General features: G+C 34.9%; 117 protein-coding genes, 2 tRNA genes and 2 pseudogenes (1 of these 121 cut by a window edge). 60 read left to right on the top strand and 61 right to left on the bottom strand.

Annotated elements, in window-relative coordinates; all coding sequences use genetic code 11:
- Positions 1 to 88: 88 nt before the first annotated feature.
- The 4 genes from OH814_RS10545 to OH814_RS10530 all read right to left on the bottom strand — a co-directional run bounded on the left by OH814_RS10545 (position 89) and on the right by OH814_RS10530 (position 4623).
- Positions 89 to 730, bottom strand: a complete 642-nt coding sequence (locus tag OH814_RS10545) for a 50S ribosomal protein L25/general stress protein Ctc (protein WP_115620636.1) — start codon at positions 728 to 730, stop codon at positions 89 to 91.
- Positions 731 to 785: 55 nt separating this feature from the next.
- Positions 786 to 1724: a ribose-phosphate pyrophosphokinase gene (locus tag OH814_RS10540; RefSeq protein WP_076561256.1), complete on the bottom strand. Its 939-nt coding sequence runs from the start codon at positions 1722 to 1724 to the stop codon at positions 786 to 788.
- A gap of 85 nt (positions 1725 to 1809) precedes the next feature.
- Positions 1810 to 3375 carry a G-D-S-L family lipolytic protein gene (locus OH814_RS10535; protein ID WP_308828121.1) on the bottom strand — a complete coding sequence of 522 codons (1566 nt, stop codon included), beginning with the start codon at positions 3373 to 3375 and terminating at the stop codon, positions 1810 to 1812.
- 9 nt (positions 3376 to 3384) lie between these two features.
- Positions 3385 to 4623, bottom strand: a complete 1239-nt coding sequence (locus tag OH814_RS10530) for an outer membrane protein transport protein (protein WP_308828120.1) — start codon at positions 4621 to 4623, stop codon at positions 3385 to 3387.
- 277 nt (positions 4624 to 4900) lie between these two features.
- Between OH814_RS10530 and OH814_RS10525 the strand changes: the two genes are divergently transcribed.
- From OH814_RS10525 to OH814_RS10500, 6 genes are all read left to right on the top strand, one after another.
- Complete coding sequence (locus OH814_RS10525) at positions 4901 to 6322, top strand: regulatory iron-sulfur-containing complex subunit RicT (RefSeq protein WP_308828119.1); 1422 nt, start codon at positions 4901 to 4903, stop codon at positions 6320 to 6322.
- Positions 6315 to 6776 (top strand): gliding motility lipoprotein GldH, encoded by a 462-nt coding sequence (locus OH814_RS10520; protein ID WP_308828118.1) that lies wholly within the window; start codon positions 6315 to 6317, stop codon positions 6774 to 6776. The genes OH814_RS10525 and OH814_RS10520 overlap by 8 nt, the downstream gene beginning before the upstream one ends.
- Positions 6777 to 6782: 6 nt before the next feature.
- The gene (locus tag OH814_RS10515; RefSeq protein ID WP_076561251.1) at positions 6783 to 9164 is read left to right on the top strand and encodes a penicillin-binding protein 1A; all 2382 of its coding nucleotides are present in this window, start codon (positions 6783 to 6785) and stop codon (positions 9162 to 9164) included.
- A gap of 77 nt (positions 9165 to 9241) precedes the next feature.
- Positions 9242 to 10783, top strand: coding sequence for a protein adenylyltransferase SelO family protein (locus tag OH814_RS10510; RefSeq protein ID WP_308828117.1), 1542 nt, complete (start codon positions 9242 to 9244; stop codon positions 10781 to 10783).
- 68 nt (positions 10784 to 10851) lie between these two features.
- Positions 10852 to 12222, top strand: coding sequence for a T9SS type A sorting domain-containing protein (locus tag OH814_RS10505; protein ID WP_308828116.1), 1371 nt, complete (start codon positions 10852 to 10854; stop codon positions 12220 to 12222).
- 79 nt (positions 12223 to 12301) lie between these two features.
- A complete protein-coding gene (locus OH814_RS10500; RefSeq protein WP_308828115.1) occupies positions 12302 to 13576 on the top strand; it encodes a DUF6080 domain-containing protein in 1275 nt (424 codons plus the stop codon).
- Positions 13577 to 13628: 52 nt separating this feature from the next.
- Here the strand turns inward: OH814_RS10500 and OH814_RS10495 are convergent, their stop codons facing one another.
- Positions 13629 to 14165, bottom strand: coding sequence for an SPOR domain-containing protein (locus OH814_RS10495; protein WP_201132730.1), 537 nt, complete (start codon positions 14163 to 14165; stop codon positions 13629 to 13631).
- Between the two features lie 183 nt (positions 14166 to 14348).
- On the opposite strand from OH814_RS10495, the gene OH814_RS10490 reads away from it, so the two are divergent.
- The 12 genes from OH814_RS10490 (at position 14349) to OH814_RS10435 (ending at position 28024) form a co-directional block, all read left to right on the top strand.
- Positions 14349 to 15707 (top strand): c-type cytochrome, encoded by a 1359-nt coding sequence (locus OH814_RS10490; protein ID WP_076561247.1) that lies wholly within the window; start codon positions 14349 to 14351, stop codon positions 15705 to 15707.
- A gap of 25 nt (positions 15708 to 15732) precedes the next feature.
- Positions 15733 to 18789, top strand: a complete 3057-nt coding sequence (locus OH814_RS10485; RefSeq protein ID WP_308828114.1) for a TAT-variant-translocated molybdopterin oxidoreductase — start codon at positions 15733 to 15735, stop codon at positions 18787 to 18789.
- Between the two features lie 30 nt (positions 18790 to 18819).
- Positions 18820 to 20217 carry an NrfD/PsrC family molybdoenzyme membrane anchor subunit gene (gene nrfD, locus OH814_RS10480; protein ID WP_076561245.1) on the top strand — a complete coding sequence of 466 codons (1398 nt, stop codon included), beginning with the start codon at positions 18820 to 18822 and terminating at the stop codon, positions 20215 to 20217.
- The gene (locus tag OH814_RS10475) at positions 20204 to 20725 is read left to right on the top strand and encodes a DUF3341 domain-containing protein (RefSeq protein WP_076561244.1); all 522 of its coding nucleotides are present in this window, start codon (positions 20204 to 20206) and stop codon (positions 20723 to 20725) included. The genes nrfD and OH814_RS10475 overlap by 14 nt, the downstream gene beginning before the upstream one ends.
- Positions 20718 to 21413, top strand: coding sequence for a cytochrome c (locus tag OH814_RS10470; RefSeq protein ID WP_076561243.1), 696 nt, complete (start codon positions 20718 to 20720; stop codon positions 21411 to 21413). Before OH814_RS10475 ends, OH814_RS10470 begins: the two co-directional genes overlap by 8 nt.
- An 8-nt stretch (positions 21414 to 21421) precedes the next feature.
- Positions 21422 to 22753, top strand: coding sequence for a quinol:cytochrome C oxidoreductase (locus OH814_RS10465; RefSeq protein WP_076561242.1), 1332 nt, complete (start codon positions 21422 to 21424; stop codon positions 22751 to 22753).
- Between the two features lie 160 nt (positions 22754 to 22913).
- Positions 22914 to 23933: a hypothetical protein gene (locus OH814_RS10460; RefSeq protein WP_308828113.1), complete on the top strand. Its 1020-nt coding sequence runs from the start codon at positions 22914 to 22916 to the stop codon at positions 23931 to 23933.
- Positions 23934 to 23985: 52 nt separating this feature from the next.
- On the top strand, positions 23986 to 25173 hold the full coding sequence (locus OH814_RS10455) for a hypothetical protein (RefSeq protein WP_308828112.1): 1188 nt from the start codon (positions 23986 to 23988) through the stop codon (positions 25171 to 25173).
- A gap of 3 nt (positions 25174 to 25176) precedes the next feature.
- Positions 25177 to 25713 (top strand): adenine phosphoribosyltransferase, encoded by a 537-nt coding sequence (locus tag OH814_RS10450; RefSeq protein ID WP_308828111.1) that lies wholly within the window; start codon positions 25177 to 25179, stop codon positions 25711 to 25713.
- 160 nt (positions 25714 to 25873) lie between these two features.
- The gene (locus OH814_RS10445) at positions 25874 to 26584 is read left to right on the top strand and encodes a tetratricopeptide repeat protein (protein ID WP_076561238.1); all 711 of its coding nucleotides are present in this window, start codon (positions 25874 to 25876) and stop codon (positions 26582 to 26584) included.
- Positions 26585 to 26587: 3 nt separating this feature from the next.
- Positions 26588 to 27115 (top strand): 6,7-dimethyl-8-ribityllumazine synthase, encoded by a 528-nt coding sequence (ribH, locus tag OH814_RS10440; RefSeq protein WP_115620649.1) that lies wholly within the window; start codon positions 26588 to 26590, stop codon positions 27113 to 27115.
- Positions 27116 to 27163: 48 nt separating this feature from the next.
- Positions 27164 to 28024 (top strand): neutral zinc metallopeptidase, encoded by an 861-nt coding sequence (locus OH814_RS10435; protein WP_308828110.1) that lies wholly within the window; start codon positions 27164 to 27166, stop codon positions 28022 to 28024.
- A 40-nt stretch (positions 28025 to 28064) separates the two neighbouring features.
- On the opposite strand, the gene OH814_RS10430 is transcribed toward OH814_RS10435, so the two are convergent.
- A complete protein-coding gene (locus OH814_RS10430) occupies positions 28065 to 28892 on the bottom strand; it encodes a GLPGLI family protein (RefSeq protein ID WP_308828109.1) in 828 nt (275 codons plus the stop codon).
- 145 nt (positions 28893 to 29037) lie between these two features.
- Here OH814_RS10430 and OH814_RS10425 point away from each other — a divergent pair, with 145 nt between their 5' ends.
- From OH814_RS10425 to sufD, 6 genes are all read left to right on the top strand, one after another.
- Entirely contained in the window at positions 29038 to 29367 is a 330-nt protein-coding gene (locus tag OH814_RS10425; protein WP_076561234.1) for an iron-sulfur cluster assembly accessory protein, read from the top strand.
- Positions 29368 to 29433: 66 nt separating this feature from the next.
- The gene (gene sufB, locus OH814_RS10420) at positions 29434 to 30882 is read left to right on the top strand and encodes a Fe-S cluster assembly protein SufB (protein WP_076561233.1); all 1449 of its coding nucleotides are present in this window, start codon (positions 29434 to 29436) and stop codon (positions 30880 to 30882) included.
- A 136-nt stretch (positions 30883 to 31018) separates the two neighbouring features.
- Positions 31019 to 31405 carry a GxxExxY protein gene (locus tag OH814_RS10415; protein WP_123886401.1) on the top strand — a complete coding sequence of 129 codons (387 nt, stop codon included), beginning with the start codon at positions 31019 to 31021 and terminating at the stop codon, positions 31403 to 31405.
- A gap of 119 nt (positions 31406 to 31524) precedes the next feature.
- On the top strand, positions 31525 to 32268 hold the full coding sequence (gene sufC / locus OH814_RS10410) for a Fe-S cluster assembly ATPase SufC (RefSeq protein ID WP_115620653.1): 744 nt from the start codon (positions 31525 to 31527) through the stop codon (positions 32266 to 32268).
- Positions 32269 to 32301: 33 nt separating this feature from the next.
- Positions 32302 to 32694 (top strand): four helix bundle protein, encoded by a 393-nt coding sequence (locus OH814_RS10405; RefSeq protein ID WP_123886402.1) that lies wholly within the window; start codon positions 32302 to 32304, stop codon positions 32692 to 32694.
- Positions 32695 to 32729: 35 nt separating this feature from the next.
- A complete protein-coding gene (sufD, locus tag OH814_RS10400; protein ID WP_123886403.1) occupies positions 32730 to 34037 on the top strand; it encodes a Fe-S cluster assembly protein SufD in 1308 nt (435 codons plus the stop codon).
- 69 nt (positions 34038 to 34106) lie between these two features.
- On the opposite strand, the gene OH814_RS10395 is transcribed toward sufD, so the two are convergent.
- Together OH814_RS10395 and OH814_RS10390 are read right to left on the bottom strand one after the other, a co-directional pair.
- Positions 34107 to 35027, bottom strand: coding sequence for a DUF3078 domain-containing protein (locus tag OH814_RS10395; RefSeq protein WP_308828108.1), 921 nt, complete (start codon positions 35025 to 35027; stop codon positions 34107 to 34109).
- A gap of 111 nt (positions 35028 to 35138) precedes the next feature.
- Positions 35139 to 36071: a DUF3078 domain-containing protein gene (locus OH814_RS10390; protein ID WP_076561228.1), complete on the bottom strand. Its 933-nt coding sequence runs from the start codon at positions 36069 to 36071 to the stop codon at positions 35139 to 35141.
- Positions 36072 to 36274: 203 nt separating this feature from the next.
- On the opposite strand from OH814_RS10390, the gene OH814_RS10385 reads away from it, so the two are divergent.
- The 4 genes from OH814_RS10385 to OH814_RS10370 all read left to right on the top strand — a co-directional run bounded on the left by OH814_RS10385 (position 36275) and on the right by OH814_RS10370 (position 40239).
- Positions 36275 to 37042 carry a rhomboid family intramembrane serine protease gene (locus tag OH814_RS10385; protein ID WP_308828107.1) on the top strand — a complete coding sequence of 256 codons (768 nt, stop codon included), beginning with the start codon at positions 36275 to 36277 and terminating at the stop codon, positions 37040 to 37042.
- Between the two features lie 35 nt (positions 37043 to 37077).
- Complete coding sequence (gene dprA / locus OH814_RS10380) at positions 37078 to 38187, top strand: DNA-processing protein DprA (RefSeq protein ID WP_308828106.1); 1110 nt, start codon at positions 37078 to 37080, stop codon at positions 38185 to 38187.
- Positions 38188 to 38378: 191 nt separating this feature from the next.
- Positions 38379 to 39737 (top strand): NADP-specific glutamate dehydrogenase, encoded by a 1359-nt coding sequence (gene gdhA / locus OH814_RS10375; RefSeq protein WP_076561225.1) that lies wholly within the window; start codon positions 38379 to 38381, stop codon positions 39735 to 39737.
- A 133-nt stretch (positions 39738 to 39870) separates the two neighbouring features.
- Positions 39871 to 40239 carry a DUF1801 domain-containing protein gene (locus tag OH814_RS10370; protein ID WP_308828105.1) on the top strand — a complete coding sequence of 123 codons (369 nt, stop codon included), beginning with the start codon at positions 39871 to 39873 and terminating at the stop codon, positions 40237 to 40239.
- A gap of 168 nt (positions 40240 to 40407) precedes the next feature.
- Here the strand turns inward: OH814_RS10370 and OH814_RS10365 are convergent, their stop codons facing one another.
- Entirely contained in the window at positions 40408 to 40896 is a 489-nt protein-coding gene (locus tag OH814_RS10365) for a YkgJ family cysteine cluster protein (RefSeq protein ID WP_279196262.1), read from the bottom strand.
- Complete coding sequence (locus OH814_RS10360; RefSeq protein ID WP_308828104.1) at positions 40896 to 41867, bottom strand: ion channel; 972 nt, start codon at positions 41865 to 41867, stop codon at positions 40896 to 40898. The genes OH814_RS10365 and OH814_RS10360 overlap by 1 nt, the downstream gene beginning before the upstream one ends.
- Before the next feature lie 134 nt (positions 41868 to 42001).
- On the opposite strand from OH814_RS10360, the gene OH814_RS10355 reads away from it, so the two are divergent.
- Positions 42002 to 42382 (top strand): group III truncated hemoglobin, encoded by a 381-nt coding sequence (locus OH814_RS10355; RefSeq protein ID WP_076561222.1) that lies wholly within the window; start codon positions 42002 to 42004, stop codon positions 42380 to 42382.
- 33 nt (positions 42383 to 42415) lie between these two features.
- Here the strand turns inward: OH814_RS10355 and OH814_RS10350 are convergent, their stop codons facing one another.
- From OH814_RS10350 to OH814_RS10300, 11 genes are all read right to left on the bottom strand, one after another.
- Complete coding sequence (locus tag OH814_RS10350; protein ID WP_076561221.1) at positions 42416 to 43486, bottom strand: calcium:proton antiporter; 1071 nt, start codon at positions 43484 to 43486, stop codon at positions 42416 to 42418.
- Between the two features lie 65 nt (positions 43487 to 43551).
- On the bottom strand, positions 43552 to 43890 hold the full coding sequence (locus OH814_RS10345; protein ID WP_159472677.1) for a DUF6122 family protein: 339 nt from the start codon (positions 43888 to 43890) through the stop codon (positions 43552 to 43554).
- A gap of 6 nt (positions 43891 to 43896) precedes the next feature.
- Positions 43897 to 45123: a hypothetical protein gene (locus tag OH814_RS10340; protein WP_308828103.1), complete on the bottom strand. Its 1227-nt coding sequence runs from the start codon at positions 45121 to 45123 to the stop codon at positions 43897 to 43899.
- Between the two features lie 90 nt (positions 45124 to 45213).
- Positions 45214 to 47298: a hypothetical protein gene (locus OH814_RS10335; protein ID WP_308828102.1), complete on the bottom strand. Its 2085-nt coding sequence runs from the start codon at positions 47296 to 47298 to the stop codon at positions 45214 to 45216.
- A gap of 12 nt (positions 47299 to 47310) precedes the next feature.
- Complete coding sequence (locus OH814_RS10330; protein ID WP_308828101.1) at positions 47311 to 47979, bottom strand: hypothetical protein; 669 nt, start codon at positions 47977 to 47979, stop codon at positions 47311 to 47313.
- A gap of 20 nt (positions 47980 to 47999) precedes the next feature.
- Entirely contained in the window at positions 48000 to 48722 is a 723-nt protein-coding gene (locus tag OH814_RS10325; RefSeq protein ID WP_308828100.1) for a DNA alkylation repair protein, read from the bottom strand.
- The gene (locus OH814_RS10320) at positions 48712 to 49371 is read right to left on the bottom strand and encodes a DUF4919 domain-containing protein (RefSeq protein WP_308828099.1); all 660 of its coding nucleotides are present in this window, start codon (positions 49369 to 49371) and stop codon (positions 48712 to 48714) included. Before OH814_RS10320 ends, OH814_RS10325 begins: the two co-directional genes overlap by 11 nt.
- Before the next feature lie 27 nt (positions 49372 to 49398).
- Complete coding sequence (locus OH814_RS10315; RefSeq protein ID WP_076561214.1) at positions 49399 to 50685, bottom strand: sodium:proton antiporter; 1287 nt, start codon at positions 50683 to 50685, stop codon at positions 49399 to 49401.
- Positions 50686 to 50695: 10 nt separating this feature from the next.
- A complete protein-coding gene (locus OH814_RS10310; protein ID WP_123886419.1) occupies positions 50696 to 51331 on the bottom strand; it encodes a DUF4919 domain-containing protein in 636 nt (211 codons plus the stop codon).
- Entirely contained in the window at positions 51331 to 52563 is a 1233-nt protein-coding gene (gene hflX, locus OH814_RS10305; RefSeq protein ID WP_201132752.1) for a GTPase HflX, read from the bottom strand. The genes OH814_RS10310 and hflX overlap by 1 nt, the downstream gene beginning before the upstream one ends.
- Positions 52564 to 52780: 217 nt before the next feature.
- Positions 52781 to 53215 carry an META domain-containing protein gene (locus tag OH814_RS10300; protein WP_308828098.1) on the bottom strand — a complete coding sequence of 145 codons (435 nt, stop codon included), beginning with the start codon at positions 53213 to 53215 and terminating at the stop codon, positions 52781 to 52783.
- A gap of 86 nt (positions 53216 to 53301) precedes the next feature.
- Here OH814_RS10300 and OH814_RS10295 point away from each other — a divergent pair, with 86 nt between their 5' ends.
- Both OH814_RS10295 and OH814_RS10290 read left to right on the top strand, forming a co-directional pair.
- Positions 53302 to 55500 (top strand): S46 family peptidase, encoded by a 2199-nt coding sequence (locus tag OH814_RS10295; RefSeq protein ID WP_123886421.1) that lies wholly within the window; start codon positions 53302 to 53304, stop codon positions 55498 to 55500.
- Between the two features lie 302 nt (positions 55501 to 55802).
- Entirely contained in the window at positions 55803 to 57023 is a 1221-nt protein-coding gene (locus tag OH814_RS10290) for a spondin domain-containing protein (protein ID WP_308828097.1), read from the top strand.
- 98 nt (positions 57024 to 57121) lie between these two features.
- Here OH814_RS10290 and OH814_RS10285 read toward each other — a convergent pair whose 3' ends face one another.
- From OH814_RS10285 to OH814_RS10270, 4 genes are all read right to left on the bottom strand, one after another.
- Positions 57122 to 58657 carry a YifB family Mg chelatase-like AAA ATPase gene (locus tag OH814_RS10285; RefSeq protein WP_308828096.1) on the bottom strand — a complete coding sequence of 512 codons (1536 nt, stop codon included), beginning with the start codon at positions 58655 to 58657 and terminating at the stop codon, positions 57122 to 57124.
- Positions 58658 to 58805: 148 nt separating this feature from the next.
- Entirely contained in the window at positions 58806 to 61109 is a 2304-nt protein-coding gene (locus OH814_RS10280) for a multicopper oxidase domain-containing protein (protein ID WP_308828095.1), read from the bottom strand.
- A gap of 13 nt (positions 61110 to 61122) precedes the next feature.
- Positions 61123 to 62001 carry a DUF3347 domain-containing protein gene (locus OH814_RS10275; RefSeq protein ID WP_308828094.1) on the bottom strand — a complete coding sequence of 293 codons (879 nt, stop codon included), beginning with the start codon at positions 61999 to 62001 and terminating at the stop codon, positions 61123 to 61125.
- A 138-nt stretch (positions 62002 to 62139) separates the two neighbouring features.
- The gene (locus tag OH814_RS10270) at positions 62140 to 62427 is read right to left on the bottom strand and encodes a hypothetical protein (protein WP_308828093.1); all 288 of its coding nucleotides are present in this window, start codon (positions 62425 to 62427) and stop codon (positions 62140 to 62142) included.
- Between the two features lie 211 nt (positions 62428 to 62638).
- On the opposite strand from OH814_RS10270, the gene OH814_RS10265 reads away from it, so the two are divergent.
- From OH814_RS10265 to OH814_RS10255, 3 genes are read left to right on the top strand one after another with little or no spacing between them, the layout of a single operon-like run.
- Positions 62639 to 62986 (top strand): tRNA-binding protein, encoded by a 348-nt coding sequence (locus OH814_RS10265; RefSeq protein ID WP_308828092.1) that lies wholly within the window; start codon positions 62639 to 62641, stop codon positions 62984 to 62986.
- A 59-nt stretch (positions 62987 to 63045) separates the two neighbouring features.
- Positions 63046 to 63747 (top strand): 3'-5' exonuclease, encoded by a 702-nt coding sequence (locus OH814_RS10260; protein WP_308828091.1) that lies wholly within the window; start codon positions 63046 to 63048, stop codon positions 63745 to 63747.
- 36 nt (positions 63748 to 63783) lie between these two features.
- Positions 63784 to 64110 (top strand): SUF system Fe-S cluster assembly protein, encoded by a 327-nt coding sequence (locus OH814_RS10255; protein WP_076561202.1) that lies wholly within the window; start codon positions 63784 to 63786, stop codon positions 64108 to 64110.
- A 172-nt stretch (positions 64111 to 64282) separates the two neighbouring features.
- Here OH814_RS10255 and OH814_RS10250 read toward each other — a convergent pair whose 3' ends face one another.
- From OH814_RS10250 to OH814_RS10240, 3 genes are all read right to left on the bottom strand, one after another.
- A complete protein-coding gene (locus OH814_RS10250) occupies positions 64283 to 65119 on the bottom strand; it encodes a sulfurtransferase (RefSeq protein WP_308828090.1) in 837 nt (278 codons plus the stop codon).
- A gap of 375 nt (positions 65120 to 65494) precedes the next feature.
- Positions 65495 to 65896, bottom strand: coding sequence for an OsmC family protein (locus tag OH814_RS10245; RefSeq protein ID WP_076561200.1), 402 nt, complete (start codon positions 65894 to 65896; stop codon positions 65495 to 65497).
- Between the two features lie 32 nt (positions 65897 to 65928).
- Positions 65929 to 66777 carry a hydroxymethylglutaryl-CoA lyase gene (locus tag OH814_RS10240; RefSeq protein ID WP_123886430.1) on the bottom strand — a complete coding sequence of 283 codons (849 nt, stop codon included), beginning with the start codon at positions 66775 to 66777 and terminating at the stop codon, positions 65929 to 65931.
- Positions 66778 to 66963: 186 nt separating this feature from the next.
- Between OH814_RS10240 and pepT the strand changes: the two genes are divergently transcribed.
- A complete protein-coding gene (pepT, locus tag OH814_RS10235; RefSeq protein ID WP_115620696.1) occupies positions 66964 to 68211 on the top strand; it encodes a peptidase T in 1248 nt (415 codons plus the stop codon).
- Between the two features lie 79 nt (positions 68212 to 68290).
- Here the strand turns inward: pepT and OH814_RS10230 are convergent, their stop codons facing one another.
- The 13 genes and pseudogenes from OH814_RS10230 to OH814_RS10170 all read right to left on the bottom strand — a co-directional run bounded on the left by OH814_RS10230 (position 68291) and on the right by OH814_RS10170 (position 77068).
- Positions 68291 to 68740, bottom strand: a complete 450-nt coding sequence (locus OH814_RS10230) for a hypothetical protein (RefSeq protein ID WP_308828089.1) — start codon at positions 68738 to 68740, stop codon at positions 68291 to 68293.
- Between the two features lie 269 nt (positions 68741 to 69009).
- Positions 69010 to 69525 carry a hypothetical protein gene (locus OH814_RS10225; protein WP_147293617.1) on the bottom strand — a complete coding sequence of 172 codons (516 nt, stop codon included), beginning with the start codon at positions 69523 to 69525 and terminating at the stop codon, positions 69010 to 69012.
- A 3-nt stretch (positions 69526 to 69528) separates the two neighbouring features.
- Positions 69529 to 70470 carry an RHS repeat-associated core domain-containing protein gene (locus OH814_RS10220; protein WP_308828166.1) on the bottom strand — a complete coding sequence of 314 codons (942 nt, stop codon included), beginning with the start codon at positions 70468 to 70470 and terminating at the stop codon, positions 69529 to 69531.
- 191 nt (positions 70471 to 70661) lie between these two features.
- The gene (locus tag OH814_RS10215; protein ID WP_201132768.1) at positions 70662 to 70871 is read right to left on the bottom strand and encodes a hypothetical protein; all 210 of its coding nucleotides are present in this window, start codon (positions 70869 to 70871) and stop codon (positions 70662 to 70664) included.
- Positions 70872 to 71028: 157 nt separating this feature from the next.
- The gene (locus tag OH814_RS10210) at positions 71029 to 71730 is read right to left on the bottom strand and encodes a hypothetical protein (protein WP_201132769.1); all 702 of its coding nucleotides are present in this window, start codon (positions 71728 to 71730) and stop codon (positions 71029 to 71031) included.
- Between the two features lie 19 nt (positions 71731 to 71749).
- Positions 71750 to 72370 (bottom strand): hypothetical protein, encoded by a 621-nt coding sequence (locus OH814_RS10205; RefSeq protein WP_308828088.1) that lies wholly within the window; start codon positions 72368 to 72370, stop codon positions 71750 to 71752.
- 42 nt (positions 72371 to 72412) lie between these two features.
- Positions 72413 to 72637: pseudogene (locus OH814_RS10200) on the bottom strand (RHS repeat-associated core domain-containing protein); the annotation flags it as partial.
- Between the two features lie 191 nt (positions 72638 to 72828).
- Entirely contained in the window at positions 72829 to 73038 is a 210-nt protein-coding gene (locus tag OH814_RS10195; protein ID WP_308828087.1) for a hypothetical protein, read from the bottom strand.
- Between the two features lie 160 nt (positions 73039 to 73198).
- Entirely contained in the window at positions 73199 to 73903 is a 705-nt protein-coding gene (locus OH814_RS10190; RefSeq protein ID WP_308828086.1) for a hypothetical protein, read from the bottom strand.
- Positions 73904 to 73989: 86 nt separating this feature from the next.
- Positions 73990 to 74247, bottom strand: a complete 258-nt coding sequence (locus OH814_RS10185) for a hypothetical protein (RefSeq protein ID WP_201132771.1) — start codon at positions 74245 to 74247, stop codon at positions 73990 to 73992.
- Between the two features lie 102 nt (positions 74248 to 74349).
- The gene (locus OH814_RS10180; protein ID WP_308828085.1) at positions 74350 to 74766 is read right to left on the bottom strand and encodes a hypothetical protein; all 417 of its coding nucleotides are present in this window, start codon (positions 74764 to 74766) and stop codon (positions 74350 to 74352) included.
- Between the two features lie 684 nt (positions 74767 to 75450).
- Positions 75451 to 76515 (bottom strand): thiamine-phosphate kinase, encoded by a 1065-nt coding sequence (gene thiL, locus OH814_RS10175; RefSeq protein ID WP_308828084.1) that lies wholly within the window; start codon positions 76513 to 76515, stop codon positions 75451 to 75453.
- Positions 76516 to 76573: 58 nt separating this feature from the next.
- Entirely contained in the window at positions 76574 to 77068 is a 495-nt protein-coding gene (locus OH814_RS10170; RefSeq protein ID WP_308828083.1) for an acyl-CoA thioesterase, read from the bottom strand.
- A gap of 304 nt (positions 77069 to 77372) precedes the next feature.
- Between OH814_RS10170 and OH814_RS10165 the strand changes: the two genes are divergently transcribed.
- From OH814_RS10165 to OH814_RS10145, 5 genes are read left to right on the top strand one after another with little or no spacing between them, the layout of a single operon-like run.
- Positions 77373 to 78575 carry an NAD(P)/FAD-dependent oxidoreductase gene (locus OH814_RS10165; RefSeq protein WP_308828082.1) on the top strand — a complete coding sequence of 401 codons (1203 nt, stop codon included), beginning with the start codon at positions 77373 to 77375 and terminating at the stop codon, positions 78573 to 78575.
- A gap of 10 nt (positions 78576 to 78585) precedes the next feature.
- Positions 78586 to 78993 (top strand): energy transducer TonB, encoded by a 408-nt coding sequence (locus OH814_RS10160; RefSeq protein WP_076561191.1) that lies wholly within the window; start codon positions 78586 to 78588, stop codon positions 78991 to 78993.
- 16 nt (positions 78994 to 79009) lie between these two features.
- Complete coding sequence (locus OH814_RS10155) at positions 79010 to 79648, top strand: DUF2306 domain-containing protein (RefSeq protein WP_308828081.1); 639 nt, start codon at positions 79010 to 79012, stop codon at positions 79646 to 79648.
- A 6-nt stretch (positions 79649 to 79654) separates the two neighbouring features.
- Positions 79655 to 80575 (top strand): YARHG domain-containing protein, encoded by a 921-nt coding sequence (locus tag OH814_RS10150; protein ID WP_308828080.1) that lies wholly within the window; start codon positions 79655 to 79657, stop codon positions 80573 to 80575.
- Positions 80576 to 80581: 6 nt separating this feature from the next.
- A complete protein-coding gene (locus OH814_RS10145) occupies positions 80582 to 81004 on the top strand; it encodes an energy transducer TonB (protein WP_308828079.1) in 423 nt (140 codons plus the stop codon).
- Here the strand turns inward: OH814_RS10145 and OH814_RS10140 are convergent.
- The 3 genes and pseudogenes from OH814_RS10140 to OH814_RS10130 form a co-directional block, all read right to left on the bottom strand.
- A complete protein-coding gene (locus OH814_RS10140) occupies positions 81001 to 81387 on the bottom strand; it encodes a DUF2809 domain-containing protein (RefSeq protein WP_308828078.1) in 387 nt (128 codons plus the stop codon). The genes OH814_RS10145 and OH814_RS10140 overlap by 4 nt on opposite strands.
- Before the next feature lie 84 nt (positions 81388 to 81471).
- Positions 81472 to 82124 (bottom strand): annotated as a pseudogene (locus OH814_RS10135) (thioredoxin family protein).
- Between the two features lie 2 nt (positions 82125 to 82126).
- Positions 82127 to 82624 (bottom strand): TlpA disulfide reductase family protein, encoded by a 498-nt coding sequence (locus OH814_RS10130; RefSeq protein ID WP_308828077.1) that lies wholly within the window; start codon positions 82622 to 82624, stop codon positions 82127 to 82129.
- A gap of 110 nt (positions 82625 to 82734) precedes the next feature.
- Between OH814_RS10130 and OH814_RS10125 the strand changes: the two genes are divergently transcribed.
- The 3 genes from OH814_RS10125 (at position 82735) to OH814_RS10115 (ending at position 84215) form a co-directional block, all read left to right on the top strand.
- Positions 82735 to 83154, top strand: a complete 420-nt coding sequence (locus OH814_RS10125; protein ID WP_308828076.1) for an energy transducer TonB — start codon at positions 82735 to 82737, stop codon at positions 83152 to 83154.
- Positions 83155 to 83239: 85 nt separating this feature from the next.
- Positions 83240 to 83701, top strand: coding sequence for a hypothetical protein (locus OH814_RS10120; RefSeq protein ID WP_308828075.1), 462 nt, complete (start codon positions 83240 to 83242; stop codon positions 83699 to 83701).
- A 73-nt stretch (positions 83702 to 83774) separates the two neighbouring features.
- A complete protein-coding gene (locus OH814_RS10115; RefSeq protein WP_308828074.1) occupies positions 83775 to 84215 on the top strand; it encodes a hypothetical protein in 441 nt (146 codons plus the stop codon).
- Here OH814_RS10115 and mutS read toward each other — a convergent pair whose 3' ends face one another.
- A complete protein-coding gene (gene mutS / locus OH814_RS10110) occupies positions 84216 to 86804 on the bottom strand; it encodes a DNA mismatch repair protein MutS (protein ID WP_308828073.1) in 2589 nt (862 codons plus the stop codon).
- A 195-nt stretch (positions 86805 to 86999) separates the two neighbouring features.
- Entirely contained in the window at positions 87000 to 87881 is an 882-nt protein-coding gene (locus tag OH814_RS10105; protein ID WP_308828072.1) for a cupin-like domain-containing protein, read from the bottom strand.
- 82 nt (positions 87882 to 87963) lie between these two features.
- Here OH814_RS10105 and OH814_RS10100 point away from each other — a divergent pair, with 82 nt between their 5' ends.
- The 9 genes from OH814_RS10100 to OH814_RS10060 all read left to right on the top strand — a co-directional run bounded on the left by OH814_RS10100 (position 87964) and on the right by OH814_RS10060 (position 96327).
- Positions 87964 to 88854, top strand: a complete 891-nt coding sequence (locus OH814_RS10100; protein WP_308828071.1) for a bestrophin family ion channel — start codon at positions 87964 to 87966, stop codon at positions 88852 to 88854.
- Between the two features lie 52 nt (positions 88855 to 88906).
- Positions 88907 to 89437, top strand: coding sequence for an RNA methyltransferase (locus OH814_RS10095; RefSeq protein ID WP_308828070.1), 531 nt, complete (start codon positions 88907 to 88909; stop codon positions 89435 to 89437).
- A 184-nt stretch (positions 89438 to 89621) separates the two neighbouring features.
- Positions 89622 to 90272 (top strand): CBS domain-containing protein, encoded by a 651-nt coding sequence (locus OH814_RS10090; protein WP_076561180.1) that lies wholly within the window; start codon positions 89622 to 89624, stop codon positions 90270 to 90272.
- 1 nt (position 90273) lies between these two features.
- Positions 90274 to 91140 (top strand): NAD kinase, encoded by an 867-nt coding sequence (locus OH814_RS10085; RefSeq protein ID WP_076561179.1) that lies wholly within the window; start codon positions 90274 to 90276, stop codon positions 91138 to 91140.
- 73 nt (positions 91141 to 91213) lie between these two features.
- Positions 91214 to 92284 (top strand): class II fructose-bisphosphate aldolase, encoded by a 1071-nt coding sequence (gene fbaA, locus OH814_RS10080; RefSeq protein WP_076561178.1) that lies wholly within the window; start codon positions 91214 to 91216, stop codon positions 92282 to 92284.
- Positions 92285 to 92371: 87 nt separating this feature from the next.
- Positions 92372 to 93226 carry an acetyl-CoA carboxylase, carboxyltransferase subunit beta gene (accD, locus tag OH814_RS10075; RefSeq protein ID WP_076561177.1) on the top strand — a complete coding sequence of 285 codons (855 nt, stop codon included), beginning with the start codon at positions 92372 to 92374 and terminating at the stop codon, positions 93224 to 93226.
- 56 nt (positions 93227 to 93282) lie between these two features.
- Positions 93283 to 93795, top strand: coding sequence for a DUF6973 domain-containing protein (locus OH814_RS10070; RefSeq protein ID WP_201132786.1), 513 nt, complete (start codon positions 93283 to 93285; stop codon positions 93793 to 93795).
- A gap of 148 nt (positions 93796 to 93943) precedes the next feature.
- On the top strand, positions 93944 to 95347 hold the full coding sequence (locus OH814_RS10065) for a nucleoside recognition domain-containing protein (RefSeq protein ID WP_076561175.1): 1404 nt from the start codon (positions 93944 to 93946) through the stop codon (positions 95345 to 95347).
- A gap of 587 nt (positions 95348 to 95934) precedes the next feature.
- Positions 95935 to 96327, top strand: coding sequence for a hypothetical protein (locus tag OH814_RS10060; protein ID WP_308828069.1), 393 nt, complete (start codon positions 95935 to 95937; stop codon positions 96325 to 96327).
- Between the two features lie 15 nt (positions 96328 to 96342).
- Here the strand turns inward: OH814_RS10060 and OH814_RS10055 are convergent, their stop codons facing one another.
- The 4 genes from OH814_RS10055 to OH814_RS10040 form a co-directional block, all read right to left on the bottom strand.
- Positions 96343 to 97221, bottom strand: a complete 879-nt coding sequence (locus OH814_RS10055) for a ferric siderophore ABC transporter substrate-binding protein (RefSeq protein WP_308828068.1) — start codon at positions 97219 to 97221, stop codon at positions 96343 to 96345.
- 84 nt (positions 97222 to 97305) lie between these two features.
- Positions 97306 to 97701: a biopolymer transporter ExbD gene (locus OH814_RS10050; RefSeq protein ID WP_076561171.1), complete on the bottom strand. Its 396-nt coding sequence runs from the start codon at positions 97699 to 97701 to the stop codon at positions 97306 to 97308.
- 10 nt (positions 97702 to 97711) lie between these two features.
- Positions 97712 to 98416, bottom strand: a complete 705-nt coding sequence (locus OH814_RS10045; RefSeq protein ID WP_308828067.1) for a MotA/TolQ/ExbB proton channel family protein — start codon at positions 98414 to 98416, stop codon at positions 97712 to 97714.
- A 173-nt stretch (positions 98417 to 98589) separates the two neighbouring features.
- Positions 98590 to 99051 (bottom strand): hypothetical protein, encoded by a 462-nt coding sequence (locus tag OH814_RS10040; protein ID WP_076561170.1) that lies wholly within the window; start codon positions 99049 to 99051, stop codon positions 98590 to 98592.
- Positions 99052 to 99284: 233 nt separating this feature from the next.
- Between OH814_RS10040 and OH814_RS10035 the strand changes: the two genes are divergently transcribed.
- From OH814_RS10035 to OH814_RS10025, 3 genes are all read left to right on the top strand, one after another.
- Positions 99285 to 101081: a DUF885 domain-containing protein gene (locus OH814_RS10035; RefSeq protein WP_308828066.1), complete on the top strand. Its 1797-nt coding sequence runs from the start codon at positions 99285 to 99287 to the stop codon at positions 101079 to 101081.
- 98 nt (positions 101082 to 101179) lie between these two features.
- A complete protein-coding gene (locus OH814_RS10030; protein WP_279196331.1) occupies positions 101180 to 101731 on the top strand; it encodes a hypothetical protein in 552 nt (183 codons plus the stop codon).
- Positions 101732 to 101783: 52 nt separating this feature from the next.
- Positions 101784 to 102230, top strand: coding sequence for a DinB family protein (locus OH814_RS10025; protein ID WP_308828065.1), 447 nt, complete (start codon positions 101784 to 101786; stop codon positions 102228 to 102230).
- Positions 102231 to 102318: 88 nt separating this feature from the next.
- Here the strand turns inward: OH814_RS10025 and nth are convergent, their stop codons facing one another.
- On the bottom strand, positions 102319 to 102951 hold the full coding sequence (gene nth / locus OH814_RS10020; RefSeq protein ID WP_308828064.1) for an endonuclease III: 633 nt from the start codon (positions 102949 to 102951) through the stop codon (positions 102319 to 102321).
- 33 nt (positions 102952 to 102984) lie between these two features.
- Between nth and bcp the strand changes: the two genes are divergently transcribed.
- Complete coding sequence (bcp, locus tag OH814_RS10015; RefSeq protein ID WP_308828063.1) at positions 102985 to 103434, top strand: thioredoxin-dependent thiol peroxidase; 450 nt, start codon at positions 102985 to 102987, stop codon at positions 103432 to 103434.
- A gap of 96 nt (positions 103435 to 103530) precedes the next feature.
- On the opposite strand, the gene OH814_RS10010 is transcribed toward bcp, so the two are convergent.
- The 5 genes from OH814_RS10010 to OH814_RS09990 are packed head-to-tail and all read right to left on the bottom strand — an operon-like array spanning position 103531 to position 107756.
- Entirely contained in the window at positions 103531 to 104070 is a 540-nt protein-coding gene (locus OH814_RS10010) for a GNAT family N-acetyltransferase (RefSeq protein WP_308828062.1), read from the bottom strand.
- Positions 104033 to 104701, bottom strand: a complete 669-nt coding sequence (locus tag OH814_RS10005) for a hypothetical protein (protein WP_308828061.1) — start codon at positions 104699 to 104701, stop codon at positions 104033 to 104035. The genes OH814_RS10010 and OH814_RS10005 overlap by 38 nt, the downstream gene beginning before the upstream one ends.
- A gap of 33 nt (positions 104702 to 104734) precedes the next feature.
- Positions 104735 to 105814, bottom strand: coding sequence for a mannose-1-phosphate guanylyltransferase (locus OH814_RS10000; protein WP_228421379.1), 1080 nt, complete (start codon positions 105812 to 105814; stop codon positions 104735 to 104737).
- Positions 105815 to 105817: 3 nt separating this feature from the next.
- Positions 105818 to 106408, bottom strand: a complete 591-nt coding sequence (locus OH814_RS09995; protein WP_308828060.1) for a SprT-like domain-containing protein — start codon at positions 106406 to 106408, stop codon at positions 105818 to 105820.
- 1 nt (position 106409) lies between these two features.
- Positions 106410 to 107756 carry a TolC family protein gene (locus tag OH814_RS09990; protein WP_308828059.1) on the bottom strand — a complete coding sequence of 449 codons (1347 nt, stop codon included), beginning with the start codon at positions 107754 to 107756 and terminating at the stop codon, positions 106410 to 106412.
- 182 nt (positions 107757 to 107938) lie between these two features.
- Between OH814_RS09990 and OH814_RS09985 the strand changes: the two genes are divergently transcribed.
- From OH814_RS09985 to OH814_RS09975, 3 genes are all read left to right on the top strand, one after another.
- Entirely contained in the window at positions 107939 to 109183 is a 1245-nt protein-coding gene (locus tag OH814_RS09985; protein WP_308828058.1) for a folylpolyglutamate synthase/dihydrofolate synthase family protein, read from the top strand.
- Between the two features lie 42 nt (positions 109184 to 109225).
- A tRNA-Val gene (locus OH814_RS09980) sits at positions 109226 to 109300 on the top strand.
- Positions 109301 to 109330: 30 nt separating this feature from the next.
- Positions 109331 to 109405: transfer RNA gene (locus OH814_RS09975), tRNA-Val, on the top strand.
- Between the two features lie 41 nt (positions 109406 to 109446).
- Here OH814_RS09975 and OH814_RS09970 read toward each other — a convergent pair.
- The 5 genes from OH814_RS09970 to OH814_RS09950 all read right to left on the bottom strand — a co-directional run bounded on the left by OH814_RS09970 (position 109447) and on the right by OH814_RS09950 (position 113272).
- A complete protein-coding gene (locus OH814_RS09970; protein ID WP_308828057.1) occupies positions 109447 to 110334 on the bottom strand; it encodes a glycosyltransferase in 888 nt (295 codons plus the stop codon).
- 4 nt (positions 110335 to 110338) lie between these two features.
- A complete protein-coding gene (locus tag OH814_RS09965; protein WP_308828056.1) occupies positions 110339 to 111304 on the bottom strand; it encodes a glycosyltransferase family 9 protein in 966 nt (321 codons plus the stop codon).
- Between the two features lie 2 nt (positions 111305 to 111306).
- Positions 111307 to 111726, bottom strand: coding sequence for a SufE family protein (locus OH814_RS09960; RefSeq protein WP_076561348.1), 420 nt, complete (start codon positions 111724 to 111726; stop codon positions 111307 to 111309).
- A 221-nt stretch (positions 111727 to 111947) separates the two neighbouring features.
- Positions 111948 to 113048, bottom strand: coding sequence for a glycosyltransferase family 4 protein (locus tag OH814_RS09955; RefSeq protein ID WP_308828055.1), 1101 nt, complete (start codon positions 113046 to 113048; stop codon positions 111948 to 111950).
- Positions 113048 to 113272, bottom strand: a complete 225-nt coding sequence (locus tag OH814_RS09950; protein ID WP_123886463.1) for a uroporphyrinogen decarboxylase — start codon at positions 113270 to 113272, stop codon at positions 113048 to 113050. Before OH814_RS09950 ends, OH814_RS09955 begins: the two co-directional genes overlap by 1 nt.
- A 151-nt stretch (positions 113273 to 113423) precedes the next feature.
- Between OH814_RS09950 and OH814_RS09945 the strand changes: the two genes are divergently transcribed.
- On the top strand, positions 113424 to 115343 hold the 5' portion of the coding sequence (locus OH814_RS09945) for an ATP-dependent Clp protease ATP-binding subunit (RefSeq protein ID WP_076561351.1). The gene runs 612 nt beyond the window's last position; the window shows 1920 of its 2532 coding nt (coding positions 1–1920); it begins with the start codon at positions 113424 to 113426; its stop codon lies off the right edge, out of view.

The raw sequence follows: 115343 nt of genomic DNA, 5'->3' as shown, positions 1-115343 counted from the left end.
GCCAGATTAATAGAGTGATCGTTTTTATCTAAAACAAAAAAACCTGCCAAAAAAATGACAGGTTAATTTATTTAGAGTAAGAAAATTCTTATTCTGCTGCTGCTTCTTCAGTTGCAGGAGCTTCTCCTCCTTCAGTTGCAACTTCTTCTTCATCGTCATCATCTGCCATAGCACCTCCTTTAGCTGCATTTCTAGACATTTTAACAGCTACAACAACTGCATTGTCAGGATGTACAAAAGAGTAACCTTCAGCTTTGATAGTACCAACATAAAGCTTGTTACCAATTTTAAGAGAAGTAATATCTACTACGATCTCATCTGGCAAGTTTGCAGGAATAGCTTTTACTTTCAATTTTCTGAAAGACTGACGTAAAACACCACCAGCTACAACACCTTTAGAACGACCAGTAATTCTTACAGGAACTTCCATAACAACTGGCTTATCGTCAGATAATCTGTAGAAGTCTGCGTGAATAATTCTGTCTGTAATTGGGTGGAACTGAATATCCTGAAGAACTGCAGGAATTACCTGACCGTCAACTTCAATAGATACCGTGTGTGCTTCAGGAGTATATACCAAACCTTTGAATGCTTTCTCTGTAGCAGAGAAATTCAATGGCTCACCACCTCCGTAAACAACACAAGGAACTAATTCAGCATCACGTAAAGCTTTTGTCGACTTTTTGCCCACGCTTTCTCTTTTTGTACCTTGAATTGTAATTGATTTCATTTATAAAAAATTTAAAAATTTGTTTTGATTTAAACTGCAAAAAGCTAATTATCAACTAGATAACAAACTTACTGCTAATCGACTGGTGCTCGTGCACCATCTTCATAACATCAGCAAATAATGGGGCGCAAGATAGCACTTTTATTTTAGATGACAAGCCATTTTTTACAGGAATTGAGTCAGTTACAATAACTTCCAGCAATTGCGAGTTCTCAATATTGTCATAAGCCTTTCCTGAAAGCACTCCGTGAGTCGCCATTGCTCTTACAGATTTTGCTCCTTTTTCCATTAAGATATCTGCAGCTTTGCAAAGTGTTCCTGCAGTATCGATCATGTCATCGATAAGTATTACATTCTTACCTTCTACATCCCCGATAAGGAACATTTCTTCTACTACGTTTGCTTTTTTTCTTTCTTTATAAGCAATTACTACATCTGCACCAAGGTGACCAGCGTAGTTTTTTGCTCTTTTTGCACCTCCCATATCCGGAGAAGCAATCGTAAGATTATCAAGCTTAAGATTTTTGATATAATCTACAAAGATGGTAGACGCATACAAATGATCTACAGGAATTTCGAAGAATCCTTGAATCTGGTCTGCATGCAAATCCATTGTCATTACTCTAGTTGCACCTGCAGCAGTTAAAAGATTCGCCACCAATTTGGCACCGATTGGCGCTCTTGGCTTGTCTTTTCTGTCTTGTCTTGCAAGCCCGAAGTACGGAAGCACCACGGTAATACTTTTTGCAGAAGCTCTTTTTGCTGCATCAATCATTAGAAGCAATTCTAAAAGATTGTCTGCCGGCGGAAACGTAGATCCGATTAGGAAAACTCTTCCTCCTCTTACAGATTCGTCTAAAACAGGTTCAAATTCTCCGTCGCTGAACTCCTGAAAGTTGATTTTCCCTAATTCTTTCCCATAATACTGGGCAATTTTTTCTGCAAGATCTTTACTCGTTCTTGTAGAAAATAGATAACTTAACTGATCGGCCATTTTTACTTTTTAAAAGATTTTGCAAATTTAAAAAAAAACCACAAGAATCAATCCTGTGGTTTCTATTATTTATTTTTATCTCCGATTAAGGAAATGTAACTCCTGAGTATTTATTAGGATCTACCTGTGGTAAAGTCGATTTATACTTCATGTTGATTGCCTTTATAAATTCATTAGCAACCACTGCATACCCTCTTCCTGTAAGGTGAACTCCATCTAAAGAGAACGTACCGCCAGTAACAAAAGTAGCTGTATATCTTACGCCATTCCAAGAAATTCCTGATTTAGAATTTAATTCAGTCATTTTTGCATTCATATCCACAAAAGCTAAACCATAAGAATCTGCCATAGCTCTGATAGATGTATTGTAAGCTTTAACAGCAGTAGAAATATTCTTCACTTCATCTGTCGTTAATGAATACTGATCTCCTATTGGGAAACTTGCTCCGTAAATAAATACAGAAGATGGTGTAGCAGCTTGATTTGTTGTTGCATCCAAACCTAACAACGAACTTGAGGTAAGAAGCATTAATTCTCCAGGTTTTGCCTGACGTGCTCTCCCGAAAGCGTTTCCTATAAATGCTGCCTGAGTTGCAGGAACACCATTTGCAGCAAGCGCAGCCGTAAGCTGTGCTGAAAGATTAGTTAATTTGTTATCAATAATAAGCACCGGATTATTTCCTGCTACAACAGGATTAATTCTATCACCTTGTCCAAATGCAGTAAGCGCTGCTTTTAAAGGCCCATAAAGCTGGCTATTTAAAGATTGTGCTTTTGCTGCGTCTAAAGGTATAGCGTTATAAGGAACTCTTGTAAAAAACGGGATATTGGTAACATCAGGAATATTTGCAATAATACCTTTTGTAGATCCTACACTTTTCAACCCATCAAGAACACCTTTTATAGAGCCTGCTACCACATTAGCATCTGAAATATCGTTTGATCTGTATGTAGCCGGATTGGTGTTACCGTTCTGAACTGTTGCTGCAGTATATGTAGTAACTCCCCCTGTAGTTTGCGAGTTGGTTCCACCATTTGTTGCATACGACAACACGTCATTATTTCCAATCCAAAGAGAGAAAAAAGTTGGCTTTTGAACCATTGCATCTGCTAGAACACTTGTCGTTGCTGAAGAAGCAAATCTTACAAAGTAAGGATTTGCAGTTCCTGTAAGCAAGCCTGCAGCACTTCCGTAATTTGGAGCTACAAGATGGAAAGATTTTGCGCCAGGAACTCCCATATTATTATACGGTCTACCGGCAGCCACATTATCTAAAGCAGCAGCGGCAGGAGAAGCAACAGGAGCTAAAGCTCCATTAACCATTTTTAAAACAAGTTTTCCCGGAAAACCAGGTAAGTTTGTAAATCCTCCAACATTATTAGGCATCAATGGCTGTTTAAATGCTCCGCCACCTGCAAGTTTCATTTGCATTGCAAGCATACTAGGATAAGATTCGTTCTGACCATCACTGTAAAGTGTCCCATCTCTATAACCAGAAGTAAGGGAGTTTCCCAAGGCAACATAATTAGAGAAATCTGCTTCGCCTTTCGTTACAACGATGTCTTCTACATCAGTATCAAAATCTGTATTACAACTTACTGTAAAAAGAAGTGCCGAAACAGCTATTGTAGATATTATTATTTTTTTCATAATTTAAAATTAAAAAGCATTATAAGATAAACCTAGACCAAAATAGAATGCTTTAGCCTTTGCCTGACCATAGAAACCTAAGTAATTATTTTTCACATCTCTGCTTTGTGGCATTGCATAACCACCGGCAACGTCAACTCCGAATTTATTAAGTTTGAAACCTAAACCTCCTGTTAGCACAAAAGAGTCAAAAGATGGTGTTTCAGGAATGAAATTGTCGTCAGAGTAAGGAGATTCATCATAATAAGCGCCTAAACGACCATAAATCATGTTCGTGAATGCATATTGAGTTCCCAATCTTACAGTTTTTGAATTTCTAAAATTCTTTGGAGCAACCAATATGGTAGGATCTGTCTGATTTCCAATTGGAGCATTAGCAAAATCTAAAGTCAACTTGCTGTACCTTTCCCAACCGTGATAGTTGAAATCCGCAGAAATTAACCATTTTTGTGTAACTCTATATGTAAGACCAATTGTATATTCTTCTACAAGTGGCAAAGTTGCCGTAAAGCCATCTTGTCCTGCAGCGTTCAGTCCTAAAAGAGTATTTACTGTAGCCTGTGCAGGAGCCACGAACGTAGCTGTTCCTTTTTTAGCTTTCATATCAACAGGTGAACGGTATGCGATACTTACATCCAATTTTGGATCAGGTCTGAAATAAAAACCGAAACCATAACCATGACCACTTGCTTTCTCATCATTAATATTAACTGTTCCTCCAAATTGAGTAACTGCCTTATCCCAGTTTACCGATCCTCTGGCGTAGATATAACTTGCCCCAAAAGAAAGCCAATCGGCCATTTTCACGGAAACCATAGGCTGGAAATAATAACTTTTCAGCTCCAGCTTCTGTACCATTTCTCTTCCTTCCCAATCGTAAGGATATTGAATGGTACTACCAAAAGGCGTAGAAAAACTGAAACCAATCGATAGTTTATCAATAGGCTTATACGCTATTGCAGCATAAATCGGTGTACCCAGCGGATTATCGGTCTCAGTACTTTGTAAAGTATTTAAATTTTGAAAAGTAACTTTATTACTTGCTCCAAAACCTCCTGCTACAATACTTAGTTTAGAAGGAATGAATGACATACCTGCCGGATTAAAGAATGCAACACTCGCATCGTCAGCATGAGCACTCGTGTGTGCCATTGCCAACTGTTTAACCCCTTGCAAAGAAACTCTAAAGCCTCCCGCATAAGATAAAACCCCAGCCAATAAAGCAGTTGATATTAATATTTTTTTCATAGACTATTATTATATAACCCAAATATAAAATTATTTTGTTTACGTCTGTTAATAAATCTTAAAATTTTAAACTTAACAGCAAAAGAAAACTATGTTTAAAATAACATCCCTTACATAAAGCTAAATAACATACTCAATCACATACTCTTAAAATAAAAATAAATCCTTATTTCTTACCATGTTTAATATTAAACAATTTCAAAAATTAATATTTAGTACATTTGGAATTGTATAAAGATAAAAATCAATAAATTTGCAAGATTAAACAAATTATAATATGAGTTGTGGATGTAAAACATCCGGCGATTCTGCACATTCTTGCGGAACAAAATCTGCGAATGGCTGTGAAAGTGTAAATACCTGCGGTAATAGTTATAAATTAAGTGTTTTCGATTGGCTGTCTAACGTACAAAACCCTGCATCAAACAGGTGTGATTTTGTAGAAGTTAGATTTAAAAATGACAGAAAATTATTTTATAAAAATGTAAATAATATTCCTTTACATATAGGTAGCGTTGTAACAGTAGAATCTAGTCCGGGACATGATGTGGGTGTAGTAAGCCTCACAGGTGAACTAGTGAAAATTCAGATGAAGAAAAAAAGAGCTTCAGAAGAAAACCCGCTAAAAATATATAGGCTAGCCAACCAAAAAGACATTGAAGTTTGGCAGGAAGCCCGAAAAAAAGAAGAAAATGTAAAAATAGAAGCCAGAAAAATTTCTCACAGATTAGGTCTTGAAATGAAGATTACTGATGTGGAATACCAAGGCGACTCTTCTAAAGTAACATTCTATTACACCGCCGACAACCGTGTGGATTTCAGAATGTTAATTAAAGAATTTGCAGGAGCTTTCCGTACAAAAATCGACATGAAACAAATCGGTTTCAGACAGGAAGCTGCAAAAGTAGGAGGAATAGGATCTTGCGGAAGAGAATTGTGCTGCTCAACCTGGTTGACGGATTTCAGATCGGTAAACACCAATGTGGCAAGATATCAGCAATTGAGTATCAACCCTCAAAAACTGGCAGGGCAATGTGGTAAACTTAAATGTTGTCTAAACTATGAATTAGACAGTTATCTTGATGCATTAAGCCACTTCCCTTCTTCTTCAACGATGATTGATACCGAAAAAGGAAGAGCTTTCTGTATAAAAATTGATGTTTTCAAAAAGAAAATGTGGTTTGCATACGTTGATAGTTCGATGGCGTGGTATGATTTCGATGTAGATTTGGTAAAAAAAATGATTTCACAAAACAAAAGAGGTGAAAAAACGTTACCTCTTGAAGATTTGAAACAGCCTGAAATTTCTGTAAAAACAGTAGATTTAATTCAGGAAAACAGTGTAGATCGTTTTGAAAAGAAGAACAGAGGTTTCAACAAAAACAGAAACCAGGGAAATCAGAATCAAAACAGACCAAACAATAATCAAAATCAGGGACCTAGAAAGCCCAGACCGGAAAACAACACCGAAAAACCACAGGACAGAGCAGATAAAGGCGAGAGAACAGAAAGACCTGAAAAAAGCCAGAAGCCTACACAAAATAATAATCAAAGGCCTCAAAAACAGCAGCAGCAGCAGAAAACACAAACGGAAAAACCTGTCGCAGTAAATAATGATGTTGAAAAAAAACCAGAAAATCAACAACCCAAAAAGAAGTTTAAAAAGAAATTTCCTCCAAAAAAAGATAATAATGCATAAAATTTCAGGACTTTTTCTCCTTATTTTCTTGGTAAGCTGCAATGCTCCCGAAGACGACGTTATTATGAATAACGTTGATAATAAATGGAATAAGAAGACCGAACAAAAATTTAATCTTGAAATTTCGGATCCGCAAAATCCTAAAAATCTTATATTTGTTGTAAGGAATAATAATGAATATCCTTACAGTAATATAAGATTCATTGTTAACCTTACCAATCCTAAAACCAAAGCCAAGCAGACGGATACTTTAAATTATATTTTGGCAAAACCGAACGGCGAGTGGCTGGGAACAGGATTTGGAGAGACGAAAGAAACTTTGTTTCAGTATAAATTGAATTATAAATTCCCGGAAAAAGGCAATTATGAAATTGCCGTTGCTCAGGCAATGAGAAACGATAATCTTCCGGGGATTGAAGACTTAGGTATAAAAGTAGAAACGGCTAAACCGTAATTATACATGGAAGAAAACAAACAAAATACAGGAAATAAGGGAAAGACTTTCCCGCTTCCTCCTAAAAAAGGCGCTAAAAATTCTGCCTGGAAAAGATGGGTAAAATTCATCTGGATTGGGCTTATTGCAGTAATTTTAGGTATTTCAGGACTTTTCTTTGCAGTTTCCCAAGGTTTTCTTGGTGAAATGCCCGATGTAAAAGAACTTGAAAATCCAGACATTTATGTTGCATCCCAAATTTATTCATCAGACGGAGTTCTTTTAGGTAAATTTGAGAAAGAAAAAACGCAGCCAATTCAGTACAAAGATTTGCCTCCGTATCTTATTTATGCACTTCAGGCAAAAGAAGATGAGCGTTTTAAAGAACATTCAGGGATTGATTTAAAATCAATTTTGAGAGCCGTACGATATGGCGGTGACCGAGGTGGAGGTTCTACAATTACACAACAGCTGGCCAAACTTTTATTTACAAAAGAGCCTTCAAAAAACCCCGTAAAAAGAGCAATTCAAAAGCTTAAAGAATGGGTGGTTGCCGTAAGCTTGGAAAAGAGATATACCAAAGAGGAAATTATCACTTTGTATTTTAACAAGTTTGATTTCACATACAATGCAAACGGTGTTGAGATGGCGTCTAAAATTTATTTTAATAAAACGACGTCACAACTTACACTTCCGGAAGCAGCAGTATTTGTATCAATGCTTGAAGCCCCGATTGCAAATAATCCGTTAAGAAATCCTGACCGTGCAAAAAGAAGAAGAGATGTTGTACTATCTCAAATGCTTGAAACCGGTTATGTAGATCAGGCAACGTACGACAAAGCTGTAGCAACGCCGATTACTACAGATTATCGTCCTATAAAAAATATCACAGATGATTATTCAGCCTATTATAAATTCTATTTAAAAAAGGAAATCGATAATTATTTAACTGATTACGAAAAAGAAACCGGTAAAAAATTAAATCTATTTAAAGACGGCTTAAAAATATATGTTACGCTTGATTCTAAGATGCAGAAGTATGCAGAAGAGTCTATCAAAGAGCATTTAACTGATCTTCAAAAAAGATTTGATGCAGAGCAGAGAGGCAGAAAAAACAGACCGTTTTACTACCTCAATGATCAGCAAGCAAATAAAATAATGATGCAGGCGGTAAAAAGAACCGGTCGTTACAAACAACTGAACAGAGCCGGAGTTTCTGAAGATTCAATACTAATGGAATTCCGCAAGCCTATAAAAATGTCAAGATTTACCTGGGCTGGTGAAGAAGAGGTTGAAATGAGCCCTTGGGATTCTATAAGATGGCACAAACAAATTGCACAGGCAGGTCTGATGTCTATGGTTCCCGGAACTGGAGAGATTAAAGCCTGGGTTGGAGGAATCGACTGGCAGCATTTCCAGTACGATCACATCAAACAGGGAAAAAGACAGGTAGGATCTACGTTTAAACCTTTCGTTTACGCAACTGCGATTATGAAATTAGGTTTAACTCCATGTTCGACTATATCAAATGCCAGTTTCAACAAAGGAAGCTATCACGTACCGGGAAGAGGTGGAATGTTAACATTAAAAGATGCTTTAGCACACTCTCAAAACCCTGTCGCATTGAGATTGGCCGAAATGACAGGAACGCAAAGTGTAATTCAGACGGCAAGAGATTTAGGGGTAACTGAAGAAATTTCCACAAGTTTACCGATGGCTTTAGGGGCTTCTGACATTACAATCTATGAAATGCTTGGAGCTTACAGTACATTTGCCAATTACGGAAATTACAACAAACCGGAGATGATCTGGAGAATTGAAGATGTAAACGGAAGAGTGATAAAAGAAGTAATCTCTGAACCGAAAGAAGTGATGAATCCTAATTACGCCTACACCATGATCGAATTGATGAAAGGTGTTGCGCAATATGGTACCGCTTCAGGAGAATTAGGAAGACGAGGAGTCTCTAAAAATATTGAAATTGCTGCAAAAACAGGAACGACTCAGAATAACTCAGACGGTTGGTTTATGGGAATTACTCCAAAACTGGCAACCGGAGCTTGGGTTGGCTGGGAAGACAGAGCTACCCACTTCTTTGGAACAGGAGAAGGTCAGGGAGCAAAAATGGCATTACCAATCTGGGCAATATTTATGAAAAAAGTATGGGCAGATAAAAGTTTAAAAATATCACCAGACGATAAATTTGTAAAACCTCTTGATTGGAAAGACGGATGCTCCAACCTTCAGGGGCTAAGTGGAGGATACGGTGACGATGGAGGATTACAGACCATTGATGACTTAAAAAATCCACGCCCTGCAGACACAGGACCGAAAAATAATTCTGGTAAAAAAGAAGAAAATGTAAATGAACATTTGAACACCAGTGAAGATATTGATTTTAATAAATAAATTTCTTTATAATTATCATAAGACCTTTCAATTACTGAAAGGTCTTTTTTGTTTCTTTCTTTTAATATCTTTGAAGTATGAATATCGACAAGATTACCCAGCCTTTTACAGAGATTTTCCCCGGAGATTTTTCAGGAAACACTATTCAGCGAAACACACCAAAAGTTCTGTTTTCAACTGTTGATCCGGTGGGCTTTGAAAATCCTGAATTGATTATTTTTAATGAAAAACTTTCAGAAGAAATAGGTTTGGGAAAATTCAATAAAGATGACCTTAATTTTTTAGCGGCAACCAATTTACCCGAAAATGTAAAAACTTATGCTACCGCTTACGCAGGGCATCAATTTGGAAACTGGGCAGGCCAATTAGGAGACGGCCGTGCAATTCTTGCTGGAGAAATCACTAATGAAGCAGAGAAAAAAAACGAAATTCAATGGAAAGGAGCCGGAGCAACGCCTTATTCCCGTCACGCAGATGGAAGAGCTGTTCTGAGATCTTCTGTTCGTGAATATCTGATGAGTGAGGCAATGCATCATTTGGGAATCCCGACAACCAGAGCCTTAAGTTTATGCCTCACAGGCGAAGATGTTGTACGAGACATGATGTACAGCGGAAACCCTCAGAACGAAAAAGGTGCAGTCGTTGTAAGAACAGCAGAAAGTTTTCTTCGTTTTGGGCATTTTGAATTAATGTCTGCTCAGAAAGAAATTGATACTTTACAAAAACTTACAGATTTCACTATTAAAAATTATTTTCCTGAAATTAATTCTGTGGGCGAGCAAAAATACAAAGACTTCTTTCAATCAGTCTGTACAAAAACAGCAGATTTAATGGTCGAATGGTTTAGAGTTGGCTTTGTACACGGAGTGATGAATACAGATAATATGTCGATTTTAGGTTTAACAATCGATTACGGGCCTTATTCGATGATGGATGAATATGATCTCAATTTCACTCCAAACACAACTGATTTACCCGGAAGAAGATATGCTTTTGGAAAACAGGGACAGATCTCACAATGGAATCTTTGGCAACTTGCCAACGCACTTTTTCCTTTGATAAAAGATGAAGAGTTTTTAGAAGAAACATTAAATTCTTACGGAAATTATTTTTGGGAGGCTCACGATAAAATGCTGTGCAGAAAATTTGGTTTTGATGAATTGAAAAAAGAGGATGAAGAATTTTTCATCAACTGGCAAGGTTTGATGCAGGAACTTCAATTTGATTATACCTTATTTTTTAATCTTTTAGAAAAACTAGAAAGCATTTCAGACATCAAAACAGATTTTCAGAAAATATCTTACGGCTTTTTGGATGATGCTAAAATTGAAAAGCTCGAAGATTTTATACAAACTTATTCTCTTCGATTAAAAGCTAACACTATTTCAAAAGAAGAGTTATTAGATTTAATGAGAAAAACAAATCCAAAATTCCTACTCAGAAATTACCTCCTCTTTGAATGTATTGAAGAAATAAACAATGGTAGAACTGAATTATTACAAAAACTCACAAAAGCATTGGAAAATCCATATGAAGAAATTTTTCCCGAATTTTCGGTGACAAGACCTCCAAATTATGATGATATTTCAGGATGTTCAATGTTATCTTGTAGTTCTTAGCATTATTCATTAAAATATTTGCATTCATATGTGATTATTTTTATTAATTTTGGAAAAAATTAATATTTATGAAAAAAGTTCTACTTTCTGCTTTTGCACTAATGGTTAGTTCATCAGCCTTTTCTCAGTATTGGTCTACCCAAAATACTGGTTTCTCAACACCATCAAGAGGTATTTCCGGAATGGAAGTATATGACGCCAATACAGCCTGGGCTTTTGCTTATGACGGAGCTCCTTTAAATCCAAATAACCCACCAATTATTCAGGAATTTACTAAAACATCCAACGGAGGTACTACCTGGACTTCAGGTGCTATAAATGTTGGGAATCCTGCTTTAACAATCACCAACATTTCAGGTGTTAGCGGAACTACAGCTTGGGTGGGTGCTTTATTATCTACAGCATCTGACGGATTAGGTGCAGTTTACAAAACAGTAAATGGGGGCGCGACATGGACGGCTCAGCAAGCTTTTTCAACAGCTGGCGAATCATATTTAAACTTTGTTCATGGCTTTGATGCCAATAGTGCTATTGCTGGTGGCGACCCACAAGGTGGCGGATATGAGCTTTACACAACTGCTAATGGAGGAACCTCTTGGACAAGAGTGCCTGCTGCCAATGTTCCAGCTCCACTCAATAATGAGTATGGATACAATGCCGGATATTATGCAGTTGGAAATAATATCTTCTTTTACACAAACAAAGGAAGAATTTACAAATCAACTGATAAAGGTCTAAATTGGACTATTGCATTTACCGGTTCTACATATTCTCTTAATGATTTTGGCGGAGCAACAATAAGTGGAGACATGGCTTGGAGTGATGCAAACCGAGGTATTGTCTTTAAGAAAACATATAATACTGCGACTCCTCCAGCTCCTACAGCCTTAGCAATTTACAGAACTACTGACGGAGGAACTACCTGGTCTACTGTGACGTTTACAGGAATTACAGCAGCAAATAGTATCAACGACATAACTTATGTTCCCGGTACTAACATTTTAGTGGCAACCAGCTCTAGCCCAACAACAGGCGGATCATGGAAAAGCTTAGATAACGGTTCTACTTGGACAGCTCTTGATACCGGAGTACAGCATCTAAATGTTAGATGTTCTGATGTCAGCACATGTTATTCTGGAGGATTTAACACATCAGCAACTGTTGGCGGAATGTTTAAATCATCTCAAAATTTAGGTGTTGCGGATACTAGTAAAGCAATCAACGTTTTATCGATGTATCCTAATCCGACAAAAGGAGAAGTAAACATCAAAACTGATAAGAAAATAAAATCAACGACTGTACTAGACTTATCAGGAAAGGTAATTGCAACAGGGAGCTCAGAAAAAGTAAACTTAAGTGGATTCACAAAGGGAACTTACTTAATTACAGTAGAGTTTGCTGATGGCAGCACAAAAACAGAAAAAATCATTAAAGATTAATCAACAATCTTTTTAATATTGCAAAACTCACCTTTTCAGGTGGGTTTTTTATTTTACTTTTGCAAAAAAATAATACCGGGTGTCAATTAAATTAAAATTTTTCAACTTTTTTAAAATTGTATTTCCTTCTTCTTACATCGAATTGGGAATATTTATTTTTTTTATCACCATTTATGGTTTATTCGGAACCTATTTAGCACAACATTACCGAATTATTTTTGATGCAAGAATTCCTTGGGACGGCTATTTCAGCTTTGATAATAAAGCGATCGTAATGAGCGGCGGAAGTTTTGAAAGACACCCTTTGTCCTATTATTTTTTCAATTGGATTAGGGAGCTAGCTTTTTATATTTCAGATGGAAAAACAGGTAGTAATTTCAGATTGACATTGGTCTGGTTGAGTAACATCACCATCAGTTTAAGCTTAATTCAGATTTATAAATATTTAAAAAATATCATCCTTCTTCCTTTAGGATTAAATCTTTTGATTATTGTTTTTTTCAGTGTTTTTTCAACTAATATTTTATTGTCATTCACACCGGAAACCTACACCTATACCCTATTTTTATTGGTATTATTCAATTATTATACAGCAATAAAATTTAAAAAAGATCAAAAAATTGCCGGTTCAGCTTTGGTTTTGGCGGGAGTTACAATCGGAGGATTAACGGTGACAAATATTGTAAAAGTGTTTATACCAATTGTATTTGAAAAAGACATTTTTAAAAGCTGGAAAAAATTTGGCAATGCAGCTTTCAGAGTTGCAATAACATGCGTAACTTTTATTTTGCTTTACCTTTACCGAATAGATTTTAAGTACAAAAATATCCTTTCAAAATCGGGAGAGCAATACGAGAAATTTTCTAATGTAAAATCTACTCCGACTTGGGATATGATTTACTCGTATTTCTTTGGCGGAAGCATACTTTTTCCAAGCTTTTTTATCCGCGAAAAACATAATATGAAAGGGTTTTATTACAAAGCGCTTTTCATGGACGTTTATACTTCAATCATCCCCTATTTATTTATTGGATTACTTTTAGGACTGATTTTGTGGAGCTATTTTAAGAACTTCAAGAATAAACTGGTACAGATTATTATGCTTTCTTTACTGGTTGATATTCTCATTCACTGTGTTTTCAGGTTTGGGCTTCATACTTCTTACATTTACGGCGGGCATTTTGTTTTTGTATTCCCGATTATGCTGGGGTGGCTCTTTTTTTCATACAAAGAATCTCCAAAAATGATGTCATTTTTCACATCAGTCATTGGAATCATGTTTGTCTATTTACTCCTGAATAATTACATGAGAATGTGGGAATTCTATGATTTTGTCAATCAATTTTACAGATAAAAAAGGCTGAGAAAAATATTCTCAGCCTTTTAATTTTTTATTTAATTAATCCTTATTTCGCCTCTACACAGAACACTCTGTATTGAATAGGTGTTGCAGATTTAAAGTATTCTTTTACTCTGGCCAAATCGGCCGCAGCACTTTGTCTTGAGAAATAACTTCCAGCCAAAATCTTGTAATTTGGTCTCAAAGAAGCATCCGTTTCAACCTTTAGGTTTGGAAATCTTTTTCTGAAATACGCTTTGATTTCATTAGCTTCTTCATTACTTTTTACTATTGCAACCTGAATTTTAAACCCTAATATTCTAGGATTTTTTCTGCAGATTTCTGCATTGGTCAGTTCACGGCTAGGAACGTATATTTTCGTTGGCTTTGCAGGAGCATCATCATCAATACCCGAAGAAACTCTTGTTGCCGTTGTCTTCGCACATCGATCCTCAACTGCAGATAAAGCTTCACTTACACGAGAATCCATTGTTATAGTAAGTTCAGTTCCAGACAGTGTATCCTTCTTTACAACCTGCTGTGCTTCAAGAGTATAAAAACTCATTAAAGAAAGTAGCGAAAATATTTTGATGAAATTTTTCATTTAAACTTGTTTCCGCAAAGTTATAATAATTTAAAAATACAGCAAACAGAGTTATTTAGAATAGTTACAAATTAAACCTATATGACATTTTACCTTTTGTTAAAGCCGTTAAATTCTTCTTAAAAATATTATTTTTGCGGGATTGATTACACATTCAATATTTACTAACATAAGATAATTTAAATGATTAGTTGGAGAAAGCATTATAAAAAAGGGCTGATTGCGATAGGTTTATTGCTATCAACAAGTGCTTCAATTTACGGGCAAGACGGCGATCCTAAAAATGGCGAAAAACTTTTTAAGGCAAACTGTACAGCATGTCACGCGTTAGACAAACAAGTCGTAGGACCTGCACTGAAAGGTGTGGTAGACCGATTGAAAACTGAGCAAGGACTTGATACAGATTGGCTTCACAAGTGGATTAAAGACAACAAAGCGCTTAGAGCTTCAGGCGATAAGTATGCAAATGAAGTCTTTGAAAAATTTAATAAGACTGAAATGCAGGTCTTTCCTAATCTTGCAGATAAGGATATTGACGACATTTTAGCGTACACAACTAATCCTCCTGTTGAGGAGCCAAAAGCTGATCCTGCTGCAACTACTGCAACAGATACCGCAAACGCTGCACCAGCTAACAATACAACATCAAGTATTGTAATTATTTCACTTATTGCAATTGCAGGTTTACTGGTTTGGATCTTAGTTAAGCTAAGACAATTGGTAAAACTGGGGCAATCTGAGGAACTTACAGGACTTAACGAAACAAGAGTAAAGTCTTTCAGCGAAATCTACGAGAAATACCACTATATCGGTAAAGGTCTATTGGCTGTATTGGCCATTTTAGCGACTTACGGTATCTGGAACTGGATCATGTGGATTGGTGTTTACAAAGGGTATAAGCCTGAACAGCCTATCTATTTCTCTCACAAAATTCACGCTGGAGAAAACAAAATCGACTGCCAATTGTGTCACTCAAGTGCTAAATATGGTAAAGTATCTGAGATCCCTTCTATGAACGTTTGTATGAACTGTCACAGAACAATTTCAGAATACAACGGTAAGTACATCGAGCCAGGAAAAGACAAAGCATTCTACGACGGAGAAATCCAGAAGATTTATGCTGCAACAGGTTGGGATGCTGAAAAACAGCAGTACACCGGTAAAACTACTCCTGTAGAATGGACAAGAATCCACAACATGCCAGATTTCGTTTACTTCAACCACTCTCAACACGTAGTAGCAGGTGAGCAGGCGATTATCAATTCATTCAACAAGAAAAATCCAGACAACAAGATAGACGTAGTTTGTAAAGCTTGTCACGGAAAAATCGATACAATGAACGTTGTACAAATGGCAAACGACTTCACCATGGGATGGTGTATCGAATGTCACAGAACAACCGAAATTGATATGAACAACGGTTATAATAAAGAATACTTCAAGAATCTACACGAGAAGCTTAAAAAGCAATACCCGAAAGATGGTGGTAAAATCACTGTAGATGCAATTGGAGGTCTTGAGTGTGGTAAATGTCATTATTAATAACTAAAAAATTAGAAGTATAAAAATGGCTTCAAACAAAATACAATTTAGAAGTATTCACGAACTTAAAGACCCTGCCCTAACCGGTAAGTTGGCTCTTAAAGAGTTCCAAGAAGAAATTCCGGTAGAAGATTTTCTGGAAAGTGCCGAAAAAACAGACGGTACATCCAGAAGAGATTTCCTGAAAATATTAGGATTCTCTACAGCAGCTGTAACATTGGCTGCCTGTGAAGCTCCGGTAATCAAAACGATTCCTTACGTAGTAAAACCACATGAGATTATTCCTGGGATTCCCAATTACTACGCTTCAACATATTTTGACGGTTTCGACTTCGCAAGTGTTTTAGTAAAAACAAGAGAAGGTAGACCCATCAAAATCGAACCGAACCCGGCAGCTGGAGATTTAGGTAAAACTAACGCAAGAGCTCAGGCAAGTGTACTTTCTCTTTATGATAACGATAAAGTAAAACAGCCTAAACTTGACGGTAAAGACGAAACTTTCGATAAAGTAGATGATTTCGTTTTGAAAGGATTAAACGAAGCTCAGTCTGCAGGTAAAAAGATTGTTCTTTTATCTCAGTCTTTCGCTTCACCTACATTCAAAAAATTATTTGCTGAATTTAAAGCAAAATATCCTACAGCTGAATTAGTAACTTATGATGCTTTCCCTTACTCTGCAGCTTTAGATGCAGCTCAGGAAGTTTTCGGACAAAGAGCATTGCCTGTTTACGATCTTAAAGGATCTGAATTGGTGGTTGCTTTCCAGGCTGATTTCTTAGGAGACTATAACGCAGCTAGCTTAGAAACTTCTTATGCAGCAGCAAGAGTTCCGGGAGCAAACATGTTGAGACACATTCAGGTTGAATCTAATATGTCTTTAACGGGTGCGAACTCAGACTCTAGATACAGAGTAAAACCAAGTGATGTAAACAAAGCTTTGGTGGAAGTTTACAACGCTATCGTTACAGGATCTGCGCCAACAAGTAAAGTTGCTACAGAAATTGTAAAAGAATTACAGGCTAAAGGAAGCAAAGCAGTTGTTTTAGCTGACGGTTCTAAAGCTGCACAGGTTTTAGCACACTTAATTAACCAAAAATTAGGTTCAGTTGCTTTCACAGGTAAAGCAAACTTCCTAAAAGAATTTGATAAAGCAAGATATCAGGAATTTTTGGGATGGGTTAATGCAGGACAGGTTGGTGTATTGATTACAAACAACGTTGACCCTGTCTATTCTAATAACAAAGGTCAGGATTTCAAAAAATCTTTGGCTAAAGTTCCTTACGTAATTGCGGTTACAGATAAGAAAAACGAAATGTATAAAGCAGCGAAAGCTGTAATTCCGGTAGCTAACTGGCTAGAATCTTGGGGCGATATGGAACCTCAGACTGGAGTTTATACATTGATGCAGCCAACAATCCAGAAAATCTACAAATCAAGACAGATCGAAGAATCATTATTGGTTTGGAAAAATGGTAAAAATAATGCTGCAAACAATTACTACGATTACTTAAAAGCGAGTGCATCTTCTATTTTGGGAGCTACTTCTTTCAACAAAGCTTTATATAATGGTGTTGTTCCTTCTAATAATGCAACCACGTTGTCTTATGCTGGCGGAAACGGTGCTCAGGCTGTCGCTGAATTAGGTAATTTTAAAGCTTCAGATTTAGAATTAGTACTTTATACAAAGACTTCTATCGGAGACGGAACTCAGGCAAACAACCCTTGGTTGCAGGAATTACCAGATCCTATTACAAGAATGTCTTGGGATAACTATTTGACTATTTCAACTAAAGATGCAGAAAGATTAGGAATAGAAAACAGTCTTAATGCAAGAATGCAGTTAGACGGTTCTCTTGTAAATCTTACAGTAAACGGAGTAAAAATAGAAAACGTACCCGTATTCATTCAGCCGGGTCAGGCAGACGGATCTGTTGGTCTTGCTTTAGGATATGGTAAAAAAGATTCTGGAACTACTGCAGATACAGGGGTAAATGCTTATCCTCTATTTGACGGTTCAAACCTGGTTATTTCAAACGTTTCAATCGAGAAAACGGGTGAAGAACATGAGTTTGCAGGCGTACAGCTTCAGAATACATTAATGGGACGTTACGAAATTGCAAAAGAAGTTCCTTTAGCGCAGTTTATTAATGTACCTTTCGATGATGAACATAAAGGATGGAACAAGCCTTTGGAATATCACACCATCAGCGGAGCGCTTCCAGCAGGTAAAATTGACCTTTGGGATGCTTTTGATGATACAGATGGGCCTCACTTCAACTTATCAGTAGACTTAAACTCTTGTACGGGTTGTGGAGCATGTATTATTGCCTGTCAGGCAGAGAACAACGTTCCTGTAGTTGGTAAAGAAGAGATCAGAATGTCGAGAGATATGTTCTGGTTGAGAATTGACCGTTACTACTCATCTGAGAAAAAAGTTACTGTTTATGATGGTCTTAAAGAAGGAATGGCAGTGCCTGAACTTTACGGAAGCAGTGTATTAGGTATTGAAGGAGCATTAGAAAACCCAGCAGAAAATCCAGATGTGATCTTCCAGCCGGTAATGTGCCAGCACTGTAACCACGCTCCATGTGAAACTGTTTGTCCAGTTGCGGCAACTTCTCACAGTAAGCAAGGACAAAACCATATGGCTTACAACAGATGTATCGGTACAAGATATTGTGCTAACAACTGTCCTTACAAAGTAAGACGTTTCAACTGGTTTACTTATAACCTCAATGACAAGTTCGACTTCAACATGAATAACGATCTTGGAAGAATGGTACTTAACCCGGATGTTGTTGTAAGAACAAGAGGGGTAATGGAGAAATGTTCAATGTGTATCCAAATGACTCAGACAACAATTCTTGAGGCTAAAAAGGAAAACAGAATTGTGAAAGACGGAGAGTTCCAGACAGCTTGTGCTAAAGCTTGTTCTACAGGATCACTTCAGTTTGGAGACATGAATGATAAAGAATCTCATGTTAGAAAACTATATTCTAACAACAGAAGATATCATTTACTTGAAGAGATAGGAACCAAACCAAATGTGTTCTATCACGCTAAAGTAAGAAATAGAGTATAAAATAAAGTTTAAATAATAAATAGGTAAAAAATGTCAGGACATTACGAAGCTCCGATAAGGGAACCTCTGATTATTGGTCACAAAACTTATCACGATATCACAGAAGATATTGCACGACCTATCGAAGAAAGAGCAGGTAAACTATGGTGGATCTCACTATACGCAGCCTTAGTTCTTTTCATCTACGGATTCGGCTGTATCGCTTATACTATCGGGACAGGTATTGGAGCATGGGGGCTTAACAGAACTATTAACTGGGGTTGGGATATTACCAACTTCGTATGGTGGGTAGGTATCGGTCACGCCGGAACCCTAATCTCAGCAGTATTATTATTATTTAGACAACGTTGGAGAATGTCTGTAAACCGTTCCGCGGAAGCAATGACAATCTTCGCAGTTGTACAGGCGGCAATCTTCCCGCTTATTCACATGGGTAGAGTTTGGGTAGGTTATTGGGTATTCCCTCTTCCTAACCAGTTTGGTTCACTTTGGACTAACTTCAACTCGCCTCTACTTTGGGACGTATTTGCGATCTGTACGTATTTCTCTGTATCAACAGTATTCTGGTTTATCGGTTTGATTCCTGACTTTGCTATGATCAGAGACAGAGCTAAAACTCCTTGGACTAAGAAAATCTATACACTACTATCTTTCGGATGGGGTGGAAAAGCAAAACACTGGCAGAGATTTGAAGAAGTATCTTTGGTATTGGCAGGTTTGGCAACTCCACTTGTATTCTCAGTACACACTACGGTATCTTTTGACTTCGCAACTTCAGTTATTAAAGGATGGCACTCTACGATCTATCCTCCTTACTTCGTTGCTGGAGCAATCTTCTCAGGATTTGCGATGGTACAAACACTATTGTTAATTGCTAGAAAAGTTTGTCACCTTGAAGATTACATCACTATGTATCATATCGAAATTATGAACATCGTAATCGTTCTTACAGGAGGTATGGTAACTGTAGCGTATGCTACTGAATATTTCATCGGATGGTATTCTGGTTCTAGATATGAAGACTTTACTTACCTTTCACCAGGTGCTGCAGTAGGACCATATTGGTGGGCGTTCTGGGCGTTGATTATCTGTAACCTTGTTATTCCGGCGTTGTTCTGGTTCAAGAAAATCAGAACGAATATTATTGCAACGTTTATCATTGCATTAATTATCAACATCGGTATGTGGTTTGAGCGTTTCGACATTATCGTAATCAACCTTTCAAGAGATTACTTGCCTGGTTCTTGGACGATGTTTAAACCAACCATTATTGATGTAGGTGTATATTTAGGTACAATCGGATTCTTCTCTGTACTATTCTTATTATACGCAAGAACATTCCCTGTAATTGCACAGGCAGAATTAAAATCGATCTTGAAAATCTCAGGTGAAACTTATAAAGTAAAAGAAGGAGATGAGCACCACTAAAATTGTATACGGACTTTATGCTGACGACGACGATTTAATGAACGGCGTGAAAGCATTCAACGATAAAGGAATTGCAATAAACGAAGTTTATACACCATTTCCTGTTCACGGGCTAGACAAAGCTTTGGGTTTAAAGAAAACCAGAATTTCTGATGCTGCATTTATCTATGCTTTATATGGGGTGAGTATCGGTATTACAGTGACTTGGTACATTATGAACCATGACTGGGCTCAAAATATCGGTGGTAAACCATCTTATAGCTGGGTAGACAACTTCCCTGCTTTTATTGACCCGATGTTTGAATTGATGGTATTCTGTGCAGCACACATGATGTCTCTTACTTTCTTTGTAAGAAATAAGATGTATCCCGGAGCTCCGGCACAAAACCCAGATCCTCGAACTACAGATGATAAATTCCTTATGGAGTTTGTCACTCAGGATGTAGAATCTGTAAAGCAGTTGCTTATTGAAACGGGAGTAGAAGAAATAACTGTTAAAGATGCTTAAAATGAAAAAGAATGTATTAAAAATTACAGCAATTTTAGGTTTAACTACAGTTTTACTTAATTCTTGCGGACCGAATGAAAATGCACCTCTAGTATATTTCCCGGATATGTATTTCCCTGTGGCATACGATCCGTTGATGAAAGCTCAGGATGCTTATTCAGATCATGAAAACGAAATTCCTGCATTTGTAAGAAACAACGGTGCAACTGGTCTTTCTCCTGTAGAAGGTTCAGTAGCTCAAAATAAAGACGGAGTATTTGAAGAAGGTAAACTTCCTAAAAATCCGGACGAATACAACGCAGGTTATGATGCTTCAAAAGCAATAAGCACTTCTCCTCTTAATCCTGCTAATGCAGCTAAAGATATAGAAAGAGGTAAAATACTTTTTGATCATACTTGTTCAGCTTGTCACGGAACTGGTGGTGACGGACAAGGGCCGATCGTACAAAGCGGAGCTTATTCTGGTGTACCAAATTATGCAGACAGAGAAATCACTGTAGGATCTGTACATTATGTATTAACAAATGGTAGAAATGCAATGGGTTCTTATGCAGGTCAGCTAAACCCTGGAGACAGATGGAGAGTGGCAATGTATGTAATGAGTGCTTTCAAAAAAAACGCAGCTCCGGCTCCCGCAGCAGCAACAGCAGCGACAGCAACAACTGAGACTACCGAAACTAAAAAATAAGAAAAGAAATGTATAGTTTTTCACCAAAATTAAAATCAACTTCTATTATCCTTCTTGTTGTAGGTTTAGTTTTATTTGCTGTAGGTTTCTTTTTAAATAAAGGAATTACTACAGAGAGAATAGAACACATGATGGAAGCAGTGCATTCTGCAGGTCATGATTCTCCTACGCATTCAAGCGAAATGGTAGGGCCTCAGGATCATGCTGCTCATTTGGAGCACGCAGAATTGCAGGTTCACAATCAGCCACTAGCTTCACTTCATTTTGTAGCAGTATTTTTCTTCGGAGTAAGCTGTTGTGTACTGTTCTTTTACTGTATTCAGCATGCAGCTCACGCAGGTTGGCCAATTATTATCACAAGAGTGATGGAAGCTATTGCTTCTTATATTCCTTGGGGTGGTGCTATTTTAATTATCTTGATGATTCTTAATATCACACACAACGGTCACCTTTTCCACTGGATGGATCCTGAATTGACAGATCCTGAATCTGCACACTTTGATGTGATCTTATTTGAAAAGAAAATATTCTTAAATATTCCTTTCTACGCAGTAAGAACACTTATTTATACAATAGGGGCTTCATTCTTCGCATGGAAATTAAAAGCTCAGTCTAAAAAAGTAGATGATACAAAATCTTTGGTTGAGTATCAGTACCTTTACAGATGGGCAGTAGGATATATCGCATTCTTCGGTTTTGCTTCTGCGGCTTGGGCTTGGGACTGGTTGATGTCTATTGACCCACACTGGTATTCTACAATGTATATTTGGTATTCAATGGTTAGCTGTCTATCAAGTGGTATTGCGGTAATTATTTTATTGAGTGTATATCTTAAGAAAAATGGTTTCTTACCACAGTTTAACGACAATCACTTGCACGATTTAGGAGTTTTCCTTTTTGCTACAAGTATGCTTTGGACGTACACTTGGTTCGCACAGTTCATGTTGTACTGGTATGCAAACATCCCGGAAGAGGTAAATTATTTCTTCGGAAGATTTGAGCACTACTCTCCTACTTTCTTGCCTATGCTTGTTGTTAACTTCTTATTACCACTATTGGTATTGGTAAGTAGCAGCATCAAAAGAAACTACAAAGTAGTAACAACAATGGCAGTTGTGGTAATCTTAGGTCACCTTTTAGATTATTTCAACATGGTAATGCCGGGAACAGTAGGGCCTTACTGGAATACTCCTGAAGTTCTGTTACTGATATTGGGTGCTGTTTTATTCATTGCAGGATTGTTTATGTTTACAGTGCTTTCAGCATTAGCTAAATTGAAATTGATTCCTACAGGTAACCCTTACTTACACGAATCTGAAATTTATGAGTATCCTTTCTAAGGACTTGTAACAAAATAAATTTTAAAGAGACTGATTTTAATGATCAGTCTCTTTTTTTTGCAATAATGAATTGAAATTAAAAAAACAGGCAACCATTTTCAAAATACTTCGTCTTATCAATAGACTTTTGTACTTACCTTTTAAACTAAATTAAAAAACTATGAAAAAAACTTATCTTTTAAACTTTCTGTTTATTATTCTGTTTAATGTATTCAATGCGCAAAGCATTACTTTCGTTTCCGAAAAAACAGATGCACCACTTCCTAAAGTTTCGGTATTTGGAAAAAACGGGAATATTCTCGCAACATCAGACATCGACGGGAAAATCGAAAAGTCTTCACTTTCACCGGAGCAAGAAAAATTTCAATTGGTGTACGATAACATTTCTATCGCAACTTTATCATTTGACGAAATCAATAAAGATGTCGTAAAATTAAATGACAGAGTAAAAGATATAGAAATGGTTGTTATTAAAAATAATAAGCCTGCAAAATATGTTTTTGTAAAAGGTAATTTTAATACCTACGTCACTTTAAATGGCAAACTAAATTGTTATGCAGACGGTGTGATCACTTATGTTTTTGATAATAAAACTAAAAAGCTCAAAAGCAGCAACATAGAACAGTACAGAGTTTATAGATTAGAAGATGCCAAAAATGAAAAAAAAGAAACCGGATCTTGGGATTACAACACCTTTTTAGACTTACCAAAATTGAAGAATGTAGGAAATATTGAAGAATACAAATCAAGAAATGCTAAAATTAAAGAACTTAAAGGTGCCAAGAAAGACGAAATAGAAATCACAGGCGAAGCTTTACAGGAAAAAGAATTGGCACTGTTCGGTTACAGAATATATGACATCAAAGGCATCATCAATCATTCTTACGAAAAAGATTCAAAAAAGACATTAAGAGATTTTCTGGAGTCTAATGAAATTGCTTTCATCAAGCTAAAGCACAAAAGCGAACCAAACTATAACCAAATTATTACATACCGAAACTTCTACCCTACCGAGCTGGATTTCAGTGATGATAATAATGTAGAGGGAAAAGTAAAATTTAATAAAAACAACAGCAGTTACCAGTCAAATTACTGGCAAGACACTTCTTTTCCAAATATGCAGGCTGTATTCAGCTCTTTCTTTAAGGATGATTTAAAAGAAAAAGAAAACAAAAAATAAAAAATCAGTTTTAATAAAGGTTTTACTAAATTTGCCATAAACCATAATTAAAATGAAAAAGTTTTCTTTGCTACTCATCTTCAGCTTGTTGCTTTTCACAGCATGCAAAAAAGATCACGTAGATGCGACTACGACCCAGACTTTACAGTCGAGTATCAACGATATGGCGTCTGGTCTTACCACCATTAAGCAGATTAAATTTAATGAAGCGCTTTATATTCTAAAAACTTTCGGTGTAGAAGCAGAAGGCGATGTTAACGAATTGAAAGCACTTGGTCAGCTGATTAACGGCAAAAAAGTGCCAGAAATATTATCAATGGCAGATCAGGTTGCTCAGCAAAACGGGATTGAATGGGCAAGCACGGCACCACCGTCATTAGGCGAAATGAATATCTTCGGCGACGAAACTGCAAAAGAAAGTGATCCGAATGATGTAAGAGCAAGCTCATTAAGTATTCTTACTCAACTTTCGGGTGACACCGGAAGTGGCCCAACTGCAATGCAAATCGTTCCAAGATTAGTTGATAATGCAGGAAATCCTATTGCATTTACAGGTGCTGCGTTAGAAACAACTTTAGAAGTATTCAGCAACGGAGTAAAGCTTTCAACAGCTAAAAATTTAATGCAGGATAATAATTTCAGAGGTTTTCATCTTAAGTTTTCGTCGTTATTAGCATCAAAAATAGTTGATAACAAAATTGACATCACCGTTTCGGTAAAAACAACAGCTAAGACTTTTAAAATGTCGAAAATTGGTTTAGATGTAAACCCTTCGGCTTTAAAAGTTCCTGAAGTTCCAAAAACTGATTCCACAATGATTGATCAGGATCCGAATGCAGTAATTGATCCAAATAATCCAACAACACCGCCAGCAACAGGAACAGAACCGGGAACAACTCCTTCTCAGCCAAAACAGCCGACTGCAGATCCCAAAAATACAGTAAGCAAATTTTTAAATAATGTAAGTTCACAAAACTTAAAAGCTGCTTTTGAAACATCAAGCAATCCAAGTTGGGGATCTTATGAATCGTTCTCAAACCCTACTTCAGGTTTTGGGGCTATTAAAAACGTAAGCGTAAAAAACATTACAACAAACGGAACGGGCACCAATGCATCAAGCGTTAATGCAACATACGATGTAACCGATAAGAACGGAAGAACAACTTCTTTGAAAGCCACTTTTGGTCTTAAAAACGTAAACGGCGAGTGGAAAATATCAAGCTATAAAATCAATCCTTAATATATGGCATCTCAGGAACTCATCAGAAAACTCAACGAAACCATAGAAAATATTCCAGATTTTCCGATTCCGGGAATTCAGTTTAAAGATATTTCACCGATTTTTCTTGATCCTAAACTGTATGAAGAAGTAATCGATGATCTGGTAAAATTCAGCAAAGGAAAAGTAGATGCTGTTTGCGGAATTGAAAGCCGGGGTTATCTTTTCGGGATTGCAATTGCAGTAGCTCTGGAAGTTCCATTTATTTTAATCAGAAAAAAAGGAAAACTTCCGCCACCGATTATTTCAGAAAAATATGATCTCGAATACGGAAGCGCAGAAATAGAAACCAGAGAAGGGCAGATCAAAAAAGGACAGCGTATTTTAATTCATGATGATCTTTTAGCAACCGGCGGAACAACCGAAGCCGCAGCAAAGCTCGTAGAAAAGCAGGGTGCAGAAGTCGTTCAGTTCAGTTTTTTAATCGGTTTAAAAGATTTAAAAGGAGACGAAAAACTGAAGAAATTCAACGCTGAAATCTATCATACTTTAGAATATTAAATGTAATAAAGAAGAGTTGAAATAAACAAAAAATAACAATTCTCTATTAACTATTCACACTATTTACAGGTCTTTCATTCTCTTTTAGTAATAATGCAGATAAAGATTTTGTAAATCACTCAGAAACAATTAAATTTGCAATTCAATTTTTTAAGAATTTATGGCAAAATTGGGAAAAAACGCTCCAAATGAGCAAGAAGGTAAAGAAACAGTGGAATTCTTTAAAGACCTTGACAGAGAGGCTTTAAATACAGAAAAATTCCTGGAAAAATATCAAAAACCATTAAGCATTGCTTTTGGGGTTGTTGTTTTAGGAGTTTTAGGCTTTTTCGGATACCAGCAATTTGTGGTAGCTCCAAAGAATGCTGAAGCTATAAAAACTTATTTAGCAGCACAAAAAAACCTTACAGAAGGTAAAGAGAAAGAAGCTTTAGGTGGAAAATCTGCAGCTAACCCAGGTTTTTTAGGAACTTATAAAGAATATTCTTCTACAAAAGTGGGTAAACTTTCTGCTTACAATGCAGGTTTATTAAAATTAAAAGAAGGAAAATTTCAGGAAGCTCATGATCTTTTAGACAAGTTTTCGTCTGATAACAAAACATTGATGGCAATGAAGTTTGGCGCAATGGCAGATGCAAAATCTGGTCTTAATAAAAATGATGAGGCTTTAGCATTATTAGATAAAGCTGCTTCAGCGTCTGACGATCCTTATACTTCTTATTATTTCACGAGAAAAGCAGGTATTGTTGCTTTAGGAATGAAGAAAAATGCAGAAGCTAAAAAATACTTTGCAACGATCGACGAAAAATATCAGGACTACGACAACGGAATGTCTGATTCTTATATCGAAATGACTAAATATTTAAATTAAAACATGGCAACAGTTAATCTTTCAGATTACAAGCCACTTCATATTACCAATGCCGAGGATTTTTCTATCGGCATTGTTTTTTCTGAGTGGAATGACTTTGTAACCTACAATCTACGTGATGCAGCTTTAGAAATTCTGGAAAAAGAAGGCGTAAAAGCTGAAAATATAAAACAGTTTTCCGTTCCCGGAGCTTTTGAATTAAATTATGCAAGCATGCAGCTTTGTAAAGAACGAAAGTTTGATGCGGTGATAGCAATCGGGTGTGTCATCAGAGGAGAAACTCCACATTTTGATTTCGTTTGTGATGCCGTTGCCCAGGGAATTAAAGACTGTAATATTTTAACAGACACTCCAACTATTTTCTGCGTGTTGACAGACGACACCAAAGAACAGTCAATCGCAAGAAGCGGTGGAGATTTAGGAAATAAAGGTGTTGAAGCAGCAGTTACGGCTTTAAGCATGATCAATTTTAAAAGAAATCTTTCCAATAAAACAGGAAATATCGGTTTCGGAAATTCTCAAAACAAATAATTTCTGTATTAAGAAAATTTTTAACTTTACTCTTAAAATTACTTTAATATGAAATGGACTGATGACCGAAGTACAAACGTAGACGACAGGCGCGGATCAAGTGGTGGCGGCGGCGCTATTGTTGGTGGCGGATTGGGTACAATAATTATCGCTGCAATTGTATTTTTCCTGGGTGGTGATCCTTCTGCAATTCTCTCTTCAGGAGCTTCAAATACCGGAGCCCAAACTGAGCAAAGAGAGCTTACAGAAGCTGACAAGAAAATTGGTGAGATGATCGAAATGATTACCGCCGAAAATGAAGAAACCTGGACGAAAATTTTCGCCGAAAATGGCGCTAAATATCAACCGGCAAGAGTGGTTTTATTCAGAAGCAACACAGATTCCGGATGTGGAATGGCGCAATCGGCAATGGGCCCGTTTTATTGTCCGACAGATCAGTCTGTTTATATGGATATGAGTTTTTTTAATGAGTTGCAGCAAAAATTTGGCGCCAAAGTAACAGAATTTACTGTTGCTTACGTAATGGCTCACGAAATGGGGCATCACGTGCAAAATCTTCTTGGTACTCTAAACGAAACCGATAATGCAAGACGAAGCGGAAGATATTCTGAGGCTCAGCTTAATCAGATTTCTGTAGCAACTGAACTTCAGGCTGATTTTTACGCCGGAGTTTGGTCTAGAGTTACGGGTGACAGAGAAAAATCATTTATTGAGCCCGGAGATTTAGAATCAGCAATAAATGCTGCTGAAGCAGTTGGTGATGACAACATTCAAAAAAAATCACAAGGATATGTGAATCAGGAAAGCTTTACCCATGGCTCTTCTGCACAGCGTAAAGAATGGTTTATGAAAGGATATAATTCCGGAGACATCAAACAAGGTGACACTTTTAATCAACTTTTAAGATAATAAAAAGGTCTGAAGAAATTTCTTCAGACCTTTTTTGATTTTATTTTAATTCGATAGGATTGCTGTTTCGTTTTGCTTCTTCTTTAGCCCTCTCTTCCATTCGCTTTCTCATATCTGCAGGATTTTGATTTCCACCGCCACTTCTTGGAGAAGAAATACCACCACCACGTTGACTATTCATAAAAGACATTGGGTCGGCTTTGAATTTTTCCTGTTGCTTTACATAATCTGTTCTTTTTACTTTAATAACATTTCCAAATGTAGTCATCTCAGGAAAATTAGAGATCTTATAGTTTTTCATTAAATCAAAAGAATAATCTCCTGTAGAATCTTCTGCTTTTACAACTAAGCCGGGAAGACCATTGAATTTATACGGCCCGTCCTGATAAGGAAGATCGGTCGTAAACCAAGCTGTCCATTTTCTTCCGCCAAAATCAGTTTCTGCTTTTTGTACTTTATAATCACCAATTTTTGTGGTTTCAGATAAAATCTTCCAGTTCAGAGGTCGGTCTTCTTCATAAGAATATTGATCTCTTCCCAAACGGTCTTTGTAAAAAGTTTTCTGATCTTTTTTATTTTTTTCAATTGAATAATTAATATTCGTTCTCAAACCATCCATTTGCTCCCTGTTAAAACCTCTAGCTCCCCCACTTTGTCGGTTAGCCTGCATTACAGAATCTCTTTTAATTCTATTCTCAGAATAGAACATAGATTTCTCTGCTGAAATATCTAAATAAGCATTTTCAGTTTTAATATCATTTTTATTAGTAATGTCTGGTTTTGATGTCACCTGATAAACAAATCTGTTGGTTTGTGCGAAAGAAACCTGTGCCAGTAAGGCTATAGCTAGAATGCCTAATTTTTTCATTATTTTCCTGATTTATAGTTTTGATTTTAAATAATCACCAAAGTTAAAGCATCGATGATAAAAATTGATAAAATAAAAACGTTGATTTTTATATACTGATTATTGTTCGTATTTTTGCATGATTAAATCATTCTAAATAAATACAATGATAAAGGTTTCAGATCAGGCAAAGGTAAAAGCAATTCAGCTGATGACAGAGGATGGCTTCGACCCTGCTGAAGATTATATAAGAGTTGGGGTAAAGAGCGGTGGATGTTCAGGGCTAGAGTATATGTTAGGTTTCGACAATAAGCAAAACGAAACAGATCAGATTTTTGAAGATAACGGAATCAAAATCGTTGTTGAAAAAAAATCTATACTTTACTTGGCAGGCACTACTTTAGAGTATTCCGGAGGTTTGAATGGGAAAGGATTTATTTTTAATAATCCTAATGCATCCAGAACGTGTGGTTGTGGAGAGAGTTTTAGCTTATAATTAGACATTAGAACCATTGATTTAGTATACTCTAAATCTTAAATCTAATTTCTAAAATCTATTAAAATGAGTAAATATACTGAAGACGACTTAAGAGTTGATCTTGAAAATAAAAAATATGAATTTGGTTGGGAAACCAAGATCGATTACGAAGATTTCCCAATTGGTTTAAATGAGGATATCGTCCGTGCAATTTCTGCAAAAAAAGAAGAGCCGGAATGGATGACAGAATGGCGTTTGGAATCATTCAAAATTTGGTTGAAAATGACCGAACCTACTTGGGCAAATATCAAGTATGAGAAACCAGATTTCCAGGCAATAAAATATTATGCTGCGCCAAAAGCAAAGCCTGAATTGGAAAGCTTGGATGAAGTTGATCCGGAATTATTGGCAACTTTTGCAAAATTAGGAATCAATATCGAAGAGCAGAAAAGACTTTCAGGGGTTGCTGTAGATATCGTAATAGATTCTGTTTCTGTAAAGACAACATTCCAGGATACATTAGCCGAAAAAGGAATCATCTTTTGCTCAATCTCCGAGGCGATTAAAAATCATCCTGATTTGGTGAGAAAATATCTTGGAAAAGTAGTTCCGAGAGGAGATAACTTTTACGCAGCATTGAATTCCGCAGTATTTTCTGACGGAAGTTTCTGCTATATTCCAAAAGGCGTAAGATGCCCGATGGAATTATCAACGTATTTCCGTATCAATCAAGCAGGTACAGGTCAGTTTGAAAGAACGCTTGTTATCGCTGATGAAGGAAGTTATGTATCTTATCTTGAAGGCTGTACAGCTCCATCAAGAGATGAAAACCAGCTTCACGCGGCAGTTGTAGAATTGATAGCTTTAGATAATGCTGAAATTAAATATTCAACGGTTCAAAACTGGTATCCGGGAAATGAAGAAGGAAAAGGTGGTGTTTTCAATTTTGTAACCAAAAGAGGACTTTGCGAAACCAAAGCAAAAATTTCTTGGACACAAGTAGAAACCGGTTCAGCCGTAACGTGGAAATATCCTTCTTGTATCTTAAAAGGAGACGGTTCTATCGGTGAGTTTTACTCTATCGCAGTAACCAACAATCATCAATACGCAGATACCGGTACAAAGATGATCCACATCGGAAAGAATACAAGATCAACGATTATTTCTAAAGGAATTTCTGCAGGAAAATCTCAAAACTCATATAGAGGACAGGTAAAGGTAATGCCTTCTGCAAAAGGAGCGAGGAACTTCTCACAATGTGACTCATTATTGATGGGTAACGAGTGTGGTGCACATACTTTCCCTTATATCGAAATCAAAGATCCTACGGCACAGTTAGAGCACGAAGCAACGACTTCAAAAATCGGTGAAGACCAGATTTTCTACTGTAACCAAAGAGGTATTGATACCGAGAGAGCAATTGCTTTAATTGTAAATGGTTTCAGCAAGGAGGTTTTAAATAAATTACCAATGGAATTTGCTATTGAAGCTCAAAAATTATTAGAGATTTCTTTGGAAGGTTCTGTAGGTTAATTTTGTTTATCGCAAAGTAAAACAAAGATCTTTAAAATGCAAACCCTTATTTTAAAGATAAACTAAGCCGCTAACGCTTAGGAAAGAAATACAATTGAATTACTTATCAACTTGTATCTTTGCGAAAAACAAACAAATGACGGAAAATGAAATTTCAAAGATTGTATTTGAAAGTGGATTAAAAATTCATAGAAAACTAGGTGTGGGTTTATTTGAAACCATATATGAAGAATGCTTATTTTATGAATTGCAGAAAGAAGGATTAGTAGTTGAAAGACAAAAATTCCTGAATATTCAATACGAAGAATTGTTATTAGAAAGAGCTTTTAAAATGGATTTGCTGATTGAGAACAAAGTTGTTTTAGAAATTAAATCAGTCGAAACCTTAAATAATTTTCATGCATCACAGTTAAAAAATTATTTAAGAATAGGAAATTTTAAGTTAGGCATGCTTTTGAATTTTAACTCTCAACTTTTTAAGAACGGAGTCAAAAGAATAGCAAACAATCTTGACGAAATATAAATAATAAAATTAAAAATAGTATTTCCTCGCTAAGCGTTAGCGCCTTTGTTTATCTTAAATGATTACAGAGAAGATAAATAAATCTTTGTTTAACCTTGCGATAAAATTATAAAAACAACATGTTAAACATTAAAAACTTACACGCCAGAATTGAAGATGGCGCACAGATATTAAAAGGTATCAATCTTGAAATAAAACCAGGTGAAGTTCATGCGATCATGGGACCAAACGGAGCCGGAAAATCTACTCTTTCTTCTATAATTGCAGGAAAAGAAGATTACGAAGTGACAGAAGGTGAGATTCTTTTTCAGGGTGAAAATATTATTGAAGACGCTCCTGAAGAAAGAGCTCACAAAGGTATTTTCCTTTCATTTCAATATCCGGTAGAAATTCCGGGAGTTTCTGTGACCAACTTTATCAAAGCTGCTTTGAATGAAAACAGAAAAGCAAACGGATTGGAAGATATGCCTGCAAAAGAAATGTTGGCAATGATTCGTGAGAAATCTGAAAAATTAGGGATTAAAAAAGATTTCCTTTCAAGATCACTAAATGAAGGTTTTTCGGGAGGTGAAAAGAAAAGAAACGAAATTTTCCAGATGATGATGCTGAATCCTAAATTGGCTATTCTGGATGAAACCGATTCAGGATTAGATATCGATGCATTAAGAATCGTTGCAGATGGTGTAAACACTTTCAAAAACGAAGGAAATGCAGTTCTTTTGATTACACACTATCAAAGATTACTTAACTATATTCAGCCAGATTATGTACACGTTTTAGCGAATGGAAAAATCATTAAAACAGGTGACAAATCTTTAGCATTAGAATTAGAAGCAAAAGGCTACGACTGGCTATTAAATTAGTTTGAAATTTGTTAATTTGAGATTTGAAAATGTATGGCCACAATTACTAATTTTGAAAATCTTGAGATCTGGAAGAAATCAAGAGAATTGTGCCAAAAAATTTTTATTTTATTAATTCAAAACCCAAATTGCAGTCAAAATATTAAAAATCAGATCGACCGTTCATCCGCCTCCGTAATGGATAATATTGCAGAAGGTTTTGAAAGGGAAGGTAACAGAGAATTTATCAACTTTTTATCAATGTCAAAAGGGTCTTGCGGTGAAGTCCGCTCGCAACTGGTCAGGGCATTTGATAGAAATTTTATTAACGAAAACGAATTTAATGATTTGAAAAATGATCTTACGGATTTGTCTAAAATGATTTCAGGTTTTATGAAATATTTAAAAAGTATTGATCATAACGGAAACAAATTTCAGCGTCCTTAATTTCAAACTTCAAATCTAAAATTTCAAATTATATAATGAGTTTAAAAGAACAAATTTTAACGAATCATACTGAGTTTCTCGATACACTTCGCCATCGTTTTTTGGACGAAAACAGAATTGAAGCTTTAGCAAAATTTGCTGAATTGGGTTTTCCTACAAAGAAGGACGAAGAATATAAATATACCAATCTCAAAGAAATTACGGAAAAAGACTACAACTTTTTTCCGAAAGAAAGTCATAATATCACCAAAGAGCAGCTCGATGAGCTTCATTTGGGTGAAGAAAATTTTGACTGGATTGTTTTTGTAAATGGCAAACTTCACAAAGAGCTTTCAAACATTTCTATCGAAAATGCTGAGTTCCTTTCTTTCAACTATGCTTTGAATGATGAGAATCACAAAGATGTTTTCGATAAATATTTTAACACAATTGCCGCAAAAGATTTAGCTTTTACCAACTTAAATCAGGCATATTGCAAATACGGATTTTTCCTTAAAGTTCCGAAGAATGTGATCATCGAAAAACCGATTCATATTTTTTATATTTCTCAAAACCAGGAAGAAAACACATTTTACAACACCAGAAACTTACTGATTGTAGAAGAAGGAGCAAAAGTGGAAATTATCGAAAGTCATCATAATTTTGACAGCAGTTTTGTCTTTACCAACTCGGTAACTGAAATATTTACGTATCAGAATGCAAAAGCAGACTGGCACAAAATTCAGAATGACAGCGACACTTCTTATTTGGTAGATCATACGTTCGCAAAACAGGAAAGAGATAGTTTAACAACGGTAAACACATTTACTTTTGGAGGAAAAATCATCAGAAACAATCTTGATTTTATACATAACGGAGAAAACATTAACTCTTTTATGAATGGAATTACGATTATCGGTAAAGATCAGTTGGTCGATCACCACACGGCGGTTCACCACAATACTCCAAACTGTCAAAGTTATCAGAATTACAAAGGTATTTTTAAAGATAAATCTCACGGGGTTTTCAACGGAAAAGTATTTGTAAATAAGATTGCACAGAAAACTAATGCTTATCAGCAAAACAACAACGTTCTTTTGAGCGAAGGAGCTACAATTGACACAAAACCTCAGTTGGAAATTTTCGCAGATGATGTGAAATGTTCTCACGGTTGTACAGTTGGTCAACTAAATGAAGACGCTTTATTTTACTTAAGAGCAAGAGGTATTTCTAAAAAAGAAGCACAGGCTTTATTGCTTTACGCTTTTGCTAATGACGCTATGCAAAATATCGACATTGAACCATTGAAAGTAAAAATAGAACAGCTTTTAGCAGAAAAACTTGAAGTAACAATGGAATTTTAATTTCCATTTGAAATATACAGACAGAAAGCACTTCGATTGAAGTGCTTTTGTTATTATAATAATGATCATCTATTTCTTCAGCCAAGACTGATTGTCTTTTTTATCAGATCTTTTCACACCATTATCAATATTATACGCAAAACCGACTCCTAAAGTCTGCTTCAGCTGCGTTTTTTGAATTTGATTGTGATCATACAAAACATCAAGCGTAATATTGGTAGAAAGAAATTTGTTGATTTTCATATTCAGAATTGCTCCGTAAGACAAAACGAGCCTTTCCGGATGATCTATATAATTCGAAAATACAGAAGCTGTGTTCATCAGGTCTACATTTTCCATCAATTTCAATTTATAGATCGCTGTTCCCAAGAAACCGAACTGAAATAAGGAAGAGTCGCCATCATTTTTTAATCCGTAATTGCCTGCATATTGGAGTTCTTTATCGAGAACAAATGTAAATCTTGCGTTTGCAGGTCTTAAAGTCATTGTAAAATTATCGTTCGGACGATAGGTGACCCCTACGCCAGCATTTACATATCCCGGAGCCATAAAATTTGAAATTTTCGCAGCTTCAGGATTATTGCCATCTTCATAGCCAGCTGCAAACTGGGATTGTAAGCTCAGACCGCCTGACAGATACCAGCTTTCGGCAAATTTTCGCCCATAATTAGTTGAAAGATTAATGACATCCTGAGTTTTTCGTGTTCCGATTCCTTTTGTATTGTTTTGTCCGTAGCCTAAAATAATAATGTTTTCCCAAAGGTCTTTGTCTTTTTCATACGTAATATTATAGTTTGCTCCGGCAAGCCACCCAACATTATTTGCACCACCGCCAATCCAGTTTGAGAAAGCTGCCTGATTGAGCATTACTGTATTTTTCCCTTGAATGGACCATGCTTTAATGGTATCAGATTCTGTATTGCCATTTTTTTCCTGAGCAATGAGACCTATTCCTAAAGAAAGGAACACAGGTATAAATTTTTTTTTCATTATTCTAAGTGTTTTTATTTTTATAACATAAATGTATTAAAACAGAATGAATTAAAAACAACAAAAGCACTTCGTGTGAAGTGCTTTTGTTGTTTTTATAGCTAAAACGTTTTATTTCTTAAGCCACCACTGACTGTCTTTACGATTAGAGCGCTTTACGCCATTATCGATGTTATATGCAAAACCAATTCCTAAAGTCTGTTTAAGTTGCGTTTTCTGAATCTGATTATGATCGTACATCAAATCTAAAGTAACAATAGAAGAAACAAACCGGTTGATTTTCATATTTAAAAGCATGTTATACGACAAAACCATGTGATCGGGTTTATCAAGATAATTAGAGAATATAGAAGCTGTATTGGTCATTTCAATATTTTCCATAAGTTTTACTTTGTAAATTGCAGATCCTAAAAAACCCATCTGCATTAAGAAGAAATCGCCATCGCTTTTTAAGCCATAATTTCCTGCCAGTTGTAATTCTTTATCAAGAACAAAAGTAAATCTGCCGTTGACAGGTCTTAATGTAACCGTAAGATTTTCATTGGGTCTGTAGGTAATACCAAGACCGGCATTCACATATCCCGGAGCCATAAAATTTGAAATCTTTTTTGCCTGCGGATTATTTCCATCTTCAAAACCTCCGGAGAACTGAGAAAGCAAACTTGCACCACTCGAAATATACCAGCTCTTAGAAAACTGTCTCCCGTAATTCGTAGAAACATTCAGTACATCCTGTGTTTTTCTGGTTCCGATACCTTTGGTTGTATTCTGACCGTAATTGAGGATGATTATATTTTCCCAAAGATTTCGGTCTTTCTCATAAGTAAGATTATAATTTGCACTGGCAAGCCAGCCTACATTATTGGCACCACCGCCCACCCAGTTTGAAAAAGCAGCCTGATTAAACATCACACTATTTTTTGCGATCACAGACCAATGTCTGGGCTTTTTTATGGTGTCTACAGCTGCAGAATCACTGATAATAACTTGTGCGTAAGAATGTGCACTCAGGTAAATAAAAAGTAACATAATAATCTTTCTCATAAATGCAAAAAATTTTTAGTGATCACAAAAATAAGTAAAATAATTATCAGGGACTTTTTGAAAAAAAACTCCTTAAAACTGGAAACTTTTAAGGATTTAGTTTTAAAATCGATACTTTTTGTCTTAAATCATTTACCATATCCCAAATCATCGCCAAAATTTCCGAAATTTATAATTGGCTTTTGATTTGACACCTTACCAATATGATTAAAAATATAATTCACAAGAAAGCATTCACTGCTCCCCTACTTATGCTCGCTGCAATGTGGTTTGGGTATCTTTTACAGACAATGGGATTTTTCTCGAGCTGTTTTGGGGCAATTATTCCGCTTTTACCGGAAGGTCTATTGGGAATTATAACATCACCTCTTTTACATGGCAGCATAGATCATATTATAGGAAACTCAATACCCATCGCAATACTCATGTTTTTATTATATCAATTTTACTCTGAAGTAGCCACAAAAGTTTTCGTAATCGGCTGGATCGGTACCGGTCTTCTGCTTTGGATGTTGCCACCGATTGATATTATGACAGGCGAGTATAATTATACATGCACCATCGGAGCGAGCGGTATTGTGTATGTTTTGGCATTTTTCCTTTTTTTCAGTGGAGTTTTTAAATGGAATATGAAGCTTTTGACCATTTCCCTTTTGGTTGTTTTATATTATGGAAGTTTAATCTGGGGAATGTTTCCCGAAGAACTTTTTTATAATCTTAACGAGCCTAGTAAAATTTCCTGGCAAGCGCATTTGTCAGGTGCATTAATGGGAAGCGCAATGGCATTTATATTTAAGAATTCTGGAGAAAAAAAGAAAAAATACATCTGGGAATTCCCCAATTATTATAGCGAAAAAGACGATAAACTTTGGCAGGAATATAAAGAAAACCATCCTGATGATTTCCTGGAATTGCCTTATAAAAAAAATGAAGATGTCTGGGATTATTTGGAGGAATTAAGGAGAAAATAAATCCTAATTTGCTACATTTGAATAAAATAACACAAATGTATTCTGAAGAACATCTTTATTCTATCGCTCTGCGGGAGTGTAATTTTATTGGTGATATTAATTTTTCTAAGCTTGTACGCCGTTTTGGAACAGCAGAAAATGTTTGGAAAACTTCTAAAAAAGAACTCAGCAAGACGGATGGAATTGGTACAAAAATCATTTCCGACATTGGAAATCCTGAACATCTCAAATTTGCAGAAGATGAACTTTTGTTTTGCGAAAAGAATTCTATAAAAATCAATTTACGCCATCAAAATGATCTTCCTTTTTTATTGAATGAATGTGACGATGCTCCAGCAATACTCTATCAGAAAGGAAATTTTGAAACAAAGCACAAAACTATAAGCTTAGTCGGAACAAGAAATATAACATCTTACGGGAAAAAATTTATTGAAGATTTCTTTGAAGGATCAAAACTTCATCCGTATATTTCTGTAAGTGGTCTCGCTTTGGGCGTCGATAAAGAAATTCACGAGCAATCTTTAAAACATCAAATTCCCACCATTGGAATTCTGGCCCACGGTTTTCACACTTTCTATCCTTCTGCCAACAAAAAGCTTTCAGAAAAGATTCTTGAGGAAAGCGGAGGATTGCTTACCGAATTTAATTCATCAAGAAAACCGGACCGCGAAAATTTCATCCAAAGAAATAGAATTATTGCCGGCATCTCTCCTGCCACCATTGTTGTAGAAACAGCATTTGGCGGCGGTTCCGTCAGTACTGCAACATTCGCAAATACTTACAACAGAGATGTTTTTGCCCTTCCCGGAAAGATTACAGATAAATACAGCCAAGGATGTAATCAACTTATTTTTCAGAATAAAGCGACTGCCATTTCGACCATAATAGATCTACTTGATCTCCTCGGACTGAATGATCCTAAAGAAAAAATTGAAGAACTTTTCCCTCATAGCAAAACAACAGTTCAATTATCTGAAAATCAAGAATTAATATATCAACAAATTATAGAAAATCCGCACATTACTTTAGACGATTTGGCAGAGAAAATATCGGTGTCTTCGCACAAATTATTACCTGTAATTTTAGAATTAGAGCTTTTGGGAAAAGTAAAATCATTTTCCGGGAGACAATTTATAGCATTATAAGAATTAACGATTTCTTAATATTTCATTATTTCATATATAACATTTAATTTTTAATAAAATTTGGTTTAAAATTATTAATTTAATAATATTTTGATTCATTATTATTGAATTTTCAGCAAATATTAAATATGCTATTGTGAATCTTGAAAAAAAAATTAAATTTGTTGACATAATATTCAACCTTACCTAATATGGAACAATATAATATTGACCAGAAAGTTCAGGAATTTATTGCTAAAATTGAGGCAAAAAATCCTAACGAACCGGAATTTTTACAGGCAGTAAAAGAAGTTGCTGTCACTGTAATTCCGTTTATCTTGACCAGAAAAGAATATACCGGAATGAAGCTTCTTGAGAGAATGGCTGAAGCGGAAAGAATTATTATTTTCAGAGTTCCATGGGTTGATGACAAAGGTGAGATTCAGGTAAACAGAGGTTTCAGAATTCAAATGAACTCTGCAATCGGACCTTACAAAGGAGGAATCCGTTTCCATCCTACTGTAAACCTTTCTGTACTTAAATTCTTAGCATTCGAGCAGGTATTCAAAAACTCTTTAACGACTCTTCCAATGGGAGGTGGTAAAGGAGGTTCAGACTTTGATCCGCAAGGAAAAACTGATATGGAAGTAATGCGTTTTTGCCAGGCTTTCATGACAGAATTGTGCAAACACATCGGTCCTGAAACAGACGTTCCTGCAGGAGACATCGGTGTTGGAGCAAGAGAAATCGGATATTTATTCGGTCAATACAAGAAAGTAAGAAACGAATTTACCGGTGTTCTTACCGGAAAAGGTCTTGCTTACGGAGGTTCATTAATCCGTCCTGAAGCTACAGGTTACGGTGTTGTGTATTTCGCTGAGCAGATGTTGAAAACTATCGGACAGACTTTTAAAGATAAAACAGTAACTGTTTCAGGTTTCGGAAACGTAGCTTGGGGAGTTATCAAAAAAGTAAACGAGCTAGGCGGTAAGGTGGTTACACTTTCAGGTCCGGACGGTTATATTTATGATAAAGACGGTATTGAAGGAGAAAAAATTGATTATTTATTAGAGCTTAGAGCTTCTGGTAACAACAGAGCCGAAGATTATGCAAAAAAATATCCTTCTGCAGTTTTCTATGCAGGAAAGCGTCCTTGGGAAGTGAAGTGCGATGTTGCCATCCCTTCTGCAACTCAGAACGAACTGGATCTTGAAGATGCTAAATTATTGGTAGAAAATGGTTGCCTTTGTGTAACTGAAGCTGCCAATATGCCTTCAACATTAGATGCCATCAACTATTTCCTTGAAAACAAAGTATTGTTCTCTCCAGGAAAAGCTTCTAACGCAGGTGGTGTTGCCACTTCAGGTTTGGAGATGACACAAAACTCAATCAGACTAAACTGGACTTCGGAAGAAGTTGATGCAAGATTGAAAGAGATCATGATCGGAATCCACAAAGCTTGTAGAGACTACGGAAAAGAGGAAGACGGCTATGTAAACTACGTGAAAGGTGCTAATATCGCCGGATTCGTAAAAGTAGCTGAAGCAATGCTTGCTCAGGGAGTCGTATAAAAATATAAAGGTTGGGAAGTTTTCCCGACCTTTTTTCTTACAGCCTGTCCCGGGATTTATAAATGGGAAAAAAGTAATAGTGAAAGTGAAAGCATTGAATGTCCAGTTCAATGCTTTTTTTTATTTTTATCTAATGAAAAACACATTTAAAAATTTCGAAGAATATTTTCTTCTTTTCCCTGAAGAAACTCAGCAAAAACTTGAGAACTTGCGAGAATTTATACATTCCCTGCACTATGATCTTGATGAATATATCGGCTATCAAATGCCTGCATTCAGCTACAAAGAGAAACCGTTAATTTATTTTGCTGCGTATAAAAATCATATCGGTTTTTATCCTCTTCCTGAAGCTATCAGATATTTTGAAAATGACTTCGAAGAAAGGAAATATAAGTTTTCGAAAGGAGCGGTTCAGTTTCCGATAAAAGAAGATTTGCCGTTAGATTTAATTAAAACAATGATTGAATTCAGAATGGTGGAAATTGATCAGAAAAAATCCTGAAACGTTACGTCTCAGGATTCCATTTTTACTTATATAAAAAAACTACTTCTGCTGTAAAACTAATTGGGAGATTGGTTTAATTCTGAAACGGAGTGATTTAAATAAAATTATATTCGTTCTTAATTTTAACTCAATTTTATAAGACTTTAAAAGCTTTTAAGATTCAATTTATTTATTTACATTTTTCATCATACCTTCCACAAACTCAAATGCAGCCGGACAAATCACTGTGTTTTTGATCATTAAATGATTAATCTGATAAATCTTTTTTCGGTCTGTATGAGGATATTCTCTACATGCTTTTGGCCGAACTTCATAGATCGAACAAGTATTGTCCTGGTTCAGAAAAAAACACGGAAGATTTTGTAGAACTTTATCGTTATCTTCATCTACACGAAGGAACTTTGCTTCAAAATCTGACTGCTTCATTTTCAGATGTTTTGAAATGCGTTCGATATCTTTTTCAGTATAAAGCGGCCCGGTGGTTTTACAACAATTGGCACATTGAAGGCAGTCTACCTTTGCAAAAACCTCGTCGTGAGTTTCCTGCACAATATAATCAAGATTTTTAGGAGGTTTCTTTTTTAAACCTTCCAAGAATTTTTTATGCTCTTTCTGCTTTTGTAAAGCCTGTGTTTTGTATAATTCTAAATTCATTATGATCTTTGCGCATCAGAAGTCTTAAGCTCAACTTTCTGATATTCATTAATTTTGTCAAGATCCAATACGGTTGAATCTTTCTCTTTATCAGGACAATACATTGAAATAAATTTTGCCCCGTAAATAATTTCACGAGAAACATACGACGACCTTTGAACAACAGTGTTTGAAAACACTTCATCAAACGCTCTTACATGAACTATTATTTCAATATTCGTATTTTTAAAATCATCTGCAGAAAACCCGAAAAAGGGAGAATTCTCATCAATCTTATGAACTATCGTCCAGTTCAAAGCCAAAGTGTTTATTTTACTGAGCTGAGTTTCCAATCGGTAAAAATTACTTTTCAATGTTCCTTCTTCGTTGATCTCAATCGCTGTCGAAAGTGTAACATCCGCATCTGTCAAAGCATTATTCTTATAAGGAGCCAGCCTGAACATCAACGCTGTAACATCCTGAAAAGGAGCAATTACAGCAATATCTGAAAATCTGAGATAAGCTCTCGGTCTCGAAAATCTACCGTAAAATAATCCTGTTGCAATGGCAAAGGTAAGCAATCCTAAAAATGCCTCAAAGGTAGCAACCAAACTCGCCATAAAACCAACAGGAGCAATTCTTCCATAGCCCACCGTCGTAAATGTCTGCGAACTAAAGAAAAACACATCGATAAATTCGTCTAAAGGGTTACTTTTATCGATTCCTGTAAGATGCTCTACACCGATAAGGTAATAAATAAATGCAAAAACCAAATTGATAAGAATATACATCACTACCAAATACGTAATGAACCGAAACGACGACAAATTGAGCATCGTATGATACCAGCTCAACCTGTTGAAGACATTGATGCCTCTTCTTCTTACATTCGGAAGCCCGTCTTTATTGATGAATCTTCCCGAAGCAAGACTTCCGAAGCCACTGTTTTCAGTGTTTTCCTGACGAATTTTTTTCCTGAAACCTTTTGCCATAATTAGAAATTCATTTGCGCGGTCTTAAATTTAATTTAGCAAAGATAAAATATTGTTTTCATGAAACTTATCAATTAGATTGTCTTCTTTAGGATTTAGAATTAAACTAAATTTGATAAGGAAAATTCATTACAATGAAAAAGTTAGAATCAAGAGAAGATATAGAATTATTGGTGAATTCATTTTACAACAAAGTGGTAAAGGATGAGACGATTGGTTTCTTCTTTAAAGACGTTATAAAAGTAGATTGGGATAAGCATTTGCCAAAAATGTATTCGTTCTGGGAAAGTATTCTTTTTGGACAGATGAGCTATAAAGGAAATCCCATGGCGGTGCATTTCCCTATCAACCAAATGGAAGCGATGGAGAAAAAGCATTTTGAAAAATGGCTTGCATTGTGGAAACAGACAATTGAGGAAAATTTCACAGGTCAAAACGCTTCTATGGCAATCACAAAGTCTGAAAACATAGCCAATTTGATGGCTTATAAAATGGAAATGGCCAGAAAACTTTAGTCTGAGCTACGAATTTCTTTTTCGAATTATAAATTATGGCACAATTACCGTGAAAATGTACGCTGCTAAGTTCACTAATAAAACTGTTCCGTACAATATATTGGTTTTTCCTCTGCTTAAGGATAGCATGACGATAAATACAGACAAAGTAAGAAGAATAATATCCTTTTTATCAAGACCCAACACCAAAGGAATATCATACATAATACTTACGGCAGAAATCGCAGGAATACTCAATCCAATACTTGCTAATGCAGATCCTAAAGCCAAGTTTAAACTCGACTGAAACTGGTTATTTCTCGCCGCACGAATAGCCGCCAGCCCTTCCGGAAGAAGTACAACGCCTGCAATAATAACTCCGACCAAAGATTTTGGTGCTCCCATGCTTTGTACCACGTCTTCGATGGTTTTAGAAAGTCCCTTTGCCATTAAAACAACAACGATCAAACAAACAACCAATAAGAAAAAGCTGACAATTGTCTGTGTTTTATTCGGTATAAAATGTTCTTCTGCATTGCCATCGGCCGGCACAAAATAGCTTCTGTGTCTTACGGTTTGTACCATTAAAAAGACGCCATAGATGACAAGACAAGCGATTGAAACAAAGATTAACTGTGCATTATTATAATAAGGTCCGTTTACACTTGAAGTAAAATTGGGAAGAATCAAAGTAATCACCAAAATAGAAACGATACTTACGAGATATGTTGTCGCAGAAGTTCTGGCAAAAAACTGTTCAAAATATTTGACACCGCCCACCAGGACACAAATACCGATAATTCCGTTAAGGATAATCATAACGGCCGCAAATACCGTATCTCTTGCTAACGTAATAGCCTCTGCACCACCTGCAACCATCAACGAAACAATAAGTGCGACCTCGATAATCGTAATACAGAGTGCCAAAATAATGGTTCCGTACGGTTCTCCGACTTTATGAGCGACTACTTCTGCGTGATGTACAGCAGATAAAACACTGCCGGTTAATAAAATTCCTGCAATAATATCAGAAATAATCCCTTGTCCCATAAATCCTGCGAAATAGTAAATCACAGCAAGAACAGGGAAAATGTAAGTATAATGTAAAAATTCTTTTGGCTTCATAAGTGATCCTAAAATACAAAAAATCTATCGAATTCGCAATCTTAAAAGAAAATATTAATAATATTTTAATGACACCACCACTCAAAATCCTGAAAGTCAGTCAACATATGAAAGAGTAAACCGATGCCGATTATCCTTAAATTTCCTTTAAAAAAGAGCAGCAAAAAATACACCGCAATAGCATAATAAGAATGTAAAAAGTGAAACCCAACGCTCATTCTGTTAGGATCAAAAATAGGATTCGCAAACAAATGATCAAGGTCAACCAACATTGTCGCTAACAGAATTAAGTACACTCTTTTCCATTGATTACGATAAAAAACAAAGGCAATCACCGCAGGGAAAGCCAAATGCAGAAAGTAATGCACGAATGTTTTTAATAAAGCAATTTCTGGAGGACACATAGAGTTTTATCTTAGAATTAATGGATACTTTTCTTTTTTAAATTTAATTTTCACCGTGTAGTCCTGGTTTTTATTTCCATAAAAGAGATATTCGAAATCTTCAAAAAACTGATTCTTTAGAGTTTTAAATGAAGATAATAATAAAGGATTATTTTTGATGAAAATATAATTTTGATTTTTAGTCTCGTTTATTTTTACTGATTTTCGGGTAGATTTTATAGAAATATGGTTTTTATTTACACTCATTAAATTGGGCTGAAAAGGAATTGCTGTAAACTGATTTTTTGCATTGATCCATTTTTTATTTTGAAAATACGTCCAGGCTTTTTCAGGATTGGAAGTCTGAAGCACGATTTCATAATCCGGCTGAACAATTTTCTGATAACTGATTTTCTCAATTTCATTAAAGTTATCATCGTATTCGTAACTGACAATCGTATCATTCACTTGTGTAAGATTAGCGCTCATTTTCAAATGATTAACCGATGTCGAATCTGTCATATTTTCTTTAAAAACAGAACCTATTTTCTTGATATTTTCTGAATCTAATTCAGCATCCAGAAATTGACTTTTCTTATATAAATCTGAAATCAATGATCCGAAATTGGTCGAATTATGTTTATTTTTTATTTCAATCTCATCATCTTGTAAATCGATTGAAAAGTTTTGAGTCCGTAATTCCGAAATAAAAGAAATGCTTCCTAAACCATCATCCATAAAAGAATCTGCATTCAAAACATTATTCCTGAATTTTTGAGAAAACGGTTTTCCGATGTTGTTGAAATTTAAATCGGAAGTTCCGACAATACATTTTTCACCATTAATTTTTACAAAAAACTGGTTGTTTTTAAATGTCCCTTTTCCGTCATTTATAAATTTTCGATCCTTTAAAAATGCTGAAAATTTTTCTTTATCATTGATTTCTAAAACAGTGTACCATTCAGAAATTTTAGTATTATTCAAATGGAAAATCTGCAGAAAATCTGGAATTTCCAATCCGGAATCTGTAACTGAAATTTTATTTTTCGCTCCATTTTTTTCTTCAAACCATTTCGAAGGATGCATTAAATAGCTGGAAATATATTGTCTCTTCGCTTTTTTGACATCAATTAAAACAACAATATCTGCATTGTCAGGAATATATTTTAAGCTTTTATCTTTATGGAAAAACAGAAAATAAACTCCGATCGAAAGCAGAACTATGATGATAAGAAAAATATATTTTTTCTTCATGAGTTTCTTACAAAATGATCTATTTTGGCTACAGCCAATTTACATTAAAAATTAAGAAAACGGGCTAAAGCCCGTTTCTATTACTATCATTTACAAAGTATTTGAAGGCTTTTCAGATTCTGAAATATTATATATCTCATCAAACAAATCAAAGAAATACATCAGGCTGTTTTCTGAAGAATTTTTAATATCATAATTCATTTCAGTCTGAATACTTCCGCCTTTCACTTCGGTTTTAAAGTAAACTTCACCCACATTTTTTCTTAACACATCAAGCGTTTTTCTTTCAGATTTACTTTTAAATTCTTTATCTAAACCAACCAAAAGCTTCTGAATATTCAATCGTCCCGACAAAGGATATTTCGAAGAATCTTTCATCCATTGCTTAGAAACTTCAGTATGGCTATTGGTGTTGATATTATCTTTTGAAGTTGTCACATACACAATTCCTTCTTTTACGGTGAAAAACAACTGATCAACATAACTGTTTTTATTTTTCTCGTCTTTAAAAGCATAAAATTCGCCATTTTTGGAGAAGTTTTTAGCAAAAGCCTTATTGGAAGTCAGCACATTGAAAACTCGTTTCCAATAGTTTTCATTTTCTGTAGCGAATGCAAAAGTAAAGTCGGGAACCATCACATCTTTGGTTTTCTTTACTTCTTTTTCGTTATAATTTTCATCGTAATCGTAATCGGTGTATTCTACGTTTTTAGATTTTAATTCATTCAGAACAAAAATTCCGTTTCCGGGAGCAATTTTTGCGATTGCTTCTTCATCCAAAACGATTTTCATGGTTTCCATCATCAGTTCCATTTCTTTCTGATATTCAGACTCTCCTGTATTTTTCAGCAAGCCGTACATCATATCAAAATATTTAGAACCATTCACATTCATCACATAATAACCGACGCTTTTATCATTAATTAAGGCTGCCAGTTTTTTGTTCTTCTTCCCCTTATAGACTTCCGAAATATTCTTTTGTGTTTCCGGATCTTTATGCTGATAATTATTAACAAGTCTTACTTTATCTTTATCAAAATACAGATTATAAGATGTATTTGAATTATATAGTTTACCTAAAATTCCGGCAAAATTATACGTTGCAGGCATATTTTTGTAAATTCCTTCATTGATAATTCTTCCGTAATCTGCATAGATGAAAACGTCAGAATTTGGGTCTCTGAAGCTCAACATATCTTTGGTCACCGAAAACTCCGCATTTGAACTGAAATACTGATCAAAACGATCTTCCGCAAACTTTTTAACGATTTTGAATTTCTCAATATTCAGCGAATCCATTTCTTTTTGATAGCTTGAATCTACTTCATACGGCGCCTCTTCATAATAATCATCCTGCGAAATCGGCGGTGGCAAAACTTCTGCATTTGGTTTGTAAGTAGAATCTTTTACTGCTTCAGTTATTTCCGGAACTTTCTTTTCTTCTGGATACTTGTGATGCTTTTCTAGATACTTGATGTCTTTCTGAAGTTTTAGAATTTCAGCATTATTATCTTTAATGCTTTCTTTTAAATATTTAATATCGTCTTTCAGATATCCTATTTCTTCTTTATAATCGAAAGGTTTCACTTCTTCCTCATCAATTGCGGAAGCTGCACTGTCAATAGCAATCACTGCACTATCTACAACTGCGACCGTGCTGTCTACAGCATCAATATCGTCCATCCAGTCTCCTTTGTAAGGCTTTTGGTAGCTAATTATACTTAAAACGGCACGGTTTCCACTCCAGGCTACGAAAATATCATCATCAATATCAACGTACGAATAATTGTTTTTTCTGGTTACCTCCTGTCCTTTTTTCTTTACCGAATTGATAAATTCCTGAAATTTTTCCGGACTTTCTAGAGTAAAATTCGTGTTGTAAGATTTCACAGAATCATTCATCGTTGCATAATGATATTGTGTAGCATCGTATTTTATCCCCGTTTTGGAATAGTCGTTCCATGAAGCTTTTTTGTTCTTGCCTTTATCTTTGGTAATTTCCTGTAAAAAAGGGTTGAATTTTTCCCAGTTAACTTTTTTGTTAAGCTGTTTTCCATTCACTTCCATGTAAAAAACCGCATTTTGTGGATCTTTCATTCTGTTTTGCGCAAAAGTGAGCACAAAACCAAAAAGAATAAAGAAAATGGTTTGTGTTTTAAAAAGTAGAGATTTCATTTTTTAATTTGGTTATTGTAGAATAATATTGTTTTGAATCTGTTTTTTCTGAAGGATAAAATCTAAAATATTCCCTTCGAGCTTCATTGCTTTTTTGTTTGGTGAAAGTTGATATGCGCTATTAGATTGAGATTTCACTGTGTTTTCAAACTGCAGAACCGAAGTATATTTAGCATTATTAAAAACTTCTTTATCTGCCGCACTCAGTTTGTCGTAATCACTTTTGAAGGTATTGATCTTATTTCTTGTAAAAATTTTCTTAGCAGAATTATGATTGTAAATCTGTGTAGGAACCATTTTACCTAAAATATTCTTGGCTTTTAATTGATCTAATCCAGCGTTGATGTTTTCAATTTTTTTGAAATTGCAGCTTAGTTTGATGATGTAATTATCAAAATCCATGGACGTTTTAACGTTTGAAATTCCCGGAACGCTTTTAAAAATCCTTGCCGCTTCATTAATTTTAGCCTCGATTTCACCTTTTTTCGGAACTTTTTTACCGTTTATGGTTTCCATTTTTGAGATGGATGCCAATCGTGTTTTGCTTTTACTGGCGTTCAGAATGAGGGAATATTCTCCGCTTCCGTCTGCCTTGACATTGACTTTATCTAAAATATCGAAACAGCTCACTAAGAATAGCAGCGGAAGCAATAGCAAAAAATGTTTTAAAAAATTTTTCATGATTTGAGTTTAAATATATTTTAAATTCGACCTTTCAGATAATCTTGTCTTAGCTGTTCATCTAACTTTTCAATGGCGTATCTAAGGCATGTTCTTGGCATCTGTTTGTAATATTGGTTGAGATAATCGATCAATTCTGCTTCATTTTTGTTTCCCATTTCTCTCAGCAGCCAACCATTTGCTTTATGCACCAAATCGTGAGGATGAAACAGGTTTTGGGTCACAAACTCTTTTGTTAATTCAAAAGACCCCTTTTTAATGTAAAACATAGTCCCAACAACAGCAATTCTTTTGTGCCACATTTGGTCAGAATGAGAAAGCGTCCTTAAAAGACTTTCTTTTTGATTTTCGAAAGCATAGCGTCCTAAAATTTTATAACAACTTGTGTCAACCAGATCCCAATTGTTGATGTACTGAAGATGATTCAAATAAAATTCGATAATTTCTTCTTTTACATTTATTTCTTTTGTTTTTTCAAACTTATAAATCAACATCAGTAAAGCCGTCAACCGATGTTCGTGATAAGGAGAAGCAATCAATTCACTCAATTCTTTCAGATTGATTTTTGAATAATACTCCTTCGCAACCAATCTTTGATCGGGAACCTTCACGCCCAAAAACAAATCACCTTCACCATATTCTCCTTTCCCTGTTTTGAAAAACTTAGGAAAAAAAGCTGCTTTTTCCGGTATGGATAAAACAGCTAATGATTCTTTGATTTCTACAAGGATATTATTTGTCATCTTTATAAAGATCTTTATGATGAGTTGTTCTTACAAAAAATAAATCTTGTCCGTTTTTATAAATATTTAACCATGAACCATCAGGTAAAACTGTAGATTTAAATGTTATTCCACGGGCGAAAACATTAGAATTTTCTAAAGCAAGTATTTGATCTGAAAAGTTAGTGACAACAAGCGGCGAAATATCTAATTTCCCAGTTCCGCTATTTTGTATTGTTTCGTACAAAAGTTGATATTGACTGAAATGAAAATCTCCCTTATCTTGTTCTTTTACTATATAATATAATTTTTGAAGATCCAATAAAAGTTCTTTATTTAAAGGATTTTTCTGATAAAGGATTTTGGCTTTTTCTAAAACCTCAGTTGCTTTTTTAAATGAAATTTTTCTGTTTGAAAACTTGGTAACTTCACCTAGATCATTCATAAATTCACTTCTTTTATAACCATAATCAACATAATTATTTCCATAATAAATATAGTTTAACTGTTCTTGATTCAAAGATTTTGGATTAGTTATAAAAATCTCCAAATTATCATAATAAAATTTTTTAGGATCACTTGTCACATCATTTTTTATCTGTTCAATATTCACCTGTGAAAAGTAAAATCCAAAAAAGAATAATGACAGTAAGAAAAACATTTTTTTCATTTGATAATTCTATTGATTTACAAATATTTAATGACCGTCTTCTAAAGCAATACTTTCCTGCTCCTGTGCTTCTTTTTCAATCTGTTTAGGATTGGCAACTTTAGCAATCGTAAGTCCCTGAACTATAATCGAAAACACAACTACACAATAAGTAATGCTTAAAATAGCATTGCTGTATTCATTTTTCGGAATAGACATGGCCAAAGCGATGGAAACACCGCCTCGAATTCCACCCCAAAATAAAACTTTTATCGTCTGCGGACTAAATCTTGTTCGGAAGGACATAAATTTTGTAGGTCCCCAAATCGAAATAAATCTTGCAATCAAAACCACAGCAATTGCCAATAATCCCGGAACTACATAATGATTTAGATCTTTAATCATCAATAATTCAAAACCGATAAAAAGGAATAAAACGGCATTCAGAATTTCATCGATCAGTTCCCAAAACTTGATCAGATAATCCTGTGTGATAGATTTCATTTTAAATTTGACGTTAAAATTACCCATAAACAATCCTGCCGCAACCATCGTCAACGGACCGGAAACATGCATTTGTCTTGCTACAAGATAACCTCCCATCACTACCGCAAGCGTTACCAATACAGAGATAATATAATCATCAATTTCTCGCATCAATCTGGAAGTAACCCAACCTAAAAGAACACCCAGAAGCAATCCGCCGCCGGCTTCTTTCATTAATAAAATAGTAATATTTTCAACACCTAAATCAACTTCTTTTCCTACAGCCAACTGTAAAACCACTGTAAAAACTACAACCGCCATACCGTCATTGAACAACGATTCTCCGGCAATTTTTGTTTCTAATGACTTTGAAACATTAGCCTGTTTTAAAACACTTAAAACCGCAACCGGATCGGTTGGCGAAATCAATGCTCCAAATACTAAACAGTAAATAAAAGGAATTTTCAGCCCCACCAACGGCAACAGGTAAAACATTCCGAATCCTACAATAAAGGTTGAAATAATTACTCCAGCTGTTGAAAATATAAGAACCGGCCGGAACTGTTCCTTTAAATCATTAATATTAATATGAATTCCTCCTGCAAATAGAAGAAAATTAAGCATTGCTCCCATCAGAACTTCTGTAAAGTCTATACTGTTCATCAAATCATTGAGATGACCGAACGTTTTAGGAAGAAAACTTTCACCAAATAAAACCAAAATGATAGATACCACGATGGCAATGACCATAATTCCGATGGTGCTCGGAAGTTTTAAAAATCTGTAGTTGATATATGCAAAAATGGATGCTAATACGATAAGCGCTGAAAATGAATAATATAATTCCAATAAAATTGTTTTAAAAAATTAAGTCTAAATAAAGTACTTTAATATAAATTTTGTTCTCGCCTTTTTCCCAAACGTCGACGATACCATCTTTCAACGTTTTAGAAGCTCTGGTATAGTCTTGTCCCACATTCATTACATTGAGAAAGATATACTCATCTCCCACACTGTTTACTTTAAATGCTGTTTTTTCTGATTTTCCGTCCCCGGAATCTTTGATAGCATCGGTAAGAAGCCTTAATTGGGAAATGTGATGAGCGAAGTTTCCTATATCTTTTGTCTGATCATAGGAACGCAGTAAAATAAGAATAACATCAAGGTTGGTAGGATCTTTTGAATAAAGTATTTTACCAAGCCTGATGCATTCTATAAAATTGTTGCTTTTGAAAGCCTCTGCTAATTCTTTGAAATCGTCTCCTGTTTGGGAAACCAGATCTTTCCTGAAATTTCTTCCGTAGTACAAATGCTGCGCTTCTATACTGTCGACAGATTTTGGAAGTCCTCTGAATTTAAAGATAAGTCTGTCGTAATTGTACGCAGATTTGGGATTGCTGAGGTTTTTCTCGATATTTTTCAAATCGAGTTTTGTCTTTTGACCAAAGCCAAAAAACGGAAGAATAAGTAAAAAGAATAAAATTCTGCAATTCATTAATCTTCTTTTTCTGAAGCTTCGTCTTCGTCGTTATCGAAATATTCGAAGAGGAAATCATTGTATGGGAATCTTGAAATATGAATCTTCATCACCTCATCATAAACAAGTCTTTTCATCTCAGGGAAATTTTCTTTCGTAAGAGCAGAAATGAAAACTGCAGGGTGCTTAGATTTTGCCATCCAGGTTCTCTTCCACTCTTCAAGAGAAACGTTTTTGCTTGAACTTGGCGTAAGATCATCTTCGTCTTTTTTCTCGTAACTGAAATCATCAATTTTATTAAAAACCATAATCATCGGTTTCTGATGTGCATTGATTTCCATTAAAATCTGATTCACAGATTCGATATGATCTTCGAAGCTTTCGTGAGAAATATCAACAACGTGAATCAATAAATCGGCTTCACGCACCTCATCCAAAGTAGACTTAAATGATTCTACCAACTGAGTGGGCAATTTTCTGATGAAACCTACGGTATCCGTCAAAAGAAAGGGTAAATTTCCGATTACTACTTTTCTTACGGTCGTATCTAAAGTTGCAAAAAGTTTATTTTCGGCAAAAACATCAGACTTAGAAATAGCATTCATCAACGTTGACTTTCCTACGTTGGTATACCCTACCAAAGCAGCACGAACTACTTTCCCGCGGTTATTACGTTGGGTTGCCATTTGTTTGTCGATAATTTTCAGCTTGTCTTTCAATAAAGATATTCTGTCGCGGATGATCCTTCTATCGGTTTCAATCTCTGTTTCACCGGGACCACGCATTCCGATTCCCCCTTTTTGCTTATCTAAGTGAGACCACATTTTGCTCAATCTCGGCAGCAAATATTGGTATTGCGCCAATTCAACCTGAGTTCTTGCATAAGAAGTTTGTGCTCTTTGTGCGAAAATATCGAGAATAAGATTGGTTCTGTCAAGAATTTTTACTTCAATTTCTTTTTCAAGGTTTTTAAGTTGAGAGGGAGACAATTCATCATCAAAAATAATGGTTCCGATCTCATTTTCCTTTACATATTCTTTTATTTCCTGTGCTTTTCCACTTCCTACAAAGGTTTTGGGATCTGGCTGAGTTAAATTCTGAGTAAAGCGCCTGTCTATTGTAGCGCCCGCCGTATGAGCTAAAAACTCAAGCTCATCCATATATTCCTGCAACTTATCAGCATCTTGATTTTGGGTAACAACGCCCACCAAAACTGCCTTTTCGTAACTATGTTGTTTCTTTTCTAGCATTAAATTCTGTATAATTTATAAGATTTACAAGATAATATTTTTAATCAATAAATGCAACTACACTGTCCAAAAACAGGTGATTTTTCTCAAATAGTTACGGTATCTGTTTATATAATAGTTATTTATTCTCTTTTCTATGATAAATATTATTCTGAATCTTGAAAAATAAGATTATTCAGGTTTATATTTAGTTATTATTAATTTGTAGCAGAGAAAATTAATCCCAATCTGCAGCGATAAATTTCATCTGAGTTCCTTTGTCATCATAAAGCGTAAGAAAATGGCCATTGATTTCATAACGAGTCATTTTTTCAAAAACTTTTGTGAATTCTGTTTCCAGATTCATTTCCTGACAAGCCATTAAGGTGCTTCCCAACCCGGAAAACTCCACTTTGTTTTTAGATTTAAGTTTTGAAGTAAAAAACATTCTGTTGCAGCCCATCATCGCTGTTCCTCGGATTTTACCGTCTGTTGCAGGCGCAGTAAGGTTGATCTCTGCTTTATTCTTTACAAGCTCTTCTTTTGTGAAGCCATCAAACGAAACCAACATCCATTCTCTTTGGTAGTGCTGATTATTCAACTTTGCCGTAGAGCAGCTTACAGCTAAATTTAAAATAAAAAAGGCGTAAAGAAATGATAAAATGTTTTTCATATCACTCAGCCACCCATTTTCGTACCAATTGCTGACAAATTATCGTAAAAATTAGTAAATTAGCCCCACAAAAATTATTTTATAAAATGAAAAGAATATTTTTACTATTCACTTTCTTGTTAGGCTTTGCTCAAATGAGGGCAGACGAAGGAATGTGGCTATTGATGCTCATCAAAAGACTTAATGGGGTAGACATGCAAAAACAGGGTCTAAAGTTGACTCCGGAAGAGATTTATTCTGTAAACAACTCTAGCTTAAAAGATGCAATCGTAAGCTTTGGAGGATTTTGTACAGGAGAAATCGTTTCAGACAAAGGGTTGATTTTTACTAATCACCACTGTGGGTACGGCGCTATTGCAGCGGCTTCAACACCTGAAAAAGATTACCTGAAAAATGGTTTCTGGGCAATGAATCAGAAAGATGAGTTTAACTCTAAAGATCTTTATGTAAGATTTTTGGTAAGAATGGATGATGCTACGCAGAGAATCAATTCTAAACTAAACGAAAATATGTCTCCGGCTGACAGAAAAGCTGTAATTGATGCTGAGACTAAAGCAATTCAGGCAGAAAATTCTGAAAACGGAAAATATACTGTTGTAGTAAAAGATTTCTTCAACGGGAATGAATTTTACTATTTTGTTTATCAGGATTATAAAGATATCAGATTAGTAGGTGCACCGCCTTCAGCATTAGGTAAATTCGGAGGTGACACAGATAACTGGGAATGGCCAAGACATACTGCTGACTTTACAGTTTTCAGAGTATATGCAGATGCAGCAGGAAACCCAGCAGAATTTAAGCCAACCAACGTTCCTTTGAAGCCTAAGCATTTTTTACCTGTTTCTCTTAAGGGATACAAACCTGGTGATTTCTCAATGATTTTAGGATATCCGGGAAGAACAAACCGTTACCTTACCTCTTATGGTATTGATCAAATGGTAAACAAAGATTATCCGGCTTGGGTAGAAGCTTCAAGACTTGCAATGGATGTGATGAAGAAGTATATGGATAAAGATAAGACAACTCAGCTTGCCTACGCTTCACAATATGCTTCCGTTGCCAACTATTGGAAAAACAGACAAGGAACAATTGATGCCGTGAAAAATAACGGGACAATTGCCGATAAAGAAGCTATTGAAAAAATCTACAGAGATTGGTCTGTACAGCCAAACAACGAAAGTTATGATGGCGTTTTAGAAGGTATCAAAGCTTATTACAAGCAGGTATCTGATAGAAATGTTGAGAAAAATTACGCTTCTATTCTTACAAGAAATACAAAATACATCAGCCTTTCTTACCAATTGGGAAGTCTTTTAGATGCTTATGCTTTACAGGATATGAAAGGTAGACTGGCCATGAAACCGAAAGTAGAAGAAGCTATTAAAACTGCTTACGAAAGCATTAATACCGATTTAGAATCAGAAATGATTACTTCTATGGTTAAGCTTTACCAAAGCAAAGTAAATCCTGATGTTGCTTCTAAAACAATTATGGATCTAGACGCCAACAATCTTGCAAAAATGGCAGCTTCATCAATTTTTGCCAACAAAACTTCGGCTACAAATTTTATGATGAACCCAGACCGTTTGAAATTGGATGCAGATCCGCTTTCAAAAATCGCAAAAGGAATTATAGCTGATCAAAAATATTCGGCAGAAAGATTTGTGAAGGTTGACGATAATTTTGCTAAAAACAACCGTCTTTTCTTAGGTGGTTTAATGAAAGCAATGCCTGAGAAAAAATTCTATCCGGATGCAAACTCTACAATGAGACTTACTTACGGATCTATTGATACCTTACCAATGAGAGACGACAGAAATTACTTTGGTGTTACTGACAACTACTACACAACAATGGAAGGTTTAGTAGGAAAATATAAAGCTGGTGACGAAGAATTTGATCTTCCACAAAGAGTAATTGCACTTCACAATATGAAAGATTATGGCCAGTATGCTGATAAAGCAGGTTACATGCCGGTAAACTTCCTTTCTAATAATGATATTACAGGCGGTAACTCTGGTTCACCGGTAATTGATGGAGAAGGAAACCTTATTGGTATCGCTTTCGACGGAAACAGTGAAGCATTGAGCGGAGATATTGTATTTGAAGACAAATGGCAAAAAACAATCAATGTTGACATCCGTTTTGTTCTTTGGACAATTGATAAATATGCAGGTGCAAGAAGAATTGTAGACGAACTAAAATTAGTTAGAGACGAAAATACTCCTGCTGATACAGGGAAATCTAAACTAAAAAATGTTGCTCCGGCAAAAAAGAAAAAGTAATTTTCTAAACAATATTTTTTTAAAACCGTGGAATTTTATTTCACGGTTTTTTTGTTGTTTTTTTTTAATTAAATGATTCCATACAAATATTTAGATGATCTATTTAAAACTTTTATTGATGAATTTTCATTCACCGGAAATATTCAAGGATAACATTTCTTAGTACTTAATTATTTTAAATTTAATAGATTAAAAATCAATTACTTACCACTTGTTTTCAGCAAAAAAACACTTTTTTTTGTCAGGATTCTTACATAAACACGACTATACTTATAAATCAGTTAAACTATAAAAATACATTTATGAAAAGGAACATTTTAAAAATGACAACGCTCGGATTTGGGCTTATGACAATTTTCAGCCTTTCATCATGTGATGATGACGAAATGATGGTGATGGAAAGCCCTATGGAAAAAACAATTACTTTTGAAAATATTGTTACCCCAAAAGATTTTGTAGAAAGTGGCAGCTTTCAGGGAACCAATACGCCGGTTATTATGCCTGGAGAATCGGTTTCTTTTAAATTCATTGCAGGAAAAGCGCAGTCTTTAATGTTCGCAACGATGTACGGAGCATCCAAAGATTGGTTTTTTGCATCAAAACAGCCAGGAATAAAATTATTTGATGCTAATGGAAATGCCATTACAGGCGACGTTTCTTCGGAAGTTTTATTGTGGGACAACGGTACAAAAGATAATACTACCGGAGCTGCTCAGAACAATCCTATCGCTCAGGTTCCCAATGTGAATGCCTCTCAACTGGTAAAGCTAAATCTGAGCTACGACATTGTGAAATCTGAATTTACATTAACGATAGCCAACACTTCTGGCGGAACAGCCAACGAAACGCCTCTATCTCCGGGAGTTTGGGCAGTATCAAATTACAATGGTGCGCAATTGCTTAATTCGGCTCCATTTTTTACACCTAATGCATTATCAAATCCAGAAATTACAGATATTGCTCAGATGGGAAGCATTACTAAAATGGTAACCAAACTTAATACAAATACAGGAATCATGACCGGTCTTTCTCCTGCTTTGGTCGTGGTTTACAGTGGTAATCAAAACCCTATTTACCAAGCAGGCCAGCTAGATTCTGGTAATGGATTAAAAGAAGTTTCTCAGACCGGAAATGTTATGAAACTTCAAACTACTTTAAAAGCTATGCCTAACGTAAAAGGAGTTTATATTGCAGGAAATGCTCCTCTAGCACCGGGAAGCAAGATGATGACCAGTTTTTCATTTACACCGGGAGATAAAATAGCCTACGTAACCATGTTTGGCTTTTCTAATGACTGGTTTTATGCTAATGAGCAAAGTATTGATGCAGGTACAACAGGCGATCTTACATCAAAAACAACTTTGTATGATTCTGGAACAGGAGTCAATCAATATCCTGGAGCAGGAAACCGTCAGTCTTTATTTGGAGGAACTCCTCAGGCAGAAAGTATTGTTATTTCTAAAGTAGGAACACAATATCCCGTACCTGCAGTACAAAATGTCTTAAAAGTGACCGTGAATTAATTAAATATAAATCAGGGTTTAATAAAAACATCAAATGATTTCGATGAGCATCTCTGAATGAAAATTTAGGGGTGCTTTTTTATTAATGAAAATTGATATTAAACATTCCAAAACTCCCGATCGAGGCTTCTATACTGTATCGCTTCCGAAATATGATGAGATAAAATATTTTCAGACTCTTCCAGATCAGCAATTGTTCGGGCTACTTTTAAAATCCTGTCAAATGCTCTGGCAGAAAGATTCAGTTTTTCCATAGCTTGTTTAATAAGGTTAAATGAGGCGTCATTAAGTTCACAAAACGTTTCAGTTTCTTTTGGTCCAATTTGGGCGTTGTAGCTGATTTGCAAATCTTTATACCTTTCATTTTGAATTTCTCGGGCTTTTAAAACCCTTTTTCTGATATCTTCGCTTTTTTCACCTTTCCTTTTATCCGTCAATTTTTCAAACTCAACTTTCTGCACCTCAACATGAATATCGATTCTGTCTAAAAGTGGTCCCGAAAGTTTATTCATATACCGCTGCATTTCAAAAACAGAAGACGTATTATTGGGATCGTCGGGAAAATATCCGCTCGGACTTGGGTTCATCGAAGCAATCAGCATAAAGCTTGCAGGATAATTTACGGTAAACCTAGCTCTGGAAATTGTTACTTCTCGGTCTTCTAGAGGCTGACGCATGACTTCCAAAACCGTTCTTTTAAATTCGGGCATTTCATCAAGAAATAAAACTCCGTTATGAGCCAATGAAATTTCTCCAGGTTGTGGGTAACTTCCGCCACCAACAAGCGCAACATCTGAAATCGTATGATGAGGTGAACGAAATGGGCGAACGGTCATCAAAGAAGTTTCCGTTCCCATTTTCCCGGCTACGGAATGTATTTTTGTAGTTTCTAAAGCTTCTTTTAAAGTAAGTGGCGGCAAAATACTCGGAACTCTTTTTGCCAGCATTGTTTTTCCGCTTCCCGGTGGACCGATAAGAATAATATTGTGGCCTCCGGCAGCGGCAACTTCCATTGCTCTCTTGGCGGTTTCCTGGCCTTTTACTTCAGAAAAATCAAAAGGGAAATTATTTATTTTATCCTGAAATTCTTTTCTGGTATCTAAAACCACTTTCTCAAGAGGCTTTCCTTCATTAAAAAAATCGATGACCTCTTTGATATTTTCAACACCATATACATCAAGATTATTGACAATGGCTGCTTCCCTGGTGTTTTGTTTAGGTAAAATAATTCCTTTAAAACCTGCTTCACGAGCCTGAATAGCAATGGGAAGCACTCCTCTTATCGGCTGCAAACTCCCATCAAGCGAAAGCTCACCCATAATGATATAATCCTGTACATTTTCACCCAAAATCTGGTCAGACGCAATTAAAATTCCGATTGCAATACTCAAATCATACGCTGCACCTTCTTTTCGCAGATCTGCCGGAGCCATATTGATTGTAATCTTTTTCCCGGGAATCTTAAATCCGCAATTTTTGAGTGCCGCAGAAATTCTATAACTGCTTTCTTTGATGGCATTATCGGGAAGACCTACCAAATGATAGCCTACTCCTCCTGTATCAACATTGACTTCTATGGTAATAGTTTGTGCAGAAACTCCATGAATGGCGCTGCCATAAATTTTTATCAGCATTATATTGTGTTTTAAGTAAAAATAATCAAAATTTCTATCAAATAATAATTAAATGTTATCAATTTGACAAAAGGTAATAGTTATCGAACAATTAAAAACCAGAACAATATTTTTGTTCTGGTTTTTAGTTTAATATGTAAGAAAAGATTTAGTAAGCCAGCGTTATACCTGCTCCCCAACCCATATCACTATCATAATGGGTAGATAAGGATGCATTTCGGGTAACTATATATTTTAAACCCAGCATATATTCTTTATCAGTATTTACAGAAAAAGCACCGCGCAATCTTTGTGTAAGAGGAATGTCTTCTCTTCTTAATTGCAGCCTCACAATTCCGTCTGTGAAGACTTCTGCCTGAAAATCAACCAGCATTGGTAAAGTGTAAACCACTCCGGCACTTAGCGTTGCACGTTGGTCTTTTTTACTTTTCTGCCCAAAGAGATTTTTTTCCAATTCCGAACCGTGAGAGTTTCTGTATCTCCAATCAAAACCAATAAAAGGCATTAACCATTGCATTTTACCAATATATCGGCCAATATGGGTTTCTGTTTCGTAGCCGTGCATACTGTTGTATCCTAATCTCCATTCTGCACCGATGCTCCATCTTGCATTTTGCAACATTGCCTGACCGTCGTTACCATTGGTTGCAAAATCATTTTCTGCCATAAGATGCCATTCGTTACTTTCGTCCTGAAGCATTTTATAGGCTTTTTCTTTATCCGGAATTTCCGGGTTCTGATAGTCTCCAACAGCAAAAACTCTGTTCATCCCTGCCATCATGTGATATAAAATATGACAATGAAAAAACCAGTCTCCTTCGGTATTGGCAGCAAATTCTATCACATCAGTTTCCATAGGCATGATATCCAATACATTTTTCAATGGAGACTGAGCTCCGTTGTCATTAAGTACACGGAAATCAAATCCGTGCAAGTGCATCGGATGTCTCATCATAGAATTGTTGATCAATTTTATTCTTAATATTTCTCCTTTTTTAACCTGTATTTTATCAACTTCGGAGAGCACTTTATTATCCATGCTCCATACATAACGATTCATATTTCCGGTAAGAGTAAGGGTAATATTTTTCACAGAATCTTTTATCGGTAGTGAAGTATCGTATGGAGATTTAAGCACATTATAGTTTAAGGTTACTATATCATTATTTCCCATATTGTGTGAAGAATGATTTATCTTCATATCCTTATCCATATCTATTTTTTGAGATTTTTTTGGTTTCTCGCCAGAGATTTCAGGATACATTACAGCATTCATATCCATTTTCTGGAGGCTCATTGCCATTCCCATATCTTTCATATCACCGTTCATCTTCATCATATCATTCATCATTTTCATCCCTTCAAAATATTTAAGTTTCGGAAGTGGAGCATGAAGCTGCTTCACCCCTTCTCCTATATAAATTGATGCTGACTTCGTTCTGTCTTCCGGAGTTACCAAAAGTTCGTAAGACGTATTTTTTTCAGGAATGGTGACTACGATATCGTACGTTTCAGAAACTCCTATGATAAGTCTGTCTACCATTAAAGGCTCTACATCATTTCCGTCGTTTGCTACAACTTCAATCTTGCCACCTGCATAATTGATCCAGAAATAGGACGAAGCACCTCCGTTGGAAATCCGAAGCCGCACTCTATCTCCTGCCTTAAATTGCGACAATTGCTGTTCAGAATTACCATTAATCAAAAATTTATCGTAATAAATATCGCTTACATCCATTGCAAGCATCCTTTTCCATTCATTGGTCACTTTAGTTCCAAAATGTCCTTCTTTTATGGCTTCCCAATAACTTTGAGTGCTTTTTTTCTTTATCCCAAACCAGTCATTGGCGTTGTGAAGCATTCTATGCACATTATGAGGGTTTAGATCTGTCCATTCACTTAAAATCAACGGAATTGCCGGAATATCATCAATCCCTTTTCTGAACGTAGGATCATCCTTTCTTTTTTTCAAAATCAGCGATCCGTACATTCCGATCTGCTCCTGCATTCCTGAATGGGAATGATACCAATGCGTACCATGCTGAATGATCGGAAATTTATAAGTATATGTAGAATGCGGTTTAATCCCCATTTGGGTAAGCATAGGAACACCGTCTTCTTTGTTGGGCAGCATCAATCCGTGCCAGTGTAGAGAAGTTTCTTCATCCATCATATTATGTACAATGATTTCCGCAGTATCACCTTCGGTAAATGTGAGCGTCGGCATCGGAATCTGACCATTAACGGCAATCGCTCTTTTCATTTTTCCTGTGAAATTAACCAGCGTATCTTTTACATACAAATGATAAGTTACCGTTTTACCTTCCGTTAATTTTTTCTCAGGGAAAGGAAGAATTTTTTTGTTCTGAGTATTATGTGGAGAATGCTCCTGTGCTTTTGCAAAGGAAAACGAAAACAAAATCCAGAGAACTATATATTTAGTTTTTAACATATTACTCCTTGTTTTATTTTAAAGTTTCAACCGTATTTCCACAAGTAAGCATTTGTGCTCCGTAATATGGATTTTTAATTGTGCTTTCCGTACTCAGCCAATTAGCATCCTGCATAGGACAATACTGATAATAAATAGGAGCAGAATGTTTTGAAGTTTTCAGCAATTCATACATGTTTTTAGATAATGATTTGAAAGCTTCTCTTTGTTTTTTTATGTCTTGCGTTTGAGCAATTGCTGAAGCGTCACTATTTAAGCTTTTCATTACTTCCATCCAAACATCATGCTCTGTAGCTGACAGTTCATCCATTTTTATAGCCGTGATTGCATCTGTTAATTCTTTTCCTCTTCCAGAAGCAGTTTTAGCATCCGATTTTACAAGAGCATTTTTTAATGAAAAATAAGAATTCTGAATACTTTGCAAAGGAGAACCAGTCGGTTTACTTTTCTGAGTCATTGAAGAATGATCAGACATTGAAGAGTGATCCTGCTCGTTTGACATAGAGCCTTTCATTGCAGAATGATCATGTCCGTGCCCGTCCATTGTTGTTGTCTTATTTCTTTTATATTGACAACAAGACGGTAGTTTGGCATAAACATCATCCGGTGCATAAAATGAATCACTATCATATCCTGCCTGGGCAATTCTTTTTAAAATTTCCTGTTGGTCTGTTTTCGATGCATCATAAGTTAGAGTTGCCATTTTTGTTTCTTTATCCCAGTTTACCTTGGCTACGTTTTTGACATTTCCGGTTTTTTCAATTGTTGATTTGCACATGTCGCAATTTCCAGAGATTTTTACCGTTTCGGTTTTTGCATTTTTGATCTGGGCAGTATATATCAATGATACTAAAAGCATCATGACGGCCATTATTTTTGATATTGACTTCATAATATTTTTTATTGTAATGATCACAAGTAAATGCAGCATCTACTTGTCTCATTGTTTTGAAATTAAGTTTAAATAAATGATAAAGTTGAAAACAGAAATGTTTTCAAAAAAGCATAGCTGTGGCTATACATTAAAGGATTATCCTATTTTAGGAATCAGCCAAATGGAATAGAAACCTTTGGAAATATTAGTTTCATCAATCAGAAAAAAATGGAATACATTAACCTTTACTTTAGTGAAAGAGAAACTGTTAGAATAAAAAAAAGAAATATTGCTGTTTGTAGGGCATTTACACAAAGCATTGCTACAATCGTTTCCGCAATGATTTTTTTCAGATTTCTTATGCTCGCAATCATCTTTTTTTGATGTAGCAGCCTTAGAATCTACTTTATGAGTTGAAGCAGCTTCCATTTTGCATGCATACATCTTATTGGGCATTAAGAAAAACCCCAAACAAAAGAAAAACAATATGTAAGCGCTACGAAACATCTTCCTGCGAAGATAAAGCTTTTCTAATCCAAAAATAAAATTTTTAACAATTTTTAATTGCCATAATCACAATATATCTCCAAGCAAAATATTTATATTTGTAAATAACCTTCTTTTAAAGAAGCACAAAAAGAGAGAACATTTGATTATGACAACAAAACCTGAAATAACCTGGGCAGATTTTGAGAAATTAGACATTCGATGCGGGACAATTATTTCCGTGAATGATTTTGAAAAAGCAAGAAACCCTTCTTATCAGCTTGAAATCGATTTTGGAGATTTAGGAATAAGAAAATCTGCAGCACAAATCACAACACTTTACAGCAAAGAAGATTTGGTGGGTAAACAAATTTTAGCCGTTGTTAACTTCCCTAAAAAACAGATTGCCAATTTTTTCAGCGAATGCCTTGTTTTAGGAGTCTATGGTGATGATGCAAAAGACGTAACGCTTTTATCGCCATCTCTTCCGACGAAAAACGGATTACAGGTGGGATAACGATCTACATAATCTCATCGTTTCTAAACCATTATTAATCAACTTACAAAAACACAATCATGATACAAAATATTTCATTAGAAAAAGTCTTATTCCTTGATATTGAAACAGTTCCAAATGCAGGTTCCTGGGAAGACCTTTCTGAAACCGAACAGAAACTTTGGGATAAAAAAACTAGATATCAAAGAAAAGATGAGATCTCTGCAGAAGATTTTTATGATAGAGCCGGTATTATGGCAGAGTTTGGAAAAATTATCTGCATTACGATCGGAATGCTCGAAAAAAACGAGACTTTAAGAATAAAAAGCTTTGCAGATGATGATGAAAGAAAAATTCTTCAGGAATTTGGAGAGCTTTTTAACAGCCCGAGACTGCGTGATGTTATTCTCTGTGCGCATAACGGAAAAGAATTTGATTTTCCGTGGATTGCAAGACGGTTTTTGATCAACGGAATGATGCCTCCATCTCCATTTCAAATGTTTGGAAAAAAACCTTGGGAAATTCCGCATCTCGACACGATGGAACTTTGGAAATTCGGAGACTACAAAAGCTATATTTCACTTGAGCTTTTAGCGCATGTTTTCGGAATTCCTACACCGAAAGACGACATCGACGGATCAATGGTTTCATCAATCTACTACATAGAAAAAGACTTGCAACGAATAGTCGAATATTGTGAAAAAGATGTCTTAACTTTGGCCAATATTTTCAGACGGATGCGTCAGGAAGATTTATTAAAAAGAAATATCAATTTAGATTAAATAAAATACCGTTGGAACGGTCATTAAAACGATAAAATGAAATTTACAGACGATCAGATTGCCGATATAGGAGAAGAAATTATAAGAATATTAAAAACTGTTTATGATCCTGAAATTCCGGTAGATATTTATGAATTGGGTTTAATTTATGATGTACAGATTTCCGATGAAGCTGATGTGAAAATCATCATGACCTTAACGAGTCCTAACTGTCCCGTTGCGGAAAGTCTTCCGCAAGAGGTAAAGGACAAAGTGAAAGAAGTGGAAAATGTGAACGAAGTAGATTTGGAACTAACTTTCGAACCCACTTGGAACAAAGATATGATGAGTGAAGAGGCAAAATTTGAGTTGGGAATGCTCTAAATAAGATGGATGAAGGAAGCCGGAGGCTGGAAGTTTTATCTTCGTTCCGCATCAAAACAATATAAAACCGGAAATTCTCCGGTTTTTTTTATTCTTTCCTGAGGTTACTATTAATGAAAACATTATTAGAAATGAATGCTTGTATCGACTTCCATCTCCCAACTTCAATCCTTTAATCTTCTCGTGCAATTTCTTTTCCTTCTCTTCTGCTCCATTCGCTCCACGAACCTACATATAGATTTGACATTTGAAAACCGGCATATTCTAATGCTAAAATAGTATGACAAGCCGTAACTCCCGAACCACAATGAACGATTAATTTTTCAGGCTTATTTTTCAATAAATCTTTATATTTTTCTCTCAAAATTTCCGGCTTCAGGAAACTTCCGTTTTGATCTAAATTTTCAGAAAAAGGAATATTAATGGCTCCGGGAATATGACCAGCAATTAAATCGATCGGTTCAGACTCACCCTTATAACGATAAGCATCCCTTACATCAATGACGGTAGCAGATTCGCTTGTTAATTCATTTTCAACATCTTCCAAGCTTGAAACAGGAAGAAGCCAATGTTCTTTTGTAATGATTTCAGATTTCTCAAAAGTCTCTTCTCCTGACGAAAACTCCAATCCTTCTTTTTCAGCTGCCTGAATTCCACCATCTAAAACCTGAATATTTTTAAGACCACAGGATCTCAACATCCACCATGCTCGCGCTGCAGCGTTAGCTCCGTTTTTATCATCATAAATGATGACATAAGAATCTTCAGAAATCCCTAAAAGAGTAACTGTTTCACTAAATTTTTGAATTTCTGGCAGAGGATGTCTTCCTCCAAAAGCTACATTCTCGCCAACATCAGCTAAATCTTCATCTAAATCTACAAACCTTGCTCCTTTGATGTGTTTATTGAGATAGTTTTGATAATTGTCTTTTCCGGTTCGTACATCAAGAATAATAAGGCTTTTTGTAGAAAGTTCTCTTAATTGTTGTGGTGAAATTATGGGAAGCATCGATGTTTATTTTAATTTAAATGTTTATCCCTGATTAATTTACATAAATTAGGCTTAAGCGACAATCATAAAATACTCACTATAAAACTGTTATATATTTAACGCAAAGCTTTATTATTGCAAATCTTATTTTAAGGAGCAAAGATTGAGAATCAATAAATTGATTTTTATGAAGCTCTCGTTTTTATCTAAACTTCATCAGCGACTTTGTCGCTATTCTTGGCTCCTTCAAATAATAAGCTTAAAAATTAAAATCTTTGCTAGGTAAAAGATTTCGCTTAATTCTTATCCTAAACTCAGTTCGATTTAAGTTTAAATCTGCAAAAATCTATTAAAGCTAAAAAATAAAAACCGCAGAGATTTCTGCGGTTTTAGTTATTGATAAATGAAAATCATGGTCTGTACAAGTTCCGGATGAAGACTTTTTGAAACCGGACAATTGTGAGCGGTTTCCTCAATAAAGGCCTTTTCTTCATCTGAATACTGATCTGAAAAAACAAAATTACAGACGATCTCACCAATTCTTCTTGGCTCAGTTTTCATAATTTTCTGAAGTGTACAATACGCTCCATCAATATTAATATTCTTGTCTTTACCCAAAATGGCAATGGTTGTCAATGCGCATTCTGCCAAAGAAGTTGCACACAAGTCTGTCGGTGAAAATTTTTCACCTTTTCCGTGGTTGTCTGTTGGCGCATCACTTTCTATGATGGTTCCAGACTGTAAATGTTCTGCTGAACATCTTAAATCTCCTGTGTATGTTATTTTTGATGTCATAATTTTAATTTAAAATGAAAGAGACACTGTCTCTAAAAATGAAAAATATCTTTCGCTCTGTTATAAGAACTCTCGAAATTTAATAAATTCAATTTGTGTTCCGCTTTTTCAACACTCATAAAATTGATTACCTGCTCTGTCGGCATATTTCCTACCAAATCATCTTTTGCCATCGGGCAGCCACCAATTCCTTTTATTGCAGAATCGTATCTTCTGCAACCTTTATCATAAGCTGCTTTTAATTTAGAATAAGAATCTTCGTAACGGTTATGAAAATGTGCGCCAAAATCTATTTCAGGATATTTTGAAGGAATTTTTTCGAATAATAAAGCAATAGTTTCCGGCGTTGCTACTCCAGTTGTGTCAGAAAGCAGGATATTTTTAATTCCTATTTCAGAAAATCTATTGGCCCAAAAATCTACATCTTCCCATTTCCACATTTCCCCATACGGGTTTCCAAACGCCATTGAAAAATAAATATTCAGTTCTTTGCCTTCACTTTTTGTGAGCTCAAGCATCTTTACAATATCATCAAAAGCTTCCTCCTGATTTTTATTGGTATTTCTATGTTGAAAAGTTTCAGAAATAGAAAAAGGAAATCCCAAAATATCTACAGACTGATGCTTCAAAGCTTTTTCAGCACCTCTATAATTGGCAATAATTGCCGAAACCTTGGTATTAGACAAAGATTTATCGATATTCTCGGCAACCTCAGCAGAATCTGCCATTTGCGGAATTGCTTTCGGAGAGACAAAACTCAGGCAGTCAAGCACATCAAAACCAACTTCCATCAGTGAATTGATGTAATCTATTTTTTTATCGGTCGGGATAAACTCATCCCAACCCTGCATCGCATCTCTAGGGCATTCGGTAAGAAACATTTTACTTTTGATTTTCTCAAATATAATAAAACTAAACTATTTAGTTCTCGTTTCCAGCAAAGCTAATATTAAATTGATTATCAATAATTTATTTCTGATTTAAAATTTCGATACAATACATTCACCAACAAATAACCCGTTCTGAGCTTTGAATTTATTAACTTTGTTAAAATTTATGATATCAAAATGAGTACAATAGAATTCAACTCGATGTGGAGAGAAAAACTGCTGAACCGTTTTCTCAGCTATGTAAAAATATATTCAACAAGTGACGCCGAAAGCGAAACCACTCCTTCAACAGAACGACAGTGGGACATTGCCAATTACATCGTTGAAGAGCTAAAAACGATTGGTTTGGAAGATGTTTCTATTGACGAGCACGGTTATATTATGGGCTACGTTCCCTCTAATCTGGAAAACGACAATCAGCCGACAATAGGATTTATTTCTCATTACGATACTTCCCCTGATTTTAGTGGTGAAAATGTAAAACCACAAGTTTGGGAAAATTATGCAGGTGAAGATTTGATCTTAAACAGGGAAACAAACTTTACTTTATCACCTTCAAAATTTGAAAGTTTAAAGAAATATATCGGTCAGACTTTAATTACCACTGACGGAAATACGCTTTTGGGAGCCGATGACAAAGCTGGCTGTGCAGAAATTGTAACGGCTGCTGAATATTTAATCGCTCACCCTGAAATCAAGCATGGAAGAATTGCGGTTGGATTTACGCCGGATGAAGAAATCGGAAGAGGTGCACACAAATTTGATGTGGCAAAATTTGGTGCAGAATGGGCTTATACAATGGATGGAAGCGAAGTTGGAGAATTGGAATACGAAAATTTCAATGCTGCTGGAGCAGTGGTAAAAATTCACGGTTTGAGCGTACACCCTGGTTATGCTTTCGGGAAAATGGTAAATGCCAATCTTTTGGCTGCAGAATTTATACAGTCTCTTCCTGCAAACGAAACTCCTTCTACGACAAAAGGATTTGACGGATTTTATCATTTGATGGATGTAACGTCTGATGTTTCAGAGTGTAAACTTCAATATATCATTCGTGATCATGATGAAGAGAAATTTGAGGCAAGAAAAAAATTCATGGAAGAAAAAGTTGCTGAGTTTAATCAAAAACATGGTGAAAAAACCGCCGAAGTGGAGATAAAGGAACAATACCGCAACATGAAGCAACAGTTTGAAGGTAAAATGCACATCATCGATCTTGCTGCAAAAGCAATGAAAGAAGCAGGTATTGAGCCTAAAATAAAAGCCATCAGAGGCGGTACAGACGGAGCGCAATTATCTTATATGGGACTTCCTTGTCCGAATATTTTTGCGGGTGGAATCAATTTCCACGGACCTTACGAATATGTGGCTTTAGAAAGCATGGAGAAGGCAGTTGAAGTGATTCTGAATATTGTGAAAGCGTAAGAATTTAATGATATACAAAATAATCCGTCCCAGTTGTGGGACGGATTATTTGTTTTTATGACTTTAATTTAGAAATGTTTTAATATAAATCTAAAATCTGATATGTCTTTTCATTAAAAGTAAAGGAATCGTTTTTTTGAAGATCTTTCATATTTGCATAAATGGGAGCTTTAGTAGAAATTCCAACAACAGTTGTTCCGCTCATCTCAATTTTGTCGGTTGAGATACCAATGAAAAAAGTTAAGGTATCCGTGACCACAATTGCTCCTGGAGACACATTGGCGTTCTCTTCCGTAATGTCTAGCTGACTTAGGTAATTTAATTCGTTTTGTGCAAAATCGAGTTCTTTTTCCAAAGCCTGTAAAACGTCGAGTTTGTTACTGTGACGATCTTCGGTTTGGCTTGCCGATGCATTTCTGCTGAAAGTATCAGCTTTCATATCGGAAACACGCTGGGTATAATTTTCTGTTAATTCCTGCTGCTTTTGAATAGCTATCTGCAGAACTTCTTTCTTATCTATTTTTTTCATCTTAATGCTTTTATATTCAAATATATAGTTTTTTTTAGGATAAAGTAGCTTTTACAGTATACCAAAACTCCTCGCAAAAGCTTAGCTAACGATTTTTTTGTATAATGAGTACGAGCAGGATGCTCGCACCAGCATGGGGAGAATGAAAAAAAATCCGTCTTCTCTATTATTGACGGACTTGTCACAAAGCAAAGACTAAAACAAACGCTTGCTAATGCGCTTGCTATATAAACAAAAACCCCGCTTATAAGCGGGGTTTTTGTTTATATCTATTCTTTTTGAAGGTTATAAAGATCTCCTCCTTCTTTTGTACATTGAATAAATATTTTTTTAGGAATACTATCTCTTAAACTAATTTTAGTAGTTTGATTACAGCTTTCATTATCATATTTAAAAATCAATTCTCTATTATTTTCTATATCATTTGGTACAGCTAATGCAGAACCTAAATTATAATAGCCAAGTAATTCGTTATTAATACTATAGATATATAATTGACCATTGCCTCTTTTAGCATCTTCGTAAACACCTGTATAATGAATGGAATTTACAATTTTAAGAGTATCTTTTTTGGTAGTAACAATATTACCTAAATACCTTACTATTTGTTGGTCAATTTCTTTTCCTTTTTTTTCAAACTCAAAATTTTGTTTAGGTATATTTTCCTCTAATACCAACAAACGACAACGTTCATAATAATCGATATTTTTTTTATATGTGTCTGTTGACGGTTTGGATTTGCTACATCCTGTCAATATTATTAATGTTAAAAAAATTCGTTTCATTTTTTAGTAATCTGAAGGTTTAGGTTTTTTCGATTCTTGTTGCATTTGCAATACTCTTTTCTGATAACCAGCTGTACCACCACCATTATAAGCTTCTACTGCTTTTGCCCAGCCTTGGAATTTATATGTTGACTTTCCTGTTTTCGAATCGTAAGAAACCCCTCCTCTAAATCCTTTTGTAGCTAAAACCCTTGTTCCTGCAAATAATGAGTTTGTTTCCTCGGTTTTAGCTCCTTTGGTTAATCCATATTCACTTTTCATTTTAGACCAGTCTCCAGGAACATTCGCTTGCATTATATCAGTTATACCAGATGTACCCGCATTCGATTCTTGAACCGTGATTGCCTTAACCAAAGTTGGATCTAAATCAGAGATTCCTTTAATTGCTTCCTGAGGAATAGAATTTCCCCCTTCCGTCACTAAATTTAATTGTCCCGAATTTTTAGCTTGGTTAAAATATCCTGTTCGTGCAGCAATTTGATAATCATTTTCTTGATAGGCTGATCCCGAAACATTTTCCCCTCCTTTACTTTGAATAATATTAGGCATCACAACCTGTTTCCATCCTGCTGTACTTCGAGAAGGGTCACTACTTGCGTTAGTAGTTGCCTGTATATAGGTTCTAAATTGAGTATCACTTTTTATACGATGAACTTCTACTCCTCGATTATTAATATACACAATATCATTTGGTGCTTGTCCATCGGGATCAGTAAACCTAATGGGATTTTGTAGTGCGTAATTGTATGGACTCCAGCCTGGAAACTCTTCCGCTAGTGGATCAACATTCAACCAAAGAGACACTCTAGGATTGTAATATCTCGCCCCATAATAATAATACCCTGTTTCTGCATCAAGTTCTTTGCCATTAAATTTATATGGGCTGTTATTACTTTTAATATTATGGTTTTCAACAAAAACCTCGCCACTTGGGAAGTATTCTATATTTTGAGTTACTTCACCATCTCTTCCTGTAATATAGCTGCTAGATCCTAAATGATCCGAATGAAACCAATAGATTTCAGTTTCTTTATCTCCTGAGTAATTGCTTACGCAGTTTCCGTTGTAGCCAGCGTTTTGCCCGTAATTTGGCGGTGGTGTAATGCTGTTTAGCTGCAGGTTAAGAAGCGGTCAATTCATTCTTTTTGTGCAAAATCGAGTTCTTTTTCCAAAGCCTGTAAAACATCGAGCTTGTTACTGTGACGATCTTCGGTTTGGCTTGCCGATGCATTTCTGCTGAAACTATCAGCATTCATATCGGAAACTCGCTGGGTATAATTTTCTGTTAATTCCTGCTGCTTTTGAATAGCTATCTGCAGCACTTCTTTCTTATCTATTTTTTTCATCTTAATGCTTTTATATTCAAATATATAGTTTTTTAGGATAAAGTAGCTTTTACAGTATACCAAAACTCCTCGCAAAAGCTTAGCTAACGATTTTTTTGTATAATGAGTACGAGCAGGATGCTCGCACCAGGGGAGCTATCGCGTAAAGAGCCGGAAATTAGGAAGTTGACACTAACATAACATCTTCTATTTCCCAATAATTATCATGCAATCTTAGTTTAAATACAGCAGTTCTACCGTAATAATTTTTTATATTATGGTCAACAAAAACTAATGCTATTTTTTTTGAAGTATCGAATACAATCTCTGAAAAATAGACAACACCTATCTCACATTCATTTGTATGTTTATCATACTCTGCCAGATCCAGCACTTTTGCGGTACATAAATTAAATTGATTTGCTTTTATAGAACTTCTTGTACTTAATTTTTGAATAATGTCTGTATTACTGGAAAATTCTTTTAAAAACTCCTTCCTACTTTTTTTGTAATTTATAGGAGCTTCGGGATGACCTGTAATAAAATTTTTACTACCTGTAGCAAAATCTGTATTTTTATTTTTAGTAGAATCTATATACAAATTGCAAAATTTTTCAGGATGATTAAAAATTTCGTTGTGCGCTTTTGTCTTCTCTTCGATATATAAATCATCATCGTGAACTCTTAAACTATCAAAATATTTTTTTTTACCTAAATAATCTTCTCTAAAAAAATAAGGTATCAACTGATCTGTTAAATCATTATATAGTTTTACATTAGTATCGGTTGATTGGCTTACACATTTTTTCATTTCCTCCTTACAATTCGTAAGTAATAAAGAGGATAATAAAACTATAAATATTTTACTCTTAAAATTCATACTATTTGGAAATTTTAGATTAATAACATCCTCTTGTTCGCAAATTATCTTTTGGTTTTTTATAAATATCTAAAATAGATGACTTTTTTTGTGATTTCAAGTCCCTGCTTTCACGTTGTTGCCTAAAATCTTTTCTAAAATTATTCGACCTAATTGCATCAAACTTTTCAGTAATTATATCACGATCAGAAGCAGCAGATTGAGTATCTGTTCCAAAATAAATATATTCCCAATTATCTCCTGCATCTGGCATACCACTTTTTGATTGAAGACTCGTCCTAAAACCTAGGGTAAATTCCTCGGAAATTTTGTCAAATGCATAGTCTGCCCAATGACCACCTTCATGAATTATGATTTCTGCTAAATTATCAATATACTTTTGATCTCCTTTATGTTTTGAAACCGTGTTTATTACGCCAGGATCAATATAAATAGCATTGGAATCTTTGTCTTGATCAAATAACCCCAAATGTCCCATATATTCATTCATTATAACAGTGGGCCCATCTCCATCTTTGAGCATTTTCTGTATCATTTTATCATCTACCTTAAATCTGTCTTTAAACGCTTCTCGAAATCCTGAATCTCGAAACACCGCTTTTATAGTTTTTATTGCCTCATTATATAATCTTCTTTCCATTCTCGTAGCATTTGCTGGTAATCTAAATCTTCCATCAGGATCAATGTAATTAATAGGGTTGTTTCCACAATAAATATAAGGCTCCATCGTAGTCTCCGCTAGTGGATCAACATTCAACCAAAGAGAAACTCTAGGATTATAGTACCTAGCTCCATAATAGTAATACCCTGTTTCAGCATCAAGTTCTTTGCCATTAAATTTATATGGGCTGTAATTGCTGTTTCTATGGTTTTCTACAAATGTCTCACCACTTGGGAAGTATTCTATATTTTGGGTTACTTCACCATCTCTTCCCGTAATATAGCTGCTAGATCCTAAATGATCCGAATGAAACCAATAGATTTCAGTTTCTTTATCTCCTGAGTAATTGCTTACGCAGCTTCCGTTGTAGCCAGCGTTTTGCCCGTAATTTGGCGGTGGAGTGATATTATTTTGCTGCAGGTTACTAAGCGGTCAATTCATTCTTTTTGTGCAAAATCGAGTTCTTTTTCCAAAGCCTGTAAAACATCGAGCTTGTTACTGTGACGATCTTCGGTTTGGCTTGCCGATGCATTTCTGCTGAAAGTATCAGCTTTCATATCGGAAACTCGCTGGGTATAATTTTCTGTTAATTCCTGCTGCTTTTGAATAGCTATTTGCAGAACTTCTTTTTTATCTATTTTTTTCATCTTAATGCTTTTTATATTCAAAAATATAGTTTTTTTTAGGATAAAATGGTTTTTACAGCATACCAAAACTCCTCGCAAAAGCTTAGCTAACTATTTTTTTGTATAATGAGTACGAGCAGGATGCTCGCACCAGGGGAGCTATCGCGTAAAGAGCCGGAAATTAGGAAGTTGACAATAACATAACATCTTCTATTTCCCAATAATTATCATGCAATCTTAGTTTAAATACAGCATTTCTACCGTAATAATCTTTTTTTATAAGATGGTCAACAAAAACTAATGCTCTTTTTTTTGAAGTATCGAATACAATCTCTGAAAAATAGACAACACCTATCTCACATTCATTTGTATGTTTATCATACTCTGCCAGATCTAGAACTTTTGCGGTACACAAATTAAATTGATTTGCTTTTATAGAACTTCGTGTGCTTAATTTTTTAATAATATCTGTATTACTGGAAAATTCTTTTAAAAACTCCTTCCTTATTTTTATGGAATTTATATGAGCTTCGGGATGACCTGTAATAAAATATTTACTACCTGTAGCAAAATCTGTATTTTTATTTTTAGTAGAATCTATATACAAATTGCAAAATTTTTCAGGATGATTAAAAAGTTCGTTGTGCGCTTTTGTCTTCTCTTTGATATATAAATCATCATCATGAACTCTTAAACTATCAAAATATCTTTTTTCACCTAAATAATCTTCTCTAAAAAAATAAGGTATCAACTGATCTGTTAAATCATTATATAGTTTTACATTAGTATCGGTAGATTGACTTACACAATTTTTCATTTCCTCCTTACAATTCGTAAGTAATAAAGAGGATAATAAAATTATAACTATTTTAGTTTTAAAATTCATACTATTTAGGGATTTTGGGTTGGTCTTACTCGTGCTTTGTGTAGCAACTTTTCAAAGTAATGAGCGGGACGCGGATTGCTCATATGCTACTCTTCTTTTAAAAATTCATCAAATTCATTATCTAAGGAAATATTTTGTTTCAAAGAATCTGACCAACAAGAAGAATAAACGATATAGCTTCGTAACTCACTAAAAGTATATCTGTTTTTAAGTTTCTTATACAAAATAATATGCGTTTCACCTTGCGATAAGCCATTTTCTTTTAATTTTATTATCAAATCATCAACAGAGCATTCTGTTTTATAAATTCTATCAAAGATTTCATCTAATTTTTTATTTATCATTTGGTATTAAAATTTTTTTGATTTTAAAACACTTTACAGTGGATATTATTCCTTTTTAATTCTTGTAATAATGATCCAACTTTTCATGACTTTTGAACGTACCTAAATTTTATTCATTAACCCTCTAAAGTAAGGAATAAACCCTAAAACAATAGGAGCTAAAAGTATTGATAAACAAGTTATCCAAAACATTATTCCTTCTGGAGAAAGTGGAATATTCTTCCCAAAAATAATTCTCGATAAAAAGGTCAATAAAATATAGACTAATAAATTAAAAATAGAAAATAATAACGGCTTATAAATTTTTAAATTTTTAAAGTATTTAAGTAAAAAAAAATATAATATTAAAAATGGTACTCCATAAAATAATAGTCTCCAAAAATTCCACAAGCTAACAGCATCTATTGTACTGGAAATGTTAAATGACTCTTCGACTAATAAAAATATATAACTAATGAAAACTTCTATCACAAAGAAAACAATATAAACTATTGAAAATTTTAATATGCTACTATCCATTATGTGCCTTTTTTATTAGTTCCTGACCTAATTTAACCTCAGTTCGGGATAAGAGATTCTGATAATAGTTTTTAAAATCATAAAACGCAAAGATTTTATAATTAAACTTTATATTTTAAAAAGAAAGGCAAATAAATTTACTTCGCAAAGCTTGGACAAAAGTTTTATAAAATCAACTTGTCGATTCTTCTTTGCTTACTCTCTTATAAAAGAATAAAATTCACCTCTGCGTTAATAGCCTACAGTTAATATGTGACGATTGTTGATTAACCGAACTTAGATTATCTATTTTTTTCATCTTAATGCTTTTATATTCAAATATATAGTTTTTTTTATGATAGATGATTACGACGCGATAAAAAGCAAACCACGCATCAAGTTAGTTTATTATTGTCGTTTCTTTTTGCATATCAGCAATCTGCTCATTGTTGGAAAGTCTTTTGTCAATTATTTGAGTTCAGAACTTAAACATTTGTGCTTTTTGCTCAAACATCAGAGTAATTAGCTCGGTTATCGGAGCTAAAAGCCTCATTTCCCGACCTCAAAGCTGTATCTTTTAAGCATTTTACTCCAACCTTGTATGTTTAAGCTTCATTATCCTCCTATTTAAGTCAGACTACCGAGCATTGAACAAAAAAAAACCACTACAAAATGCAGTGGCTTCACAATATTTAAAATTAAATTTTAATCGTTGTATTGATTTCCTAGAAAAGCATCCCAACCTTGTGCCGTTAAAGCAACCAATTGGTTAGAGCCTCTTGCAACCATAAAGTTACCTTCTTCCTTATCAACCGCATGACCGATAATGGTAAAATCTGGGTGGTTTTTCATTTTATCAAAATCACTTGGAGAGATTGTGAATAATAATTCGTAATCTTCACCTCCGCTTAACGCCGTCATTACAGGGTTTAGATTAAAATCATCTGCAGTTGTAATCGTTAGATTATCCATCGGAATTTTCTCTTCATACAATCTGAAACCAACTTTCGACTGATCAGAAAGATGCAGAATTTCCGAAGCTAGACCGTCTGAAATATCAATCATAGATGTTGGTTTGATGTCTAATTGTTCTAAAATCCCTTTCACATCAGTTCTTGCTTCCGGCTTAAGCTGTCTTTCTAAAATATAGTCGAAACCTGCCATTTCAGGCTGCATATTAGGATCAGCCAAGAAAACAGCATGCTCTCTCTCCAAAATCTGAAGTCCCATATAAGCTCCGCCTAAATCTCCGGTTACCACCAACAAATCGTTGGGTTGTGCACCACTTCTTTTAACAATATTTTCTTCATTTTCAATTCCAACAGCAGTAATACTCATCACCAAACCGGCATTTGAACTCGTGGTGTCACCTCCGATCAAATCTACCTTATATCTTCCGCAAGCGGCCTGAATTCCGGAATATAATTCTTCCAAAGCTTCCACGGGAAAACGGTTTGAAACCGCCAGAGAAACTAAAATCTGTGTAGGTGTTGCATTCATCGCTGCAATATCACTCAAATTCACAACAACAGCTTTATAACCTAAGTGCTTTAATGGAACATAGCCCAAATTGAAATGAACGCCTTCTGCCAAAACATCAGTCGTAAGCACCACTTTCTTGTTTCCGGGATTGATAACAGCAGCATCATCTCCTACCCCGAGTTCCGAAGACTCATTGGATAAAGGAAAATGCTCCGTCAAATGTTTTATCAGCCCAAATTCTCCTAATTTCGAAATGGGGGTCAATTCTGGTTGTTTATCTTCAAACATATTTTAATATAAATAATAGGTAATTAGTAATGAGTAATTAAACCTTGAACTCAAAACTTTAAACATTGAACACTTGCGGGTCAATATTTTCTGGTCTGAAAGGAAGTTTTTTAAAATCTTCTTTCGTCATCAATATCGTTTCAGGCATTTTGTATTTATTCATTGCTTCTACCACATCATCCGGTGGCGAAGTCATTTTTCTTAGCATCGTATCAATCCATACACCGGTTGCTTCAGAGGTAGCACAGTGAGAACCATCCGGAAGATAGAATTTGTGAACGAAACGATAGATTGCGGCATCTTCTGCACAGCCGTCTATTTCAAGGCTTACAATCACCTTTTGATCGGCAAAGATTTCTTTGAAAAAAGAAAAACGCTCATGCATAATCACAGGGCCAATTCCCCATCGGCTCATTTGGGTAACACCCATTTTCTCTTTTTTCATAAAAGCCATTCTTGTTTGCGCACAATATTGCACGTAAGACGAGTTGGCCAAATGTTTATTTGCGTCTAGGTCGCTCCAGCGAACTTCGAATGTATGGTAAAATGTCATTTAATTTTGTTTAAAATATGAATTTCTCAGCTTATCAACTTCAAAAGATATGTAAGACTATAATTATCCAGTTTGTCATTCCGTAGGAATCCAACCCATACTATTCAAAACTTTGCTAAGATTCCTACGGAATGACAAAGTGTAAGAATAAGATATGGAAAAATTAAAAACTTAAATCCTTTTGTCGATAATAATTTTTCAGCACTAAAATTCAAAAATTATAATCCCCAAAATTACTCAAATAAGATGGTTTATAAAAATTGTAGTTTTGCAAAAATAATCTTCAGCATAAGATTAAATAATTATGAAGCAAATTATCATTATCGGAGGCGGTGCCGCAGGTTTTTTCTGCGCAGCAAATCTTGACGAAAAGAAATATAAAGTCACCATTCTTGAGCAGAATTCAGATGTTTTGCAAAAAGTAAAAATTTCCGGAGGCGGAAGATGTAATGTAGCCCATGCCTGTTTTGATCCTAAAGAACTGGTGCAGTTTTATCCTCGTGGAAACAAGGAATTACTAAGCGTTTTCACCAAATTTCAACCAGGAGATACGATGGATTGGTTCGAAAAACGAAAAGTTTCGTTGAAGATAGAAAAGGATAACAGAATCTTCCCGGAAAGCAATTCTTCACAAACAATTATCAATACTTTTTTAAACGAAATTCAGCAGAAAAATATTGAAGTTAAAACCAAATGTTCTGTAAAAGAAATTGAAAAACGGGATGAAAACTATTTGGTAAAAACAAGTTTGGGAGATTTTGAAGCCGATTTTGTGATTTATACAACGGGAAGTTCACCAAAATCGTTGAAAATGATTGAAAACTTGGGACATAAAATTATTGATTTAGTTCCTTCCCTCTTTACTTTTAATATTAAAGATGATTTGCTAAAAGATCTTTTGGGAACAAGCTTTGAAATGGCAGAAACCTCTATTCCGAAACTAAAAACAGAAGAAAGCGGTTCGTTACTGATAACCCATTGGGGACTTTCGGGACCTGCAATCCTTAAAATTTCGGCCTGGGAAGCGATTAATCTGGCGAAGGTAAAATACAATTTCGAAATTCAGGTCAATTTTATTTCGAAAGATATCGATGATGCGGAAGAATTATTTCAGAATTTCAAAATTTCAAATCCTAAAAAAACAATCGGGCAATCGAAAATCTTTGATGTGACAAACAGATTCTGGCAGAGAATTCTGGAGGTTTCAAAAGTTGATTTGAATAAACAAATTGCGAATATTTCGGGAAAAGAAATGCAGACAATTTTGGAAAATTTATGCAAAAAGAAATTTCAGGTTACCGGAAAGTCAACTTTTAAAGATGAATTTGTAACCGCAGGAGGTGTAGATTTAAAAGAAATTAATTTTAAAAATATGTCTTCGAAAATTTTGCCTAACTTTTACGTTGCCGGAGAAGTGCTGAATATTGATGCCGTAACCGGCGGATTTAACTTTCAGGCTTGTTGGAGCGAAGCATGGCTGATTGCTCAGGATTTAAATAATTTATAAATAAACTATAATGAAAAAATTACTCGTTTTTGCTGTACTTATCATTTCCGTAAAAACATTCTCTCAAGAAACCATTTCTTCTAATCAAGAAATCGCAACTGTAAATAATAATATTTACGATAAAGCTGACAAAGTAGCTGTATATCCTGGCGGAACAGATGCTTTCAGAAAAAACTTTTACCAAACCTTTGATAGTGGTAAAATCAATGGTCGAGGTAAAATAAGATCTGAAGCCACGTTTGTAATTGATCAAGAAGGATATATTACAGACATTCAGATTAAAGGAGATAATAAATCTATGAATAAAGAAATGGAACGCGCTATAAAAGCAATGTCTAAAACCAAATGGTCTCCAGCAACTTTAAATGGTCAGAATGTAAAATACAGATTTAGATTTCCTATAGCCACTAACCTTTAATAAAGCAAAAAACTCCATGTTCCTAGCCAAAAGAAATTTAGTATCCTTCGCAAAAACCCTTCTGATCGCAGGATTCGGATATTTCTTTTGGCTCATGCTGAAAATCACATTAGAATACGTTCCTTTAGACCCCAATGTGAGTTTTCTGATGATTAAACAGACTGAAGTGCACGACAGACCAGAATATCTTTGGTTTTTCTACACTCACGTTTACACAAGCATTTTTGTTTTATTGGCCGGATTTTTAGCTATTTTAAGAAAAGATTTCCGACTGAAAAACTTTCACATAAATGCCGGGAAAATTTATATTTTTCTAATTCTTCTTTTTGCTGCACCTTCCGGAATTTACATGGGGATTTTCGCCAACGGCGGGTTTTTATCAAAAATTTCGTTTGTAATTTTAGGTAGTCTCTGGTGGTTTTCCACATTTAAAGCTTATCAACTAGCCCGACAGAAAAAATTCAAAGAACATAAGCAATGGATGTGGCGAAGTTTTGCGCTTACAATTTCTGCGCTCACTTTGAGAATTTGGAAAGTAATTATTGTATATTTATTCCACCCAAATCCAATGGATGTTTACCAAATAATCGCATGGTTGGGCTGGATTCCAAACATTTTATTAATTGAATATTTAATCACAAAAAAGCACATTTAATTTAATATGAAAATTTTAAAATTTACCTTAATCACTCTGTTTACAATCAGTTTGATCAGCTGTAAAAAAGACACTACTGTTACCGAAACTCCAAAAGATTCTTTAACGGCAAAAAAAGATTCTGTCGTAATTCCTGAAGTTCATAAAGAATATTACGGGATTTACACCGGAGAATTTGCAGGCAAAGGAGAGCTTTACGATAACGAAACCAGAGAATATTACGAAGGAACAGATTACAAAAGACTTTCATTAAAAATCAATCGAATAACTCAGGATTCTGTGTACGGGCAAAGCATTGTGAATGGAACTCAGCGTCCGTTTCGCGGGGTTTTCAATGAAGGTACTCAATCTTTTATTCTGGATGAGCCCGGAAATGATAAAACCGACGGAAGATTTGAAATTAAGCTTAAAAACGACAGCATCACCGGAAAATGGACTGCCTTTAATAAATCTGCTGTAAAAGCTCCTTTAAAAAACCTGAGACTTATTAAAAAAGAGTTCGTTTATAATCCGAATTTTATGCTGGATGAAAATTCTGATCTGATTGACTGGGAAAACCCGAAAGATTTTAAAGAAAAATATACCGACGAGGAAACCGGAAAAACAGAAACTTATACTGCTTCAAAAAACAGAATTGCTTCTGATGCCGTTTTCAAAATCAATGCTTCAAAACAAAAACTGAGCGAAAAAGATCTTAAAAATTTAAGAAAACTTGATATGGAAATCATTAAAAATGCAGTTTTCGCAAGACATGGTTATTCATTCAAAAAACAGACTTACAGAAACTTCTTTGAGCAGACAGATTGGTATATTCCGGTTTCAAATAATGTTGACAGCGAACTTTCCCCTATGGAAAAAGACAATGTGGCTGTGCTGAACCGTTTCATCAAATATGCTGAAGATAAATATGATTCTTTTGGAAGATAAAATAGTATGAAAAAATATATTGCATTTTTACTGATCTTATTTGGTATAATTTCTATTGATGCTCAAAAAGATTCGATACAATATCCTGATATAAAAGCAGGATTAGATTATAGAAAAAAAACATCTGTAGATAAAGTCCCTGAATTTCCGGGAGGACATTCTGCATTTATGAGGCAGATTATCAATAATTTCAAAACTTCAGCCTTATCGAAGCAGAACATTGCAAAAGCAAGAGCTATTGCTGTTTTTGACATCGATACCGACGGAAATATGATTAATCTCAAGATAGAATCTTACGATCACGAAATGGTAAAAAAAGAGTTTCTAAGTGCGCTCAACAAAATAAAAACAAAGTGGGTTCCAGGTGAACAAAATGGTGAGAAAGTAAAAATGCGTATGCGACAACCTCTTCAGTTTAATTTGGACTAATTGTCTTCATTTTTTGATTTGAATTTTGTAAAAACATATAAAATTAAGCACCCAACTGCATAACACAGAATATCAATCCACGAGAAAGAATTTCCGATAACAATATACATCAGGCTTCCCGGTTGGAAGCCTAATTTATCTGCAATATGGAAAAATTGCGCAAGCTCAACCAGACATGAAAAAGCAAAAATCCCGATGATTAATTTTGTTTCGTTGATGATGAAAAAACTTTTCACAAAAGTATAAAGCAGCTTTACCACAATCACGTCTCCCAGATAAGCTCTGATAAAGAAATTATCTTTTAAAACCGTTGCAATTAAAACCTCAACAAGGAAAATAAAGATGGTTAAAAGAAAATATTTAAGGTTAAATTTAAATTTCATCATGATTAATTTTGGCTAAGTTTTTATAAAAAAAGAGCAGACTAAAAGCCTGCCCAATATCTCAATTTAATTTTAAAAATAAAATTATTTTTTCACTTTTATTGTACAACCTATGGCTACTGTTTTGGCGTTTGCAACTGGTTTTCCATTCAATAAAGCATCCATTGCGTCTTGTACATAATGCTCTGAAACATCATTAGGATCATCATAATTATTGTCGATGGCGCCAATGTATTTCACAATATTTTTTGAGCCTTCTTTCTGAAGAATAAAAACGTGCGGCGTTTTTGTGGCGCCATATTGAGGATAAACTTTTTGGCCTTCATCTACCAAATAAGGGAATGTAAAGCCTTTTTCTTTAGCTCTGGTAATCATTTGTTGAAAACCGTCTTCCGGCTGCAAATTAGGATCATTTGGGTTAATCGCAATCACCGGATAACCTGCATCTTTGTATTTTTTATCAAGTGCTACAATCCTGTCTTCATATTTTTTTGCATACGGACAGTGATTACAGGTAAAAACTACAATGAAACCTTTTGCTTTTTTAAAATCGCTTAACGAAACCATTTTCCGTCTATATTTTTAAGCTTAAAATCGGCAGCTGTATCACCAACTTCATAACCTTTTGAAGAACTTACTTTTTGCTTTGGTTCTTCATTATTTTTATTTATTGCCGTAAAACTGAGCGAACTCAGGCCTATTATTGCGGCAGCAACGAATGTTTTAATATTTTTCATGTTTATAGATTTTTTGTGATTATGTTTTCCAGTTCGCCCTTTGTCATTTCGCCGTCATTGAAGTGCACTGTTTCAGAGTTTTTATAGATAATGGTGACAGGAATATTTCCGTCCCAGTTTTTTTCAAATCGAGGAATCCAGGTATTCATTCTTTTAATATCATCAAGAAGAATCACTTCTGCACTAAGTTTTTTATTTTTAATAAACTGAATAACACGGTCTTTATCTTTCGGGCGGTCTAAAGACACCAAAAGCATTTTAAATTTAGGATTACTTTTATATTTATTATTTACCTCCATAAAATCCGGAAGTTCTTTCACACAAGGAGCGCAGGTTGTAGACCAGAAATTCAGAACCAGCAAGACATCTTTCTCATCCTGAATTTTGTTTTCCAGCATTTCATATTTAATCGTCGGAACATCATTTATAATAATTTTTTCCTGTGAAAAATAAAAAGACATACTGAAAATCAATACAATGAAACTCAAAATTTTCTTCATACTCAAAATTAGCGAATGAATTTGTAAACCATTAAGATAGAGCTGTTAAACTTTGTTAATTAACCGAATGTAATTTAAATTGAGAATGTTATTTTTGTTAAAATTAACCGATGAAAAAATTAATTATAATTTCCGTATTACTATTTGGCTATTTCATACAAGCTCAGGAAGTTGCAGGAACAACTGATTTAGAAGAATTGGATGTTCGTAAAAATAACACTGAAATTTATAATGCTGTGGAAAAACCAGCTTACTTTCCTAGAGGTATAAATGATTTCAGGCAAAAGTTTGCAAGAAATTTCAAAGAAAAAAACGTCATCAGTAATGGAATAGAAAAATGTGAACTTACTTTTGTCATCGAAAGAGATGGCACTCTTACCTACATTAAAGCATCCGGAACTAATCAAAGCTTCAATAAAGAAGCTATTCGAGCGGTTTCTAAAATTAAAACCAAATGGATTCCTGCAGAACTTGACGGTCACAAAGTAAGGTACCGTTTCAGAGTGCCACTTACCATAAACTTTAAATAATTGGTATTAAGTTTGATGCGTTCAATTTACTAATCTATACCTCTGAGAATAGCACTCAGAATAAGTATTATCAAAATTAAGTTGAATGAAAAAAGCTATTTTTCTGCTTGGTATATTTTTTAATTCTTTTCTTTTTGCACAGAAAAACGATGCAAAGAATCCTGTTCAGCAAACCGTTTCCGATGTTTCTAGTCTGCCTGATTTCAATATTATCAAAACTAAATTAGATCTAAAACAGGTCGTTACAAAAGCAGATACGCTTCCGGAATTTCCGGGCGGAATGAATGCTTTTAAAAGAAAATATTTTGAAAATATTGAAACTTTAGATCTTAAAAACAATGAGAAGATTGATATACGACTCTATTTTATTGTTGAAAAAAACGGATATGTAAGAAACGTCACTGCTGTTTCAAAAAACAAAAAACACGCAGAGGAGGCTGAACAAGGAGTAAGAAGAATCTTTGCCCGCTGGAAACCTGCAAAAATCAATGGTGAAGCAGTGCGATACTTATTTTATTTTCCTTTGACGAGTAAAAAATATAATTAAATTAGGATCTACTTTTCATAGAGATTAAATCAGTTTTCAGTACTTTAACTTCTTTTTTTGAAAAAATTTAATCATGAAAAATCTTACTTTAATTATCATTATAATCTTAACCGGGTTTGTTTTCGGGCAAAATATTCCCGTACCTCCCGCAATGCCATCAATACCGAAAAAAATAGAGAATATTCATTTAACTACAGTATGTCCTGATTATCCTGATCACGAAGCCTATTTTCCTAATGGCACAGAAACTTTTATTAAAAAGCTAGAAAATGCAGTATTATTAGACTCTGTAAAAACTAAGAATGGAGAAAACACTCTTAAAGCGATTCTTAATTTTATTGTCGAACGAGATGGGAGCATCGCAGAGATTGAAGTTATCGGTTCTGATATGAATTTTAATACAGTTGTAAAAAAATCTATGAAACAGATCAATGGCAAATGGATTCCTGCAAAACTTAATGGAAATTTTATAAGAAGTAAACTTCAAATTCCTATTACTATAAATTTCAAATAATTATTTCCCAATCATTTTTTTAATCGAATTCAGCTTCATTAAAGCCTCAATTGGCGTCAAAGTATTAATATCTATCTTGGTTAATTCTTCTCTGATATTCTCCAAAACAGGATCGTCTAACTGAAAGAAAGAAAGCTGCATGTTTTCATCAGTTACTCTTTTAATACTTTCTGACGAACCACTTTGCGAACGGCTTGCTTCCAAAGTTTTCAAAATTTCATTGGCTCTGTTAACCACTTTTGAGGGCATTCCCGCTAATTTCGCCACGTGAATCCCAAAACTATGCTCGCTTCCGCCAGGAATTAATTTTCTCAAGAAAATGATATTCCCTTTATTCTCCTGAATAGAAACGTGGAAGTTTTTCACACGCTCAAAATTCACCGTCATTTCGTTCAGTTCGTGATAATGAGTTGCAAATAACGTCTTTGCTTGCGTCGGATGTTGATGAAGATATTCCGCAATTGCCCACGCAATAGAAACCCCATCGTATGTTGACGTTCCACGACCGATTTCGTCTAATAAAATCAAACTTCTTTCAGAAATATTATTCAGAATATTCGCAGCCTCATTCATTTCCACCATAAAAGTAGATTCTCCGGCAGAAATATTATCACTCGCTCCTACTCTGGTAAAAATTTTATCTAAAAGTCCGATTTCCGCATGTTTAGCAGGCACAAAACTTCCAATCTGCGCCATTAAACAAACAATTGCAGTCTGTCGCAGAATTGCAGATTTACCCGCCATATTGGGGCCCGTAACCATAATAATCTGTTGAGAATCTTTATCTAAAAAGATGTCATTCGGAATATATTTTTCGCCTAAAGGAAGCGCATTTTCAATAATTGGATGTCTTGCTTCTTTTAAGTCAATTCCAAAACCGTCGTTCAAAACAGGTTTTGTGTAACTTTCAGAAACCGCTAGTTCAGAGAAACCTACAGCGACATCAAGCTGTGCAATAATATTTGAGTTTTCCTGAATTTGGTCGATGTAAATCATCGTGTCTGAACAGACTTTTCGGTATAATTGATTTTCAAGAACGCTGATCTTTTCTTCAGCGCCCAGAATTTGGCTTTCGTATTCTTTCAGCTCTTCAGTGATGTATCTTTCGGCATTCACAAGCGTTTGCTTTCTAATCCATTCACTCGGAACTTTATCTTTATGAGCATTTCTTACTTCAATAAAATATCCGAAAACATTATTAAAATCAATTTTCAGACTGGTAATTCCGGTGCGTTCTACTTCTCGCTGACACATTTCATCAAGAAAACCACGACCTTTATTTTGTAAACCTCTCAAATGATCGAGTTCTTCAGAAATATTCTGCTTAATTACATTTCCTTTCGCAAGATTGACCGGAAGCTCTTCATTTAAATGATTTTCAAGCAATTGAATCAATTCATCTAATGAATTTAAAGGTTCCAGCCAAGCTAAAATATCAGCATGAGGATGAAGTAAGCCTTTAATTTTCTGAATATTAATCAAACTTTGACGGAGGTAACCTAATTCTTTAGGTGAAATTTTTTCTGCCGCCAATTTTCCCATTAATCGGTCCAAATCCGAAATAGCACGCAACAATTGGGAAATTTCATATTTCAGTTGATCATTTTCGTTTAAAAAATCAATTAAAGAAAGACGTCTTCCAATTTCTTCGACAGATTTTAAGGGAAGAATAATTCTTCTTCTCAATAATCTACCGCCCATTGGTGTAGCCGTTTTATCGATAATATCTAAAAGAGATTTCCCTTTTGGATTGCTAGGATAAACGATTTCAAGATTTCTCAGCGTAAAATGATCCATCATCAGATAATCTTCCTGCGGAATGATCTGAATTTTGGTAATGTGCGCCAATAATTTGTGATGGGTATCTTCAACAAGATAAGCGAAAATAGCTCCTGCAGCAGTAATCGCTAACGGCAAACCTTCAACTCCAAAGCCTTTTAACGAATTGGTTTTAAACTGATTTGTCAGTTTTTCGTAGGCAAAATTATATTGATATGCCCAATCTTCCAATTTAAAAATATTTCTGTTTTTCAGCTGATCGGGAATTTGTACACTTCTCTGATAAATAATTTCACTCGGATCAAACGTATTGATAATATGTAAAATCTTATCTAAATTCCCTTCACTCACCAAAAATTCTCCTGTGGAAACATCGACTAAAGCGATTCCGTATTTTTCTTTTTCCTTGTGAAGCGAAAGCAGGAAATTATTCTTTTTTGAACTTAAAACCTGGTCGTTGAATGTAACTCCCGGTGTAACCAATTCTGTTACGCCACGTTTCACAATTCCTTTTACAGTTTTTGGATCTTCCAGCTGGTCGCAAATCGCAACACGAATTCCCGCTCTTACCAATTTTGGCAAATAAGAATCCACCGAATGATGCGGAAAACCAGCCAATTCGATATGACCGTCTCCGTTGGCTCTTTTGGTAAGAACAATCCCCAAAATCTGAGATGTTCTAACGGCATCCTGCCCAAAAGTTTCGTAGAAATCTCCCACTCTGAAAAGTAAAAGTGCATCAGGATATCTCGCCTTGATGGTATTGTACTGAGTCATTAACGGGGTCTCTTTCTTCGTCGCCTTTGCCATTGAAATCGTTCTTAAAATTGGGATGGTAAAAGTATGAAATAAAAAAGAAGGAGGGAAATGTTGATTTTAATTGCCACGAATGCACGAATTAGTTTATTACCACTTTCCGTAAATGATGCTTAAAACAATTTTACATAAAAAAATTCGTGAATTCGTGGCATGCAAGTATTTAAAATTTTTATAATCTGTTGGAATTTAAATCTTATTCTTGCTCAAATGTTTTTCCAAAGCTTCCGTTGCTTTTTCATACGCCCATTTTTGCTTAAAATTCACCCAATTCGCCTTAAACAGTTTTCGCATTAGTTTATCCGTATATCTCATAATGAAAACATGATACATCATATTGGCAAAAACTTTTGGCTTATTAGGTAAAGCTCTTAACGACATTGAAAAACCGGGTTCCAAATATCTGTTGAAATGCCAAAAAGCTCCGGGAATAAAAAGTGCATCACCGTGTTCCATGAAAATTTCAATCCCTTTTGCATATTTCAAAGCAGGAAATTTCTCGTAATCCGGATTTTCATAATCGATATCGTAAACGGTGTGAACCGACAGCGGAACTTTATATAAAAATTTTGATTGCTTTTGGTCAAACAAAAGAATTCTCTTCTTGCCTTCAAAATGAAAATGCATAAAATCACCCAGATCGACATCATAATGCATTAAAACATGAGCATCACTTCCGCCAAAAAATAATGTAGGAAGTCTTTTAAAAAATTTAATTCCCAAATCCGGATACGTGAAATTCTTAAGCAGTTCAGGAAGACGGTCGGTAATAATGTAAAAGAAAATGCGCAAATCTGATGGTTTAGATTTTATCGTATCAATATAATCTTTCATTTTCATCTTGGTTACGGGAGCATCAGAACTCTTTTTAGAATCTGCAGGCTTGTTATCATACAACGGAACTTCCTGTTCACCAGCTTTTTCTTTAATAAAATCAAAATTCCATTTGTCGAAAGCTTCCCACCGGCTCGCATAATTTTTTATAAGGAGCGGTTTCTGTTTTTTAAAAAAGTTTTGCTGAAAGTCTTCTTTCGTTATATCGTTTACAACATCTACGTTTTCGAGAATCATGGTTTTGTAAATTTAATGCGAAATAAAAATAGTGTTTTTTTGAAATTTATAAAAATTTATCTTTGCAAGACAAACATCATCCATGAGAGTTTACAATACCAAACATTTCCTGAAAATACTGGTCAGCTTACACAAAAGCGACACCCTGAAAATCCTTTTTCCAACAATGATTTTGATGGCTGTGTATTCTTATGGAATCCAGTATCTGGAAATTGAATATTTGCATTTGACCGCAAAATCTAAAGTCAGCAATGTAGGCATGATTCATTCATTATTAGGTTTCGTTTTGTCTTTACTCTTGGTTTTCAGGACAAATACGGCTTATGACAGATGGTGGGAAGGCAGAAAACTTTGGGGGAAACTGGTGAATGACACCAGAAATTTTGCTGTAAAAATCAATACTCTTCTTTCAGATGACAGAGATTCTGCAAATCAGATCGCCCGTTATTTAAAATATTTTCCGCATTTTTTGGCTAAGCATCTTTCTGAGGAATCTACAAGGTTGGCTCTGGACGAGGACTACTCGGAAATTGAAAAATCTTTAAAACATCACGGCCCTACAGATTTGGTGATCCTTTTGACTCACAAATTGCATCAATTAAAAAAAGAAGGAAAAATCTCTGATGTAGAAATGCTGTATTTAGACACGCAGGTTTCAGGTTTTCTTGATGTTTGCGGAGGTTGTGAAAGAATTAAAAACACACCGATTCCCTATTCATATTCTTCATTTATAAAGAAGTTCATCATTTTATATGTATTGGCGTTGCCAATTGCTTATGTCATTAATCTCGGATTATTCATGATTCCGCTGACGGTTTTTGTATATTACGTTTTGATGAGTCTGGAATTGATTGCTGAAGAAATTGAAGATCCTTTTAATAATGATGAGAATGATATTCCGATGGAAGCCATCGCACAAAATATCGAAAGGAACGTGCATCAGATTATGGGTGCAAAAATAAAGGACAAATAAAATCCGTTGATAGACAAGAATTCGTAAATTGTAATAAGAAATAAAAATTATTTTGGTAAATAAATTAAAACTGGAAGAACTCAACAGAATTGATGTAGAAACTTTTAAAAAGGTTGAGAAAATTCCGTTGGTGGTCGTTTTAGATAATATAAGAAGCATGCACAATGTGGGTGCAACTTTTAGAACGGCAGATGCATTTTTGATTCAGAAAATTATTTTGTGCGGAATTACGCCGCAACCGCCACACCGTGAAATTCACAAAGCGGCTTTAGGCGCAACAGAAAGTGTGGATTGGTCATATGAAGCAGACATTAATGTAACAATTAATGATTTAAAAAGCCAGGGTTTTGAAGTTGTAGGCATCGAGCAGACCACAAACAGCCAAATGATTACTGATTTCAAAATCGACAATACTAAAAAGTATGCGGTTATTCTGGGTAATGAAGTAGAAGGAATCAGCGATGAAGCTTTACAGAATATTGATTCTTTTATTGAAATTCCGCAACTCGGTACAAAGCATTCTTTAAACGTAAGTGTATGCGGCGGAATCGTAATGTGGGAGTTTGCAAAAGCCCTAAAATAAAAAAACTGCGTCTGTCAAAAGACAGTGCAGTTTGAAATAAATCTAATAAAAAGTAAAAATGAAAGGCGACAAAGATACTTTAAATTTCTTTACGAACAAATTTTAAAATCGCTTTTTTTACTTTTTATTAAAATAACTTAACTTTTAGAGGAAGGTTTCGTTTAAAATTTTATAAATTAGCACAATGTTTATCAAGGACTATATCTCAAAAGATTTTCCGTGTTTTCATCTGACTGACTCTATCGAATCGGCTAGAGAAACCCTAGAAGCATTTGGATATACACATATTTTCATTAAAAAATCACACCACTTTTATGGTGCCATCGCCAAAGACTTTCTTTATGAAGAAGAAGGAGCTTTAAAAAACCTTGAGCATCAGATTGAGCGGTTCGCGATTTTGGAGGACAATAATATTATGGACAGCATCCGGTTGTTTTATACATTCAATGCCAACATAATTCCTGTGATCAACAAAAATGAAAAATATCTGGGATACATCTGTTGTGACGATGTTTTTCAGACCTTTTCAAAATATCCTCTGTTTTCGGAAACAGGTGCTATTCTTACGATAGAAACTCCGGCCAGAAAATATTCGATGACAGAAATTGCAAATATTGTCGAAAGCAACAATTCTAAGTTCTATGGCGGATTTATCAGTTTCATGTCAGATGAAGTAATTCACGTCACCATCAAAATAAGTAACGAAAATTTGTCTTCAATTGATGCCACTTTTGACCGTTATGATTACAGAATTGTAGAAAAATATTATTCTGATGAGAAAACAGATCTTTTCAAAGACCGTTTAGGTTTTTTACAAAAATTTATCGAAATATAATATGAAGGCAGCCATATATTCTCAGAAAAAAGATCTTGATACTTTTTTATATTTAAGCAAATTTATTTCTGAACTAGAAAGCAGAGGTGTAAAATCTGTTTTGTTTGACGAAATGGCTGAAGCGCTTCAGTTTTCTAAAATTTTTGAGACTTTTGGCAATAAACAGGATCTTATCGACAAAGAAGTTGATCTTTTTTTCACTTTCGGTGGCGATGGAACGATTGTAAATTCTCTGACTTTCATTGAAGATCTTGAGATTCCCGTTGTAGGTGTCAATACCGGAAGACTCGGTTTTTTGGCAAGTTTCACCAAAGAAGAGGCCTTCAAAGAACTTGATTCTATCTTAAAAGGCGATGTAAAAACAAGCCGAAGATCTGTAATTGAAGTTGTTTCACCAAAATCTGACGAATTTTTCCCGTACGCTTTAAATGATGTGACGATTTCAAGAAAAGAAACCACTTCAATGGTGACGGTAGACTCTTATATAAACAATGAGTTTCTGAATGTTTTTTGGGGCGATGGCGTGATTGTTTCTACGCCGACAGGTTCTACAGCGTATTCCCTAAGTTGTGGCGGACCGATCATTTCTCCTAATAACGAAAACTTTGTTATCACTCCGATTGCTCCACATAATTTGAATGTAAGACCGTTGGTTGTTAACGATAAAGTGGAAATTAAATTTAAAGTAGAAAGCAGAGTTCCTCAATATTCTCTATCATTAGATTCAAGATTAATACATATAGAAACCGATAAGGAAATTGTGATAAAAAAAGCAAGTTTTCAACTATTATTGGTACAGCCCAACAATTTAAGCTTCTATGAAACCATTCGCCAAAAGCTACTTTGGGGACGTGATAAAAGAAATTAGTAATTTCTTAAAATTGATTATCTTTACAAGAATTTTTAAAAAAATTACCCTAATATTTTATAAAAAGTAAAACATGAGCAGAATTTTCCCGGCAGGAGTTGCCACAGGTCAGTTAGTTACAGATATTTTTCAATATGCTAAAGAAAACAAATTTGCATTGCCTGCAGTGAACGTTATCGGTTCTAGCAACGTAAACGCAGTAATGGAAACTGCAGCAAAACTAAATTCACCTGTAATCATTCAGTTTTCTAACGGTGGAGCATCTTTCAACGCTGGAAAAGGACTTAGTAACGACGCTCAGAAATCAGCTATTTTAGGTGGGATCGCAGGAGCTAAACATATTCATACCCTTGCTGAAGCTTACGGAGCGACAGTAATTTTACATACAGATCACGCTGCAAAAAAATTGTTGCCGTGGATCGATGGTTTGATGGATGCTAACGAAGAATTCTACAAGCAAACAGGAAAATCTCTTTACTCTTCTCACATGCTTGATCTTTCTGAAGAATCTTTAGAAGAAAACCTTGAGATCTCTGCACAATATTTCGAAAGAATGGCAAAAATGCAGATGACTTTAGAAGTTGAGATCGGGGTTACAGGAGGTGAAGAAGACGGTGTTGACAATTCTAGTGTAGACAACTCTTTATTATACACACAACCTGAAGACATAGCTTACACTTACGAAAAACTGAAAGCAGTTTCTGATAATTTTACTATTGCAGCAGCATTCGGAAATGTACACGGAGTTTACAAGCCAGGAAACGTAGTTCTTACTCCAAAAATCCTTGATAATTCTCAGAAATTTGTTCAGGAAAAATTCGGAACTGTTGAGAAGCCAATTAATTTTGTATTCCACGGTGGTTCAGGTTCTAGTTTAGAAGAAATCAGAGAAGCGATTGATTATGGGGTAATTAAAATGAATATTGATACCGATCTTCAATTTGCTTACACAGAAGGAATCAGAGATTATATGATCGAGAATGTAGAATATCTAAGAACTCAGATCGGAAATCCTGAAGGAGAAGAAAAGCCTAACAAAAAATTCTATGACCCAAGAGGGTGGATCAGAAAAGGAGAAGAAACTTTCTCTAAGAGATTGGTTAGAGCTTTTGAAGATTTAAATAACGTAAATACGCTTAAATAAATTATAATTGATAAAAGATGAACGATAAGTGATTTTTAAAACGCTTTCCTCATCTTTTATCATTTATTACACATCAATTATATAGTTATGGCATTCGACTGGTTTAAAAGAAAAGCACAAAATATTACCACTTCTACTGATGATAAAAAAGACGTACCAAAAGGTCTTTGGCATCAGACTCCGTCAGGAAAAGTTGTAGAACACGATGAGTTGAAAAGAAACAATTATGTTTCTCCTGAAGACGGATTTCATGTACGAATCGGAAGTGCAGAGTTTTTTGACATCCTTTTTGACGAAGGAAAATTCACTGAGCTAGACGCGAATGTGGAAAGTATTGATATGCTTAGTTTCAAAGATACCAAGTCTTACACCGACCGTTTAAAAGAAGTAAAAGCAAAAACAAAACTGACTGATTCTATAAGAAATGCGGTAGGAACTGTAAACGGAACCGAAATGGTAGTTTCTTGTATGGATTTTGCTTTCATCGGAGGATCTTTGGGTTCTGTGATGGGTGAAAAAATCAGAAGAGCAATTGATTACTGTATCGAAAAAAGACTTCCGTACATGATTATTTGTCAGTCAGGAGGTGCAAGAATGCAGGAAGCAACGTATTCTTTGATGCAGTTGGCAAAAGTACAGGCAAAACTGGCTCAGCTTTCAGAAGCCGGGCTTTTATACATCGCTTATCTTTGTGACCCTACTTTTGGCGGAATTACCGCATCATTTGCAATGACCGCAGATATTATCATGGCTGAACCAAAAGCTCTGATCGGATTTGCAGGGCCAAGAGTTATCCGTGAAACAATCGGTAGAGATTTACCGGAAGGTTTCCAGACCTCAGAATTTTTACAGGAAAAAGGTTTCGTAGATTTTATTGTAAAAAGAACAGAAATAAAAGAAGTTGTTGCTAAAACAATAAATCTTTTGGCTGCGAAAGCATAAAAACGTAAACTAGAAAACATATTATCTCTCTCAATCTGGGAGAGATTTTTATTTTTATGAGGACATTTAAAGTTGTTTTAAGCACCATCAGATCAATGAGTTTAAAGAAAATTTTTAAACTCTCATCCGCCGTTTTACCCCATCCTCTTTTTTCTGTTTTAAGTTTTTATGCAACATTAAAAGCTTTTTCTATTGCACAGAAACTTTACCCAAAAACGGCATCTAAAAACGGTGAAGGTAATGCCTTCAGACATTCGCTTTGGTGTTGTCTGATCATGATGTATTGCAGCAAAGTATCTTCGCCAGAAAAAGCATTAGATTTCTGCAAAAAAATTACAGATCTTCACGAAGAATTATTTCCGAATGAACCTTTGGAAACTAAAATGGATCTCCACAACAACAAAATAGGAATGGATTATTTCATGGAACTTCTTCCGGGAATTCACCGCCAGTTTTTTGAAAAAAGCTTCTTCATTAAAGAGTTACAAAAGAAAACTGCTAATGCCAAAATTTTGAAAAACCTGGACGATAATTTTGAAGGAGAATTGGTTTATTTGGATGAAAAATAAATCTCAAATTAAACCATTAAGGAAATTAACATTATAAGCTTAGCCTAATATTCTTAACAACTTATTGAATCTTAATGGTTCAAAAAATAAAAGTTTCATCTTTTTCACATTAAATTTGTTATCTTTTCTAAAAATTAATTTTACATAAATGGTTCTCAGCAGAATTTGGTCGGCTTTCATCATCATCGCCATTACAATTGCAAGTATAAAATACATTTCGTCAAGCCATTACAAAACCATTTTCAATGATATGGTTGTAGGAAAAGGCGGCGACACCGTACAAATTGCTACTCAGAATATGACCACGCTCTCTCCCATTGTAAGAGACAGCTTGAAGAAAAAACCTGATTTTGCAGACAGCAGAATTCATTATAAAACAGATTCTTTACAACAGAATGTACAGGTTTACAGAGTTCAGGAAGCAGACGGAGTCATTGGAACTTCTGAAACTGCCGTTAAAATCTGTCTTGGATTGATCGGAATCATGACCCTTTTCATGGGATTCATGAGTATTGCAGAAAAAGCTGGCGGAATCAATCTTTTAAGCCGATTGATACAGCCATTTTTCTCCAAATTATTTCCTGAAATTCCAAAAAACCACCCCGCTTTCGGTCATATGTTGATGAATTTTAGCGCCAATCTTTTAGGTTTAGATAATGCAGCCACTCCGTTTGGTCTAAAAGCGATGGAAAGTTTACAGACATTAAATCCTAATAAAGATACCGCAAGTAATTCACAAATCATGTTTCTCTGTCTTCACGCAGGTGGAATGACATTAATTCCAGTTTCTATCATTGCGATCAGAGCTTCGATGGGATCAAAAACACCAACTGATATTTTCCTTCCTTGTATGATTGCAACATTTGCGGCGACTTTAGCGGCAATGATTTTCGTTTCATTATATCAAAAAATAAATCTATTAAAACCTGTTGTTCTTGCTTACGTTGGAGGAATTTCAGCATTAATTGCGCTTCTGGTTGTTTATTTAGTTCAATTGAGCAAAAATGAACTGGATGATTTCAGCAAGGTTTTAAGCAACGGTTTGATTTTATTTATTTTTATTGCAATTGTTCTCGGTGCAGTTTATAAAAAAATTAATGTTTTTGATGCTTTTATTGAAGGCGCAAAAGAAGGTTTCTGGACCTGTGTAAAGATTATCCCCTACTTAGTAGGAATGCTGATTGCGATTTCGCTTTTAAGAACTTCAGGAGTTTTTGACGTCATTATCGATGGAATGAAATGGGTTGCCAATGTTGCGAATTTAGACGCAAGATTTGTAGACGGTCTTCCGACTGCTTTAATCAAACCTCTATCCGGCTCTGGAGCGAGAGGAATGATGGTTGACACGATGGCTACTTTCGGAGCTGATAGTTTCCAAGGAAAATTGGCAGCAGTTCTTCAGGGAAGCTCAGATACGACGTTTTATGTGATTGCAGTATATTTCGGAGCAGTAGCTGTGAAGAATACGAGATACACCGTTGTTGCTATGCTTTTGGCTGATTTGGTGGGTGTGATTACAGCGATTGGATTGGCATATTTGTTTTTCGCTTAACTGTCACTTGTAACTAATATTAAGAAAGAATTTTTTTAAAGTTGAAAAATATAAAATTGGGATTTTTCTTAAAATCCTTAACCCTATGCGAAATAGCTTTTCTTAGTTTAATTATATTATCAGAAACTATTATCTATTATTTTAAGTTTAATAATATTTATTCAGAAGCTACTAACATTATAGGTTCAATAGTCTTAGTGGTTCTATGGTGGATTCCACTCTCATCTCCATTATCAGATAGATTTAGGAATGTATATTTCTCCTTAATTTGGATCTCAATTTGTATATATTGGATCATAATTAAGGAAGATTTAATAACTTCAATTTTGCCACTATTCACTTATGTTTTCACACAAATCACTCGGTTGATATTTAAATGGATTTATAAAAAAGAATTTATTCCGCTACTTGTCTATAGACAAGCTTTTCATAGGTATAGTAAGATAGAAAACAGAAAATCCACTCAAAAAGATTTTATCTTTTCTATGCTTATTTTCATTATTGGCAACATCCTTTCTATAGCATTTTTTATAGATAATAAATACTAATATTTTAAATAAAATTTTTAATAATTAAAAATAAAAAATATGATACACGATAAAGACTATATTCTTCGTATTGTAAAACAATTTTCTGAATTTCTCACTAAAAGAATCTTAGATGAAAGTGAAGAAACGATTTCCGAGCAGCAAAGAATTTTCGACACCAATATGAACGACACTTTTAAGATTAGTTTTAATGAACTTTCTTCGAAATCTGCTGAAGAAATCACACAATTAATTCATGAAAAAGAAAGCAATCACCATATTCCGTATTTTGAACTTTTAGGTCATCTTTTTTATGCGAAAGCAAAGGAAACTGACAACAAGGATTTTTCAGAAAAAGCCATCGTCTTTTACCAATTATATCTTCAGACCAGCGGAATATTCTCCCTTCCCATTGTCAATAGAATCAACGAAATAAAAAAAGCACTTGAATAAAGTGCTTTTGTATTTTTAGAATGTAATACTGTACGTTCCGGTAGATGATACGCTGGCTTTTTCAGCTTTCACGTATTTTTTAACCCACGCAACAGACGTGGAAACTACACAAGGATCTGATATTCCACCTGATCTTCTTGCAGAAGAAATATTTCCGGCTTTATCTACAGTGTACGCAATCGTAATCGATCCGCTTGCAGAGCAATTGTGACTTGGTTGTGCACCTCCTCTTCCCATCGTTCCTGGGATATACCCTATCAATCGACGGTCTATTCCTACTTTGCTGTCGCCATTTCCATCTCCGCCTAAAGGATCTCCATTGTTACCTATTCCTGTTCCTGTTCCCTGACTTCCGGCTTTCGTTCCACGACCTTTAATTAGGTTTCCGATGGCAGCAGTTCCTTTCCCGTCGCCTTTTCCAGTTTTAGAATTGGCTGTTGTTGCAGAACTTTTTGTGCTTTTCGTCGTCGAACTTGCCGTTGATTTTTTATTGGTTTTAGAATCTTCTTTTTTCGGAGCTGTAACTTTGGTATTGGCTCCGGTAATTATTTTGTCTTTAACCTCACTTTTCTTTGATTCCGGCTTTGGATCCGGAACAATAACTGTTTTTGGCTCAGAAACAACATTTTCAGAAGGTTCGGGAGCTGTTTCTATCGCTTCTGCTGCCAGACTTCCTTCCTGATTCGCTGGTTCGTCAATTCCGGCTCCGTTTCGGTTATCGCCAAAATTCACGAGCATTGTGGTAATCACTTCGGGTTCTTTTGCACGCTCAGTAGGTTTCATTTTATAGATGAAAACGAATAACAAAATAGCAGACCAGATAAGGATAGAAAGCACCGCACTTTTTATCTTATCTTTATTTTCTTCGTCTCTATTTATCGTATAACCTCTCATTGATTTATGGTCTCAAATTATTTTTTATTTGCCACGAATGCACTAATACTTTTTTATTTGTGTACTCGTGGCAATGAAGAATATTTATTCTTTTACCGTTGCAATTGCAATATTAAATTTATGCTTTTCTGCAATTTCCATTAAAAAAACAACGTCTTTATGCATTGTGCTCTCATCTGCTCTGATGGTAAATGATTTTGCAGATTTGCTTTGAAGATCATTTACAATAGTTTGTTCCACCAATTCTCTGCTTACCGGTGTATCATTTACAAAATACGATCCGTCCGGTTTTACACTTACCGTCATCGGATTCGGAATATTGTTATCTACGCTTCCTGTTTGTGGAAGTTTTACATCAATCGCACTTTGATTAGCCGCAGAAGAGGTAATCATAAAGAAAATCAACATTAGCAAAATAACGTCTGTCATCGCTGCTAAACTGAATTCCGGATGCGCTTTATTTCTTCTCTGAATTTTCATCTGTTAGAATTTATAAAGGTTTATTGATAATATCTAAAAATTCTCCGGACACATTTTGAGTTCTCAAAACGAATTTATCAATTCTTGTCAACAAAATGTTATAGAAAAAGTTTGCCGGAATTGCCACTGCCAAACCAACTGCAGTCTGTCCAAGAGCGGTATAAATACCTTCAGACAAAGTTTTCGGAGAGAAAGCGCCTTCAGCATGTGACAAATCAAAGAACGCAATAATCATCCCGATTACCGTTCCCAAAAGTCCCAACATCGGTGCGATACTTGGTACAACTGCCAAAAGGTTTAAGTTTTTCTCCATGTTGGCAACCTCAATCTGAGCCTGCGATTCCATCGCGCTTACTATATCAGAAACCGGTCTTCCCAATCTTGAGATTCCTTTTTCTAAAATTCTAGATTCTGGTGAATTCTGTGTTTTACAATAATCTGCTGCTGCTTCTATCTTTCCGTCTCGGATGAAATCTTCGATGTTATTCATAAAATTAGAATCCGTTTTTGAAGTCATTCTTTTAATAAAGAAAAATCTCTCAAAAAAAAGATAAACAGAGAAAACTCCCAATAACAAAACAGTTACCATCACTATTTTAGCGAAAGCACCACCATGAAAAAGGATATTCCAAAAAGAAAATTCAAGCTTTTCTACAGGTACATTAGGTACAGCGACCTGTGCAAATAAAATCTGAGTAAGTTCCGTTAACAGCATTAATTGATTATTTTTATAATGATTTTAAACGACAAAAATAATGGAATATTATTAATCCTTATCTTAAAATAAGCTTAAAAAACACATTCCAAAGCTAATAATGTCTTAAAAAAGCAAATTTCTTTCCAAAAAAGTATTTGAAAAGAAATTTGAAGTGTATATTCTGGCAGCGATTAGTCTTCGTCTACCTCTATTTCGTCCTGTTTGAATTCGCATTTCAGCCTGAAAGGAATCGGTGTATCAGAACCGGTGTAAAAATCATCGATGGTTCCTTTCCAGATTACCTGAAGCTCATCTTCTTCGTTTTTCTCAAAGCAAAGCTCGTTGTCATAAATGAAGGCATCTTCATCATCAAACAAATTGACTTCGGTATAAACCTCATCATCAGAATCGTTGATTTCAAATGTTTTTCCTTCAATTTCAGAAGATTCTATAGGAAATTCTATCACCTCCAGCGAAAGCTGCGGGAAATTGTACTGCAGAGAATCGTCGTCTACATGATCTAAACCGTCGTCGGTAATAACCTCTACTTCCAAAAAATGTTTTTGATTACTATAAACAGCCTTGCAATAAGTGCTTCTTATATTGTATTTTAGAGTTTCGTCTGGATGGTAAATTTTTAAAATCCCTTTCATTATTTCCTAAAAAAGAACTGTAATACTATGATTGTTAAATGCTTTAGGCAAAGATAAAAAATTGTATGAATCTGAAAAATGTTTTGAAAATTATTTTTATTAAAATATCTGTTTAAAACAAATTTGATTACAATATTGGCTATTTTTGTTATTTATTACCCTGAATAAAATGCTGAAACAAATTTTGTAACAACATTGTAATTGCGTCATACCAATAAAGATAAAGAGTATTCATGAAAAATATTTTATTTAAAACCATAATCGGCCTCGGTCTAGCGGTGAGCATTTCTTCATGCAAAAAATCAGATTCACCGTTAACGAAAGTTACCCCGACCAATATAGATTCTATCGCATCGAATTATTATGAGCAATATCTAAAGCTTTATCCTTTAGAAGCTACTTCACAGGGAGATTTGAGATATAACGATCAACTTCCTATCAACATTGATAAAGACTTCATTTTGGGTGAAGTTGCTTTTTATAATTCCATTCAGAAACAGCTTGAAAATGTAGATTATAAAAGCCTTTCAGACGATGATAAAGTGGTTTATGATGTGTTGGATTATACTCTAAAAGATAAAATTGAAGCGTATGCTTATCATCCGGAATACATTCCTTTCAGCCAGTTTACAGGTTTGCCGTTAAATTTTCCTCTGTACGGTAGCGGACAGGGAAGCCAGCCCTTCAATACAGAAAAAGACTATGAAGACTGGTTAAAAAGAATGGAGAAATTCCCAGAATGGATGGATGCAGCTGCAGATAATTTCCGCGAAGGAATAAATAATAAAGTTGTTCTTCCCCAAAAATTGGTGATAAAAATGATTCCTCAAATGAAGGCCGAAGAAATCATCACACCTGATTTTGAGAAGAATATTTTCTACGGACCTGTAAAAAACTTTCCAAAGACTTTTAGCAAAGAACAGAAAGAGAAATTTACCAAACTGTATAAAGAGGCAATTGCGAAAAATATCATTCCTGCATACACAAAAATGGGTGCATTTCTGGAGAAAGAATATTTACCTAAAGCCAGAGAAACAGACGGTTACAATAGCCTTCCTAATGGAGATAACATTTATAGATATTACGCTAAAAGCTGGACAACAACCAATAAAACGCCTGAGGAAATCAACAAAATAGGCCAGCAACAAGTTGCTATGCTTCGTGGCGAAATGGAAAAAGTAAAGCAACAAGTTGGTTTCACTGGAACGCTTGAAGAATTTATTAATTCAGTAAAAACAGATCCGAAAGCAATGCCTTACAAAACCTCAAAAGAAGTTTTAGACGGATTCAACGGGATTTTAGCCAAAATAACTCCGAAGCTGAAAACCATGTTCAGTGTTACGCCAAAAACTAAGTTTGAGATCAGACAAACCGAAAAATTCAGAGAAGCAAGCGCAAGTGCAGAATACATCCAGGGAACTCCCGACGGAAAAAGACCGGGAATTTTCTACATGCCTCTTCCTGATCCATCGAAATTCAACGTTACTTCAGGAATGGAATCTCTTTTTTTACACGAAGCAATTCCCGGACACCATTATCAGGTTTCTCTGCAACAGGAAAATACAAAGCTTCCAAAGTTTATGAGATTCGGTTGGTTTGGAGCTTATGGTGAAGGTTGGGCACATTATTGTGAAACTTTAGGTCCTGAATTTGGATTGTACACAGATCCTTACCAAAAAATGGGGTATTTGAGCGATCAGATGCTTCGTGCCGTTCGTTTGGTTGTCGACACCGGAATCCACACCGGAAAAATGACAAGAGAAGATGCTATTACTTATTTTTTAAACAATATTGCTTACGATGAAGCAGGAGCAACTGCAGAAGTTGAACGATATATGGCAATGCCAGGACAAGCTTTAGGCTATAAAATCGGATCTTTAAGAATCAGAGAACTGAGAGAAAAATATCAGAAAGAATTGGGGAATAAATTCAATCTGGCAAAATTCCATGATGAAATATTGAGCCAAGGCTGTCTGCCTTTAGATGTTTTGAATAGGAAAATGGAGCTTTGGGCGAAGAAGCAGAAGTAATTCAATAAAACAATGTAGAGAAGATTTTAACATTAAATATAAAAGTCACGAAAAACTAATTCGTGGCTTTTTTGTTTTAGATTTGTTTAAACAAAATTATGAAACAAGCTTTATATTTTATCTTCATTTTAATTTTCTGCTTATTAATTGTAAGCTGCAAAAAAGCGAAGAAAAGGGAGCAGACTTTTGAAAAATTTATCGTTGACAAAAATCTCCCTCAAAATGACACAATAAAATTGCTTTCAAAATACCCTGAATTAAAGCTTTATAAAAAGGAAAAATTAGAAAGTAAAACAAGAACGGCTTATATTATTCAGACAACAGTTTTATTTCAAACCGATAAATATAAATGTAATGCTGTTTCAAAAAATGATACATTGGAGGTTTTACTCAATAACAATAATGGCCTTTATGGAAATGGAGTTTTAATCAAAGTATTTGATGATCATTTTTTCATTAAAGATATTGATCCTAAAACCTTACACGGCGAAATAAAATTTATGAAGACGAAACCTGTTTATCAAGAATTAGTGCTTGATAACAACAGTTTTCAGAAAAACGACACTGTTTATGGTTTTATAGATTATAGTACAAAAGTAGAAAATTTCACAAAAGATTTCAGAGGATATTTTAAAGCAGTTATTAAATAAAACTTATCTAAAAAACATTTAATTTTGATCCAGAAATTACAATCTTAAAATTATGACAGAAAGCGTAAAATCATTGTTTACAAGAGATTTAAACCAATTAAAAAAAGAAATAGAATCATATCAAAACGAAGAAGCTATTTGGAAAATCGATAAAGATATTCTAAATTCTGCAGGAAATTTATCCCTTCATCTGGTTGGAAATATTAATCATTTTATTGGTGCAATTTTGGGAAATTCAGGGTATGTGAGAAACAGAGAACTTGAATTTTCATTAAAAAACATTCCAAAAACCGAATTGATTCTGCAAATTGAAAAAACTATCGAAGTCGTGCATTCTTCGCTTGATCAATTATCAGAGGAGGATATGAACAAAGAATATCCTATTCAAGCTTTAGGCTATCCAATGACGATAGAATATTTTCTGATTCATTTGTTTGGACATTTAAATTATCATTTAGGGCAGATTAATTATCACAGAAGATTGTTGGGTGTAGAGTAAATTTTATTTCTTATTTAACCACCCCGTCAAAGATTCTACGAATTTTCGCCACCCCTCCAAAGGAGAGGAAGTTTTGTAAGTTTGATAATTAATTTATTTCCTTTTCTTCGAATAACATTTTAGTGAGAAAATCTTTCTCACCCTTTCCTCTTGCGGGAGAATATTCTCGTCCGTAGAAAATAATCTGAAGATGAAGTTTATTCCAAACCTCTTCCTTCCACAGATTTTTGGCGTCTTTTTCAGTTTCTACAACGTTTTTTCCGGAAGTCAATTTCCATTGCGTCATCAATCTGTGAATATGTGTATCGACCGGAAAAGCCGGAAAACCAAAGCCTTGGCTCATGACTACAGAAGCCGTTTTGTGACCAACTCCTGGAAGCGCTTCGAGTTCTTCGTAAGTTTGAGGCACTACTCCATTATGTCTTTCGAGTAAAAGCTCGGCCATTCTTTTCAGATTCTTCGCTTTTGTATTGGAGAGCCCTATTTCTTTAATCAGTTCTTTAATCTGAAACTCTTCTAGTTTGGCCATTCTGTGCGGCGTTCCTGCAACAGCGAAAAGATCAGGCGTCACCTGATTCACTTTCTTATCTGTCGTCTGTGCGGAAAGCGCCACTGCAACCATTAAAGTATAGGCATCGGTATGATCCAGCGGAATAGGAACTTCAGGATATAATTTTTCTAATTCTGACTGAATGAGCGCCGCTCTTTGCTTTTTTGTCATTTAACCATTAAATTTGAACAAAAATAAATCATTATGCTGAAAGTTGGAGACCAATTACCACAATTTGAAGGAATCAATCAGGACGGAGAAGCAATTAATTCACAAAAATTAATTGGAAAAAAATTAGTTATTTTCTTTTATCCGCAAGCGAATACACCAACCTGCACTGTGGAAGCTTGTAATCTGAGTGATAATTATTCTCAATTGGAAAAAGCAGGATTTCAGCTTTTAGGAATAAGTGGAGATACCGTTAAAAAACAGAAAAATTTTCACAGCAAATTTGCTTTTCCTTATGATTTGATTGCTGATGAAAGTCGTGATATTATCGAGAAATTCGGAGTTTGGCAGGAGAAAAAAACTTTCGGAAAAACGTATATGGGAATTGTGAGAACTACCTTTATTTTCGATGAAAAAGGAATTTGCACCAGAGTTATCGAAAAAGTAACTTCTAAAACTGCAGCAGCTCAGATTTTGGAAGGATAATTTTATAATCCGTCATTATGAATGGAACGAAGCGAAGTGAAGAATCTGTATTAGACCTGGATTCTTCATTTGTCAGAAGGATAAAAAATCTGCAAATTATTCCGTCTCGTAATACATCAACTCTTCATTTTCACTGGGAAGTGTTACATATTTTTGGAATTTTAAACCTAATCTTTCGATTAATTTTTGTGAAGAAAAATTGTCTTTTACGGTAATGGCAGAAATTTTATTTAATCCAAAATCTTCCATTCCTACAGATTTTATTTTCTGAGCAGCTTCAAACATAAGGCCTTTACCCTCAAATTTTTCAAGAACAGAAAACCCGATATCTACAACATCAAGACCTTCCCGTTCAAAGATTCCTACTGCGCCTATTTTTTGGTTTCCTTCTTTTAAAACAATAAGATAGTTTCCAAATCCTACTGTTTCAATTTGCGGCAAAAACTTGTCTTTAATGTAATTTTCGGCATCAGAAATCGTTTTTATATGACGATCACCAATAAATTTGATAAACCTCGGCATGTTATACATCTCGAAAATCAGATCAGCATCCTCCAAAGACATTGGACGAATTAAAAGCCTTTCTGTTTCGTAAAATTTATATTCTTTTTTTGACGGGTTGTTTTTTGGGCTCATCTTTTGGTTCTTCTTTCTTTTCTATTTTTAAAAGACGTGGGTTGTTTTTACAATTTTTAGTATAAACTTCAATGTACGTTCCGTTATCTTTAATATTCGAAACTACACCTGTAGCCTTATTAACCGTCAGCGTAAAATGTGTTTTTTGGTAAGGACACTCTTTTGAAGTGATTTTTCCGAGATCTAGGTAATAATTGGTTGCATCTGTGTAATAATTGGCAGCAACGTCTACAAACTGCTCATCAATTAAATATCCATCCAAAACTGCAGACAAAGCAGCTTCTTCAACGTTATCAACCTTTCCTATAAAGCTTTTCAATTCATTAATATCAGTAAGATAATTAATCTTTCCGCCGGCAGAATAAACAATATAATAAAAACTATCTTCACCTGGTCTGAGGCTGAACCCACTAAATTGAGGCACATAATCTTTCTTGGTTCCGGAAACTTTTACTTCTTTATTTTTCCCGTAGCTGTTGTGTGCCAACACCCAAAAGTCAAGTTTATTATTCGGAATTATTTTAGCTAAAACGCCATCTACATTATTAAACTTATTTTTGTCCTGAGAAAAAACAGAAATTCCCAAAAACAGAAAAGTAAACAGAAAAATAAGAGTTGTACTTTTTTTCATAGCTGATAATGCCACACAAACCGTGCCAGTCTTTTACATAAATTTTTCTCCTTTTTTCAGGCTTTTTAAGTCTAAAACATAGTCTTTAATCTGCTGATCGTGCTCTCTCGGGCAAATTAACAATACTTTGTCTGTATCTACAACGATAAAATCCTGTAAACCGTCTATGACCACAGCCTTATTATTTTTCACATGAATAATATTCCCTGTAGAATCGTAAGTAAGCGCCGTTTTTATATTGATTGCATTTTCGTTCTGATCCCTTTCGCTGTTTTCGAAAACTGAAGTCCAGGTTCCGAGATCGCTCCAACCTAAATCGGCAGGAATTACATGCACATTTTTAGCTTTTTCTAAAATTCCATTATCGATTGATATTTTCTGGATTTTAGGATAAATGAGTTCTATACAGCTTACTTCTGCTTCGGCATTGTATTCGCAAGCCATAAACTGCTGAGTCATATCCGGAAGAAACATTTCAAAAGCTTTATGAATAGATTTTACATTCCAGATAAAAATCCCTGCATTCCAAAGAAAATCTCCACTTTCAAGGAAGCTTTTAGCAATTTCAAGAATCGGTTTTTCTGTAAAAGTTTTAACTTTATAATAGTCTGAATCTTTTTCTTCAACAAACTGAATATATCCGTAACCAGTATCGGGTCTTGTTGGTGTAATTCCCAATGTCAAAAGATAATCATGTGTTGACGCAATGCTAAATGCCAATTCTACTTTCTCTAAAAAAATGTCTTCTTTTAAAATTAAATGATCTGCAGGAAGCACAATCATCGTAGCATCGGGATTCACTTCGGCAATTTTGTTTGCCATGTAAAGATTGCATGCAGCTGTGTTTTTCATCAGAGGCTCACCCACTACATTATCTTCAGGAATTTCCGGTAACTGCTGATGAGAAAGCCCAACATATTCTTTATTGGTAATTACAAATATATTTTCGTTGGGAATAATCTTACTGATTCTGTCATAAGTCTGTTGAATCATCGTACGACCCGTTCCCAAAATGTCCTGAAATTGTTTAGGGAATTTCTGTGTGCTCAAAGGCCAGAATCTACTACCGATTCCTCCCGCCATAATCACACAGTATTTATCTGATTTTGACATATTTTAACTGCATTTTTTCACTCTCGCCAGCGGTTTGAAAGAATACTTTCGCCCTGTAGCCAGATTCATACAAAGATAGTTTTTTTTAATCAGACCTTCCAACAAATACTTTTCGTCTCGATAGATGAAATTCTCTCCTTTATTGAGTTTTTCTATGTAAACCTCATCATCATCCTGATTTTCAATATGAAAATATTTTACAAGATCCGAGCTTGCCATAAAATTGGCTTTCGGAGATCTGGAAAATTTAATAATAACCGGCTTCAGATCTTCTTCATAAACATCTATACTTTCCAGAAGCATTTCCCTGAAAGTATGTTTCCATTCGGTACCGTGCGGAGCAATTTTTCTTCCGAATTTCTCGAAAGCGATAAGATGCGCCAACTCGTGGGTCAACACAAAAAAGAAGAGCTGCGGAGCCAACGTAGAATTGATGGTAATTTCATGCGAATTATCCCTTAATTTACGGTAATCTCCAAGCTTCGAATTTCTATTTCTAGTAACTTTTATATGAATATAATGACTTGAAAACCATTTCTTTAAATACAAAAGCGTATTCTGAGGTAAATATTTTTCTAAAGACTGAATAGACATTTTACAAACTTAGCGGAATTCCTGAATAGAAATTCAATAATTTAAGACTGAAAAGATAATTAAATTTCGCCTGTTCTACTGAACCTTGAGCATTGGCATAATTGTTTCGGGCAATATTTAGATCATAAATTGTTGTACGACCCGCAGTATAACTTTTGTCGGCAAATTCCATGGCTAATTTTGTGCTTTTTTCAGCTTCTACTGCAGCAAGATATACTTCGTAATTGGAATCAACATCAAATTGCGCTTGTTGTACGCTTTGTCTTACACTTTGTTTTTGCTGTTCTAAAGTCGTTTTAGCAATATTTTCATTGATTTTTGACTGCTCTACCTGAAGTTTGGTAATTCCTTTATTGAAAATCGGAATATTTAAACTCAGTCCGCCCTGTTGTCCAAAGTTATCTTTGTATTGTTTGAAAAAAGAAGGTTCTCTTGCGGCATTTCCAAACTGATCAAAGCCTGAATAGCTTGTATTCAATAAATTGTTATAAAAACTTCCTATTCCCAAACTCGCCGTAAGAGTTGGCCAGAAAGAGGTTTTGGTAATTTCGGTCTGGGCTTCTGCTGATTTTATTCTGCTTTCTGCCGCTTTTATTTGTGGTTGATTTTCATAAGCGATACTTAGCACATCATCTACAGAAACTAACTGAGGCGTAAGCTTATCATCAACTTCTACATCTTCTACATCAAAATCTTTGTAATCTTTTAACTGAAGCAACTGCGCCAAAGCAAATAAGCTTCGTCCCACATTGATCTCGGCTGTCTTTAAGTTTTGTTTTTCTCTTGCCCAGGCCGCTTCTGCTTCTGCAACAATAGTTTGGGCGGTGGTACCTACTTCTGTAGTTATTTTTGCTCTGTCAAATTGTTTTTTGGCATTATCTGTTGCGCTTTGAGAAATCTTTACAATTTCCTTATTGAGTAAAGTCGTTAAATATTGCTGAGCAATCTGAAGCGAAATATCATTTTTAATGGTTTCAATATCATATTGACTTGCCTCAACATCAAACTGAGATTTTCTGATTGTTTTTTCAAGTCTGCCGTTGTTGTAAACCAAAATATCAGCTCCCAAATTAGCAGAATTGCTGAATCTGTCGTTTCTGATACTTCCTGTTCCCAAAGAAGCCTGCCCAAAACTCACGTTATTTCCTACATTTGCGCTTACAGAAGGAAGGTAATTTCTCTGGGCAATTTTAAGATTAGAATCCTGAAGTTGTTTTGAATATTCATTCTGAATCACCTGCAGATTGTGCTTTACCGCATAGTCTACACATTCACGCAAAGACCATTTCTGCTGAGCGCTTAATCCCGCAAAGGCTAATCCCAAAACAATCGTCAAAACTTTTTTCATAAGGAAATATTTAATTTTTTTTCAAATGTAACCGTTATTTTCAAATTCTTTTTCAATATAAAAAGTTTGCAAACAGCGATTTCAAATTGGCTTTTTTAGCATTAGACGTAAAGATTGCAAAAAAGTTACAGATTTAGAAAATTATTGTTTCATTTTAATGAAAGTTTTGAGAATTTTGCATCATGACAAACGCACAATATCAGGAAGCCGTAGAATGGCTTTTCGTTCAGGCGCCAAACTATCAGAGAGATGGGCAAAAAGCGTACAAACCAGGACTTGAGAATATCACAAGACTCTGCGCTTTTTTCAACAACCCACAAGATAAAATAAAATGCATCCACATTGGGGGAACCAATGGAAAAGGGTCTACCAGCAATATGCTTTCTTCGGTTCTTCAGGAGTCGGGTTACAAAACAGGTCTGTATAATTCTCCGCATCTTATTGATTTTACCGAGCGTATTAAAGTGGACGGTAAAAACTGTGATAAAGAATTTGTCTATCATTTTATTTTAAAACTACAAACGCTTCCCGAAGATATACTTCCTTCTTTTTTTGAATTTACTACAATTATGGCGTTTGAGTATTTTGCTCAGCAAAAGGTAGACTTTGCCATTATTGAGGTTGGTTTGGGAGGAAGATTAGATTCAACCAACATTATTAAACCTTTGGTTGCAGCGATTACGAATGTACAACTCGATCATCAGAATATTTTAGGAAACACGATCGAAGAAATTGCCTACGAAAAAGCAGGAATTATAAAAAATGATACGCCCATAATTTTCGGTGACGATAATGAGATAGTAAAAAATATTATTAAATCTAAAGCAGCTAAAGAAAACGCTTCATTTATTGATGCTTCTTTATTAAAAACCGAATTAAAATCTGATCTGAAAGGAAATTACCAAAATAAAAACATTAAGGTTGTCTTAAGCCTAATTGAAGAGTTACAAAAACTCAATTATAATATCTCAGATAAAAATATTGAAACCGGACTACTGAATGTTCACCAAAACACAGGATTCATTGGTCGTTGGTTTGAATTTTCTCACAATCCGCTGACCATTTGTGACACCGCACACAATCAGGCAGGTTTAGAATCTGTTTTTAAGCAGTTGAATGCCATTGAAAAACACAAACATGTTATTCTAGGGTTCGTCAATGACAAAAACATTGATGATGTAATGGGTTTACTTCCTAAGAATTCTGAGTTTTATTTTGCAAAACCATCCATCAACAGGGGAAGACATCCACAAGACTATGAAGATTTACTAAAAAAATCAAAAATAAATTACAAAATTTTTGATTCTGTACAAGAAGCCTATCTTTCTGCAAAACAAGAATGTACGAATGAAGAAATGATTTTTATTGGCGGCAGCAACTTTGTAGTGGGAGATTTTTTAGAAAAAAATTTGGAGATTTCCGAATAAGTCGTATATTTGCACCACTCTAAACGGTAATAACGTTACAGAGGGCGATTAGCTCAGTTGGTTCAGAGCATCTGGTTTACACCCAGAGGGTCGGGGGTTCGAATCCCTCATCGCCCACAAAAGTTCCTAAAACTTTTAAAAAATTTAGGGCTCTTAGCTCAGTTGGTTCAGAGCATCTGGTTTACACCCAGAGGGTCGGGGGTTCGAATCCCTCAGGGCCCACAAAAACTCTCAGATTATTCTGAGAGTTTTTTATTTTAATACTATTTCATTTTTTTTAGCAGTGAAGCCAGTTTATAAATATCCAGATTTTTTATTTGGGGATTATCTGATAACAGATTTTTGAGGATGTTTTTTTTAATAAACTGTTCGTATAAAAAGAGAAAAAACTTATTAAAACCTAGTTTTCTTATCTTTCTTGCAACACTAAAAACCTTAATATCCTTAATATATTTTTCATTGTCATCGATTTGGGAAAGCTGAAATAACGAATTCATGGCGATTTCTGTTTTAGCTAAGAAAACATCATTAGAAGTGTCATCAAAGTGTATGACGGGGTTATTTATTCCCGAAAACGTCACATTATTAAGTTCCATTTTTTTTGCAAATACATAATCTTCATATCCGTAATGAATTAAAGTTTCGTCAAATGGGAATTTTATGAAAGCTTCTCTTTTAATAATAAAATTAACTGTTTTAAAAACAGAAAAATCTGACGTTCGTTCGCCAGAAAAAATTTCTCTTTCTACAGAATATCTGTTTCGTAAAGTTTTCGAGTAAGAAGAATCGATTCTGAAGTTACCATAAACAACGTCAACTTCCCTATTGTTTGTTATTTCTTGTAAATAATTTTTAAGAAAATCAGAATGATCAATTTTGACATCGCAATCCAAAAAAAGCAGATAATCTCCTTTTGTATGTTTTAAAAACAAATTTCTAATTCTAGATCTTCCTACATTCTTTTCGAGGAAAATAAAGTGATCTGCGTACGCTGAAGCTACTTTATAAATTTCATTGAAGTTTTCATCCGAACCATCATTAATAAGAATAATTTCTGCATCAATTGAATGGCTTGCTATTTCTCTCTTAAGGTCATAAACCAATTCTCTTACATCAAAATTATAAACCGGAATGCATATAGAGATTTTCATTAAGCTAGATTTTTTCGATAATCTTTTGCACATTGAGCTCTTCTAAACAAGCCCAATCGCCACGGAAACATTCTTTGTCCCCAAAAACAGAACATGGGCGACAAGTAAGGTCAGTAATCTGAACAACATCATCTTCACTTTGCCCGAATCCCAAAAACCCTGCGTAAGGATGAGTAGAGCCCCAAATAGAAACACAACGGGTTCCTACAATACTCGCAAGATGCATATTAGCTGAATCCATCGAAATCATTACTTCAAGCTGAGAAATCCTATTCAGTTCTTCTGAAAGATTGAGTTTTCCTGCCAGACTTTTGGTATTGGGAATCTGTTTTTCCCAACTTTCGAGGGTTTCTGTTTCTTTTTTCCCGCCTCCGAAAAAATAAACTGTATTTTTTTCTGCTAAAATTTTTACGAGCTCAAAAGACTTTTCCAAAGGAAGCATTTTTCCTTTATGCTGAGCGAACGGTGCAAAACCAATTCCTGATTTTTGACTTGCTTTGGGTCTTAATTGATGCGAAAGCTCGACTTTAAAACCCATATTGCGAAAAACATCAGCATAACGTTCTACAGTCTTTTTAAGCTGAATTTTATTTAAATTCCAAATATCGGTAAGATATTCTTTTTCCTCTTTTCCTTTATTGATTTTAAAAACCTTTAAGCCTTTTCTTATATAAATCTTATCTAATATTTTTGAACGGATAACATCATGCAGATCAGCAACATAATCTGGTTTATATAACGTAAGCAATTCTTTCCCCAACCGTCTGATTCCCAGAAAGCCTTTATAGTCATCAAGGTCGATCCCATGAAATATAACGTTCGGAATATCAGCAAATAAGCTCTCAAAATTATTCCTTGAAACCATCACAATTTCAACCTCCGGATTTTGCTCCAAAAACTCCCGGAAAACAGGCACAGTCATAGCGACATCACCAAATGCGGAAAAACGGTATGCTAGAATTCTGGTCAAAACTAAGATTTCAGTTGGTATGCGACTGCATAAAATTTGATTTGCTTAGTCATCGCCATCAATCCGTTGGCTCTGGATGGCGATAAAAATTCCTGTAAACCGATCTCAGAAATAAATTCAAAGTCAGAATCAAGAATTTCCTGGGTAGAATGGCCGCTATAAATGCTTACCAATAAAGAAACGATTCCTTTGGGAAGAATTCCGTCAGAATCTGCATTGAAAAATAGTTTTCCATCTTTAAATTCAGCATCAATCCAAACCTTGCTCTGGCAACCTTTGATCAGATTATCATCTTTTTTCTTGTCCTCCGGAAGCCCCTTCAGCTCTTTGCCCAAATCTATGATATACTCATATTTCTGTTCCCAGTCTTCAAGAAACGCAAACTCGTCGATTATTTCCTGCTGTTTTTCTTTAATGGTCATTTCTATACTTTCTTTCTGCAAAGATAGCCAATTTTGAAAAGATAATTTAACAGAAACTATTTTCAATTATTTTAAAAGCAAGGATAAACCAAATATTCATTATTCAACATATTTTTAAACAAAAACAAAAGTTCCTGTTTATTTTTGAATATGTCTATTCATTCGTTAAAATTTAATGCAACAATATTGATGATAATTTGATCATCTTAATTCCAAACAGTTTATTGTTTTGACGCTTTTTCAAAAACTCCTAATAATTTAGTCTCTTCATTTTCCCAGCAAAGAATTTCAGAAGTTTTGTGTAATTCAGATTGATAATTTTTTCTTCCTTTATCTAAAACTAAATTTATGGCTGCAGCAATATTCTTCGGCTCATGATTTTCAATGATTTCACCAACATCGAACTTATTTTTAATATTCAACATTTCCGGAAGTGGAGATAAAATTAAAGGAACTTTAGCCTGAATGCAGTCTAAAACCTTATTTGGTAATGAAAACTCATAGCTTTCGCCCCCATTTTCTTCAATACTCATCCCGACATCAGCAGTCAATGTGATTTTTCTTAAATCATCCGGAAGTAATTTCCCTAAAAACTGAACTTTATCCTGAAGGTTTTGCTTTAAAACTAAATCTTCATATTCTTTTTTCATAGGTCCGTCTCCTGCAATTTTAAAAACAACATTTTCCAAGTGATGCATTGCCAAAATGGCTTTATCAATACCACGGAAAGGATTAATTGCGCCTTGATATAAAATTATTTTAGGATTATTTGACGGAATTTCTATTGAAAAATCAATTTTTCTTGGTGCATTTTGAACGACAGTAGGATTAATTCCATATTTATTATGAAACCACTTTGCATAACTTCCGCTTGCCGTAATCATGAATTCTAGATTCGGAACGATTTTATTCTGCAGATAGCGCCATAACTTTTGAGACATTTTTCCTTGTACAGCCGGCATTTCAGAGAAGATCTCGTGACTGTCGAATATCAAAGGAATATTCAATTTTTTAGCTAAAAGATAATTAGGCAGTAAAGCATCCAAATCATTGGCATGAAGAATGGTATTTTGATCTGCTTTTCTATAAAGCTCCCAATACAGTTTCCAGTTAAACTCAAAATAAGCGGTTTTTAATGTTTTAGAAACAAGATGTATTCTTGAAAAAGGATATGGTCGGGTCATTGCTTCTTCCCCACCCCAATTGTTGCCAATTAACTCAACTTTATATACGTTTTCGTGTAGTGTTTTACAAACTTTTTCGATTCTCTGATCGGTGTAAAGGTTACTAAAAGCAGAAGTTAATATTTTTTTTTGAGCCATTATTTCTTCTTTGCTGTCACTAAATGATAAACCTGTACAAAACAGATAATTGCGTTGGGAATAATCACCGGCCAGAGCATGCCGTTGAAAATTCCGTAGATGACAAAACAGATACACCCTATCAAATTGACAATCCTGATCTTGGTTAAATCTTTAAGGATGAAACTCAAAACTATAAAAACTGAAGCAGCATAACCAATATAATTGACGATCTCAGAACTCATGAGGGATATTTAAGGATAACAAACTTAGTCATTTTCAATAAGATAAAAAATATTTTTCTGCCATAAAGTCATTAATTGTTTTTTGGTAAAATATTTGTAATTTAGATATTGAATATAAAGCAATTCTGCTTTTATTCTAACGAGATATATTATGGATTATAAGTTTTCACAAGGTTTGAGCCAAGTGTTCAAGCAAAGCAAAAATGAAGCTAAGAGGCTGAAAAGTGAATTTCTTAATACAGAACATCTACTTTTAGGTATTATAAAAACAGAAAACTCTGCAAAAGAAATCCTTCAAGGGCTTAATGCCGATTTAACACAAATCAGAAGAAAAATTGAAACTTTAAATACAGCAAGTCTAAATCCTATTTCTGAGGAAGTCACCAATATTTCATTCACCAAAATGGCAGATCACTCCATTAAGCGTGCGGAGTTAGAATGCAGACAATATAAAAGTAACGAGATCAATACCGTACATTTGTTATTGGGCATTCTATATAAATATGAAGACCCTACTTCAAGTATTTTAGGAGCTTACGATATTGATTATGAAGGAGTTTCAAGAGAATATCAGACAATGCTTAAAAATTCTGGCCAGGCACCTCAAAATTCGGCTTACGATGATGATGATGACAGAGAAGAATTTGAGCAAATGAGAAAACCGACAGGTAATTTAGGCTCTTCAAAAAGTAAAACTCCAACATTAGATAATTTTGGTAGAGATCTTACTTCTTTGGCAAGAGACGGAAAACTAGACCCTGTAATCGGTCGTGAGAAAGAAATCGAAAGAGTTTCACAGATTTTATCTAGAAGAAAGAAAAACAATCCGCTTTTGATTGGTGAACCCGGTGTTGGTAAATCTGCCATCGCTGAAGGTTTGGCTTTACGAATTCAGCAGAAAAAAGTTTCAAGAGTTCTTTATGGTAAAAGAGTAATTACTTTGGATCTTGCAAGTTTAGTTGCCGGAACAAAATACCGTGGTCAATTTGAAGAAAGAATGAAGGCCATCATGACGGAACTTGAAAAGAATCGTGATGTCATTTTATTTATTGACGAGTTGCATACGATTGTTGGAGCGGGAAGTTCTACAGGAAGTTTAGACGCTTCAAATATGTTTAAACCGGCTTTAGCAAGAGGAGAAATTCAATGTATTGGTGCTACGACTCTTGATGAGTACCGTCAGTATATTGAGAAAGACGGAGCTTTAGAAAGAAGATTCCAGAAAGTAATGGTGGAGCCGACTTCTATCGATGAAACGATTCAGATTTTGAATCAGATTAAAGATAAATACGAAGAGCATCACAATGTAGTTTATACAGAAGAAGCAATTTTGGCTTGTGTCAATTTGACATCAAGATACATTACAGATCGATTTTTACCGGACAAAGCGATTGATGCGATGGATGAAGCAGGATCTCGTGTTTACATTAAAAACATGAAAGTTCCTACTGCCATTATCGATTTTGAAAAGAAAATAGAAGACATCAAAGAATTGAAACAAAAAGCAGTAAAAGCTCAGGATTATCTTGAAGCAAGAAAGCTGAAGGATGAAGAAGAGCGCTTACAAATGGAGCTAAACTCTGCTCAGGATCAGTGGGATAAGGATGTAAAAGAGAAAAAAGAAACCGTATCTGAAGAGAGTGTTGCAGAAGTAGTTTCTATGATGAGCGGTGTTCCTGTGACGAAAGTCGGTAAAAACGAGCTTGATAAATTGGCTCAGATGGACGACAATATGAACGGAAAAGTAATTGGACAGGAAGATGCGGTAAGAAAGGTTGTAAAATCTATCCAAAGAAACAGAACCGGACTGAAAGATCCTAACCGACCAATCGGAACATTTATTTTCCTTGGAACAACCGGTGTTGGTAAAACTGAGCTTGCAAAAGTGATGGCAAGAGAACTTTTTGATTCTGATGAAGCATTAGTTCGAATTGACATGAGTGAGTATATGGAGAAATTTGCTGTTTCGAGATTAGTAGGTGCGCCTCCGGGATACGTTGGATATGAGGAAGGTGGACAATTAACCGAAGCTGTAAGAAGAAAACCTTATGCAGTCGTTCTTTTGGATGAG

The sequence above is a fragment of the Chryseobacterium sp. CFS15 genome (assembly GCF_031118795.1).
Lineage (GTDB): Bacteria > Bacteroidota > Bacteroidia > Flavobacteriales > Weeksellaceae > Chryseobacterium > Chryseobacterium indoltheticum.
Note: the sequence above shows the minus strand (reverse complement) of the source record. Positions and strands in the feature narration are given on the sequence as shown.

Excerpts from the sequence above, each read along its gene's own strand:
- OH814_RS10545 (WP_115620636.1), bottom strand. The coding sequence starts at position 730 with ATGAAATCAATTACAATTCAAGGTACAAAAAGAGAAAGCGTGGGCAAA.
- OH814_RS10540 (WP_076561256.1), bottom strand. The coding sequence starts at position 1,724 with ATGGCCGATCAGTTAAGTTATCTATTTTCTACAAGAACGAGTAAAGAT.
- OH814_RS10535 (WP_308828121.1), bottom strand. The coding sequence starts at position 3,375 with ATGAAAAAAATAATAATATCTACAATAGCTGTTTCGGCACTTCTTTTT.
- OH814_RS10530 (WP_308828120.1), bottom strand. The coding sequence starts at position 4,623 with ATGAAAAAAATATTAATATCAACTGCTTTATTGGCTGGGGTTTTATCT.
- OH814_RS10525 (WP_308828119.1), top strand. The coding sequence starts at position 4,901 with ATGAGTTGTGGATGTAAAACATCCGGCGATTCTGCACATTCTTGCGGA.
- OH814_RS10520 (WP_308828118.1), top strand. The coding sequence starts at position 6,315 with ATGCATAAAATTTCAGGACTTTTTCTCCTTATTTTCTTGGTAAGCTGC.
- OH814_RS10515 (WP_076561251.1), top strand. The coding sequence starts at position 6,783 with ATGGAAGAAAACAAACAAAATACAGGAAATAAGGGAAAGACTTTCCCG.
- OH814_RS10510 (WP_308828117.1), top strand. The coding sequence starts at position 9,242 with ATGAATATCGACAAGATTACCCAGCCTTTTACAGAGATTTTCCCCGGA.
- OH814_RS10505 (WP_308828116.1), top strand. The coding sequence starts at position 10,852 with ATGAAAAAAGTTCTACTTTCTGCTTTTGCACTAATGGTTAGTTCATCA.
- OH814_RS10495 (WP_201132730.1), bottom strand. The coding sequence starts at position 14,165 with ATGAAAAATTTCATCAAAATATTTTCGCTACTTTCTTTAATGAGTTTT.
- OH814_RS10490 (WP_076561247.1), top strand. The coding sequence starts at position 14,349 with ATGATTAGTTGGAGAAAGCATTATAAAAAAGGGCTGATTGCGATAGGT.
- OH814_RS10485 (WP_308828114.1), top strand. The coding sequence starts at position 15,733 with ATGGCTTCAAACAAAATACAATTTAGAAGTATTCACGAACTTAAAGAC.
- nrfD (WP_076561245.1), top strand. The coding sequence starts at position 18,820 with ATGTCAGGACATTACGAAGCTCCGATAAGGGAACCTCTGATTATTGGT.
- OH814_RS10475 (WP_076561244.1), top strand. The coding sequence starts at position 20,204 with ATGAGCACCACTAAAATTGTATACGGACTTTATGCTGACGACGACGAT.
- OH814_RS10470 (WP_076561243.1), top strand. The coding sequence starts at position 20,718 with ATGCTTAAAATGAAAAAGAATGTATTAAAAATTACAGCAATTTTAGGT.
- OH814_RS10465 (WP_076561242.1), top strand. The coding sequence starts at position 21,422 with ATGTATAGTTTTTCACCAAAATTAAAATCAACTTCTATTATCCTTCTT.
- OH814_RS10460 (WP_308828113.1), top strand. The coding sequence starts at position 22,914 with ATGAAAAAAACTTATCTTTTAAACTTTCTGTTTATTATTCTGTTTAAT.
- OH814_RS10455 (WP_308828112.1), top strand. The coding sequence starts at position 23,986 with ATGAAAAAGTTTTCTTTGCTACTCATCTTCAGCTTGTTGCTTTTCACA.
- OH814_RS10450 (WP_308828111.1), top strand. The coding sequence starts at position 25,177 with ATGGCATCTCAGGAACTCATCAGAAAACTCAACGAAACCATAGAAAAT.
- OH814_RS10445 (WP_076561238.1), top strand. The coding sequence starts at position 25,874 with ATGGCAAAATTGGGAAAAAACGCTCCAAATGAGCAAGAAGGTAAAGAA.
- ribH (WP_115620649.1), top strand. The coding sequence starts at position 26,588 with ATGGCAACAGTTAATCTTTCAGATTACAAGCCACTTCATATTACCAAT.
- OH814_RS10435 (WP_308828110.1), top strand. The coding sequence starts at position 27,164 with ATGAAATGGACTGATGACCGAAGTACAAACGTAGACGACAGGCGCGGA.
- OH814_RS10430 (WP_308828109.1), bottom strand. The coding sequence starts at position 28,892 with ATGAAAAAATTAGGCATTCTAGCTATAGCCTTACTGGCACAGGTTTCT.
- OH814_RS10425 (WP_076561234.1), top strand. The coding sequence starts at position 29,038 with ATGATAAAGGTTTCAGATCAGGCAAAGGTAAAAGCAATTCAGCTGATG.
- sufB (WP_076561233.1), top strand. The coding sequence starts at position 29,434 with ATGAGTAAATATACTGAAGACGACTTAAGAGTTGATCTTGAAAATAAA.
- OH814_RS10415 (WP_123886401.1), top strand. The coding sequence starts at position 31,019 with ATGACGGAAAATGAAATTTCAAAGATTGTATTTGAAAGTGGATTAAAA.
- sufC (WP_115620653.1), top strand. The coding sequence starts at position 31,525 with ATGTTAAACATTAAAAACTTACACGCCAGAATTGAAGATGGCGCACAG.
- OH814_RS10405 (WP_123886402.1), top strand. The coding sequence starts at position 32,302 with ATGGCCACAATTACTAATTTTGAAAATCTTGAGATCTGGAAGAAATCA.
- sufD (WP_123886403.1), top strand. The coding sequence starts at position 32,730 with ATGAGTTTAAAAGAACAAATTTTAACGAATCATACTGAGTTTCTCGAT.
- OH814_RS10395 (WP_308828108.1), bottom strand. The coding sequence starts at position 35,027 with ATGAAAAAAAAATTTATACCTGTGTTCCTTTCTTTAGGAATAGGTCTC.
- OH814_RS10390 (WP_076561228.1), bottom strand. The coding sequence starts at position 36,071 with ATGAGAAAGATTATTATGTTACTTTTTATTTACCTGAGTGCACATTCT.
- OH814_RS10385 (WP_308828107.1), top strand. The coding sequence starts at position 36,275 with ATGATTAAAAATATAATTCACAAGAAAGCATTCACTGCTCCCCTACTT.
- dprA (WP_308828106.1), top strand. The coding sequence starts at position 37,078 with ATGTATTCTGAAGAACATCTTTATTCTATCGCTCTGCGGGAGTGTAAT.
- gdhA (WP_076561225.1), top strand. The coding sequence starts at position 38,379 with ATGGAACAATATAATATTGACCAGAAAGTTCAGGAATTTATTGCTAAA.
- OH814_RS10370 (WP_308828105.1), top strand. The coding sequence starts at position 39,871 with ATGAAAAACACATTTAAAAATTTCGAAGAATATTTTCTTCTTTTCCCT.
- OH814_RS10365 (WP_279196262.1), bottom strand. The coding sequence starts at position 40,896 with ATGAATTTAGAATTATACAAAACACAGGCTTTACAAAAGCAGAAAGAG.
- OH814_RS10360 (WP_308828104.1), bottom strand. The coding sequence starts at position 41,867 with ATGGCAAAAGGTTTCAGGAAAAAAATTCGTCAGGAAAACACTGAAAAC.
- OH814_RS10355 (WP_076561222.1), top strand. The coding sequence starts at position 42,002 with ATGAAAAAGTTAGAATCAAGAGAAGATATAGAATTATTGGTGAATTCA.
- OH814_RS10350 (WP_076561221.1), bottom strand. The coding sequence starts at position 43,486 with ATGAAGCCAAAAGAATTTTTACATTATACTTACATTTTCCCTGTTCTT.
- OH814_RS10345 (WP_159472677.1), bottom strand. The coding sequence starts at position 43,890 with ATGTGTCCTCCAGAAATTGCTTTATTAAAAACATTCGTGCATTACTTT.
- OH814_RS10340 (WP_308828103.1), bottom strand. The coding sequence starts at position 45,123 with ATGAAGAAAAAATATATTTTTCTTATCATCATAGTTCTGCTTTCGATC.
- OH814_RS10335 (WP_308828102.1), bottom strand. The coding sequence starts at position 47,298 with ATGAAATCTCTACTTTTTAAAACACAAACCATTTTCTTTATTCTTTTT.
- OH814_RS10330 (WP_308828101.1), bottom strand. The coding sequence starts at position 47,979 with ATGAAAAATTTTTTAAAACATTTTTTGCTATTGCTTCCGCTGCTATTC.
- OH814_RS10325 (WP_308828100.1), bottom strand. The coding sequence starts at position 48,722 with ATGACAAATAATATCCTTGTAGAAATCAAAGAATCATTAGCTGTTTTA.
- OH814_RS10320 (WP_308828099.1), bottom strand. The coding sequence starts at position 49,371 with ATGAAAAAAATGTTTTTCTTACTGTCATTATTCTTTTTTGGATTTTAC.
- OH814_RS10310 (WP_123886419.1), bottom strand. The coding sequence starts at position 51,331 with ATGAATTGCAGAATTTTATTCTTTTTACTTATTCTTCCGTTTTTTGGC.
- hflX (WP_201132752.1), bottom strand. The coding sequence starts at position 52,563 with ATGCTAGAAAAGAAACAACATAGTTACGAAAAGGCAGTTTTGGTGGGC.
- OH814_RS10300 (WP_308828098.1), bottom strand. The coding sequence starts at position 53,215 with ATGAAAAACATTTTATCATTTCTTTACGCCTTTTTTATTTTAAATTTA.
- OH814_RS10295 (WP_123886421.1), top strand. The coding sequence starts at position 53,302 with ATGAAAAGAATATTTTTACTATTCACTTTCTTGTTAGGCTTTGCTCAA.
- OH814_RS10290 (WP_308828097.1), top strand. The coding sequence starts at position 55,803 with ATGAAAAGGAACATTTTAAAAATGACAACGCTCGGATTTGGGCTTATG.
- OH814_RS10285 (WP_308828096.1), bottom strand. The coding sequence starts at position 58,657 with ATGCTGATAAAAATTTATGGCAGCGCCATTCATGGAGTTTCTGCACAA.
- OH814_RS10280 (WP_308828095.1), bottom strand. The coding sequence starts at position 61,109 with ATGTTAAAAACTAAATATATAGTTCTCTGGATTTTGTTTTCGTTTTCC.
- OH814_RS10275 (WP_308828094.1), bottom strand. The coding sequence starts at position 62,001 with ATGAAGTCAATATCAAAAATAATGGCCGTCATGATGCTTTTAGTATCA.
- OH814_RS10270 (WP_308828093.1), bottom strand. The coding sequence starts at position 62,427 with ATGTATGCATGCAAAATGGAAGCTGCTTCAACTCATAAAGTAGATTCT.
- OH814_RS10265 (WP_308828092.1), top strand. The coding sequence starts at position 62,639 with ATGACAACAAAACCTGAAATAACCTGGGCAGATTTTGAGAAATTAGAC.
- OH814_RS10260 (WP_308828091.1), top strand. The coding sequence starts at position 63,046 with ATGATACAAAATATTTCATTAGAAAAAGTCTTATTCCTTGATATTGAA.
- OH814_RS10255 (WP_076561202.1), top strand. The coding sequence starts at position 63,784 with ATGAAATTTACAGACGATCAGATTGCCGATATAGGAGAAGAAATTATA.
- OH814_RS10250 (WP_308828090.1), bottom strand. The coding sequence starts at position 65,119 with ATGCTTCCCATAATTTCACCACAACAATTAAGAGAACTTTCTACAAAA.
- OH814_RS10245 (WP_076561200.1), bottom strand. The coding sequence starts at position 65,896 with ATGACATCAAAAATAACATACACAGGAGATTTAAGATGTTCAGCAGAA.
- OH814_RS10240 (WP_123886430.1), bottom strand. The coding sequence starts at position 66,777 with ATGTTTCTTACCGAATGCCCTAGAGATGCGATGCAGGGTTGGGATGAG.
- pepT (WP_115620696.1), top strand. The coding sequence starts at position 66,964 with ATGAGTACAATAGAATTCAACTCGATGTGGAGAGAAAAACTGCTGAAC.
- OH814_RS10230 (WP_308828089.1), bottom strand. The coding sequence starts at position 68,740 with ATGAAAAAAATAGATAAGAAAGAAGTTCTGCAGATAGCTATTCAAAAG.
- OH814_RS10225 (WP_147293617.1), bottom strand. The coding sequence starts at position 69,525 with ATGAAACGAATTTTTTTAACATTAATAATATTGACAGGATGTAGCAAA.
- OH814_RS10215 (WP_201132768.1), bottom strand. The coding sequence starts at position 70,871 with ATGAAAAAAATAGATAAGAAAGAAGTGCTGCAGATAGCTATTCAAAAG.
- OH814_RS10210 (WP_201132769.1), bottom strand. The coding sequence starts at position 71,730 with ATGAATTTTAAGAGTAAAATATTTATAGTTTTATTATCCTCTTTATTA.
- OH814_RS10205 (WP_308828088.1), bottom strand. The coding sequence starts at position 72,370 with ATGGAAAGAAGATTATATAATGAGGCAATAAAAACTATAAAAGCGGTG.
- OH814_RS10195 (WP_308828087.1), bottom strand. The coding sequence starts at position 73,038 with ATGAAAAAAATAGATAAAAAAGAAGTTCTGCAAATAGCTATTCAAAAG.
- OH814_RS10190 (WP_308828086.1), bottom strand. The coding sequence starts at position 73,903 with ATGAATTTTAAAACTAAAATAGTTATAATTTTATTATCCTCTTTATTA.
- OH814_RS10185 (WP_201132771.1), bottom strand. The coding sequence starts at position 74,247 with ATGATAAATAAAAAATTAGATGAAATCTTTGATAGAATTTATAAAACA.
- OH814_RS10180 (WP_308828085.1), bottom strand. The coding sequence starts at position 74,766 with ATGGATAGTAGCATATTAAAATTTTCAATAGTTTATATTGTTTTCTTT.
- thiL (WP_308828084.1), bottom strand. The coding sequence starts at position 76,515 with ATGTTTGAAGATAAACAACCAGAATTGACCCCCATTTCGAAATTAGGA.
- OH814_RS10170 (WP_308828083.1), bottom strand. The coding sequence starts at position 77,068 with ATGACATTTTACCATACATTCGAAGTTCGCTGGAGCGACCTAGACGCA.
- OH814_RS10165 (WP_308828082.1), top strand. The coding sequence starts at position 77,373 with ATGAAGCAAATTATCATTATCGGAGGCGGTGCCGCAGGTTTTTTCTGC.
- OH814_RS10160 (WP_076561191.1), top strand. The coding sequence starts at position 78,586 with ATGAAAAAATTACTCGTTTTTGCTGTACTTATCATTTCCGTAAAAACA.
- OH814_RS10155 (WP_308828081.1), top strand. The coding sequence starts at position 79,010 with ATGTTCCTAGCCAAAAGAAATTTAGTATCCTTCGCAAAAACCCTTCTG.
- OH814_RS10150 (WP_308828080.1), top strand. The coding sequence starts at position 79,655 with ATGAAAATTTTAAAATTTACCTTAATCACTCTGTTTACAATCAGTTTG.
- OH814_RS10145 (WP_308828079.1), top strand. The coding sequence starts at position 80,582 with ATGAAAAAATATATTGCATTTTTACTGATCTTATTTGGTATAATTTCT.
- OH814_RS10140 (WP_308828078.1), bottom strand. The coding sequence starts at position 81,387 with ATGAAATTTAAATTTAACCTTAAATATTTTCTTTTAACCATCTTTATT.
- OH814_RS10130 (WP_308828077.1), bottom strand. The coding sequence starts at position 82,624 with ATGAAGAAAATTTTGAGTTTCATTGTATTGATTTTCAGTATGTCTTTT.
- OH814_RS10125 (WP_308828076.1), top strand. The coding sequence starts at position 82,735 with ATGAAAAAATTAATTATAATTTCCGTATTACTATTTGGCTATTTCATA.
- OH814_RS10120 (WP_308828075.1), top strand. The coding sequence starts at position 83,240 with ATGAAAAAAGCTATTTTTCTGCTTGGTATATTTTTTAATTCTTTTCTT.
- OH814_RS10115 (WP_308828074.1), top strand. The coding sequence starts at position 83,775 with ATGAAAAATCTTACTTTAATTATCATTATAATCTTAACCGGGTTTGTT.
- mutS (WP_308828073.1), bottom strand. The coding sequence starts at position 86,804 with ATGGCAAAGGCGACGAAGAAAGAGACCCCGTTAATGACTCAGTACAAT.
- OH814_RS10105 (WP_308828072.1), bottom strand. The coding sequence starts at position 87,881 with ATGATTCTCGAAAACGTAGATGTTGTAAACGATATAACGAAAGAAGAC.
- OH814_RS10100 (WP_308828071.1), top strand. The coding sequence starts at position 87,964 with ATGAGAGTTTACAATACCAAACATTTCCTGAAAATACTGGTCAGCTTA.
- OH814_RS10090 (WP_076561180.1), top strand. The coding sequence starts at position 89,622 with ATGTTTATCAAGGACTATATCTCAAAAGATTTTCCGTGTTTTCATCTG.
- OH814_RS10085 (WP_076561179.1), top strand. The coding sequence starts at position 90,274 with ATGAAGGCAGCCATATATTCTCAGAAAAAAGATCTTGATACTTTTTTA.
- fbaA (WP_076561178.1), top strand. The coding sequence starts at position 91,214 with ATGAGCAGAATTTTCCCGGCAGGAGTTGCCACAGGTCAGTTAGTTACA.
- accD (WP_076561177.1), top strand. The coding sequence starts at position 92,372 with ATGGCATTCGACTGGTTTAAAAGAAAAGCACAAAATATTACCACTTCT.
- OH814_RS10070 (WP_201132786.1), top strand. The coding sequence starts at position 93,283 with ATGAGGACATTTAAAGTTGTTTTAAGCACCATCAGATCAATGAGTTTA.
- OH814_RS10065 (WP_076561175.1), top strand. The coding sequence starts at position 93,944 with ATGGTTCTCAGCAGAATTTGGTCGGCTTTCATCATCATCGCCATTACA.
- OH814_RS10060 (WP_308828069.1), top strand. The coding sequence starts at position 95,935 with ATGATACACGATAAAGACTATATTCTTCGTATTGTAAAACAATTTTCT.
- OH814_RS10055 (WP_308828068.1), bottom strand. The coding sequence starts at position 97,221 with ATGAGAGGTTATACGATAAATAGAGACGAAGAAAATAAAGATAAGATA.
- OH814_RS10050 (WP_076561171.1), bottom strand. The coding sequence starts at position 97,701 with ATGAAAATTCAGAGAAGAAATAAAGCGCATCCGGAATTCAGTTTAGCA.
- OH814_RS10045 (WP_308828067.1), bottom strand. The coding sequence starts at position 98,416 with ATGCTGTTAACGGAACTTACTCAGATTTTATTTGCACAGGTCGCTGTA.
- OH814_RS10040 (WP_076561170.1), bottom strand. The coding sequence starts at position 99,051 with ATGAAAGGGATTTTAAAAATTTACCATCCAGACGAAACTCTAAAATAC.
- OH814_RS10035 (WP_308828066.1), top strand. The coding sequence starts at position 99,285 with ATGAAAAATATTTTATTTAAAACCATAATCGGCCTCGGTCTAGCGGTG.
- OH814_RS10030 (WP_279196331.1), top strand. The coding sequence starts at position 101,180 with ATGAAACAAGCTTTATATTTTATCTTCATTTTAATTTTCTGCTTATTA.
- OH814_RS10025 (WP_308828065.1), top strand. The coding sequence starts at position 101,784 with ATGACAGAAAGCGTAAAATCATTGTTTACAAGAGATTTAAACCAATTA.
- nth (WP_308828064.1), bottom strand. The coding sequence starts at position 102,951 with ATGACAAAAAAGCAAAGAGCGGCGCTCATTCAGTCAGAATTAGAAAAA.
- bcp (WP_308828063.1), top strand. The coding sequence starts at position 102,985 with ATGCTGAAAGTTGGAGACCAATTACCACAATTTGAAGGAATCAATCAG.
- OH814_RS10010 (WP_308828062.1), bottom strand. The coding sequence starts at position 104,070 with ATGAGCCCAAAAAACAACCCGTCAAAAAAAGAATATAAATTTTACGAA.
- OH814_RS10005 (WP_308828061.1), bottom strand. The coding sequence starts at position 104,701 with ATGAAAAAAAGTACAACTCTTATTTTTCTGTTTACTTTTCTGTTTTTG.
- OH814_RS10000 (WP_228421379.1), bottom strand. The coding sequence starts at position 105,814 with ATGTCAAAATCAGATAAATACTGTGTGATTATGGCGGGAGGAATCGGT.
- OH814_RS09995 (WP_308828060.1), bottom strand. The coding sequence starts at position 106,408 with ATGTCTATTCAGTCTTTAGAAAAATATTTACCTCAGAATACGCTTTTG.
- OH814_RS09990 (WP_308828059.1), bottom strand. The coding sequence starts at position 107,756 with ATGAAAAAAGTTTTGACGATTGTTTTGGGATTAGCCTTTGCGGGATTA.
- OH814_RS09985 (WP_308828058.1), top strand. The coding sequence starts at position 107,939 with ATGACAAACGCACAATATCAGGAAGCCGTAGAATGGCTTTTCGTTCAG.
- OH814_RS09970 (WP_308828057.1), bottom strand. The coding sequence starts at position 110,334 with ATGAAAATCTCTATATGCATTCCGGTTTATAATTTTGATGTAAGAGAA.
- OH814_RS09960 (WP_076561348.1), bottom strand. The coding sequence starts at position 111,726 with ATGACCATTAAAGAAAAACAGCAGGAAATAATCGACGAGTTTGCGTTT.
- OH814_RS09955 (WP_308828055.1), bottom strand. The coding sequence starts at position 113,048 with ATGGCTCAAAAAAAAATATTAACTTCTGCTTTTAGTAACCTTTACACC.
- OH814_RS09950 (WP_123886463.1), bottom strand. The coding sequence starts at position 113,272 with ATGAGTTCTGAGATCGTCAATTATATTGGTTATGCTGCTTCAGTTTTT.